Consider the following 115343-nt stretch of genomic DNA (forward strand, 5'->3'; position numbering starts at 1 on the left):
AACCCAAACGAGAAACTTAAAACTTTTACTTTCAGTTTTTTGGCGACTATAAAATGACCGAGCTCGTGAATTATAATTACAAAACCAAACATTACCGTAACAGCAACTATTCCTAAAATTATCATATTATCTCCTTTGCTTCGCCCACCCGCCCTGAAGGACAGGTTATAAACCAGTAATTACGCAAATTATTTTTATTCAACATATTTTCTTGTTTCACAATCTACATTTAATATATCTTCCAATTTTGGATTTTTTATTACTTTGTGCCTGTTCATCGCTTTTTCAATCAATTTTGGTATCTGTAAAAATTTAATTCTATTTTCTAAAAATTTCTTAACAGCGATCTCATTTGCTGCATTTAAAACAACCGGCATACTGCCGGATATCTTTGCAGCAGAAATAGCTAATTCAAAACACGGAAAATTTTTAGAAACCATCTTAAAAAACTCAAGTTTTCCAACTTCAGTCAAATCCAGCTTTTTAACAGTTGAAACTTTTCTTTCAGGATAAGTAACTGCATATTGTATAGGTAACCGCATATCAGTTCTTCCCATCTGTGCTATTATTGATCCATCTATAAATTCAACCCCGCTATGAACTATTGACTGCGGATGTATTACTACATCTATTTTTTCGTATGGAATCCCGAAAAGATAATGCGCCTCTATTACCTCAAATCCTTTATTAATGAGTGTTGCAGAATCTACTGTAATTTTTCTACCCATTTTCCACGTAGGATGTCTCAAAACATCTTCAACATTAACTTTAGAAAGTTTTTTATGCGGATAATTTCTAAACGGTCCCCCGGACGCAGTCAAAATTATCTTTGATATTTCTTTTGGATTTTTACCGTCTATGCATTGAAAAATCGCCGAATGTTCACTATCAACCGGAATAATTCTGGCAGGATGTTTTTTTAGCAGACTAAATATTAAATCACCTGCTATAACAATTGCTTCTTTATTAGCAAGAGCGATTCTTTTTTTTAACTTAATAGCATTTATAAGCGGTATCAGCCCTGCTGCACCTACAACCGAAATTAAAACAATGTCAGCTTTTTCAATTAGCTGAATATTATTCAAACCATCACTACCGACTGCAACTACCTCCGGTTTAAATTTTTTGGATTGTTTTTTCAACAGTTCCAGGTTCTTGTTGGCAGAAAGCCCGACAACCTTATATTGTTTTAATCCGGAAATAACATTTAACGCCGCTGTGCCAATTGAACCCGTAGAGCCAAAAATAGAGATTTTAGTCATTAGAGAATAAAGAATTTTACATAATAGTAAAATATTGGAGAGGCAAAAATAAAACTGTCAAGCTTGTCAAGAACACCACCGTGGTCTTTAAGAAGTGTCGATGAATCTTTTACTCCTGCAGAACGTTTTAGTAATGACTCTGCTAAATCGCCGAACTGTGCAGAAATACTTGTTAGAACACCCAGGAAAAACACATCTGAAGGTTTCAGCATATTTAACCAAAATATTTTTGCTAAAAATACTACAAATATTGAACTTAGGACCGAAGCGATTGCACCTTCAACCGTTTTTTTAGGACTAATAGGTGTAAGAGCGTGTGAACCATATAACGACCCGTAAAAATAAGCAGCAGAATCGGCAACCCACACGGTTACAAGTAAAAGAACTGTATATTTAAAACCATCAGGTCTTAAATCACGTAAAAGCAGAAAATGACCCGGCAGCCATCCTGTGTAAATAATTCCTAAAAAAGTTACTGATAACGACGGGATCGCCGTGCGAATATCATATTTTAATATCTCATAAACAAATAAAAGTAAAATTGCAATTGTAAATATCAAGGAAGTTGTTTCATTTGAAACAAAGGAAGCTATTTTTGAGCCGTTAAAAAAAATAGAAACAATAAGTAAAACTATAAATAAATTCCCAAACACTTTTCTTGGCACAAAACCCATTTTTGAAACCAATACCCAAAACTCATATGCAGCTAAAAAACATACGCCGCAAATGAAAATAAGGAACGGAATATTTCCAAGATATACAGCAAGAACCACGACAGGAATCAAAATAATTGAAATAAATATTCTATTAAACATTTTTATACTCCGCCATACCGCCTATCACGTTTTTGATATTCAGAAATAGCATCCATTAAATCTTCTTTTTTAAAATCCGGCCATAAAACATCAGTGGTATAAAATTCAGAATACGCAGTTTGCCATAAAAGAAAATTCGAAATCCGGCTCTCCCCGGATGTCCTTATAAGCAAATCCGGATCCGGAAGTCCATTTGTATAAAGATATTTTTCGAATGTTTTCTCATCAACTTTTTCAGCACCGTCACGGATGATTTTATTGACAGCATTAACTATTTCCCGCCTGCCGCCGTAATTCAGAGCAATATTCAATATCATACCTGTACTTTCTGACGTGTAATTGACAGCTTTTTTTATATCGTTTCTAATATCCTGCGGTAATTCTGTCATATCACCCATAACAAGTAATTTAATATTGTTTTTTTTCAGTTCTTCAATCTTTTTCTGCAGAAACATCTTCAGCAAAGCAAAAAGTCCTTTTATTTCACTTGCAGGTCTCAGCCAATTCTCGGTGGAAAAAGCGTAAATAGACAGGACAGCAACCCCGAGATTACTTGCATCCTTAACTATTCTTTCAACAGTATTAACCCCCACCCTGTGCCCTTCAATACGCGGAAGTCCTTTTGCCTTCGCCCACCTGCCATTACCATCCATTATTATTGCTATATGCCCGGGGACCTTTTTCATTTTACTTTTCTAATATACAAGCTCAAACTTCCATTATTTCTTTTTCTTTGCGGACAAGAATTTCATCAATTATTTTAATATAGCTTTCTGTAAGTTTTTGCAGTTCATCCTGCAATTTAAATTTAATATCCTCAGTAATTTTTTTCTCTTCAAAAGATTTTTTAATAAGCTCAAGAGCGTCCCTTCTTTCGTTTCTCAATATTATTTTATGCTCTTCAGTATTTTTTTTCGCTGTTTTTATAATGTCTTTCCTGCGTTCTTCTGTCAACTGTGGAACCGGAAGCCGTATAACCTTACCGTCATTTTGCGGTGTTATTCCGATATCTGCTTTTAATATTGCTTTCTCCAACTCCGGCAACAACGACTTTTCCCATGGCGTAATAACGATAAGCCGCGGTTCAGGAATAGTTATGCCTGCAACCTGATTCACCGGTACATCCGTATCATAATATTTTACTTTAACAGTATCCAGGATTGCAGGTGTGGCACGGCCGGTTTTAAGAGATAAAAATTCAGATTTTAAATGTTCTGCCGTTTTTTTCATTTTTTCTTCTGCTTGTAATAAAATCTGGTTTGACATTTTTCCTCCAATTAGTTTTTGTTGAAAAAGGCACAAAAACTAAGATTTATTTAAAAATAAACTAACGAGCCAACTGACTCATTAGAAACCGCTTTGAGAATATTGCCTTTCTTATTAAAATTAAAGACAACAATTTTTATTTTATGCTGGCGGCACAACGAAAAAGCAGACATATCCATTACTTTTAAATTTTTTTCAATTACCTCATTAAACGAGATTTTTTTAAAAAGCTTTGCTTTTGGATTTTTCCTGGGGTCATCGTCATATACCCCGTCAACATTTGTCGCTTTAAATATTGCTTCTGCTTTTGATTCTATTGCAAAAATTACGCTGGCGGTATCAGTTGTAAAATGCGGGCGGCCGGTACCTCCTGCCATAATAACTATGTTTTTATTTTGCCATGCACTTTCTATCTTTTCCAAAGAGAATTGTTCAAGAAAATTACTTACATTAAAAGGAGAGAATACTTTCGCAGAAATACCGCTTATTTTGAAATGTTCACACAAAACCATACCATTTACTAAGGTAGCCGTCATCCCGATATAATCCGCTGCTGTTTTATCAATTTTTACACCGTCAACATTACCACGCCAGATATTTCCACCGCCAATAACAATCCCGATAGAAATACCTTTCTTATACACAGGAATTATCTCAGAAACTATTTTCTCAACCGAACCGGAATCAATACTTTTCCCGTCCTTACCAAGTGATTCACCAGAAAGCTTTAAAACAATTCTTTTATACATTATTTTCTGCAAACGAAACAAGAAATTTCATCCACTCTAATCGCAAGCAAGGTAAGTCCTGCATTTGCGACTTATTTTTTCCAGGAGCAAATGTTAGAGCGAGTTCCAACGAGCGTCTCGAAGAAATCTTACCCCACCCCAATCGCAAGCGAGGGAGAAATTTCTGAAGAGCCTAAATTTGCGACTTATTCGTTCCAGGAGCAAATGCCAGAGCGAGTTCCAACGAGCGTCTCGAAGAAATTTGCTCCCGAGCGCTATTCTTCGCCAACCTTAAATCTTGCAAATCTTTTAATTGAAATATTTTCACCTAATTTTGCAATAGTTTCGGTTATAACTTCTTTTACTTTCTTTTTTCCGGAAGTGTCCCTGATATACGGCTGTTCCAAAAGACACGCCTTCTCATAAAATTTATCTAAACGCCCTGTAATTATTTTATCTATAATCTTTTCCGGCTTACCCTCTTTCAACGCCTGAACCTTTAGTATCTCTTTCTCTTTTTCCAATTCCTCTTTACAAACATCTTCTTTACATACACATGAAGGAGACGCTGCTGCAACCTGCATCGCAAGTTCTCTGCCTAAATTTAGAAAATCTTCGGTTTTTGCGACAAAATCTGTTTCACAATCCAGCTCAACAAGTACTCCCAATTTACTCCCGCTGTGAATATAAGAAAAAATTAAACCTTCTTTTGTTGTCCTGACTGATTTTTTTAACGCTGTGGCTATACCTTTTTCTCTTAATTTTATTATTGCTTTCTCTTCGTCACCATTTGCTTCGATTAACGCCTGTTTGCAATCCATTATTCCACAACCTGTCTTTTCACGTAGACGGGCTACCATCTCGCCTGTTATTTTCCCATTTACTGCAGATTTTATTTCACTCATTTCCCTGTTACCTCCGGATTTGCCTGTTCTTCAATTTTTGTTTCTTCTTTTGCTGTATTCTTATCATCGCCTGTTAAAGCCACTTCTTCATCAGATGAAAACTTTTCTTCAGGAGAAACACCTTGACCGCTTTCATTCTTTATAGCCGATTTTCCTTCCAACACCGCATCGGCAATTATGCTTACAAGTAACGTTATAGATTTTATTGCATCATCATTACCCGGAATACAATAATCCACAGAATCAGGATCGCTATTGGTGTCGCATATAGCAACTATCGGTATTTTTAAGCGGTGAGCTTCATCAACCACTGTCTTTTCTGTGACAGGATCAACAACAAAAATAACTCCCGGAAGAGTTTGCATGTTCCTTATTCCGGAAAGCGTCACATCTAATTTTTTCATTTCTTTTGTTAGTACAGATATTTCTTTTTTAGGAAGTTTTTCTAAAATACCGTCTGTCTTCATTCTTTCCAGTTCATTATACCGCGCCACATTCTTCCTTATTGTTTCAAAATTTGTGAGAATACCCCCAAGCCACCTGTAGACCACATAATGTGCCCCACATCTAATTGCCTCATTTTTAACAATTTCCTGAGATTGGTGCTTTGTTCCCACAAAAAGAACCGGGACATTGGTTGCTGAAATGTCTCTTATAAATTTACATGCTTTCTTTAATTCCTTAACTGTCTTCGCAAGATCTATAATGTGGACCTTGTTCCTGTGCCCAAAAATAAACTTTGACATTTTTGGGTTCCATTGACTTTTCTGATGTCCGAAATGAACACCAGCTTCAAGTAAACCCTTCATTGATACATTACTCATTTTCTACCTCCATATAAGCGACTAAATCTAAGATTTAATCTATTTCCTTAGTATCTTATTCTATTTTAGGATATTTTAAGGTATTTTTTAATTATCTCAAAAAAATCTGAAAAAATCAAGTAAAATCTAAAAAATAAACGTTTAAAAAAACCTTTCCTCCCAACTAATGACAATATTTTAACAGTAAGGTTTTCAGGAACAACTGCTTTCCCTACAACACCTGCTGCAAGCCGTACGGTAATTATCAAGTCGTCTTTTACTTTCTTTATCTCCTGAATTTTAGAAGGAATCATAATAGGCCGGTATGCATTCCTGCCGCCTAAGAGCCCGCTTAAATATTGCGCTATATCCCTCTTATCGTTTATAATGACAAAAATTTCATCTCCGGATAAAAGTGCTCCTGCTTTAATAGAAGGGACTGCATTCGGAATAGTCTCTACATCAATAGAGAGCGGGTCGGTAAAGTTAAAATTATATTCGTTAAACTCAAATTCTATTTGCTGAGGAGGGTTTCTATCAGATATCTTCTTGAACTGTGAAAGATTTAATTCTTCAAGTGAAATTTCAAAATTAACTGCAGCTGTTCTTAAAGGTTCTCTTAAAATGTCTTCCAAAATATCAGCAACTTCCATGATATTTTTTTCTTTTACGGCAGAAAAAAAACTTTTATTATATTCATCCAGAATTTCGCTGACAACTTTTGATTCAATACTAAGCGTCATGTCAGGGATACTACCGGACACTAACCTTGCTGTATAAAGTTTCTTTTCATATTCATACCAATTTTGAAGCAAATCCGTCTCATACACTTTCGGGTTGTATGTTACCAGCGCTTTTGTTCTCAAATGGTTGTTATGGTTAATATCAACTATAATTGTAAGCATTCCATACAGATGATTTCCAAAAGTATAGAATTTGCCTTTTATAACAATAATATCTCTTAATAAATCAAAAATTTTCGATATCGATTTTGATATATCGTAATTGCATGATTCAAGAGCAACTATTGCCTGCCCTTCATCACAACCAGTTTCTTCCATTACCAACCGGATACTATCTCTCATAACTAATTATTTAAAAATTATTCTTATGCTCTCGGGTGAACCTTATCGTAAATTTTTTTCATCCTTGTTGTTGTTATATGCGTATAAATTTGTGTTGTTGAAAGATTTTTATGCCCGAGCATTTCCTGAACACTTCTTATGTCACAACCGGCATCAAGAAGATGTGTTGCAAAAGTGTGTCTTAAGGAATGCGGCGTGATTTTTTTTACTATTCCGGTTTTTTGCAGATATTTATGAAGTGTTTTTTGTACCCATCTTGCAGACAATCTCTGAAAACGATAATCAACGAAAAGTGCCTGTGATGAATCTTTTCGCATTTTAATATACTTTCTCATAATATCAAGAGCAGTATCCCCTATAGGAACAAGCCGCTGTTTTGAACCTTTACCCATTACTTTTATCATACCTGAAAAAAAATCAACATCACTTTTATCCATTCCCACAAGTTCGGAAACACGTATACCGGAAGAATAAAGTAATTCAAAAATTGCCTTATCCCTCAGTCCTAAAATGACAGTTGTATCCGGAGCTGATAACAAAATATTTGTTTCTTCTATTGTCAGAAAATTGGGAAGATTGATTTCTTTTTTTGGGGTAAGGATTAACTCCATTGGCGATCTTTTCAACATTTTACATCTTACAAGAAACTTAAAAAAACCCCTTAGTGCTGCGATTTTTCTTATTATAGTAGTTTTCTTTTGTGAAAACTTAAGCAGATTGGCAAGATAATCTCTTAAAATAACTTTATCAACATCAGTTATATCTAATTTCCTGTTGTTTATAAATTTTAAAAATTGATTTAAATCTCTGCTATAAGCAAGTTTTGTATTTTCAGAAATGTTTTTTTGAATAAGCAGAAATTGCAGAAAATTTTTTATATTTTCATTTTTCTCTTCTATCTGTTTTATTTTCATTTTTGTTACCACTAGGTTTCACTTGGCGGGCTTTGTTTTTCCTGGTCGATACTTTTAGTATTCCTGCACTTAGGATAACCACTGCACGCTAAAAACGTTCCCCTGCGACCCGACCTTATAACCATAGGCTCACCGCATTTTTCACATACTTTGTCCGTTTTTTCCGGAGTAATCTTTTTGCCTTCCTTATCAAGAGACATGGTGTTCCTGCATTTAGGAAAGTTAGAACATGCCATAAATTGACCGAATTTGCCGTCACGAATCACCATTTCCGAACCGCATTTAGCACATTTCTCATCAGTTTTAATTACTTGTTTGACATTTTCCATGTTTAATTTTGCATTATCAAGTGTTTTAGAAAACGGGATATAGAAATCCGACAACATCTTTTTCCATTCAACTTTTCCTTCTGCAATATTATCAAGTTTTTCTTCCATTTCAGCGGTAAAATTTAAATCTAAAATATCCGGAAAATATTTTTTTAAAATATCTATTACAGTAAATCCCACTTTCTGAGGAATAATCCTCATTTTCTCAATAATTATATAACCTCTGAACCGCAAAGTCGAAACTGTAGGAGCATATGTAGAAGGACGGCCTATCCCGCGTTCTTCAAGTATTTTTATAAGTGAAGCTTCGGTATATCTTGGGGGTGGCTCTGAAGAATGTTGTTTTGGAATAAGATTTTCGAGTTCCAACTTTTCCCCTTCTGTTAAATCGGGAAGCATTGTGTTCTTTGACTCTTCAGGATATGCTTTTAAATAACCGTCAAACTTAATTGAAGAACCTGTTGCATGAAAAATATATTCACCTGCTTTAATATCAACCACGACTGAATTTACGACAGCAGATACCATCTGGCTGGCGATAAATCTTAGCCAGATGAGTTCGTAGAGTTTCTGCTCGTCCTTTTCGAGATTCAATGTTTGCGGAGTTTTTGAAACATTAGTCGGCCTGATTGCTTCGTGCGCTTCCTGGGCTGACTTGCTTTTTGTTTTGTAAATCTTGGTTTTTTCCGGTAAATATTTTTTACCATAATTAGTAAGAATAAAACCTGCTGCCTGTTTTTGGGCAATTTTTGATACATCAAGAGAATCGGTTCTCATGTAAGTAATCAGTCCGTTTTCATATAATTTTTGAGCAATGGACATTGTTCTCGATGAACTAAACCCGAGTTTATTTATTGAATCCCGCTGAAGTGTAGACGTCATGAATGGCGGGAGCGGATTTTTAAAATGTTCGGTTTTATCAACCGAAGAGACAATAAATTCACTATTATTCAAATCACTAATAATTTTGCCCGCATCTTCTTCAGTGTTTATAGATGTTATTTTTACGCTGTATTTTTCCGCGAATAACGCATGGTTAATGGTAGAGTAATATTTTTTTTTATCTTTTTCAATCAAATCCGCGGCAAAACTCTGCTGATTTTTTTTCAACTGTGCAGATATCGTCCAATATTGCTGTGATTTAAAATCTTTAATTTCATTTTCTCTTTCAATTAACAACCGTAGGGCAACTGACTGAACTCGTCCTGCCGAAAGCCCTTTTCTTACATTTTTTCCCAAAAGCGGACTTATCTGATAACCAACCAGGCGGTCTAAAATTCTTCTTGATTGCTGGGCATTAACTAGATTTGTATCTATAGGACGGGGATTTTTAACTGCTTCTTCGATAGCTGCTTGCGTTATTTCATGGAAAACAATCCGTTTTACTTTTTTAATATTAAGTTTTGCCGCTTCAACTATATGCCACCCGATCGCTTCACCTTCCCGGTCATAGTCAGTTGCTATATAAACTTCTGGTGCTGATTTTGTAGCTGCAATTATTTCTTTTAAAACCTTCTCTTTGCCGGCAAGAATCTTATATGTCGGCTGGAAATCCTTCTTTACATTAACACCAAGATGCCGCCGTGGTAAATCAAGAATATGCCCCATAGATGCAATAATTTTGAATTTCCCTTTCAAGAAATTCGTCATTATCTTTGCTTTGGTCGGTGACTCAACAACTACAAGTGGACTTTTCATATTATTAGTTTATTCGCTCCATTCACCCACAATGAAAGGTGTGTAAATTCTTTTTTTCGCTCCGCCCTAATTATCATATTTCTTCCTTATGTACATTTTTCCGGGTAACTCAGAAATAAATCCGCCTATAATAAGCTCTAAAAGAACCGAAGAAAGTTTTTCAAACGGTATTTTTGTATTCTCGGCTATTAAATCGATATAAACCGGTTCAAAACTTATCGATTCAAAAACCAACTTAGCATCTTCACTTAAATTTTTATTTTGCTTTACCAACTTTAAATTTTTATTAGTCCTTTCAACAAAATTTTTCAAGATGTTGATTTCGCTTATAATATCATCAATCGTTTCAACAAGTTTCGCCCCTTGTTTTATCAGTTGATGGGTACCTTTTGAATATTTCGAAAAAATACTCCCGGGTACAGCAAAAACCTCCCTACCTTGTTCAATAGCATATTTTGCTGTTATTAAAGCACCGCTTTTTTCATCCGCTTCAACAACTATAACACCTAAAGAAAGACCGCTTATTAAACGGTTTCTACGGGGAAAATTTTGCCTGTCAGGTTTAGTATGCATACTAAATTCAGAAATCACAGCACCATTTTCAGCAATACGGTCTTCAAGTTTTCTATTTTCCGGCGGATAACAATTCGATAAACCATTCCCCAAAACAGCGATTGTTCTTCCTTTTTCTTCAACTGCTATCGTATGTGCTACAGTATCAATTCCCCTTGCCAGACCGCTTATCACTGTAATTCCTGCATTAACAAGTTCCCGCGCAAGATATTCACAAACAGACTTCCCGTAAGTTGTAATTTTTCTGGTTCCCACAACAGCAACTGAAACGACATCGCATTCCTTTACTTGACCTTTAACATAAAGAACAGGAGGATAATCGTAAATCGTCTTTAATACCTGCGGATACTCATCCATACCTGATGTAATAATATTTACATTATTAAAGGCCGCTTCTTCAATTTCTTTCCGAACATCTATTTTTTTTCGCTCAGCAACAATTACATTTGCAGTTTTTTCATTAATATCTTCAACCTGCAATAAATCACTTACAGACGACAATAGAACCTTTTCGATATTACCAAAGTAATCTAAAAGTTTCTTAAATTTAACAGGACCAATAACTGAAATTTGATTCAATATAAGCCAAGATTCTAACTCGGTAGGCATAGCAGGTCATTATATAACAAATGGAAAAAAAGTCAAGTTTCTCTATTCAAACAATTATTTTTATTAATAATTTTAATCTTTATAAAGGCCGGCGGGCACCCATAAATCTACTCTTGAAGTACATTTCATTAAGAGAACTAATAGTAACCTTTTGTGCACCGTAAGAGGCATGTATAAACTCATCATTACCAATATATAGTCCGACATGACTGATTCTTGACCCGTATGTATTCTTTTTAAAAAACACAAGATCTCCCGGCATCAACTCATCTAACTTTATTTTTTTACCGATTTTGAATTGTAAACGGGAAGTTCTTGGTAAAATAGTACCTAATGATTCATAAATCGTCTGTACAAAATAGGAACAGTCAATACCTTTTTCGGGATCCATACCGCCATATTTATATCTAACACCCAAAAAATCAAACGCAAAGTTAACTAATTCAGCAACTACTTCTTCTGAAATATCCACATCTTCTTCAGCAAGAACGGTTTTATTTTCATTAAACTCATCTACTAAGTTTGCAGATATATTCTCTTCTGAAAGCAACTTTGAAACGGCAAATTCTGCTTTTTCTTTTTCCTTATATGGACCGACTATTACTTTGTAATTATTATTGAAATTAAGCGTTGCGCTGTAGTTATGACTTGCAAGATAAACCAATAAATTCTTTGCAGACTCCTTATCTCTAAAAACCCCCGCTTGAATATAATATTCAGAGTAAAGAAAATTAAAAAATAAGAAGTAAGAAATAATAAACAAGAAAGTCTTTTTCATAATTGAATTTAATAATTTAACAGCATTTCATATTTTGTCTTTACTCTATATATATCAGGATAGTCCGGATATTCCTCCAATATCTTTTTGTACATATCTCTTGCCTGTCCAAATCTTTTAGTATCTTCGTAAATTATACCTATTAAATATAACGAGTCAACTTTATATTTAGATTTAGGATATTTTTCCACCAAATGGTTAAAACAAAATTCTGCTTTTTCATATTTAGATGCCGTTTGGTAAATATTCCCTAAATAAAACTGAGCCGTAGGCGCCCAATTTTCACCGGAGTTATCATCAATAAATTTTTGTAATTTTCCGGTTTTAACAAAATCGGTCGCCCAGTAAATAATTCCTATAACTATAAGAACAAAAAGTACGAACTTTCTCATTCTTTACAATTCCAAACTAATTTATTTACTTCTATTTTTTAACTGCCTCATCTTCTCATTCTACATAATTTTAGACAGTGTTATAATTATAAAGTATTTTTAGTGTTTTGTCAATAGTTTTTTAATTGTGGTAAAGAAAAAATGATATTATTGAGATGCCAGTTAGAAGTAGATATTCTTAATCATTTGAACTTATAGTTAATGGAAAATATGTGAGTGTCGCTAAGCGGATCAAACGGCAGATATGCATAATCAACTGTTATTAAATCAAAAACTATTCCAATCCCAAGCGTAATCCTTGAAGATGTCTCAAAAGACGAATCAAACTTATAACCACCCCTTAAATTTAGGATATCATAAATTAGTATTTCAGTACCGATATCAGCATAGGGTTTAGAGTCCCTCATTAATACAAAATCTGATGACATTAACAGGATTTTGCCGAGCGGGCGGTATGAAATCCCGGCAACGAATTTAGTAGGAAGGTTCTCTTTGACATCAATATATTTATGCCTTTTTAATTCTATATTCTGAATATTTAATCCGGCAGTAAATATTTTGTATGAATTTATTTTCTTTTCATATATAGTACCTATATCAATTGCCAGAGCAACAGATTTTTTATCATCAATTTTGCTTTCAATATACTTAGAACTTAACCCAAATGAAATGTTTTTATTTAACAAATATGAAATACCTATAACTGAAGATAAATCATGAGAACTGAACTCCTCTATTTGTGAAGTTTGAGTTTCCATTCCTTTAATCCCGCTTATGCCAAGATATTCGATACCAAATCCAAGTGAAAATCTGTTTCTTAACGGCATAATACAAGACACATTCTCAAATTTCATATCTTCAAGCCACTCGCTATGCGATAATGATACTTTCGTTTCATTCGTAAATCCCAAACCTGCAATATTATAAAAAACTGCTGTTGAATCATCCGATACCGATGTAAAAGCTCCTGCCATTGCCGATGCTCTCGCTCCTTTTGGTATCAGAAGAAATTCTGAGGAAGTTTTACCTGCAGCAGAAAGACCGCTATCCACAAGCAAGAAGCAAGAAGCAAGAAGCAAGATAGTTAATAACCTGTTGATATATAAACATCCCGGTATATGATAATTTATATTTTTCATCTTATTACCGCCAATTTGCCTTTTGTTTTGCCTCTGCCGTTTTTATCTTCAATATAATAGATATAAACACCCGAAGCAACGGATGGACACCAATTGTAAGTTCCGTCTGTTACTGCTTCAAATTCTTCGGCAAGACGCCCGGCAACAGTATAGATTCTAATATTTACATTTTCCGTAAGCCCATCAAATGTAACATGTGTGTGCCCCCTAGACGGTCTATACGGATTAGGATAAACAACAACGCTGTTTAAATTTAATTTTGTAACTTTTGCAAAAACACCAAATTTCGTAAAGTGGTTCACTTTTGCCGAAATAGTCTTGGATAATTTTGATGATAGTAAAACTTTTTTATTATTTTTATTATCTGAATTATTCGGGTTGTTTGTTCCGCCGTTTTTTGAATTATCCCTGCCGTCACCTTGCCCCGGATTAGTCCCGTCGCCAAGACCTGAACGGTTATCTACATTTTTCCATTCTTTCGCTTTTTCATCCAAATAACAAATAGTAAGATCTTCTGTTTTTACATCTGTTCCGTCAACAACACCATTATTGTCATCATCGGGAAACGGTAATGAGATTGTTATTTCTTCATCAAACTGCGATTGCCCATCCGTAAAACTAAATTCCCTGAAAACACCAACCGGTTCTATTGAACTATTCACTGCGGGAACCGGAACTTCAGTGGTTGCTAATTCCTTTATTTCCAATATACTTCCGTCTTCAACTACCCCTACCGGAACAATTGCACTGGTGCCATCAGCTATAATTACTTCTGTCTCAGCAGGTTCAGCGGTCGTAACAGACGTAACAGGCTCAGTAGGAACAACAGGAGTAACAGGTTCAGTAGGTGTAGTGATTTTTTCTTGTTTTATATGCTGATCATTTGGATTTACCGATGGATTTCCGTCTTCTGAAATATCCCAATTGGAATCATCCACGTAAACAGTAATTTCAACCGGATTTTCTTCCGGCAAATTTAAAAGGTCATATGCAATTGTACGAAGCCTGTATTCACCATTTTTTAATCCGGAAAGATTCCAATATACGGCAAAAGGCGGCTTTTTATCAATCATGTCTATTTTTGTCCATTCCTCACCGCTATCTTTATACTGGAATAAAACGCCTGTTGTATTAGCTGTGGCGTCAGCAATAACAGTAACCGCATTACCTTTTAAACGCTTACCATCTTTCGGTATTCTTATGCTTGCACTTGCTTCACTTTTTTTATTGATATTTACAGTGACATAATTTATATTTTGTTCTTCAGTACCTTCAATATCAACTACCCTTACTGCAAACTTATAAAGTCCTTCATCCAGCGATTGCGAAATCCATGATGATGCATCCGGCTCTGTTAGTTCTGCAACAGGGTTAGAATAATCAATAGTTCCATGTCCCTTATCCCAGTAAATATGATATTTTGCATAATACGACTTCTCGTAGTAACCCTCATTTTTATAGTAAATATTGTACAGATCCGTCATAGATGCTAATGAGGGTTCCCATTCTATTTTCGCTTTGCATTCTACCGTGGGATATCCTTTTAGATTTCTCACCTCTTCAGGATAAATATTAATTACTGAAAAAATTGCATATGTTCCTGTCCTGTCAACGAAAGTACTGCAATAATTTTGTGATATATTTGTAACTGTTTCAAAACCTCCAATCCATTTATGTTCAACTTCGTCATATCTCAGTATAACAAGTGTCGTCTCTTTTATACTTGTACCGTCAAGATAACCATCGTTGTCTAAATCTGCATATTGTATCACAATAGGAAGTTTTTGTGATATTATTGTATCACTGATTGTTTTAGTTACTCCACTACTTATAGGCTCCTCTGAAATAATTGTTCTTGGTTCAGAAACGCATATCATATTTGCCGGTTTTTCCAAAAGAATTTTTCCTGTTGTTGCAGCATCGGGTTGTGAAATAGAAATGTCTAAATTTGAAACCGCAATTTCTGGCGGTATTTTTAATATGGTTAAATATCTTTTTAAATGACTTATTTTTTCTTCTTCAAATAGTGCAGATTCCTCTTCTCCAGACAATAAAGGTCCTGATGTTTTTATCAGAATCCGTGAAGCAGGAATATCTTTAATGTTAACATCGCTGTTTTCAATTTCACTTGTAATCGGAACAATTGCAAATTTATATTCACCTACCGAATTGAGTTCCGGAGTCGTAATATTTTTATTTTCAGAATCAATAATACCGATCGGAGACGAATAGTCGATTGCGCCAGTTCCCCTATCGTAGTAAACTCTGTAAAATACTTTATCTAAACCGGCAAAATTAGTAATACCTATTAAATAATTATTGTTCTGTACTGCATTTACAGAAATATTGTCTAATTCAGGTAATGGAATTTCCTTTATTGATATTGTCTTAATGTCTGTTGTAGTTCTATTGCCGGATGAATCAATTGCTTCTACGTAATACGTTAAAGAAGATGAATTGTTATATTCTGCGGGAATAACTCCTGACCACAAATCACCGTTAATATTTATCATCTGCCAGGAATTTATGCCACTATGAAGAACAACAGAAGAAATTTTAGAATTATCATTAATATCAGCAACAACAGGTATGGAAAAGTATCTAAACTGACCATCCGCAACGGGTTGAAGTATTATAGAAGGGGCAATTATATCCGAGACAACATTAAAAGCATATTTTGATACTAAATTAAGTTTCTCTACCTGAGCTGTTATAACATAATGCCCTATGGAAAATGTTTTATTAATTTTTTCCGTGTAAGTTGTTTTACCCGGCTTTAAAGTACGCGGTGTTTCTGATAAAATAAATGTTTTATCGTCAGAATAACGATATAGATTGTCAATTGTAAAATCAAATATTTTTGTTGAAGGGAAATCTAAAACTTGGGTTGAAGCTGAAGTGTTTTCAAGTACAATTTCAACATCTACCGGCTCGCCATATAGATATGTTGTTTTTAATGTTTTGGCTGAAAATTCAATTGCTGAAATAACAGAAAATGTTATGCCGGAACCTACTTCGCCTTCAATACCTGCAAAATCAACTGCCTGAGAAACTACATTATAGAAATGAGCCACTTTCCATATAGAAACCAGCATAGAAAATGAATTTGCATCTTCGGTTCTAACCCAAATCTCGCTGGTATTCCAACCTTGTCCATCCCAGTATGTATTATCTGTTATATCTTTAAGGCAAACTCTTGTAAAAGCAACACCGGACGCAGAATCGTTTGACTGACCATAAATCTTTGGTATATCTGAATAAACTTGTTTGTTTCCCGGAAATGAAATACCTGAATATGGCGGGCGCAAATCTATTATATAGGTTATACCATTATCGGGTGTTTCAATATTGCCCGAATTATCAGTTGCACGTGATTTTATATTATAGGTGAGGTTTTCTGAAAAGTAGGTTGAAAATTTATATGTCCATGAAGATGTTCCCTGACATACAAGCCAGATAGGATTTTCCCCGACCCAGCATTTTCCATCCCAGTATGTTTTTGAATCGACCTGCTCAATTGCAATTTCCACTTTTTTTGTATCATAAGAGGCTGTCCCGTTTATCGGTATGTATTGGATACTATAGGCAGATTTATAAGGACTAAGAATTGTAGAAACAGCATAAATTTTTTGCGTACTAAATCCAAAAATTAAAAAACACAGGAAAACAAATTTTAAGAATGTTTCTTTATATTCTTCCGGATCCAGGTCACTTTCACTTTTTATATTTATTAAACGTAAAAACCAATCTAAAACCGACACTCTATTGCCATTAAGTTTTATAGCAATAGGATATTGGTTCAAACCGGTCTTTGCCTGTTTATTATAGTTCGGTAGTTCAGCCATCTTGATTCAGTCCCTTTTATAAGGACCGCCTCTTAGATTCTGTAACTTTGCGCCCCCCCAGGAGAAACCGTTCTTATGTTCTAATGTTCTCACGTTCTCATGCTCTTTAGATTCTTAAGCACTCAAGAACTTACGAACATTAGAACTATCTCTGAGAGTTTGCCTTTTTCGACTTAACAGTCAATAAATAAAAAACCGAATTACCTTATAATTGTCACATGCAAATGCAAAATTTGCAAATAAAATATGACAATTAGCTCGGCAACTCGGCAGACCTTAAAAATCTGGATTTGACTGTTTAATTACAGTTAAACACGATAAAACGGCAGCCAGACAAACCTTAAAGGTTCCGTAGCTTTGCGCCTGCCGATTGTAACACCGGCATTTGCCTTTTTCGTTACTTCCTTCACCATAATTATAAAGTATTTTTAGGCATTTGTCAAGTACTTTTTTGACGTTATCGTCGGTATTTTGGACTAATAATTCAGCTGATAATTTACACATTTTTATCTTAAAAGGGTCATTACAAAAGCGGAAACAACGGGAATAAGTAAATTGTCTTTGACTGGCAGGATTTCAATAATTGTCGCGGCAACTGAACCTAATATTATTTGCAAAAAAGTTATTTGACTAAAATATTTAAATAAAAATCCGGTAACCAGGCAGGCTAATAAATTAGCAGCTGATCCTTCCCAACTTTTCTTCCTGCAAATCTTATGACGGCCGCATCTTTCACCTACCAGGGCAGCAAAACCGTCGCCAAAAGTAAGAAAAAAAATGGCGAGGAGTGCATATTTCTTTTCAAAAAAATATATTGTAAAAAAAATACCGGAAAGCGAATAAACAAGGGTAGATGTGTTATTTATCTCTTCTGCTCTACAAATATCTCCAAACATTTCTAGATATTTTTGGTTAAGTTTTTCATTTTTTTGCCGCATTAACTCAAAAATTACTACAAGTATTATTAAAATACCCAGAATTATAAGCACTTTATATCTTGAAAATAAAAAAATATAAAAAATCGGTACCAACAATATACACCAATGCGATAATTTTCTTTTAAATTCGGGACTCATAATAAAACCAATCAATTTCCTAATATTATCTTATAATCTTCTCTGTGTATTTGCGAATTTCCCTCAACATTCATTTTTCTGCCTATTTTATCCTCAATCTTTTTTACATACTCTTCATCGAATATTTCTGCAATATCCGGATGTACTATAAGGCGAACTGGCTGTTCTCCGCCGCGAGTAACAAGTTTTATTATTTCCTTTTTTATCTTTATAGCCATTGTTTCTCTTGACAAAACCTTACCGCTGCCCTCACAATAAGGGCAAGTCTCAGATAAAAAATTAACAATACTTTCCATTTTTCTCTGCCTTGTCATTTCAATAAGCCCTAATTTTGTAACAGGTAAAACTTCCGTTTTTGCCTTGTCTTTTTTCACAAGTTCGGTTAAAAGTCTGAATACTTTTTTCCTGTCACTTGAATGTTTCATATCAATTAAATCAAGAACAATTATCCCGCCAATATTTCTTAAACGCAATTGGGCGGCAATCTCATAAATGGCCTCAATATTTGTCTTTAAAACTATCTCATGTATAGAACCTGCTTTGGTAAACTTACCGCTATTAACATCAATGGCGCACAATGTTTCAGCTTCCTGTATTATTATATACCCGCCGGACGGAAGCTTAATTTTTTGTTTCTGAATATTTTTAATCTGCTGTTCAACATTATTCATATCAAAAATCGGTGTCTTACCTTTATATAAGTGAATTTTATCCTTAAATCTTGGAGATACCATCTCGACAAAATTAAGAGTATCTTCATATTCATCCTTCGAGTCAATGAAAAATGCGCTAACTTCATCATTAAGATAATCTCTCACTGTTTTGAAAACTAATCCTAAATCTCTATGTAAAAGCGAAATACCGGGTGCTGATTCATATTTCCTGTTAATTGTTTCCCACAATCTTACCAGGTATTTTATCTCGCGCTTAAAAACATCTTTTTCTTTGCCCACGCCTTCGCTTCTTACGATTAAACCGCCGGTCGCCGGTTTTATTTCTTCTATTATTGACTTGAGACGGAACCTTTCTTTATCATCACTAATGTTTTTTGAGATACCCACATTGAAAGAACTGGGCATATAGACCAGATAATGACCGGGAAGAGAAATCTGCTGGGTTAGTTTACAACCTTTAGTACCAAGCGCGCCTTTAGTAACCTGAACGAGTATATTTTTTACTTTTGGCAGTTCTGATTTACTAATCGTCAATTCTGAAAATGGAAGATATCCATTTTTTGAAACACCTATATTAACAAAAGATGCCTGGATGCCGTCAAGCACCGATACAACTTTACTCCTGTAAATATTGCCAACAAGATTTTCCTCACCTAATCGCTCAATAAACAAATCTGTAAGATGTCCATCCTCTACTATTGCAACTCTTATTTCATCTTCGGTACAATTTGCCAAAATTTCTTTCATTATATTACCTCACTGAGATTGTTAAAAAAAAACAACAATCTCTGATTACACCGATTAAAACCCAACGGCAGTATCTGTGTAATCAAAACCGTTGAGTATTTTCTCAACGGTCTATTTACTGTTTTATCAGTCTTCCATCTTCTGTTTCATAAAAAAGCTCGTCTCTGTTTATAATCAAAGCTGACCTTTCACTATCATTTAAATTAAATATCTTTTGAATAATCATATCCGGTTTAACAGTCTTCCTTGGTCCAAACCTGACCAACATTTCTATTTTACCGTCAATATTTTTTATATCAATTACAAGCGGTCTGACATCAATTTCTCTTTTATTTTTATCTGTCAGCCGTTCTACTAAAAGTTCCTTCAACTCAAAAAAATCTTTTATTCTTACCGGTATCATATTTTCAGATGTAGTTAACCATTTAACAGAATATTTAGCTACATTCATTGATAACTCCATAGACTTTGCTGCAACGGGAACAGACGTAACAGCTAAAATTCCAAGAGAAGAAGGCATGCTCAATAAAAGAGATTTCTTGACTTCTTCAGGAATTACCCTGCTAACCATCTCCATATCAAAAATTTCACATGTAGAAGTGTAACCGACAGAAAGCGGGGGACCGAATGCAATTTTTAACTGCGGGCTAAATCCCTCAGAAAAACAAACGGGCAAATTTGCCCGTCTAACACCCTGTCTTATTGCAGACACAACTTCAAGATGAGAAAGGAATCTTAATGGGTCCTGTTTAGCATATTTAACTCTTATTTTAATTATTGTTTTCAAACAGTCCTTGCCCTGCTGACAATATTTGACTTAAGATATTCAAAATTAAGCGGTTTTAATATACAGTCAACTGCCCCTTCCCTGAAAGCAGCTATAACTTTTTCAGCATCTTTGAACGCAGTTATCATCATAACCGGCAGTTCGCTGTCAACTTTATGTATTTTCTTCAGCAATTCAATTCCATCTATATCAGGTAAATTAACATCCAAAAGAACAAGTGAAAATGTTTCCTTAAGGATTGTGCTAATTACTGTCCCGCCTTTTTCATGCAAAGAAACAGTATAACCCTCAGTTTCCAGGAAAACTTTTAACAGTTCTCTTACTTCCGGATCATCATCAACAACAAGAATCTTCACTTATCCCTCCCTTTGTCATGAATTATATATTAAAAAAATTATTTTGTTATAGGTTTGGCTTCCGTTGCTATGGCAAGCCGTTTTACGCCTATTGTCTTAGCCATATCTAAAATTTCAACAACATTTCCATGATATGCCATTGTATCTGCTTTCATTATGACAAGAAGATTTGGATCATTAAGCAATCTGTTTTTAAGTGCATTCTCAAGATTATTTTTACTCACTTCAATGTCGTTAAGATAAATCTTATCATCTTTTGTAAGTACTATTGTAAGCCCCGCACTAGAAACATCTTGTATAGTTTGTGTTTTAGGAAGCTTAACAGAAATCCCTGCCTGCATTATTAAAGGTGTAGTAACCATAAATATTATCAACAATACAAGCACTACATCAGTAAACGGTGTAATATTTATTTCCGACATTATCTTTTTTGAATTATTGCTTGACATTCCCATTTTATGCTCCTACGCCCCTACTATCCAACTATCCCACTATCGCACAATTCAAAGACTCTACGACCCTACGACTCTATGACGCTTTTACTTGTATATTATTGGGCTTAAAATTTCCAGCGCGTAATTTTCAATTTCAACCATAATATGATTTATGCTTTTTGAAAAATAATTATATAGTAAAACGGAAGGTATCGCAACCAAAAGCCCTGCCGCTGTTGCAACAAGCGCTTCGGCAATTCCTGCTGAAACAATTGACGGATTTCCAACACCATATTTACCTAAATCGTGAAATGCCCGCATAATTCCAATAACAGTTCCCAAAAGCCCTATAAAGGGCGTAATTGCACCTATTGTTCCGACAGCTGAAAGGTATTTTTCAAGAGATAATGTCTTTTGGGATATTTTTCTTAATACTGCTTCTTTAATAGCAATACCATTTTTATTTTTTAAACCTTCAATTAATACTTCACCCAACAACGTTTTATTTTTCTGGGAAATTTCCTTTGCTGTATTTATATCCCCGCTTTCAACTGCAGCTTTAATATTATCCATCTCTTTCTGAGATAATGATTTTATTCTGGAAATAGCTATAAATTTATCAATTACAATTGCAACAGAAACTATCGAGCACAAGATTAATACAACAATTGTATATCCACCCTTAGTTACAAGTTGAAAAAAATCCAATGATTCGAACATTACAACCTCCTGTTTTTTGTTTATTACAAAACAAAAATATTAATTCTGCACTTTTATTTTGCTGATATTTTCCATAAAAGTATGGTGTCGAAAATACTCCACGCAAGCGATAAGAAAAATATTACATCTAACAATATAAAAAAGTTTGTTGATAAAAAATCCCTGGCGTTGTCATATGAATCTTCTATTCTTGTAATTTTTATTTCAACCCACTTATATAGTTCATCTGTGTTAAATATTTTATTAATATTGGTATAAAGCGTCTTCAAGTGCCAGTCATTTTCGATTTCAGGAAAACTTGTGTGAATACTTGATACGATTTCAAGCTTATCCCTGTTAAAATCAAGGGAATCTTTGCTAAAATGGTTATATTGGGTGAATGTCTTTAATATTTTCCATCCGGATGGAATATCAGTAAGATGTTTTTGCGCCTCATCCAATTCTGTCTCTAAAATATAATCGTATGACTTCAAAACCCACCATTGCACTAAAACCAATTTTATTATATCTTTAATAGTATCGGACTCCTGTGATGATATAAATGCTCCGAATCTTTTAATTAATATTATTTCATCTTCATAATAACCATAATTTGCAAGCGGCTCCTGCCTTATTACAAATTCCGATAGTTTTTCATAATTGGTTTCCGAGGATACTATTCCATAAAGTGTCTTTAAGTTTTTTGTAATAAAAGAATCTGCTGACACAGAAAGCTTATCCATTGTAAAAATCGGAAATATTTCCACATCCTTAAATTTACTGTCATATTTATGTGTCGCAAATTGCTGCGCTTTCATTATAATATCATCTGCAATTTTCCTACAGTAGGTGGTAATATCAGTATCATTTATTTTTATTTGGGAAGATAAATTTGCTATTTGAGTACACGCCTGTATATTCTTATCAATTTTAAAAGATATAGCAATTAACCCGCAGCCAAACCTGTAAATACGGGATTCCACATCAATTTCTTCATAACGATCATCAAAAAAATTTAAAGAAGAGATTTTTTCAGAATGCAAAGTCTTATAGAAAGAATTCGTCCCTTCTTTCTTAAAATCCAAATCTAAACCCATATCAAACGGAAATAAAAGTGTACAAATCATAAAAAAATAGTTTTAGGGTTATAGGGTTGTAGAGTTATAGGGTTATAGGATTATAAGGTCTACGACTCTACAAACCCCACGAACTCTATAAACTCTACGAACTCTATAAACTTTTCTTTCTATATTAAATCTTCTGCGCCTACTGTTTTCTTTTTGCCTTCTGCTTTTACTTTTTCAAGCGATGCTTTTATGATGCCTTCTACCTTCGCTGACAATGCTTCAATGTAATCCTTGCCAGTTCTCAAGCCTGCTTCTTTACCCATCTTCTTTATCTTTGATACAACAACAAGAGTCTCAGCCATTTTTTTTCACCTCCTTTTTACTTATTCACGAATAACATATCACAAATTTTATCACAAATGTTCACGAATAAATTTCAATGCCGTTATTCGTATCAATTAGTGAATTTTTGCCATTCGTATTCTTTTATTCGTGATTCTTTAAAATTCTTTTTTTGAAAAAAGAATTGAACATAAAATTATACATACTGTTGAATAAACAACAGTATAAATAACAGGAACTACCAAATTCATACTGCCGACATCTATCCTGTCCCTAAAATTTAAATACTGGAAATTAGGAATAATGTAAAAGAAAAACTTTACTATTACTTTTATAAAAATATTGCTAATTTTAGAAGCTAAAAATTTAAGTTCCACACCAAAATGCCCCAGTATCCAGAAAAAAATGGTAAAAACTATTGATGCCACGGCAGAAGTAGAAAACAGTGAAAAGAAAAGCGCAACTGTAGAAATTAATATTATTTTCAATATTATTCCAACTATAGAAATAAAATAAACTTTATCAACTTCCCAGCCGATTGCAAGCAGGAATCCCAGATGCAACACAACCATAATACAAAGACCCACAATAACTGTTAAAATCATACCAAAATATCTGCCTAAAATATATTTGAAACGTTTTAACGGCCTGGACAATAAAAGGTAAATGGTTTTTGATTCAACTTCCTCAAGTATCAGTGATACAGCAACGAATATGGCAACCAGGAGTCCGAATATCTCAATAGCGCCAAGCCCTAAATCCAGAAGAAGCCTTACCTGCTCGTCACCGGCAAGCACTCCAAAAAGTATATTAGCACCAATAATAGCAAACGTAAATAACACTAAAACATAAAAAATCTTATGTCTTATGTTTTCTTTCACCGTATACCGGATAATAGGAATTATATCATTCATTGTAATTCTGCTTTGCTTACTTCTGAAATAAAAATGTCTTCTAAAGAACCCGGTTGTATTTCGTTCATTTTTACAACTCTTAAAAGTTTCCCCTTGTAAATAATGGCAACACGATTACATATTTTCTCAGCTTCTGAAATTATATGCGATGAAAAAAATACTGTTTTACCTTCACCTTTAAGTTTTAAAATAACATCACGCATATCTTTTAACCCGATCGGGTCAAGACCGGTAAACGGTTCGTCCAGTATAAGAAGCTCAGGTTTATGAAGCAAAGCTTGTGCAACGCCGACTCTCTGAAGCATTCCTTTTGAAAATTCACCAAGACGAACATCTCTTACTGTTTTAAGTTTAACAATATCAATAGTTTCATCAATACGATTATTTAAAACATTTCCCGGAATATGCGATATCGCTCCGTAAAGCCGTAAAATTTCCCTGGGAGTCAGGTATTTATAAAGATACGGGATTTCGGGAAGATAACCTATTTTTGATGAAGCTAATAGTGACGGGATTTTTTCGCCGAATATAAAACAATTGCCTTCTGTAGGAAAAAGAAGCCCCAGGAGAAGTTTTATCGTAGTTGTTTTACCGCTGCCATTGGGTCCCAAAAAACCAAAAATCTCTCCCTCTGCAATTTCAAGACTTAAATTATCAACTGCAAGAAATTTCTTAGCATTAATAAGCCGCTTTTTTTTGTAAATTTTAGTAAGATTTCTTATCTCTATTGCACTCATTTTCCTATTTCTTCTTTTATTGAATTCAAGGCAACCTTTACATCCATCTCACAACAATAACCAAGATGCCCTATTCTAAATATTTTTCCTTTAAGCTCTTCCTGCCCGCCTGCCAGAACAACACCATATTTTTCTTTGACTTTTTTTCTTAAATCATCAGCAGCAACACCTTCAGGAGGGAAAACAGATGTAACGGCACACGATGCAACGTCATCGGAAGCGAGTAATTTTAATCCCAATTTTTTCAAACCTTCACGTGCAAAATCCCGTAATTGCTTATGCCTCTCAAATACATTCTCAAGCCCCTCTTCTTCAATCATATTTAATGCTTCTTCTAGTCCGTAATAAAGTGATACAGGCGGAGTAAACGGGTTTTGTCCTTTATCCGCAAAATCTTTCATTGATTTAAAATCCCAGTAAAATTTCGGCATTTTTGCCTTTGAATAGTATTCCCACGCTTTCTTAGAAAACGAAACGAATGAAAGTCCGGGCGGTAACATAAATGCCTTTTGGGAAGCTGCTACAACAACGTCCAATCCCCACTCATCTGTCCTTAAATCTGCAGTAATAAGACCTGAGACGGCATCAACAATAACCAAGGCATCGTATTTTTTAATAACTTTAGCTAAAGCTTTTACATCGTTCAACACACCGGTAGATGTTTCGTTCTGCTGGAAAAATACTGCCTTATATTTTTTTGATTTCAACTTATTTTCAACGGTTTCAATATCAGCAGCTTTACCTCTTTCAAATTTTAACTCGTCGACATTAGCACGAAATGCTTTCAATATTTTAACAAACCGGGAACCGAACGCACCGATATTTAGAACAAGCACATCATCGCCTTCGGAAAGTATGTTAACAATCGCTGCTTCCATTCCGCCTGTTCCTGATGACGGAATTATAAGTAAATCGTTGTTTGTCTTAAAACATTTTTTTGCACCGGCAGTAACATTACCCAGAATTTTCACAAATTCGGAACCACGGTGATTTATCATCTCGCGAACCATTGCCCGTAAAATCCGTTCCGGCACCATTGTCGGTCCGGGAATCATCAGATATTGCTTCTTAAACATTTTACAAACCCCCTTTATTAACAAGAATCAAGACGCAAGATGCAAGAAGTAAGATTAGGTTGTCCGTTTTTCTAAATACTAATCTTAAATCTTCAATCTTGATTCTTAAATCTTAATTCTTCAATTTTACTTACTTCACCCCTAATGTCTTTTCAATAACTTCTTCTACTTCTTTAACAGGAACAAATTTAATTTTCCCCTGAACTTCTTTTGGTATTTCTTCCATGTCCTTCATGTTTTCATAAGGGAATATCACAGTTTTTATCCCGTTTCTATATGCTGCCAGAACTTTTTCTTTAAAACCACCTATAGACAAAACCCTGCCGCGTAATGTTACTTCGCCGGTCATTGCTATATCTTTTTTAACCGGTTTATTTGTCAATGCAGAAAGCAAAGCGGTTACCATGGTTATTCCTGCAGAAGGACCGTCTTTTGGAATAGCCCCTTCAGGAACGTGTATATGAATCTCCTTATCTTTGAAAAAATCTTCTTTCAAATGAAACTTTTTTGCATTTGACCTTATGTATGAAAGTGCTGCCTGTGCCGATTCCTTCATCACGTCGCCAAGCTTTCCGGTCAGGGTAAGTGAACCTTTACCCTTCATTATAGAAACTTCAATTGATAACGTATCACCTCCGACCTCTGTCCAGGCAAGACCTGTTGCTACACCTACCTGATTTTCCGATTTTTCATCAGTGTGATATTTTGGTATACCAAGATACTTTTTCGCATTTTTTTCGGTAACTTCAACGGTTCCTTTTTTCTTTTCTGAAACAATTTCTTTAATAACTTTTCTTATTACATTGGCTATTTCCCGTTCAAGACTTCTAACCCCTGCTTCAAGCGTATATTCTTTTATAATAAAGTTTACCGCTCCATCAGTAATACTCAGCTGTTCCGGTGTAACACCATGTTCCTTAAACTGTTTCGGAATAAGAAATTTTCTTGCAATATGTACCTTCTCTTCTTTTGTATAACCGGAAAAATGCAGTATTTCCATCCTGTCGGCAAGCGCCGGCGGGATTGAATAAAGGGTGTTCGCAGTAGTTATAAACATTACATCAGACAGGTCAAAATCAACTTCCATATAATGATCTGAAAAAGTTGAGTTTTGCTCCGGGTCTAAAACCTCTAAAAGTGCAGAGGCGGGGTCACCGCGAAAATCCATACCCATTTTGTCAATTTCATCCATAAGAAAAACCGGATTTTTTGATTTTGCTTTTCTTAGCGACTGTAGAATTCTGCCAGGTAAAGCACCAATGTAGGTGCGGCGATGCCCTCTTATTTCAGCTTCATCCCGAACTCCACCCAAAGATATACGAACAAATTTTCTGCCAAGGGCACGGGCAATTGACTTACCAATACTTGTTTTCCCTGTTCCGGGCGGTCCGACAAAACACAATATCGGACCTTTTAATTTCTTTCTCATTTTAGAGACAGCAAGATACTCGACAATCCGCTCTTTTATTTTCTCAAGTCCGTAATGGTCTTCTTCTAAAATATCTTCAGCATGTTTTAAATTAAGATTGTCTTCTGTCTTTATTTCCCACGGCAAAGCAATTAACCAGTCAATATATGTTCTTATAACTGTTGCCTCAGGTGAAAAAGGCATCATCTTTTCCATGCGAGAAAGTTCTTTTAATGCAACAGTTTCAGCCTCTTTTGTCATTTTTGCTGTTTTTATTTTGCCACGAAGCTCATCTACTTCTTTAGCATTATCGTCTTTCTGTTTGAGTTCTTTCTGGATTGCTTTCATCTGCTCGGTAAGATAATATTCTTTTTGTGATTTTTCAATCTGGCCGCGTACTCTTGACTGAATTTTTTTCTCTATATTGAGAATCTCCAGCTCCCCGTTCAATATCTCAATAATCTTTTCTAACCGTTGCTCGGGATTTACTGTTTCAAGGATTATCTGTTTCTGTGCATTCTTTACAATAAGATGCGCCGCTATCATATCAGCAAGGCGACCGGGCTCTTCAATTGAATTCAAAACTGAAATTGTTTCATATGGCAAACGGGGATTTAAACCAATATATTGTTCGAAAAGATTTATTGTCTGCCTCATTAACGCCTCTACCTTTGGTGTTTTATCAATAACAACTTCAAGTTTTTCTATATCAACTTCAATATAACCTTTCTGGACAAGATTAAAATTACTGAACTTTGCCCTGACAAGACCTTCAACTAAAATTTTAGCGCTCCCATCCGGCATTTTCAGAAGCTGCAGAACCTCGGCAACAACACCAATCTCGTAAATTTCAGCAGATGTAGGGTCCTCGGTTTGTATCTTTTTCTGTGTTGCAAGAAAAATAATATGGTTACCTGCCATTGCTTCCTGAAGCGCTTTCTGCGATTTTTCCCTGCCTACTACCAAAGGCAGTACCATATACGGAAAAACCACCACATCTCTTACCGGTAAAAGCGGCAACGTTTTAGGAATTATACTGTTCTTGTTATCATGTACCATTTTTTCTCCTATTTGTTTTTTATTTTGTAACAGCAAAACATAAATCACAAGTTAAGCAAAGCTTTGCTTTGCAGCTACAAACCAATTGATATTGTAGCCGCAGAGCGTTAGCTCTGCTAAACATTGAAATTCCTATACATAGATTTAGCAGAGCTAACGCTCTGCAACTACAACTACTTTAGGATTGCACCATAGATTCCGATGCAATCCGGACAAAAACTATTTCCTCTCTACGATTACTTCATCTACAATACCGTAAATTTTCGCTTCATCAGCAGTCATAAAAAAATCACGGTCAGTATCTTTTTCTATTTTTTCAATCGGCTGGCCTGTATGTTTTGACAGCATATCGTTAAGCCGGCTTTTTACTCTTAAAATCTCTTTTGCCTGTATACCTATATCAGTTGCCTGCCCTTGAACACCGCCTAACGGCTGGTGAATCATTATCCTGGAATTAGGAAGCGCATATCTTTTCCCTTTTGCACCGGCAGTAAGAAGTATTGCTCCCATAGATGCCGCTTGTCCCATGCAGATTGTTTTAACTTTTGATTTTATAAACTGCATTGTATCATAAATTGCAAGACCTGCAGTAACCATACCGCCGGGTGTATTGATATAAAGCGAGATTTCCTTTTCGGTACTTTCCGATTCAAGAAAAAGAAGCTGGGCAATAATACTATTTGCAAAATCATCATCAAGAGGCGCCCCGATAAATATAATCCTGTCTTTCAAAAGCCGCGAATAAATATCATAAGCACGTTCGCCGCGAGGAGATTGCTCTACGACCATTGGTATAAGATTTGCTTTCATGCTTTGACCTCCTTAATCTTTGCGTTTTCCAGAAGAAAATCAAAGAGTTTCTTTTCCTTGATTTGAAGCGATAAATATTCACGATATTTCTGGTAATTTTCAGCTACTTTTTTATCCCCGCCTGATATTTCTTCAATCTTTTTATTTATCTCATCTTCATCCACGTTTATATTTTCATTTTTAATTATTTTTGATAATAAATACGAACTGTGGACTGTTTTTTCCGCGTCAGTTTTGTACTTGTCCCGCATCGCAGGAATAGATTTTTCAAATTCTTCCTGATTAAAACTATGATTACTAACAAGATATTGTTTTGTCCTGTCAATCATATTATTTAATTCATATTCAACCAGTGTTTCCGGAACCGGAAAATCATTTGACTTTAACAATGACTCTATAATCTGACTTTCCATATCCTGCCTGGTTTTTTCTTCTTCTGTTTTTATAATATCTTCCTTTATCTTTTCTTTCAGCTGGCTGACATTTTCATGTCCAAAATCCTTTGCAAATTCGTCATTTACTTCCGGTAAAACCTTCTTCTTTATTGATTTTATTTTAATATCTAATTTAGCGGGTTTATCGGAAATTTTTGTCTCTATTGTTTTAGTTTCACCGGATTTCATACCCACAAGACCTGTTGCAAAACCTTCCGGCAGTGATTTATGCGATAAATCTATTGTCTGATTTTCAATGGGCTTATCAATTTTCTTTCCGTCAATAATCCCGTCATAATCGGCAACAAGAAAATGATGAGGTTCAGCTGCAATATCACCGGCATCTATGAGGTTTGCCCGCCTGTCCTGGAGATTTTTTATTACTTCGTTCACTTCTTTTTCTGTAATTTTTTTTATCTTTTTCGTAATTTTTATTTTCTTGTAGTCTTTCGGTTCAAATTCCGGAACTTGCTCAACCTTTAACTTGAATGAAAACGGTTTACCTTCATTATAATCCTCAGGTTCAGCTTCCGGTGTCACTACCGGGTGAAGATCTTGCTCTTTGATAATTTTTTCTATCGCAGATGTCATAAGATTCTGAAGTGTTTTATTTAAAGCAGTTTTTGCAAATTCTCTTTTGACAAAATCCATAGGTGCATGCCCTTTCCTGAACCCGGATATAACAGCATTTTGCTGAATATCTGCAAAAACGACAGTCCTTTCTTTTTCTACTTCATCAGCTGGAATTTCAGCCTTAATTTCCACTTTGCAGCCCTTTTTCTCTAAAATATCAACTTTCATATTTTCCATTTTATTCCTTTTCTTGCTTTTCCTTAAAGCAGGATTGTTGCGGGAAGAGAGTTTCCCACCCGCGCTGTTTTTTTAACTTGGGCGGAGAGGGAGTTGAACCCACACCCTGAAAGGACACGGTCCTAAGCCGTGCGCGTCTGCCAGTTCCGCCATCCGCCCAAAAGCTTTTGTCTTGCCTGTGTTTGCAATTTCAATTCAACTTTTTGTATTAGAGCGTTTAATTTTCCTATAGATTCACTGATTTTTCTTTTTCTATATTGACTGATAATTTCTTTATAACATTTTCCGATGTTTTTTTGAAGCCCGGCACTAACTAACGGGACAGGCAATGACAAAATATCTGTTTTGTTTATACTGATAGTTCCAACACCGTGTTTCAAAAGCTGTATAGTTTCCCTGCCATATTTTGTTTTTAAATATAATACAAGATAATAGGGGTCAATCCCTTTTACTCTTAAAATGTGAAGATAATCAGAAGCTACCCCTTCATCATCTTTACTGTCAATAATGGCAACCTTACCGGCACAACCAACTCCCACCCTCACGAATAAAATCTCGCCAATTTTTGTATGGGCACCAAGAAAATCCATTTTACTTTCCGCTGTAATATATCTTTTATCTTTCCTGTAATCTATGCCGACATCCGTAATATTCGTAGCGTGAAGAAACTTTAATCCTTTATCAGAAAACTCTCTTTCCTTACCATAAACAGTTTTTCCTGTTTTATAATAAACAACAAAATCTTTCAAAGGACGGAAAGGAATATTATTATGTTTTATCTCGCCAATACTACTTTTATTTAAAAATCTGTAATACTGATAATCCATCCGGTCCAGCAAATCTTTTCTCGATATTTTTATTGTATTGTCAATTATTCCTGTTTTTCCAAATTCGCTTATTTCAGCACAATAGCCTGTATTTGTGCAGGATCCTTTTTGTAAAATTAAAACGCTTGTTTTGGCAGAAGTCCCTTCAAAAACATTTCTTGGCAAACTGATTATATTTTTAACGGTTGTTTCTCTTAAAATATATTCTCGTATGTACCGGTCTTTAGGATTTGAAAGAATCCCTTCCGGCAACACTATAACAATATAACCGCCTTTTTTAGCAAGTTGAATGAATTTCTCAAGAAAAAGGACTTCTATTGCCTGACTTTTTCTTAGATTCCCCTTATTCTTCGCCAATTCGTAATCAGTTAATATCTCTTTTGACTCAACACGCTGAAACCAACTGCTAAACGGGGGATTTCCCACAACAAGGTCAAAACCATTATCTAAAATTCCATCGCCGATTTCAGGAATTTTTTCCCATGTTTTTGTTTTTAAACTGTCCCCTGTTTTAAGAAAAGAGTTTTCCAGTCCTGTATTTTTTAAATTCGTGATTATTTCCGTATCAATATCAATCCCGAATAATTTAGCAATATTCCACTTTTCCGATGCAATTCTGAGAAAAACACCATTACCGACAGACGGGTCAACTACATTTTTAATATCTTTCACAGGAACAAGCGACAACGCCTTCTCTACCACAAATTCCGGTGTAAAATACTGATTATGAACCTTCCTGTGTTTATGCCTTATAACCGGCAATTCATTAAACGGGAAAAATGGAGTTTTACAACTTATATTCTTAAAAAAATTCCCGCTTATAATCGCATTTCTCATTTTTAATAAAACACTCAAAACAACGTCGTTGCGTCTTTGGGTCTTTAAGTCTATGACCCTACGACTCAATGACTATATTTCGCAAGCGAGGGAGAAATTTCTGAAGAGCCTAAATTTGCGACTTATTCTTTCCAGGAGCAAATGATAGAGCGAGTTCTAACGAGCGTCTCGAAGAAATTTACTCCCGAGCGACTTTGGGCTGTATAGGAATCGAACCTATAACCTATTGATTAAGAGTCAATTGCTCTACCAATTGAGCTAACAGCCCAGAAAAATCAATTAAGTGAAGATTTTATCAATTTATTTTCAATTTGTCAACCTTTTTAAGGCTGTTTTATTGATATATTTTACATCAGTAAATTGATTTAAACAGATTTAAAATTCAATATTCGGTCTAAATAGAATCTGGAAATTATTAGATTTGTCAGTTCTCTGTAGCGGACCCGTATATTTATCTTCCCCTTCCCAAACTAAACCTGCGCTTAAATTAAGCATTATTTTTGGGGTTTTTAAAGGGATTTTCTTTCCAACTATAAAAAAATGCCTGATTATTTTGCTATTTTCAGTGTCAACATCAAAGGTATATTCAAAATTACTATTATGAAATATTGAAGGTTTAACAGCATTATAATCAGTTCTATCTCTACGTAGTGAAAAATATATAACATCTTTAATATACTCGTTATCATGAAATTTTGCCCCGATTCTAAAACTCCAGCTCATTTTAGTATTATGTGTAGTTCTGTCACCTTTTATCTTTATTTCACTTTCTACCCAGTTATCAATTATAAGTTCGTTATCTTTAATATGATAATTACCTCCGCTGACTAACAAACCCATATAACCTTTACCACTCATATCTTTGCTTTCTTTAGGTTTAAAACTTATAACATTACCTAAAAATACTGACATGGCATACGGTTCTTCAAAACCTGCACAAACACTCTTAACGATGTTAATATTTTCCGTGATATCCATATTCCGGTAAAATTGCCGCAAATTCTTTTTTGTGAATACTCCCATCCAGGGTAACGGATATGTACTCAACTCAAATACCAAGTACCTCGGTACCGGAGAAGCTACCAGCCTCTTATATATATTAATTTCACTTTCGTCATCAAAATACGGTACCGGTGTTTTTGTCAGCGGTAAATAATAGTCCAGTGACGAGTAATACATATCAGCTTCTAATTCTATTTCCTGATTGTTTATTTGTTTCTGGTAAATAGATTTAGAATGAATAGCGGTAATATCCAGTAATAGAAAAACTATTAAACAAACTGTAATTTTTTTCAGTAATTTCATTTTCAATATGTTTCATTATACTATTTTCTGTATTGCTTAGTCAATCGAAACTTATAAACTTCACGAATGAAGGATTGACATCGGCTAATTTGTTTTGTATACTAACGGTACATGAAAAAACTATTTTTGCAGTTTTTTTTACTGGCTAACAATATTTTAATTAAAAATGTTGTTTCTGTTTTCGACTTTTTTTCAGACAATATCACCCTTTTTATTTTTTCTATAAAATCACTCTTTAGCAAAAATAAAAAAGGCAAAATCCTAATATCTAACTTAACAAAATCTCAAATTTATTTTACAGGTGTCCAGTCTTTTTTGTTGGTCAGTTTAGTTGCCCTTATGCTTGGCGGTGTAACAATTGTTCAAAGTGTGACCCAGCTGTCAAAAATTAATGCCGAACAATTCATAGGTAAAATTCTTGTTCTGGTAATTGTTAGGGAATTAGGTCCCGTATTTACCGCACTTATTGTAATCGGCCGTTCAGCCAGTGCAATAGCTACTGAAATCGGAAATATGTCAATCTCAAAAGAAATTGAAGCAATGGAATCTATGGGAGTTGACCCGCTAAGATACATTATGATTCCAAGACTGTTAGGCATGGTTATTTCATTAATACTTTTAACAGTTTATTTTAACATGGTTGGTATATTTGGAGGTCTTTTAGTAGCGAAAATCACATTGTCCACTTCGCTCAACATTTTGTTTAACAATATCATAAGCACAATTACATATACCGATATGCTTGTTTCTTTTTTGAAAAGTCTGGGTTTTGGAATAATTATAGCAACTATCTCTGTCTATCAGGGATTTAAAGTAAAAATTTCGCTGACAGAGGTCCCGCAAGCTGCCACAAAAGCAGTTGTAAACTCGTTGTTGGGTTCGTTTATTTTCAACAGCATATTAACAGTTTTGTTCTACATATAAATTTTAGTTGTTACAAGTGAAGCAAAGCTTCGCTTTGCAGCTACATAAACATGTAGTGGCAGAGCTTGCTCTGCCTGCATCTTTCAAATTCCTATACAATAAATTACAAATGGAAATTAAAATAAACAATATTCACTATAACGTTCATGGAAGTGGAAAACAGATATTAAACGGAATTGATATTTCTGTTTCCGAAAATAATATTTTAACAATAGTCGGACCAAGCGGCTCCGGTAAATCCACTTTTCTTAAAGTGGCAGCAGGACTGATTGAACCTACATCCGGAGAAGTTATTATAGAGAATATAAATTTTACAAAAGACAGCAGAAAACAAATTTATGAAATTAGAGAAAAAATGGGTTTTTCGTTTCAAGATGCAGCATTAATAAATAATTTAAATGTTTATGACAATATCGCCCTTCCTTTGAAATACCATACAAACTTGAATGAAAAAGAAATATTTACTAAAATATATTCATGGCTGGAAAGAATGGAGTTGTCTAAAAATATTTATGATTTACCCGCCGAACTGAATATCAGCCAAAAAAAAGTTGTCGGACTTATAAGAACCATTATAAATTCGCCAAGATACATTTTTCTTGATGAACCGACAAATAATATGGATTATCACTATGCAGATTTAGTACGAAAAGTTATAAAAGAACTCAAGAACGAGAATACAGCTATTATGATGACAACAAACCATATAAAATGGGCATCTGAGATTTGCAATAATATTGCAGTGCTTATTGAAGGTAAATTGGAAATGTGCGGAAAATACGAAGATATATGTTCTACGGAAAATAAAAAAGTGAAAGAAGTTATGCGTCGTATCGGAGGTCATAATGCTAATTAAGACAAAAAGAATAGAAAGGATTGTGTATATATTTGTAATCTTAGGTTTAATCTCTATTTTATCTTTGTTAGTTCTTGTCGGTCGCGGGAAAAGATTATTCAGCAGCAAAAACTATTACTATTCCAGGTTCAACTCGGGAGAAGGATTAAATAAAGGTATGCCGGTTAATATAAACGGGATACAAATAGGAACTTTAGAAAGTATAAAATTAGACGGCAACAATAACATTGCATTAAAGTTATCTATTTATGAAGAACATATTCATAGAATCAGAAAAGGTTCCGTATTACGGTTAATATCGCCATTATTAGGTTCAAAAACACTGGATATAATTCCGGGAGATATATATTCTGCTGAAATAAAAAATAACGACTATATACCGTCTTTTGATTCTGAAGATGGCAAGAAGATATTATTGGCAAGAAAAAGTGACGTACAATTATCAACAGCAGAAAATATACTTGCCAATGTTTCCAGCCTGGTCCAACGTTTAAACGAACCAAACGGACCATTATTCGCAAATTTGGAAAATTTTAAAATAATAAGCCAAAACATAGGTAAACTAAGTGAGAAATTTGCAAATAATCAGGAAAGGATTGACAGCATATTTAAACATGTTGAAGACACCACAGTAAATCTTAACACTATTTCAAGGTCTATAATGAAATCACAATTTTTTAAAGAAAAAGAAACAAAACCGGGAAAACAATCTATAGATTTAAATGAATCTTACAGTCCTTATAAAAACAAATGAAAAAAATAACATTATTACTAATCTTACTTTCTTTAATCTATCTATCCGGTTGTGTTCCAAAAATAGAAATTAATAATTCTACTAAAAACCAGGAAGCCAGCGGTCTGATTGAATCAGGTAAGAATTACTATTCCCAGGGAGATTTTCCTAAAGCACTTCAATCATTTCAAAGAGCACTGGAAATAAACCAAACGCTTGATAACCAGCCTGACGCTGCTGTCGCTCATAATAATATCGGAACAACATTTCTCGCTCTGGAAAATACAAACGAAGCAGAAAAACATTTTCTACAGGCGTTAGAAATAAACCGCAAACTTAATTTAAAAGAAGAAATCGTCACTAACCTTAATAATCTTGGCCGTCTTTACAGTGTAAAAAAAGATTACACCAAAGCAAAAGAAACATTTGAAGAATCTCTCAAATTAAGCAAAGAATTAAAGGATTTAATAAGTATTGCAATCACCAATAATAATCTCGGTATGTGTGAAATGAATGCCGGTAATTTTGAAAAAGCAAAAGAATATTTTGAAAAGGCAGCGAAAACAAATAAAGATAAAAACAATAAAACAGGGCTTGCTATAAATATGTTAAATTTGGGGAACCTTCTCTTAGAACAGGATAAATATGAGGATTCACTGACCTTTTTTAACGAGGCGTTGAAAATACACAAACAAATCGAAGACCCGTATTATATAGCGGCTGATTTAAGCAGCATCGGGCTTACTATGGAAAAACTTAAACGATATGCAGAAGCACTGGAATTTTTACAAAGAGCATATGAAATAAATCAAAAACTCGCAGATAAAGAGCGTATGAAAAAAGACCTTTCGGATATAATACGAGTTGCTAAAATACTAAATAAAAAAGAACTTATTGAAAGTTCCCAGGAAGATTTAAAATCCCTACCGTAACATTATTTTTTTATTAAATCCGTGTATTTCTTGTTGATTGATTCAAAACTGTACTTGGATACCAAGAATATCTGATTTGTATCTTTTAAAGACAGGTAAACCTTTGATTCCTTGTCTTCTTTCCCTAACAAAATCTCTTTTTCTATGCCATCTTTAAATTTTATTTTCAGCCTGAGAACCGGACTATTTAATCCTGTGGTCTTTATCCCTAATTCCGAATTATCATCATAAAAATCTTCGGCGCTCAAATTATTTAATTGATTTAGAAAATCTATATACTTTTGAGCATCAATATCATATTTCTTTGCAGATGTTCTAAGTATTAACTGCCCGGAACTTTTTGTAATTTCAAATCCATCTTTTTTATTTAAAACAACTGAATCCACATCTTCATTTTTAAACTTCAGGATTACCCTGTCCATCCACAGTTTTAAATCTTTTTCTAAAATATTCTTCTCAAGACCCGAAGAAATAAAAACTTCTTTTTTATCTGCAAATTTTATAAATGTCGATTGGTAATTTCCTGCCATTTTACCGAATATAACATTAACAGAATTCCCGCCATCCATATTATTTACCTTAACTTCCGTCCCTTTTTCGGGACTCACTTCATAATCGGAATATTTATCCTTATTTTCTGTAATTACTTCACCCACTTCAATATCTTTTAACTTATTCAGCAGCTCGTTGACAGAATTATCGTCTGCTTTATAATTTACGGGTTTTTCTATCTTCCAGATATTGTCTTTTTTTACTATTTTTAAATCCAATTTCCAGTTTTTCAATTCTATGCTTGCAACCTTTTCAATATTAAGTTTTGAAAACGGAATTTTTACCGGGGTCCTGTCCCTCATTTTTCTGAAAAAGACCGCAACCAAAATAAGAATTACAAAAATAATAAATAATTTAATTAAATTTCTCATTATAGTTAGTGACTAACCGCGAAAGTCTTTATTGTTCCCCTCATCTTTCATCTTCTTCTTTATGGGAAAAGAAAGAAGCGGGACCATTACTTTAACTTCTTATCGGGTGAGCAAGCTCACCCCTACGCGTTCATCTTCTCCCCTATGGGGAGAAGAAAGAGTTGAGGGGTTCTACTTAGTTTTTTAACTCCAAAATCTCTTTGCTTCTATTCTCGATTAATATCTTTCTGGTTTTCCACCTGAATAAACCATAGAAAATAACGAGTATCGGAAGTAAAAGCAAATTAGAATATTTAAAAATCAATCTTACGGCATCAGAAACCTTGTTTAATGGTCTGTAAATAAATCCTTTAGAACGTATACTTAAAAGGTCATAATCTTCTGCTAGCCAATCCAAAATATTCATAAAATAAGTAACACAGGTAGGGTCAGATAAAAACTCTTTTCTTACGATTGAGGATGTGCCTGATAACATAATTCTGTTATATTTTACTTCTGAAATATCTCCTGAATTCGGTTGAATTTCAACTTTTGTTTTACTATCTTTAGCTTTTTCTCTTTTTGGAGGCGTCCTCCCTTTATATAAACTGTCAAATGAACCTTCCAATATTCCACCCAAAACAAAAGGACCCATTTGATTATTTTTAGATGGCATGTATTTTTGCATCGGATTTGCCATATAAACATTTGCCATTATCCAGGATTCTCTTGAAGAATACATAAGCGGAATAAACTTCCTGTTTTGTTGTGTTAAAGTAGAAATATTTGTTTCAAATGAAGATACAAAAGGCAGCGACAATTTTTCAAAGTTTTTAACAATTAGATTTTCAGTATTAAATTTTGTAGCAACCGGTATGAAAGGATATTCCACGTAATTATTAATAACAAAATATCCCTGCTTCTGCTGGATTCCGATTCTTTGGCATTGTAAATCCAGGACCAGTCCCGGATTAACGGAAACCCCGTAATAATTCAACATATCTTTTAAACCATTGTCAGTTTGCCTGACATAGAAATTATCAAACGCAACATCATATTCATTAAGTAAAATTCCCACCGGTTTGCCGGCCATTACAAACTGGTCAATTAAATAAACTTCATAATCAGTCAGTTTAGTTTTAGGACCGACAATCAACAAACAATCTATATCCGCAGGTATATCTTCCTTTGTTGTATCTACCATTTTAGAGTTGAATTTTTCACCGAAATATCCTGAAAATTCCGGTATTTCCAGCGGGTTGGTTTCATTATGACCGGTTAAAAAACCTATGGTTTTCTTTGTAGGATTCATTAACTTCTTTATTTTACTTGAAATCTCATATTCCAAACCATCAGTATCCTTTATAACCGGGATAGTTTCAGTTTTATCATTATACATAATGGAAACACCCATGTAACCTTCTTTCAGTTCCATTTTGTCTTTCTCAACCGAAGTAAATCTCATGGGCATAATGCCTGCAAGCTGCGCTTCTCTCTGCAGTTTTTCATTACCTGTGGGGTCTATAAAGGAAAGTTTAATTTTTGATTTCGAATATGCCTGGTACTCCTCCAAAAAGTCCCTTAGATAACGACCGTTAGCACCATAAGGATTCGGCAGATTTTTTGTAAAATAAACCCTGAATATAATGTTATCTTCTAACCGTGACAGGATTTTTTTGGTCGCAGGAGAAACAGAATACATTTTCTGGGGTGAAAAATCCAACTTCAAAAAAAGCATTGAAGAGATAAAATTAAGCACCGCAAGTATGCCTAAAAAAATCAAAATATACGTAATGGAATATATTTTTTTGTTCATTTTCTAATATTTATCATTCTTAATGTCAGGAGATAGAAAAAAGCTGAAACAGAAAAATAATATATTATATCCCTTGAATCTATAAGCCCTTTTGTAATATTGTTAAAATGACTGTCAATCCCGATATATTCAAAAACAGAGGTTAACGCTGAGTTGGGCAGTATATTTACAGTTTTTCCTGCCATAAAAAAGAAGAAACAAATAATAAAACTTACCAAAAAAGCAACAATCTGATTTTTGGTTATCGAGGAAGCGAAAATACCTATTGAACTATAAAACATTGCAATAAACAATAAACCCAGATAAGAACCGAAAATTGTTCCTACATGAGGCTTTGAAATAAAAAACAGTGTAATAGGATAAAAAAGCGTGAGCAGTATTGAAATAGATATAATCCCGAAACCAGCAAGATATTTACCCAGAATAATTTCATAATCTGCTATAGGCATTGTGGATAATATTTCTATGGTGCCGGATTTATATTCCTCCGAGAAAAGACGCATGGTAATGGCAGGAACAAAAAATATAAAAATCAAAGGTAAGATATCAAGATAACCTTCAAGCGTGGCAAAGTTAATAAGAAAAATAGAAGATGAAAAAAACCATCCTGAAACTGCAAGAAAAGATACAATAACAATATATGCAACAGGGGAATCAAAAAAAGCATTTATCTCCCTTTTAAAAATCACTAAAATATTATTAAAATTAATTTTTCTTAACTCGTTAACCATTTTAATTTTTATCAACACGAGGTTGATTAGACCCGTCTTGAGTAAGCATTCTGAAAACATCTTCTAATGAAAGTATTGTCCTTGTTTGTTCCAGTATTACAAGTCTCCTTTCAACCGCTCTATTAAAAACTTTTTCCCTTAAATCATCGCCTTGTTTTGATACTATTTCTATTTCAGTCAGCATATCAGTCATGTTCTTAATATTTAGCTCAACAACACCCGGTAAATCGGAAAATATACCGGAAACATTTTCTATCTTTCCTTTAAATTGAACCACCAGTTCCTCGTTGCCTGCAACAAATTTGTCTATTTCGGTTGTTTTACCATCGGCTGCAATTTTTCCTTTATTTATAATTATAACCCTGTCGCAAGTAGCCTGAACTTCGGATAAAACATGCGTGGATAAAATTACTGTTTTTTCCTTTCCAAGCCGCCTGATAAGGTCTCTTATTTCTATTATCTGGTTGGGGTCAAGACCTGAAGTAGGTTCATCCATAATCAATATATCCGGATTATGAATCATTGCCTGGGCTATCCCGACCCTTTGCTTGTATCCTTTGGATAAATCAGAAATATTCTTTTTTAAAACATCTTTGACACCGCAGATCTGAACAACTTCACTAAGTCTTTTTTTAATGTTATTTTTTTCTATACCGCGCAGTTGTGCAATAAATGTAAGGTAATCAAGGACATTCATTTCATAGTAGAGAGGGTTTGATTCTGGAAGGTAACCAATTCTTTTTTTTATTTCTATCGGATTTTTTTCTAAGGTGTAATCAAAAATGTTCACTTGCCCGGAAGTGGGAGTCAAGTAACCGGTAAGTATTCGTAATGTTGTAGTTTTACCGGCACCATTAGGACCGAGGAAACCGACAACTTCACCCCGCGAAATACTAAAACTAATACCTGAAAGCGCCTGTTCAGTCCCGTAATATTTTACCAAATCTTTAACTTCAATCATAATCAACAAGTTTGGCACACCAAGGGTCTACGGCAACTACAAAACTATAATTAAATTGTAGTTTCACGCCCTCGGCGTGATAACATTGAAATTTCAATAAATTAAGTAATTAAGATTTTTAATTTTAGATGCAAAAACTAAAAAAAAGATTCACAAAAAATATTATTTTTTATTTTTTTATTATTTTCAGAAAGGTATTTACTACTTCCGGGTCAAATTGTGTTCCGCTGTTTTTTTCTAATTCTTCTATCGCTTTTTGTTTTGTTAATGCTTTCCGGTATGGCCTGTCACTAAGCATTGCATCATATGTATCTGCAACTGCCAGTATCCTTGCCCCTAAAGGTATTTCTTTTTCTTTTTTTCCTAAAGGATACCCGCCGCCGCCGTATTTTTCATGATGTTGTTCAATTATATTAATTACATTACTTAGAAATTTTAACGGTTTCAATATTTCCGTACTTTTTGACGGATGTTTTTTGATTTCTTCCCAATCTTTAGATGTTAATTTTTCTGTTTTTCTGAGAATTTCATCCGGGATAGATATCTTACCTAAATCATGAAGCTGTGCTGCACGGTCTATTTCTTCTATTTCAATTTGATTAAGCCCCATTGCTTTAGCAATAATTACCGCGTTCTTAGCGACATCATCGCAATGGCTAAAGGTATAACTATCTTTAGCATAAATCGCAGTTGCTAATGCCCGGACAGTTTCCATATACATGGTCTGAATTTCTTTTGTCTTATCATCAACCTTAGTCTCTAAATTTTTATTCATTTCCGATAAGTCATCTGAAAGCGATTTTATACGAAGCATTGCTTTTATACGGGCTGATATTTCTATAATTTCAAACGGCTTGACGATAAACTCGTCGGCTCCTGCACCCAACCCTTTTACCAATCCTTTAGTATTCCTATCTGCTGTCATCATAATTATCGGTAAAAACCTGATATTGTTTTTTTCTTTTAATATTTTACACATTTCATACCCGTTCATTTTAGGCATTATAATATCAACTATTATTAAATCAGGGTTAGATTCCTTTGTCAGTTCTATAGCCCGCTCTCCATTTTTAGCAGTAAGAACCTCGTAGTTTTCTATTTCCAAACCTTCTTTTAAATATACGAGCACACTTTCTTCATCATCTACAACAAGAATTTTATGTTTTTTATCTACCATATTTTTACCTCATTTTTTACCGTGGAACATTGATTATACCCCGAATCAAGTCAGAATAGTTTTTATCAAAAACAATAAAAACTATTTTACATATATTTAGTAAAATTTCAAGTAAAAAATATTTTTGAGTTTAAAATTGGTGAATGGTAAATTATCTAGCGGGGAATATAAGGACTTGGCGGAACTTTTGCTCTTATTTTCTTTACATCAAAAATTATAACATTATCATCTTTTTTGTAAACACCGTCTTCATTAAAAGGAATACCGTTGGCAAACTCATTCTGCAAATCGTTATTTTTTGCCAATAGCTTCCCTTTTGATATTGCTTTCTCAAAATCCTCTCCAAACATATTGGTTTCAAGCAGATTATATATATCTTTGCCATCGCCTGAAACTCTCCAACCGACTGTTGCATGGCTGTCTTTAATCAATATTACTAATATCGGTTCTACCTCTATTCCTTCAAGCAAACTTGCAAACAATACGGCTAACTCTATACAATTACCTTTATTCTTTAATGTATCACCCGGCAATTTTATCCTCTGTGTATTTTTGTACGCTATGGGATTGTTTACATAAGTCAACTTGTAGTCATCTTTAAGCGTATCATACATAAGTTTTATTTGAGATAAATAATCCTTATCTTTTTCTTCTATTGAACGGTAATCCTTGTTTATTCTTGTGAATATATTCGGCGGCTGAAACCCTACTATCTTTACCGGCGGATTCATTGTTGCACCTTTCTCACTTGCTTTAGAAATTACTTCATTTAGACTACGGTCGTTGAATGTTACCCATGATGCTAAAGTATTCATCATATCATATGTTTTACTATTTGCATCTACTACTTGCGGTGTAAACTGGTCAAAGGGCAGTAGTATTACCGGGAACTTTTCTTTCCGGGACGCCTGTATATTTCCTTCACTTGTCAACTGGCTTATTTCTACACTTATTATGCTTGGTGTTGGCATCACTGTTACTGTTTGAATATCTTCCTGCGTAAGTGTCGGAATTATTTTGGTTTCACGTGTAGCTCCACCTGCGATATCAATCTCCATTTCTTCCTTTTCTTTCTTTATGCCTATATTGTAGACTATTTTGAATTTCTTATTGTCTTCTGATGTATTTTTCATCTTTATATTTATTACAGGTATATTCCTTTCTGTAATCACATTGTATATTGCAGCGGGTATTTCTTTCATTGTATCTATCTTTGCATCAAAATTCTTTTCTTTTGTTTTTTTACTATCAAATCTGTAAGTCAGCTCAAGCCTGTGTGTAGTACCTATGTCACCATACGGAACAAATGCATAATCTATTTCTATCTTCTTTTTTAAATTTATACCTGTCCCGGCACTCAGTTTACTTAATTTACCGGTTTCAGCACTGGTGTTATATCCTATTCTTATCGGTATTAAGTCTTTTAATATATATTCAGCACCTACTCCAAATGAAAAACTGTTTTCAAACAAATAATCGCATTCTAATGCTGTTGTAAGATTATTTAGTATCTTATAATCAAACCCCGCTTTGACAGATGCAGGTAGTGACGCACCGGCTATCTTGTTACCAAGGTTTTGGACCACGAATCCCGCTCTTAGCTTATCCACTATTATTTGATATTGACTGCCTATATCAAATGCAACGCCTGAATCTTTTTCCGTATCTATTTTTTCGTTTATCAGTTTTATTCCTACACCAGCATATAATCTATTGTTTATTTTTCTACCCATACCAAGCATTATTGCGGTCTGTAATATGTTGTAATCTCCTGCTACATCCACAAAATCGCCACCGCTATCTTCTGTTGTCTTATCTATTCCATTAGTATATAACCCTAAGCCACCTATACTTAATACTCCTATATTTCGTAACGGTATACTATAAGCCAAATAATCATAATTTATGTTTTGAAAATATAACATATGCATTAAGTTTACTTGCGAATTAGTTATACTCGCTAACCCTGACTGGTTCCAGTATAAGCTGTTACCGTCATCTGTTAATGATACATATGCATTCCCTAACGCTGATGCTCTTGCACCGGGCTGAATTTCAAGAAACTGGGCAGCAGTGGACCCCGCTCCTTCTGCATGAAGGCAGTAAGAAAGTGAAAATATTAGAATCAAGTTTAATATTTTTTTAGACATAATCATTTAAACCCTATAACCCTATAACCCTAAGACTCTACGACCATATCTGCGGCTATCCGCATTACTCTTATCTGCGGTAATCTGCGTTCCCTATTTTATCACACCTATTCTCCCCGTTTTCTTGTCACCGTTTTCACCTTCTATTATATATATGTATAGTCCCGTCTCTACTTCATCGTTTTCTTCGTTCTTGCCATTCCATTCTGCTTTGCCGCTGGTTCCATCGTTGTTGGATGTGCCTGTATCTAATGTCCTAACTAATCTACCTGATACGTTATATATCTTTATTTTGGGATTCTTTGGCAAGTTAGTAAATTTCAATGTGTTCCTTACTGATTTTGAAAAGTTAACAGGATTAGGATATACTTTCAAATTATCTAGGTTGACTGATATTGCCTTGCCTATTGTATATATTGAAAAATGTTGGACTTGTGCTTCAACTACTTTATTTGCTTTATCCACTTTGTTTTGCCCGTCAGTAACTACTTTCCATTCTTCTTTATTCTCATCTAACCTTACTATCTTTAGGTCATCTACGGATATATCGGTACCATCTGCTATATTATCGTTATTATCGTCTTTATATGGTATTTTAATATTAACAAGCTCATCAAAATTATCTGTATAACAATCACCATCATCTTTATATGCTGCAAACTCACGCACTGCATTTGATATTACCTTGCCTGTAACTTTATCTGTCGCATTATGTATTTTATTTTTATGGATTATCGTTAAATCTGTTAATGTATTTATACATATAAAAATATTATTAACTATTGCATTAGGCGGAATTGTCGCTGTTGTGTTAGGGTCTTCACTGGCTACTATTGTGCCTCCTACAGTTGAATATATCAGTACTCCTACGTTTACATTTGCATCTGCAGTTAAATTGTTTACTGTAGCTCGTATTGTGTTTACTTCCGGCTTAATGGCAGTATCTCGTTTAAATGTTACCTTTGCCTGACCATTAGTATCAGTTAGAACTGAAGATGCACTTATACTTCCACTACCTTTGACTACGCTAAAACCTACATACACATTATTAAGCGCATTACCGTAAACATCAATTAATGTTGCAGTTATTTCTGAACTCTGTCCGGTTATAATTGTACCAGGGTTAGCAGATATACTCAGTTTTGAAGTATTATCTGCAAAACCTATTACAGTTATACTTGAAGATTTACCTGTAATACTGTTTATATCCGTTACTCTTATTTTAATGTTTTCCGCTTTAGTATATGTCTGGTTAGATATTGTTACCGTTCCGTTGACCAGATTGGCAATGCTTACCCCTAATATGCCGCCTCCTGCACGAGTTTCGTTGCTTGTTAATACCGTCTGAATATTTACAGTACCGGAATAACTTGTTATTGTATCATTACTGGAACTTTTTGCTGCTATTGTTATTGAAAAATCATTGCCTGCGGGGACACTTGTTGGAGCTGTTACTTCAAAATGATTATATGTTATAGCTTTAATAAAACAACTTGTTGTATTTGACATTAATGACGGGTTACCGGATGTGTCTGCTGATTCTATTGCAAAGTAATATGTTGCTCCCTCTGATAGGTTGCCTAATGTTTTACTTTCAATTGTCCCATAAGCGGATGGTATCCATGTTTGTGTATATGTTGTTGCATTATTAAAATCTGCTTGACTGGATATTGGTGTAATAGCGTACTTTAATATGTATGATGCTACTCCTACTTCGTCGCTTGGGGCACTCCATGTTATTTCTGCTGTCCCTAATGTTGAACCTGTAGCAGCAGTTAAGTTTGTTATCTGGGTAGGTGGAGTAATATCAACTATATCAGGAGCATCTATTGAAGTTGTTGGAGTTCCCGTTGCAGAAGAATTCCATACATCATATGCAGAAAAATAATATGTGTAATCTGTTCCAAGTGCCAAAGTCATTGAAGAAGAGTATATCTTACCATCAGTATATGTCGTATCTGCAGTGTCAACTGCTGTCATCGTAAATGGACTGCCGGTTATATTTGTCCCGCTCTTTTTAATATATAACTTCGGATAACCACTTGCTGGTGCATCATTGTCCTCATGTATATATTTCACCCGGTAAATATACGTATTTGTTGATGCACCAATTTCAGGGTCAAGCCCATCTGTGATATAATTTATATCTTCTGTCCAAGAAAGTGTTGGACCTTTTTTAGCTATTGCATCAGGGGCATCTATAGGGGTTACCGGGGTTCCGATTGCAGAAGAATTCCACACATCGTACGTCTCAAAATAATAGGTATACTCGGACCCGGCAGAAAGTCCAGTTTTTGAATATGTATAAATTGCCCCTGTATTGTAATTTCCTGAAACATAAGTCATTGTAAACGGACTGCCGCTGATTTCCACCCCGCCATTTTTTATATGAACTCTGGGAGAAGTAGTTGATGGTGCATCGTTATCAGCATCTGAATACATTACTCTATATACAAATTGAGATGTCGTTGAACCAGCTAATGGATAAACCCCTGACGCAGTATAATTCGGTTCATTTGTCCATGTTAAAACAGGTGCATGATTATTAGGCTCAGGCCACACACAATTTACTACCACACCATTTGAAGGAATTGCATTTGACATAACAGACAGTAGCCAAAAACCGCTGGCTAAATTGTTTGGTGTCTTGAAAGACATTTCGGTGTCCGCATTCTGCCACTGGATAGAGGTCATCGGATAGACAGAAGTTGTAACATCTATAAGCCAGCCTCCTTCTGATATACTGCCATTACTACCAGTATTCATCTTTTGCAGATAGACCCTTGGATAGTTTGTCGGTGAGTTTATAGAGGCATAATTACCACCCGAACCCTCAGAATAGCCCCTAAACCTTTGTCCTGTGAGTGTGAAAACTGTGTCTTTTGATACATTGACAGGAAAATTTCCCGAACCGTTAACTGTTGCTATTGACGGCTGCATAGTTGATGCAGCTACTGAATAGTCGTATTCTGTGTATCTTACTAATTCCGCTGTAGAAAGGGTTTCTGAAATACCCCACCCACCTATAATAAGGACTTTGCCATTGGGTAATAATGTCGCTGTATGGTAACACCTTGAGCTTAACATAGAGTTGGTAGTGGAAAATATGCCTGCTGATGGATCATATAACTCTGCTGTGGAGAGGGCAGGTGCTGAATCATTATACCCACCTGTTATAAGAACTTTGCTATTGGGTAACAATGTCGCCATATGTGCAAACCTTGAAGTTGTCATAGAGCCAGTAGTAGAAAATGTACCTACTGATGGGTCATATAACTCTGCTGTGGAAAGTAATCCTGATGAAGGAGTAGAAGAAGTCCCACCTGTAATAAGAACTTTACCATTGGGTAACAATGTTGCTGTGGCGAATTCTCTTACGATTGTCATAGAACCGGTTGTCGAAAATGTACCTGCTGACGGATCATATAACTCTGCTGTGGAAAGTAATCCTGAAGCTGTACCATTAGAAGTCCCACCTGTTATAAGGACTTTGCCGTTAGGTAATAATGTCACTGTATGCCACTGCCTTGCAGTTGACATAGAGCTAGTAGCAGAAAATGTTCCCTCTCCAGCAGGATCATATATTTCCGCTGTGGAGAGAACTACTGAAGCAACATTCCCACCTATTATAAGGACTTTGCCATTAGGTAATAATGTCGCTGTATGACTATATCTTTTAGTTGTCATAGAGCCAGTAGTAGAAAATGTGCCTGATGACGGGTCATATAATTCTGCTGTGGAGAGATATCCTGAAATATTATTCCAACCACCTGTTATAAGAACTTTGCCATTGGGTAACAATGTCGCCGTAGGTAACTCTCTTTTAGATGACATGGAACCGGTAGTTGAAAATGTTCCCGCCCCAGCGGGATCATATAACTCCGCTGTGGAAATACCACCACCCCATCCACCAGTTGTAAGAACTTTGCCGTTAGGTAACAATGTTGCCGTATGCAGTTGCCTTGCAGTTGACATAGAGCCGGTTGCAGAAAATGCACCTGCTGACGGGTCATATAATTCTGCTGTGGAGAGAAATTCTGAAATATTATTCCAACCACCTGTTATAAAGACTTTCCCATTGGGTAACAATGTCACTGTAAAAGATCTTCTTCCTGTTAACATAGAGCCGGTAGTGGAAAATGTACCTGTTGACGGGTCATATAACTCCGCTGTGGAGAGTAATCCTGAATCTGTAGCATTAGAATTACCACCTGTTATAAGAACTTTGCCACTGGGTAACAATGTCGCACTATGAACATATCTTGTTGTTGACATAGAACCGGTTGTCGAAAATGTTCCTGCTGATGGGTCATATAATTCAGCTGTGGAAAAGTATGTTGTACCGTACCCACCTGCTATAAGGACTTTGCCATTGGGCAACAACGTCGCCGTATGACCTTGTTTTGCAGTTGACATAGAACCGGTTGTAGAAAATGTCCCTGCTGATGGGTCATATAATTCAGCTGTTGATAGGTATGCTGAAACAGAATACCCGCCTGCTATAAGGACTTTAGCGTTAGGTAATAATGTTGCTGTGTGGTATGTTCTTGTAGTTGACATAGAACCAGTTGTGGAAAATGTGCCTGTTGCCGGATCATATAATTCTGCTGTGGAAAGAGCTATTACATCACTCCCACCTGTTATAAGAACTTTACCATTGGGCAATAATGTCGCGGTATGATATAGTCTTGCAGTTGACATAGAGCCGGTTGTGGAAAATGTACCTGCTGACGGGTCATATAACTCCGCTGTGGATAGGCTGATAGATGAACCATTATTCACACCTTCATACCCCCCTGTAATAAGAACTTTGCCATTGGGTAACAATGTCGCTGTGTGAAATCCCCTTCTAGTCGTCATAGAGCCAGTTGTGGAAAATGTGCCTGATGATGGATCATATAATTCTGCTGTAGAGAGAAGTGTTGGACCAATATTATACCCGCCTGTTATAAGGACTTTGCCATTAGGCAATAATGTCGCTGCGTGCTGACCTCTTACAGTTGACATAGAGTTAGTTGTTCTCCATGTCGGGTCTATAAGTACCGGATATTTTAAATTCTCATTATTAAATGAAAGTTTTACAAAATGCCTATCATTTTGCTGTAGTTGCAGAGCTTGCTCTGCTTGTTTTGTAGTCAAAGCAAGCTTTGACACTACATTGTCATTGCAGACTTCCCACTTGCCTTCAACTTTTTTACCTGTAGCATCAAAGATAACAGGTTTTGATAGTGTTAGTCCGGAAACATTTATTTCTCCTGATTCATTTATGGAAACATTTTTTGCATTATATTCATATTCAAATTCCAATGGTGCGGTTTTATCTCTTAGTAAAATCATTTCCTGGCACTGGTTATTTTCGAAAACATACAGAATATCAGTTGATTGATAGGCATTTTTGTAGACAAGAACGCCTGACTCAGTTTCAGCTTTACTATCTCCACTAATATGTTTTACAGAAATTTCTTCTCTATTATATTTAACAGTGTAGCCATCTTTTATGTTTTCTGAAAAAATGAATTGTGGATTAGCAGAGCTTTGCCCTGCGGCTACATTACCTACTTCCCGCTTCTTCATCGCCTCCAATGCTTGGACTTCGGCTGGCTTTAGTGAGTCCTTTGATTGCGATGAACCGAGATAAGCCTTCTTTATCTTAATGCCGTCTTTTGTTTTTTCAAATTCAACTCCGACAGAATTTATTATTGAGTCCTGCACTACAGAGTCGTGGAATTTCTCCTGGACAAATCTTGTGACTTGGTTGTTGTTTTTATTTGTAGTCGCAACCCCTTGGGTTGCTTCTTTTCTATCAGCACGCCAAGGGTCTACGACGACTACGTTATTCGATTCTGCTTTCTTTTTTGCTTCAACAAACAAAAATAGATTGCGTTTTGTTTTTTCCATTTGGGGATTTTCAGTAAGTATCTCTTTACATAAATTTATCGCTTTATCTAAATCTCCATAATATGCATACGCAGTTGCAAGATTTGTTTTTGCTTCTAATTTAGCAGAGCTTCGCTCTGCGGCTACACTTACCGCTTTTTCAAGTGTCTTTACTGCTTCTTCGTAATTGCCTTTATTAAAATATGCAAGACCTAAATTATTAAGTCCATCAAAGAAATCTACACGTTTTTGAACCGTCTGACGATATTTTGAGATTGTCTCATCAATATTACCTGTTTTTGCTGCAATTCTGCCAAGGTCGTTTGTCGCTTCATCATATTGCGGGTCTATTTTAAGACATAATTCAAACTCTTTTGACGCTTCTTCAAACATACCCTTTGATGCATATGCACGCCCCATTCCATAATGAAGCGTCTCTGACTGAGGGCAGGTCTTTAAGTTAGCAGTTACAAATGACCAGTGGTCGTGCCAGTCACTGGTACGATTGATGGAAATGTATGCATAAAGCGAAAATAAAATTAATATAGGTAACACAAGAATCGCACTTTTGACATGTCGAACACAAGCAGACCAAGGGTCTGCAACTACATTAGCAAGTCCGCAACCTAATATTAGGCCAAAACCTGCTACGGCTAAATACAAAAATCGTTCGTTGATGATTGTTCTTATCGGGATTATGTTGGAGACAGGAGCTAACGACAGGAAAAATAAAAATATTCCAAAACTAAGTATCGGTTGGGTCTTTTTTAACCGCCAAGCTAAATATATTATACCACATAATACAAAACCACAAATCAGAACTTCAATGTCAGCTGCATATTTTACAGAAAACAGATATTCGGCACTTAATGGATACGGGGCAAACATTAACTTAATATAATATGCAAAACCTTTAACCATCGTAAGCATTTGTGGGATAAATCCGCCCGCCCAGTAGGTTGTCTGTGCTGTCTGCCCGATTACTGTTGAACGAATCAGGACAAAGAAGAATAGTATGGCAAAATATGGGAAAGAACGATAAAAGGCACTAAAGAGTTTTTGTTTGTTCAATATATATTCATATGCAAGAATTACCAATGGTAATGAGATTGCCATCTCTTTGGAAAGCAGCGACAATATAAAACAGGAAGTGGGAAGTAGGAAGCCCTCCACTAAATCTTTGGCGGGCAAGTAGGAAGTTGAAAATTGTTTATTATTTGTGTTTTGCGTATGTTCCGCGTGTTTTATATAGAAAATCAAACTTAGCAAATAGAAAAACAAAAACAGTATGTTTGAACGCTGGCTGACCCAGGCTACTGTTTCTGCCTGGACAGGATGGATTAGAAAAACTATTGCTGTAATAAATGCAGGGAGTTCTTTTCTAGTTATTAAAAATATTAGCCAGAATAGCAGAAGTCCATTGATTAAGTGAATTATTAGATTTGCCAGGTGAAATGACTTCGGATTAAGTCCGGAAAGCTTATAGTTTAATGCATAACTGAATGTTGTTAGCGGTCGCCAGATGTCGCGGTTCATTTGCGGGTTATTGGAAGATGTTCCCGGTGAGAAAAACTTTGCAACCGGAGTTAATGTACGGATATTCTCGTTTAATACGATAAATGTGTCATCATCATAAAGAAACTGGTTATTAGCGACATTCTTCCAAACTAAAAATCCACTAATAATCAATAATATACTAAAAAATATGTTTTTTTTCATATTCACTTTTCCCTATATCTATATTATTATATATAACGGACTTTTTACTTTATGTCAATGGCTTTTTGAAACTTTTTTACCTTCCGAAATATATCCCCCATTTAGTTAGACGAACAACTTTCAAAAACTCTGCATTGAAAATTATTTTTTTTCATATTATTAATCCTTACTGATTACTACAATATGGTACGGTTGAGTAAGTTGCTGGGTGACGGTGGTGTTTGGTGATGGGACTGTTTCTACTGTTTCTATGTAGATATTGCTGTCTGTTTCTTCTATTTCTGATATTTGTATTCCGTAACCGCCGGTTTTTTGCTCGCCCATAAAAACTGCTATAACAATTTCTTTGTTGAAATCTATTTCGGGAATAGAACCTGTTTTGCCTGTGTGTGTTTCCCACAGGGCCTGCCATTCTTTCTGTGTTTTTATAACTAAGGATTTTTTTGTCTTTATACCGCTGTTTGTATCCTGCCATTGTTTAAGGATTCTTTTTGTTTTATATTTTGGTCCCGCACCCCTGAGTATAACCTGACTGTCTTTCCCAACATCAGCTTTGGCGAATTCTATTGTTCTTATTATTTCTTTTCGTTGTCCCTTAATGGTGGTTTTTTTGTTGATTTCTTTTATTTTAGATGCTACTTTGATTTGTGGTTGTGGACTACTTGCTTTTTCTACATTGGTCACGGTTGGCGCATTAGCAACTAACACTGTTTTATCTTTTTTGAATGTAAAACATACTATACCAACCAACAATATAATCACGGTCGCTGAAATTGGTATGAATATATTATGTTTTATTCCAAGAAATGGATGTTTATTTGATTCGAGTACGGTTTGAGCAGCGTCAAGTTTAAGTCCGAATTTCTGGTAATAATCTGCAGGAAGTTCTTTTTCGTTTACTGTTTTAAGTAAATTGATGGTAGTTTTAAATTCTTCTAAAAACTGTGAGCAATCTTTACAATGCTGGATATGGACATGGACTTCTTCTTTTAGTTTGGGGTCTAGTTTATCTTCCAGATAAAGTGATAATAAATCCTGTATTTTTTCGCAATTCATAATTTTACCTCTGGCATGAAAATATGTAATGTGCGATGTGTGAAGTGTAATGAATAACTAAAAACACATTATATTTTTTCATATCTATTAATCTATTTTTTAACATTAACTGACTTTGGGCGGGCAAGCCCGCCCCTACGCGTAAGTAACAAACATTTTGTACATCAACTCATAGCACCGCAAGGCGGTGCGACTACAAATATGGCTTAATCCATTCATAGAGAGGGGATGTTTATTGTTTTGGCTCTATGTATGGTTTGAGATGTTTGTTCATCTCTTTTATTCCTCTTGTTAATCTGGCGCTTATTGTGCCTATGGGACAATTGCATATTTTCGCAATTTCTTCCAGCGATTTGCCCTCAATATACTTAAGGACAATTGCGATTTTTTGGTCCGGAGTTAAAACATCCAGTGATTTTTTTATAATTTTTTCTAATTCTTTGTTTTCCATATTTTGCTCGGCAATTAAACCGGAATCTGCAAACTCTCTTTGGAATTCCCCGCCATCTAATTTTATTGTTTCATCAATAGAAGTAAAATTAAGTACCTTTCGCTTCCTTGAAATATCAATCCATAAATTAACTGCAATCTGATGTAACCATGTTGAAAAACTTGATTTCTGTTGAAAATCCTTTATTGACTGCAGTGCTTTAAGAAGTACATTCTGCGAAAGGTCTTCCGCATCCGTAGTGTTCCCGGAAAGCCGGTAACACAGGTTGTATACTTCTTTGGCGTATTTTCTAACTAATATATCAAAAGATTCTTTGTTGCCTTGTTTAGCAGAAAGAATTATTTTGTCTTCACTGTAATCCATTCCCTACTCCATTAGACGAACAACTATTAAAAACTCTGCATGGAAAAATAATATTATGGCTTGCCAAGGGCGAACAACTACAACAACGTTATAGTGATTCTATTTATCTTGCCAAGAACAAGATACTACATAACTTCAAATAAACTTCAATATCTCATTGAAGCGTTCAAATACTTTATTTAATTCAAAATTTGTGTTGACTCTGACCACGGGGAGTAAATCTGTTTCTACCTGATTGTGAAGCATTTTTACTTCTTCTTCGTTTAAACCAAAATCTATTTTATAATCCCTTTTATATTTTTCATGCTCTAACTTTTTCCTAAATAAACCGATAAAATGCTTATCAGAAAAATTAAAATCAGATTGTGAAATTTGCCATAAATCATAGTAATCTCGTATTGCAACTTTTTCCCGTGTTATTGCGGCTCTTAATTTTTCCGCTACTGTTTCTTTTAAAGATAATGACATTATTCTATTTCTTGGCATTATATCTTTCCCGGTAAATGGATCCTGAAAGAAATGTTTAATTTCATTGTGAACCGGTTTATCAATCGGCAATTGTCTTAATGATATTTCTATTTTTATTCTTTCTTCTTTTCCGGTAATTATTGAATCATACAAAATAACGAATAAATACTGGGTTGAATTATTAAATCCTTTTCCCCTCGGATTCTCACTTCGTAATTTTATATCAGCTACGAATGTTGCCATTTTTTCTCTGATTGGGGCAATGGCTTTGGATCTTTGAGAACGAGTAGTCAGAAGACTATCAGAATAATAGCAAAAATCGAGATCTTCACTTAAACGATTATAATTAAGATATATCTTGTTAAGTAGTGTTCCGCCTTTAAATACCAGATTCTTAGTTAAACGTGATTCTATAGAATTTAAGATAACTGTAAGATAATAATCTTTTTCTATAATAGCTGTACGAAAATTATATTTCTTTGCAATTACAGGAATTAAATTTTGCAATGTTAGTTTATCCATTTATTATAATTCGCCAATTTTTATCTATTTTTCCCCGGCGATTAGAGTTGTCAGGATTTAGTTTAACAAAAGTCATATCGTTATCTATAGACCTTTTTAATTTTTGCAATAACTCTTTATTAAAATTTATTTTTTCTAAAAGGTAACCCGCTCTTTTTTTTACTGACGCAACAGGAAACGCAATTAAATATTTAATAAATTTCTGCCGGTCTATTTTACTGATATTGGATTCTAATACTTCTTTAATGCTGCCGAATGAAGATATAGGATAATATAAAAAATCAACCAGTGTTCTTTCCCTATCACTAACACTAACATATTCATTATCTATTTTTATTTTTTTAATACCGTAATATTTTTTATTCTCTATTTTTACCGCTTTATACCTAATACTTCCTATCGTCTTTAAAAAAGATCTTTTTGTATTCAAAACAAATATTGTATTAGGCACCTGTTCGGTAAAACCCCAATAATTATACATTGTAAAATAGCCGATATAATAAGGTATATCACCCATCCACAACTTTGCTGTTATAAACTCATTTGGCGACCATAACTGATTAGGTGCATCAAGAGGAACAATAATATACTTTCCCCTTTCAATCTGTAGAAGCCGCCCTTTTTTAGTGAGTCTATATAAAACATTCACCGCTTTTCTCTTATCGCCAAATAAAGCTCGCACATATTCTTTAGTAATAAGTTTTTGCTTCTCGTAACCGGCACGAGAAATCAGATATACTTCATCTTTAGATAATCCCCTGTAATTATTGTTTTTTTTATTCATTGTATTGCGTTTTACCAATTCTCATATTATGAGAATACCACTAACTGAATATATTATATAAAATAAAGGTATTTTGTCAAGGGGGTTTTGCTAAAATAATTTTTTATTTTTTGGGATAGGCGAAGATGTCCTGTGAAAGAGTAAAAAAATTAACACTAATAGGGTTTTTTATAGGTATGGCACGCCCCACCACTTAAGCTTTGGCGGGCGAGCAAGAACATGCGACTACAATTATGACACCAAAAGATTATGGTTTACTTTTTTTCTATGATTGGTAGGCTGGCGGCTACTACTGCTTGGCCTAGACGTTTGCTTTTTTCGTCTGGAGTACGCAACTTGATTGAAGATGCTAAATCAGGAAATTCTTCTTTTAAAATATCCTCTGCTATTGATATTACTAAATCACCACCGGTTCCGGTCATAACACGTCCTAAAACTAACAAGTTTTTCATGTCATAAAAATCTGCGTAATGGGCTATGGTATAACCCAGGTAAGTACCGATAGTTTCATATATTTTTTTAGCTTTCTGGTCACCTGCAGCCATTAGTTTTTGGACTCCAACAAGCTTTTCAGGTAAAGGCATTCCTTTCGGGAAATCAATTCCGGCAACCGGTGCCAATCTACCTACTGCCTGCTGGGAGAAATACTGTGAACCGCAGCCTATATCACCGGACCACTCGTCAATAGGCGCGTTATCACGGTAATCAACAGGGACAAACGCCAATTCGTTCAGCCAGTTTGTGATAGTGCCTTTAGATGTGACATAACCTGCCGCCTGACTGGTGCCCATTGCTATCCCTAAAAGGGTGTTTGTATTCATTGATATCGCACCGGCAAGGGCTGTAACTTCACCGTCATTTACAACAACAAAGGGAACATTGTTCCACTCTTTTTTCATGTCAAGAAACATGTTAACTATATGTTTTTTAAAATCCGCTTCCGGAACTGCGCGAAAAAGAGATGCGACCCGAACCTGGTTATTTACATATGCACCAGCAGCGCTGCCGCCTATCGCATCAACACGCGGCATTTTTGCAGCTGCACGCTTTAAAGAATCGGCTACACCCGATATATGATATTGCGGGTCTTTCTGGACATAAGGGTCCCACACAACTTCATCCGTAAAGACAACTTTACCATCAATAACAGCCGCACATTTCCGGTCAGAACCACCGAGGTCAAAACCAATCCTGCATCCGTCAAAATGACCGCCAAGAGGAATGTCTATTTCACGGGAAGAAGGAGCTTTTTCAAACGGACAATTTATTACTTCAATCGGTTTGCCATAATTTTTTACGCCTATAATGTCATCGTCAAATTTTCGTTCGCCTTTCGGAGAATAGGTTTTTCTGATAAAATCCGCAATCTCTTTATTCCCTGCTATTGTTATTTTATACCCGCCTTTCATCCACAATAAAAACTTTACGATACGCTCAACATATTTTATATTTAGGTCAACCCATTCTTTCTTGTGAGGAAAGATTTCAGTCGTATAGATGGATACTGTACCATCGCTTCTTTCCAGTGCAATAGTCATCTTTTCGCCCGAACCGGAACTTTTAACAGCTTCCCTATAAGCCCTGTTCCAAAAAATTGCAGGGACAAAATTGGGATCCAAGACGGGTTTCCTTTTGTTACTCACCTTAATTTTCAAAGCCATGATTGGCCTCCTATATGTAAAACATAAAGTTATAGAGTTATTGGGTTTTAGGGTTATAGGGTTTTAACTCTATGAACTCTATAACTCCATAAACCCTATAACTCTGCCTTCTAATATTCATGCAATTCGCCGTTTACGAAGACTGCTTTCGGGCAGAATTTATCATCTAAAATCGCTATGTCTGCAAAATATCCTTGTTTAATTTCACCGACTTTTTCGATTCCTAAACTTTTTGCCTGGTTATAGCTGGTGGTTTTAATCAGTTGACTTAACGGCAAACCGGTTATTTCATAAACATTTTTCAGGGTGTCATAATATTTTATAGTGCTTCCGGCTAATGCGCCGTTAGATACCAGGCGAGCTTCACCGTTTTCAACTTTAACATCCAGTCCGCCTATTTGAAAATTGCCGTCTTTAAGCCAGGCAGCTGCCGAAGCGTCTGTGATAAGAACTATTTTTTCAACGTTCCTGACTTTAAATATAAGTTGTATCATTTCAACGCATAAATGAACTTTGTCGCAAATAACTTCTGTAAGAATATCGTTATCTAAAAGTCCTGCCCCAACAAGTCCTATTTCTCTGTGATGCAGTTTTGTCATCTGGTTACAGAAATGGGTCAAATGCTTAAGTCCCGCTTTTTTTGCCTCATAAAATTCTTCATATGTCGCAGCACTGTGCCCGCAAGATGAAGCAATACCCATGGCACTTAAATCTTTTATAAATTTTAGCCCGCCTTCTACTTCGGTTGCAAATGTTACTTTCAAAACTTTTACTATTTTATTAAGTCTTTTAACTTCTTCAATATCGGGTTTCCGTACAAATTTGGGGTTCATTGCACCCAAACAAGTAGGATTTATGTACGGTCCTTCAAGATGCATACCTGCAACTTTAGAATATGTTGTTTTCTTCTGATAATCTGCAATAGCTTGTAAGCATTTTGTAATACCTTCTTCCGGGGCGGTTAATGTCGCGGGCACCATTGTTGTCACACCTTCGTTTAATTTCCATTTGGCTATTGTTTCAGCAGCTTCTAATGTACCATCTATAAAATCAAAACCGCTATTACCATGAAAATGTATATCTATAAAACCAGGAACAGCCATTTTCCCGTTTGCATCATAAACTTTATCTGATTTGGGTAGTTGTTCTCCGGCAGAATAAATTTTCTCTATATATTTCCCTTTTATGGCTATGGATGCTTTGGATATTTCCAAATCCGGCGAAATTAACCTGCAATTAGTAATTAGCTTGTCCATTGTTTTTTCTCCTTTTTAAAAAAATGTGTTATGTGTTAAGTGTAATGTGTGATGTATGATGGTTTTTTAACTATCTTCTTATTGTCCCCCCTCATCTTTCATCTTCTCCCCTATGGGAAGAAGAAAGAGACAATTTTTTACTGCGGATTGCCAAGGGCAATCCACTACATAAACTACTTTTTGGGTGAGCAGGCTCACCCCTACGCGGTCATTTTCTCACCACAGAAGAGAATATAATAAATTTTATTATTTTTTTTCTAAAAATCAAGTCAATTGTATTCCTTTTTATTTTTTGAAAATAGTACAATTTCTTTCTGGGCTCCTTTTTTGTTTGTATCTTTTTCTACGAAAACAGGCTCGTTGGTAAAAGGGTCTTGTTCGGTGTAATACATCAGTGTTGAATAGGTTGAAGGTGTAGGGGTAAATATCTGCATTTGTTCCGGGATTAGCTTTAACTCTCTTGATGCGAATTCTTTTAATTTTTTCATTTCCTCAATACCGCATCCCGGGTGAGCTGCAATAAAATAATATGTTAAAAATTGTTTTTTCCCACATTCTTTATTAAGACTATCAAACAACTTCTTAAAATCACTTAAATAGTGCTTGCCGGGTTTGCCCATCTTTTTTAATACAACATCTTCGGTATGCTCGGGCGCTATTTTTAACTGTCCTGAAACATGATTTAAAACCAGTTCTTTTAAATACGCAGTACCATATTGTTTATCTTCTAATATAAGGTCATACCTGATACCTGATGCTACAAAAACTTTTTTTATACCGGGGATTGTCCTTAATTTTGCCAAAAGGTCTATTTGTTTTTTATGGCTTAATCCCAGATTTTTACATATTCTAGGATAAACACATCTTTTATTTGAACAATGTCCCTGTGTAAATTTTTTACTGCACTCTATCCCATACATATTGGCAGTCTGTCCGCCTACATCCAGAACATATCCTTTGAAACCCGTCAATTTAGTAATCTTTTTCGCTTCATCTAAAATAGATTTTTCGGTCCTTGATATAACAGTGGTTCCCTGGTGAACAGCAAGCGAACAGAAATTACATTCTCCGTAGCAACCCCTGTGGGTAGTAATTGAGAATCTTATAGTTTCTAATGCCCGGACCTCCCCGCTCTTCTTATAGTACGGGTGGATATCCCGCTCATAATCCAAATCATATATTCCGGATAATTCCTGCTCTGTTAAATTATACTGAGGCGGGTTATGAATAAGATATCTTGTGTCCTGTTTCTGGCATAAGCCTTTCGCTGTTAAAGAATCAATATTAGCATAGAAAGTATTGAACATTTCAGTAAATTTTTGCATACCATCCGGCGAACTCACTTTAACTTCTTCGTATGAAGGAAGCAAATGATACCCGTCTTTTTGAGTCTTGGAAATATAACAAATTCCCAGGACATCCTCCGATGATTCATTATTTTTCAGTTTTTTTGCAAGTTCTAAAACAGATTTTTCGCCCATTCCGTAAACCAAAAAATCTGCTTTAGCGTCAAATAAAATAGACCTTCGAACTTGATTGTCCCAGTAATCGTAATGCGGTATTCTTCTTAAACTAGCTTCTATACCGCCAAGTACAATAGGTTTTGTGTTTTTGAAATGTCTCCTAATTAAATTTGAATAAGCTATAACCGCCCTGTCAGGTCTTTTGTTGTTTTCACCGCCGGGTGTAAAATCATCCTGTTTTCTTCTCTTTTTGGTTGCTGTATAATTTGCAACCATAGAATCAACACAACCTGAAGTAATACCCCAGAAAAGTGACGGCTCACCTAATCTTTTAATATCGGAATCAGTGCTAATGTCCGGCTGAGCGATAATACCGACTTTATAACCGGCGTTGAGAAAGACTTTACCTATAACTGCGGAACCGGTATGAGGACTATCAATATAGGTATCGCCTGTAATAAGAATCACATCCAGATTTTCCCATCCGAGTTTGGTAACTTCTTCTTTGGTTGTAGGTATAAACATAAATTTGATAATAGTCCGCCACTAAATCTTTGGTGGATTAAAGACTTATGGTCTCCCATACTCCCTGCTTGCCGGTAGGCAGGGTTCATCTTCTAACCTGTGGGGATTTTACTGCGGATTGCCAAGGGCAATCCACTACATTAATTTCTTTTTGGGTGAGCAAGCTCACCCCTACGCGATCATCCTCTATCCGTTGGAGAGAAGAAAAAATTTAAGGGTATGCGGATAACTGTGATTTGCTATTAAGGAATGATTATTACTTTCATGGATTCTTTGGCTTCGGCGACTGTTTTAAAACCAAGACCGGTTTCATCTAAGCTGAATCTATGGGTAATCATATCTTTCACTTTGATTTTACCTGATTTCATTAGATCAAGTGAGGCGGAGAGGTCATCCGGTGCTGCTCCGTATGAAGTCAATGTCGTCATTTCATTCCGCCAAAAATCGTTTATCGGTATCGGCAAATCAATCCCGGGTTCTGGAACTGCAAAAAACAATATTTTTCCACCACGGTCGGCTAATTTTAATGCTTGTTTTGATGCAGAAAGTGCACCTGTGCAAACTATGACTGCATCTGCTAAACGGTTATCGTTTAATTTAAGAATTTCTTCGGAAATATTTTTTGAAGCGTTTATAGCATAATCTGCGCCGAACTTTTTCGCCATGCTGATACGGTATTCATTTAAATCGGCTGCAATTACTTTCCCTGCACCGTAGATTTTAGAAAGCTGGATATGGAGTATACCCGACATCCCGCAACCGAGAACCAGCACGCAGTTACCCGGTTTAATACCAAGCAGTCTTTGTCCCCGTACAGCACAGCCTATCGGTTCGATAAAAGTTCCTTCCTCAAAACTCATACTATCGGGAAGGATATAAGTACCTTTATCTATATTTATCTTCGGAATTCGTATATACTCGGCGAAACCGCCCGGGTAAAAATTTGTCTTGTGCAGTGTTTCACAAGCTGTATGATGACCATTCAAACAATAGTGGCATTCATTACAGGGAACGTGATGGGACACAAAAATTCTGTCACCAACTTTATATTTTTTTACTTTTTTCCCTACAGAGGACACAACACCTGCTGCTTCATGGCCTAACACAATAGGCGCTTTTTTAATCCTGTACCATTCCATGACATCGCTGCCGCAAATACCGCTTGCCATTACCTTTAAAAGCAATTCGTCATCACCTATTGCAGGTACAGGTACTTCCTGTATTCTGATATCTTTATTATTATAATAAACCGCTACTTTCATAAGTTGATGCCGACCAAGATCGGCAACTACATCAATATTGTAGTGGCAGAGCTTGCTCTGCCTTCATCCTCCCAATTTCCATACAATAAATTATTTACTTCTTTTTTTAGATAAACTTTCGTATAAATCCAACGCTTCTTTAACTGACGCTTTTTTGTGAACAATTGAACGGACTGCCTGGATCATAGCTATAGGATTTTCCGATTGGAATATGTTTCTACCCATATCAACCCCTACGGCTCCTTTATCTATAGCGTTATAAGCAAGTTGTAACGCTTCTTTTTCGGGTAGTTTTTTCCCGCCGGCAATAACTACCGGGACAGGACATGTTTTAATCACTGTTTCAAAATCGTCACAATAATATGTCTTTACTATATTTGCACCGAGTTCCGCTGCTATACGGCAGCATAAACTGAGATATCTCGCATCCCTGACCATATCTTTACCGACAGCAGTAACCGCAAGGACCGGTATCCCGTATTCCTGCGCTTCGTTTATTAAATCTGTCAACCCCAATAATGTCTGTCTTTCATTAGGTGAACCTACAAAAATAGAAATCGCTACTCCGGAAACGTTCAAGCGTATTGCGTCTTTCATAGAAACCGTTGTCCCTTCATTTGACAGCTCACTTAATATACTTGTCCCGCCGGAAACCCTTAAAACAATCGGGACATCAGATTTCGGGTCAACTGCCGCCCTCAACATCCCTCTTGTGAGCATCAGAGTATCCGCATATGGAATAAGCGGCTTGACGGTTTTAGTAAGATCTTCCAGCCCGGTTGTCGGTCCTAAAAAATACCCGTGGTCAACTGCCAGCATAACTGTTTTCCCCGTGCCCGGTTTAATAATCTTTGATAAACGATTTTCCATTCCCCAATCCATTTTCTTACCCTCCTTATATCTATTAAGCCACCTAACAAACGCTGTCTCTTATTACATGATTTATATACCGTCCCAGTTCAGATAAACTTCTATCCTTAAAAATTATCTTAAAATATGCAAGAATATGTTTTGGTTTCTTCAAGCTGAATTTTACAACATCAAAAATAAACCTATAATCCAGCACCAGCGATTTATATATAGCCGGAAAATATTTTGAATAAAGCCGTTTCTGCAAGGCGAGCAATTCATCCGCTGTGAAATTTATTACCATTACAGGCCTGCTTGCCAGTACCCCGGCATGCAGCCATGTTCCTTCCCTTAACCAACCATTTTTTTTTGCCATTTCATACAATTCTGTGCCGGGATACGGGGTAATCGTGAAAAATTCCGTGTAATCACTTTTGATTTCATCAGCAAGTTGTTCGCTCAAAATAACATCTTCCATCTTTTCTTCCGGATTCCCAATCATAAAACTGGAAGCAGTACGCATACCAACATCCCTGCATATTTTAAACGCCCGCCTGATAGCATCAATTTTTATATCTTTGTGAAGAGCGTCTAATACTTTTTGAGAACCCGATTCAACCCCGAACTCCAGTTGAACACATCCGGCATCTTTCATTGTCTTTACCAACTCAGTGTCTATGGTATTTACCCTGGACTGGCATGCCCAAAGTATGCGTCTTGTACTCTTTTCTTTTATTAGCTTACAAAGCTCCATCATCCAGGGCTTGGTCATAGCAAGCGTGTCATCACAGAAATAAATCCCTTCCAAGCTATCATATTTTTCCATCAATTGATTCATTTCTTTTAAAACATTTTCAGGACTTCTTCTATGTACTCTTCTCCCGTACAATTGATAGCTCTGGCAAAAAATACATCTTCCCGGACAACCTCTCCCTGCAATAATTGTCCCGCAACGCAGCCACTTGCCCCTGATGATGCTGTCTCTCTGCAAATACCACTTCATATCAAACAAATGCCAAGCCGGAAACGGTAATTTATCTAAATCCGAAACCGCCGGGCGGGGTTCAGTAAAAAACTGCTTACCATCTTTTTTATAGCCGATTCCTTTAATTGTGTCGATTGCATCGATTGCATCAATATTCCGGGATGGATTATAACTATTCACTATCTCGAGCATTGTCTCTTCACCTTCGCCAATTACTACTATATCAATATTTTTATCAGACAATACCTGTCTTGGAAGAGCACTGATATGCGGACCCCCGATGACTACTAAATAGTTTTTATCAGCTCCCTTTACAACTTCAGTAAAATGTAAAGCCAGTGTTTCCTGCGCTGTTGTACAGGTTATACCGACAATATCCGGCTTGAAATCCGTCAACAATTCCTTTATTTTTTCGTCCTGTTCAGGGACTATCGGGTCGTATACTTTAACCTGATGGTGATTTTGCTCGAGAACAGCAGCAATATACGCCAACCCTAAAGGGATTGAGGGACGGGATTCTACACGGGGATTCATTAAAAATACTTTAGCCATGTTTTTCGTTAACAGCCGCTGATTACACAGATTATCCCAAAACTTCAACATGTGTTTAATCAGAGATCATTGGGGAATCCAATAATCTCATTTTACAAATATTTAAAAATATTTCAATTAAAAAAACAGATATACTTATTATAAACACTTTGAGAAGTATGGATTTCTCCTTGACAAGACCAGGAAACTTATTTATAATTACGCTTAAAGTTTCTACATTGAAGGAGGAAATTATTTTATGTATCTTACTGGTTTCGCGGATGAAGCGGCAACTGATATTGACGGTCAAATTGAAGCGACAAAAGAACTCGGTTGGAAAAATATAGAATCACGGGTAATTGACGGAATTAACTTAACAGATATACCTGAAGATAAATTCAAAATTGTATGTGACAAACTTAGTAACGCAGGTGTTAAAGTTAACTGTTTTGGAAGTGCTATCGGTAACTGGGCAAAAAAACTTTCCGAATCCCCTCAGTCAAGTTATGATGAAATGAAACGCGCAGTACCGCGCATGCAGAAACTCGGCACAAAACTTATAAGGATAATGAGTTTTGCAATACCTGACCCTTTACCATTAACAAACAAAGAAGCGGAAAAAGAAGCAATAAAAAGAATAAAAGAAATTGTTAAAATTGCAGAAGACGGCGGCGTAATTTGTGTACACGAAAATTGTGCATGCTGGGGCGGACAGTCATATGAACATACTTTACGACTTTTAGATGCAATACCATCTAAAAGTTTAAAACTTGTGTTTGATACCGGTAACCCGGTTTTTGACCTAGATATCCGCGGTAATTCCCCGTATAAATACCAGAATTCTCTTGAGTTCTACAGAAAAGTAAAAAAGCATATTGTTTACATACATATTAAAGACGGTAAAATGATAGACGGCAAAATGCAGTATATGTTTGCCGGTGAAGGTGACGGTTCAGTAGTTGAAATACTAACAGATTTGATGAAAAACGGTTATGATGGCGGGATTTCCATAGAACCGCATCTTAAAGTAGTTGTGCATGACTCCTCGGTTAAATCGGATGCAAAAGCAATGTATGACAGCTATATAGAATATGGAAGAAGAACTGAAAAAATTCTTTCCGAAATCGGATGGAATATCCACCACTCCCGCCACTGAATCTTCAGCGGGCAAGGAACTGTTGGCGGATATCAGAGAGCTCAATAAGGAGAAATATCAATGAAAACTGTAAGAATCGGGGTTATTGGTGTTGGTGTGATGGGAAGCGCTCATGCTAAAAATATTAAAGGGCTTAAACGTATGGAACTCACAGCTGTATGTGATGCCGATAAGGAAATGGCAGATAAACTTTCAAAAGAACTTAACTGTAAGGTATATTATGATTCAAAAAAACTCATAAGGTCCGGTGATGTAGATGCTGTCATTATAGCGACCCCACACTACGACCATACTATAACCGGTATTGATGCTCTTGAACAAGGGCTACACGTCCTTGTAGAAAAACCGATTTCCTCTCACAAAGCCGACTGTGAAAGATTAATTGCCGCACACAAAAACAAAAAACAGATTTTCGCTGCGATGTTCCAGTTCAGGACTTTTCCCAGATTCAAAAAAATAAAATCAATTATAGAAAATGGCGAGCTCGGTGAAATTATCCGGACCAACTGGATAAAAACCAATTGGTTCAGGCCGGAAGCATATTACTCCAGCGGTTCGTGGCGTGCAACATGGAAAGGAGAAGGCGGCGGTATACTTTTAAACCAGTGCCCGCACAACCTTGATTTATTCCAATATATTTGCGGTATGCCTAAAAAAGTTGTAGGTTTCTGCGGGTTAGGAAAAAGACATAATATTGAAGTTGAAGACGAAGTTACTGCATATCTGGAATATCCTAACGGAGCTACCGGAGTATTTATAACCTCAACCGGCGAAGCACCTGGGACTGACCGGTTCGAAATATGCGGTGAAATGGGAAATCTTATCTGCGAAAATGACGAAATAATATTCTTGCGTAATGAAATGTCTTCTTCCAAATTCAACAAAACAACAAAATTCAAATTCCAAGGTCCTGATTTCTGGAACATAAAAATACCTGTTACCGGCACTGCCGGAATGCACGCGGAAATAATACAAAACTTTGTGAACGCAATACTTGACGGCACACCGCTTATAGCACCTGCCGAAGAAGGTATAAAATCAGTTGAACTTGCTAATTCAATTTTATATTCATCGATTACAGGTAAACCCGTGGAACTGCCTTTGAATAGCGCTGCTTATGAAAAGATGCTTAAGAAACTTATTGATTCTTCTAAATATGTAAAAGTAGTTAAAAAAAGTGAAGTTGAAGAAGATGTTTCAAAATCATTTCATAAATAGCTCAAAATAATTATTATCCGGTAATGAGCGATATAATCGGCGAGATTACTAGAATGATTGTCAGTATTAAGAGGATTACTGTGATTGACCAACCGACAATATTTTGAAATTTATTATTCACATAACTACCCATTATCTTCTTATCATTGACTATAATTATCATTGAAATCAATACCACCGGCAGAAGAATAGCGTTTATTACCTGGGACCAGATTGTTATCTTAATAAGCGGGGCGTTCGGTATCAATATAATAATGACCGCAGCTAATATGATAGAAGCAAATAAAGCATAAAAATAAGGTGCCTCTTTGACTTTCTTATTTATACCCGCCTCAAAACCAAAAGCCTCACAAACATAAAATGCAGTCGCCAGCGGCAGTATAGTTGCAGAAAAAATTGAAGCTACGAAAAGCCCGAAAGCAAACAACTGCGAAGCAAATACACCAGCAAACGGTTTAAGCGACATTGCTGCATCTTTAGCTTCATTTATTATAACACCATTTTTATTTAAAGTAGCCGCACAGGCAACAATAATGAAAAATGCTACAACTACGGTAGCGACACAACCGATAATAACATCCCATACGGCATATTTATATTCTTCTATTTTAATTCTTTTCTCTATTACAGCTGACTGCATGTAAAACTGCATCCACGGTGCAATAGTTGTTCCGACAATTCCCAAAACCATACTCAAATAGTCTTTATCAAACTGCATTGTCGGTGTTACAAAAGCTTTCCCAACCTGAACCCAATCCGGCTTAGAAAGAACTGCTGATACAACATAAGATAATAGGCAGAAACTGAAAAATAAAAATATTCTTTCCGATATTTTGTAATTCCCCTTGGTAACCAGCATCCAGACAAATACCGCAGACAACGGAACAGAAATATATTTAGATACTCCAAAAATATTCATACTACCAGCCACACCCGCGAATTCGGTAGCAGTATTGCCTATGTCTGCTATTATCAAACCTAAAAATATAAAAAAGGTAATTTTAACGCCAAAATTTTCCCTGATTAAATCTGCGAGTCCTTTGCCGGTAAAAATACCCATCCTTGCATTCATTTCCTGAACAACAACTAAAACAACAAAAGAAGGAATTAGCGTCCATAAAAGTTTATACCCGTATATCGCTCCTGCAACCGAATAAGTAGTAATACCACCGGCATCATTATCAACACTACCTGTAATAATACCGGGACCTAATATACTGAGAAATATCAATATATTTACTAACATCCTGTTTTCTCTGATTTTATCCAATAGCTTCATATATTTTATACTTCCTCTTTAATTTCACCGTATACCGCTTCAAAAGCATCTTTCAGGGTTATTATACCCATAATTTTATTTTGTTTATCTATAACAGGTATTTCGTAGAAGTTATATTTTGAAAACATCTGAGCTACTTTTTTTACATCTGTGTTAATTTTAACTTTTTTAATTCTCTTTCTCATAAAGTCGGAAACAAGTTTTGTCGGTTCCATAGACAGTAATTGCCTCAAAGTAACGATTCCTATCAACGAATCATTATCATCTAATACATAAACATAATAAAATGATTCCGTATTTTTTGCCTTGGCTTTTACATTATTTAAAACATCATTCGCAGTTACATTGATTTTTGTAACCATAAAATCTGTGTTCATTATACTTCCGGCAATATGTTCAGAATGTGATAATAAATCTTTTATCTGGCTTACTTTTTCTTTAGGTAATATGCTGTAAAAAGAACTTACCAATTTTTTTGGCAGATGTGCCAGAAGATCCACTACTTCATCCATCGGCATTTCTTTCAAAACAACAGATAAATGTTCCTGCGGAAGCGATTCAGCAACCTGAATACGGATTTTCAAAGGTAATTCATGTAAGGTTTTTGCAGCAGTAACTTTATCTAATGAAAGAAAAATCCTTTTTCTTTCATCAACTCCTAAATCCATCAATATATCAGACAAGTCAGCAGGATGCAATTCTGATAATTTAGGCTGTTGAATTTTTAAATGCAAAGATTCGCGTGAATTAGAATCCTTTATTGGCTGAACATATTTCCACGAAATCAGGTTATCTTTAATTTCGTATGAAAATAATAACTGAAAAATAGCATCGACTATATGATAGCAGCCTAATCTCAACAGCAACCCTCTAAAACCAACGTTCATGTGAACAACCCAGAAATTCAGCCCTTCTCTTAGCAAATGCAAATCATTAACACGAACTACTTTGGCGCCGGAAATATCAACTATCTGCTTATCCCAAAATGTCTCCTTGAGAAGCATTTCTTCTTCACTTTGATTTACACTATTTCCCGCATTTACTGCAGGATTTTCTACATAAATTGCTTTGTCCTCAATTACTTTCTTTACATATATCCATGATAAATAAAATTTTTTCTTTTTATTTTTAATTATTAAACCGCTTACCTTTGGATACATTTCCTTGAGCAAAACCGCAACATCATCTATTTTACCTATCTTTTCATTGCTGTTAATATTAACTACAGGTAATCCTATTATTTGCGATAAATATATAAAACTTTTCTCAAAACCGTTCATAAAAAAATGAAGCTCCTTGCGACAAGCTCAGGACATCAAATCGGAATAGTTCAGAACAACATCTTAAGTTTATTTTATTAAGCATATTCTACTAATCAGAAATAAAATGTCAATCATTATTTAACCTAATGATAAGTACCGGAGTTTGCAGTGAAGGAATGCCAAAATTAAATCAATAAATATTTTTTCTAAATAAAAATATTTATTGACATAAAAGAATTTATTTTATAAACTAATGCACAACAAAAATTTGCCGACACAATCAATAAAAACAAGTTAAGCAAAGTTTCGCTTTGCAGCTACAAACCAATTAATATTGTAGCCGCAGAGCGTTAGCTCTGCTAAACATTGAAATTCCTATATATAAATTTATAATTATGACTTTAACAACACCTTATTATTTAATTGATGAATCAAAATTATTAAAAAATTTAAAAATAATAAAACACGTCAGGGATGTGTCCGGCGCTAAGTCGGTACTGGCTTTGAAATGTTTTTCCACCTGGTCTGTTTTTGATATTATGAATAAATACATGGACGGAACAACCAGCAGTTCCCTGTATGAGGCACGTTTAGGTCATGAAAAATTTCAAAAAGAAGTCCATGCTTACAGCGTGGCTTTTTCAAAGGAAGATATTAAAAATATAAAACAATATGCAGACAAAATAATTTTTAATTCCATATCACAGTTAAAAATGTTTTACAGTGATGTCCGCACTCTAAAAGTAGGATTAAGAGTGAATCCGCAGATCAGTTATTCTCATTTTGATTTAGCAGACCCCGCACGAAAATATTCGAGACTTGGTGTAATTGACAAGAAATCTTTATTAAAAGTAGCTCATCTAATTAGCGGTTTAATGTTTCATTTTAATTGCGAAAATGCAGACTTTAATAATTTTTCTTCTACCCTGGATATCATCGGCAGTAAATACGGAGATTTGCTTAAAAAATTAGAGTGGATTAGTTTAGGCGGCGGACTTTATTTTACAAAAGATGGTTACCCGTTGGAAAAATTCTGCAATAAATTAAAAGAGTTCAGTGCCAAGTTCGGAGTTCAGGTATATTTAGAACCCGGAGAAACAGCTATTACACAATCAGCAGAGTTAGTAACAAAAGTTTTAGATATTGTTCATAATGAAATTGATATCGCAATAGTTGACGCTTCTACTGAAGCGCACATGCTGGACTTGCTAATTTATCGAATAGATGCTAAAATAGAAAATTCTAATCAAGGTAGATTCAAATATATGATTGCCGGGCGGTCGTGTCTGGCAGGAGATATATTCGGGACATATAATTTTAAATCCCGGTTGAAAATAGGTAGTATCGTTAGAATTACCGATGCTGCTGGATATACAATGGTGAAAAAAAACTGGTTCAATGGACTTCAAATGCCTTCTATCGTAGTGAAAAGACTAAACGGAACTATGGATATTGTTCGCAATTTTGATTATAAAGATTATATTAACAGTTTATCATAAGGAGGTTTATTAATTATGAAAAAAAATGTTCTGATTATTGGTGCCGGGGGTGTCGCTCATGTAGCGGCACATAAAGCTGCTCAAAACAACGATGTGTTGGGAGATATCTGCATAGCGTCACGGAAACAGGAAAAATGTGAAAAAATAATTGAAAGCGTTCTCAGGAAAAACAACCTTAAAGACAAGACAAAAAAAATATATGCCAAGCAGTTTAATGCGCTGGATGTCCAGTCAACCATAAAACTGATAAAAGAAACTAAATCTTCCATAGTTATTAATCTTGGTGCATCCTTCATTAACATGTCAGTTTTGGAAGCATGCATGGAAACCGGTGTAGTTTATCTGGATACTGCTATTCATGAGGAACCGAACAAGGTATGTGAGAATCCGCCATGGTATGCTAATTACGAGTGGAAACGAAAAGACCGTTGCAAACAAAAAGGTGTAACAGCTATACTTGGCGTTGGATTTGACCCAGGCGTTGTCAATGCTTATTGTGCCCTTGCAGTGAAACATCATTTTGATAAAATAGATACTATAGATATAATGGATGTCAATGCAGGCAGTCATGGAAAATATTTCGCCACTAACTTTGACCCTGAAATAAATTTCAGGGAATTCGTTAAGGTATGGACTTGGATTGACCGCAAATGGGTATGCAAACCAATCCATACGGAAAAACTGGTCTATGATTTTCCTGTTGTAGGTAAACAGACCGTGTACCTGAACGGCCATGATGAACTGCATTCTCTTTCAAAAAACATTGATGCAAACAGTATACGGTTCTGGATGGGGTTCAGCGACCATTACCTGAATTGCTTTAGCGTACTGAAAAACATCGGATTACTTTCAGAAAAACCTGTACGGACAGCTGAAGGGCTGGAAGTCATACCGTTAAAAGTTGTAAAAGCATGTTTACCTGACCCGATGTCACTGGCTCCAAACTATACAGGTAATACTTGTATCGGTAATTTAATAAAAGGTAAAAAAGACGGCAAGAAAAAAGAAATATTTATTTATAATGTCTGCGACCACAAGGAATGTTACAATGAAGTGGAGTCCCAGGCAATCAGTTATACTGCAGGAGTACCGCCGGTGGCAGCAGCCATGCTTGTGTCAGACGGCGTATGGGATGTTAAAACTATGGTAAATGTTGAAGAGCTGGACCCGGACCCGTTCATTGAACTATTAAACAAAACCGGACTGCCGACAGAAATCATAGAAACCAAGTGGCACAGGGTTTCAAAAACTGCTGAGCATAAATCTACATAGTTCCGGTTTTACCGTAACGTCAGGAATACTTTCTTACAATTAAAAAGCCCCCACATAATTAATTATGTGAGGGCTTTTTTTGAACTTTTGTGCATTTGGTACGGGTTTACTTCTTTACAGGTTCTTTTTGTTTTGGTGGAATATGCACAGTGATTGATTTAGCTACTTTTTTGTCCGCTGACATAAAATAAACAACGGAAACTTTATCACCGCTAACAATATCCGCAAGAGTGATTTTCTTGTCCGCTTTCATAACTGTCGTTTTGTCATCTGTTGTAACTGTTTCATCAACACTCTTTTTCTCTTTACCTAATGTAGAAATAACAATTGTATTATTTGCAGCATCAATTGATGCTACAGTCCCTTTCAATCTCATTGTCTTTACTTTTGCAACCGGAGCAGCTTTTTTAGCCGGCTCTGCTTTTGCGGGTGCCACTGCCGGTGTCGCTGGCGTTGCCGGTGTCGCTGGAGCTACTGATGTTGCCGGTGTCGCAGGTGTTGCCGGAACAACACTATCTGCTGCTTTCACAAAAACCAATGTTCCTACTAATAACATTACTACCAACAAAATAACTTTCTTCATTACTATACCTCCTTTTATCTTTACCCGTCCACACATAATGCGTAAAGGGAATTCGCCAACGTTTCAGTGGCGGATACTTCGGCGAGGTGTTCGCTGAAGTTGGAGCAGATGCCACTGACCTTAGTCAGTGAGGCTCCATGCTCATGCCGGTTATCCCGGCATCATTTAAATTTTTCATCACCTCCGTCTTTATTAATAATATTACTAAAAATCATCACAACAAATTTGTATATATCAAAAAAATATTATCTTTTTTTGATTCTGGTTATACTATACAACAAAAATAATTAAAATAACATTAAAGCAATATTAAAAATTTTTAATCTTTAAATTACTAAGCATATTCTGATGAAATCCGGATAACCTGCCTTTTTTGATTATAACAAGTGCAGATTAAAGGTCAAACCTCAATTTACTTTATGTGATTTTTTTATATAGGAGGCTGAGGACAAACAATAGGACATTTACCATTACAACTGTTGCTCCTGCGGGCAGATTCAGGAAAAAGGAAAAGATAATCCCGATAAGTACAGAGAAAAGCGCAACAATACTTCCTATTAGCATAGCTGATTTAAAACCTTTGGCGACCTGCAAAGCAGTAACGGACGGTAAAATAAGAAGCGCGGAGACAAGCATTATTCCAACCATTTTTACTGATAAAACAACTGTTATCGCTGTAAGGAGGGTGAGAAGCGTATTGATAAAATTTGTTTTTATTCCGGTTGTTTTGGCGTATTCTTCATCAAATGTTACAGAAAAAAGATCGTAATAGAAAATATAAATAACCGATAAAACTATAAGAGATAAAACTATTGACAATACTACTTCAGTAGTACTGATTGATAAAATATTACCGAACAGGTAACTGAACAAATCAACATTAAAACCTTTGGAAATACTGGCTAAAATAACACCGCCGGCAATTCCGACCGCAGATACAATACCTATAGCAGCATCACCGTATACCTTCGCTTTTTCCGTAATTTTTAAAACCACAATTGAACTAATCATAACCAAAGGTACTGCCACATAAAAAGGATATACGCCGAAAAAAAGTCCCAAAGCAATGGCGCCGAAACTGACATGAGAAAGACCGTCACCAATCAAAGACATTTTTCGCAAGACCAGAAATAAGCCGAGCGAAGAGCAAAGCACAGCAACAAACGAGCCGGCTAAAAATGCTTTTTGAATGAAAGAGTATTGCAAAATATTTATTATATCCATATTAGTTAGGCTTGAAGGGTCTGGCGACAACTAAAAAACTATAATTAAATTGTAGTTTCACGCCCTCGGCGTGATAATATTGAAATTCCTATACATCAAGTCAAGCCGACTCCGCCACAAAACGTTGGCGGACAAGCAAGGTCGGCAACTACAGAAAGATTGTAGCGGCAGAGCTTGCTCTGCATTACTGAACAATAAATCAGTCGTGCTGGTGGCAGATTAGATGTTTTTGGGCATCTCCAAAATACAAACTCATTTCGGATGAATTACAAAATTCATTGAATTTTCCGAAATAAACCACCTTTTTATCTATGTACAACAACTTACCGGCATATTGCCCGATATAGCTGGTAGCATGTGTAATTAAAATGACTGTGACGCCGGTTTCATGGTTTAATCGCTTTACTATTTCGAAAAAAGATTCTCTGGATTGCGGGTCTAACGCCGTGCTCGGCTCGTCGAAAATCAAAAGTTCCGGACGCGACACCAGGGCGCGGGCTAACAAAACCTTTTGCTGCTGGCCTCCTGAAAGTTCGCTAAGAATTTTTCTTTTAAGGTTGGTAATTCCTGATATTTCTAATATTTCATCAACTCTATTCCTATCGTCATTCGTTATTCTTCTCGGCAGTTTCTTTTGAGATAAAAGTCCGAGTATAACCACTTCCTCCACAGTTGCAGGGAAAAGCACATTTATTGCAGAGGATTTTTGCGGCAAATATCCTATTTTCCCCCAGTTGCTAAATTTAGACTGCGGCATACCGAATAGCTTTATCTCCCCGGCAGTTGACGGTAAAAGACCTAATATTGTTTTTATAAGAGTGGTTTTTCCTGCACCATTAGGACCGGCTAACCCGATATAATCACCTGCCTCAACTGTAAAAGAAACATCTTTAATAACTTCAGTCTGACCGTAGTTTATGGATAATTGTTTAATTTCAATAATTGCAGACATATTTTTAGTCTTGATATTTAAGACCGGTTTTTAAATTCTTTAAATTATTTTCCATTATGGAAACAAACGATATATTATTATTGAATTGCTCTTTAGAAATATTATGTGCCGCATTTAAAAAAAGCATTTTCGCTTTAGTTTCATTTGTAATGGTTTCAGCTATCTTCGGGCTGGTCAATTCCTCGTAAAAAACATATTCAATTTTGTCTTTCCTAATCTGATTAATTAATTTTATAAGGTCTTGAACAGTCGGCTCAGCGTCCGGAGAAACTCCCTGTGCGGACAAATACTTTAAACCATAACGGTTGGCTAAATATCCGAAAGCATAATGCCCGCAATAGATGATTTCTTTGTTTTTACAACTAGCCAGAGACTTTTTATATTCGTTATCTAACTTTGAAAGAGTATCTTTATATTTCCTGGATTGTTGTTTGTAAAATTCTTTATTGCCCGGATCCTTTTCACATAAAGCTTGTGTGATATTGTCAACCATAATTTTAGCGTCATCAAAATCAAGCCAGATATGCGGGTCAAGCGAACCTTTCTTTTTGTCTTTATCCCGGGAAACTGCCTGGATCATTCTCGTCCCTTTACTGGAATCTACAACCTTGACATTTTTATCTATGGAACCTTTTATTACGTCTTCTGCCCACGGTTCCATAAATTTACCTGTATATATAAAAACACCGGATTTGCTTATTCTTATAATGTCGCTGGGCTTAGGCTCAAACGAATGAGCTTCAACACCCGGAGGTAAAAGCAAGGAAATATCCAATTTATCCTGCCCGATATTTCTGGCAAAATCATACAGCGGGAAAAGCGTGGTTACGACTTTGATTTTTTTAGTTTCAATATCAGGTTTGCGTGAAAGATTTGATATTATTAATAAGCTCAAAATAACTACTACGAGAAATATTGTAATAAACGCTATCTTTTTATTCATATTTTTCAAACATTATATTTAGGATATAAACAATATACGAATTTTTAATCGGCTATAATTATACTTTTTTCTCTTTATTTTTCAATCAATAAAAACAAGTTAGGCACGCCAAGGGTCTACGACAACTACAAACTATAATTAAATTGTAGTTTCACGCCCTCGGCGTGATAACATTGAAATTCATAGACATCAAGTTAGGTTCCCGCTTTCGAGATTGTGTCATAACCCACGATTTGTCATTTCGAGAGCCAATTTATTGGCTCGTGGCAATCCCTTCTTCGACGAGCTACATTTTATGAGATTGCCCCATGAATGGGATCTTCGACTTCGCTAACACTCGCAATGACATTGCGACACAGCCTCTTCACGGGAATGACAGGCTTCTTAATTCCCCTATGCGGGATGACACAGCCTCTTCGCGGGAATGGCACACATGAAGAAATTGTCATTCCGAGTTTCTTAATCGGGAATCTATAATATTGAAATCTCTATACATCATATTAAAAACATTTCTTATTTTATTAATAATTCAATTTTCACAAAATTAGTTTTCGGCACACCACATAAGGGACAAATCCAATCATCGGGAATATCCTCAAATTTAGTTCCCGGGGTAACTCCATTTTCCGGGTCCCCTACTGCAGGGTCGTAAATATAAGGACAAGATAAACATTGCCATTTTTCCATGTTATCCTCCTCGCACTAATCAGCGTATTTTTTTAATAATGCTGCTTGTATTTGAAATCCTGCTCCGAAAGCGAGTAATATAACAATGCCGTTTTCTTTAATAGTGTTGTTCTGAATTATGTTGTCCAGAACGAAAATAACTGTCGGGGAAGACATGTTGCCGTAATTTTTTAATATTTCCCGCGTGTACTGTAATTTTTTTTTATCTATTGCAATGCTGTCTTCTATTGATAACAAAATATTTTCACCGCCCGGATGCACTGCCCAGTAATCAATATCTTTAATTTTCAGGGAGTGCTTCGCAAAGAAACCTTCCAAAAATTCCGCAATGCTTTTTCCGACTATTTCAGGAAGACGCAGAGAAAGCTTATTATACAGACTGCCTTCCTTATATATAAACCGTATATCTTCACGAAATTTCGGTAAACAAGCCGATTCAAAATCCAATATTTCAAAACCTGACGGTTTGTTACGGACAATATAAGATGCTGCACCATCTGCAAAAATTGCATTTGATACTATAATGCCAATATTGTCATCCATCCTGAAATCGCAGCTCGAAATCTCCACAGAAACACCTAATACCGGTGAATCCCCGTTTGATTTTGCAATATCCCTGCACAACCTTATATTAGGTATAGCTCCGGCACAACCTGCACCTACAAGGTCATAAAACATAATATCTTTTCTTAAACCCATACGTTCTATGAGGTAACTTGAAATCCCGGGACAGATGTAACCGGTACATGTATTCACTACTACGGCGGCTAAGTCCTTTTTATTAACTTTCGCTCTTTTCAAAGCCTCTTCCGCAGCATGAGCGGCTAATTCAACGGATTGTGCAGTAAAACGGTCAATTCTTGTGTCCTGATTTTCAGATAAAAATTGGTTTGCATCGGAAAAAGCAAAATGCCTTTTTGCCACGCTTGGATGGGAAAATATTTTTTTGGTTAACTTTAAAGTCGAGGGTTTGATTGTTTCACTATAATTATCTTCAATAATTTTAAATGCCTTATCCTGTTCCAAGCAAAATTCAGGCACAGCCGTTCCGATCCCGGCAAGAAACATATTATCATCACTTTTCACATCTCTCATGAATGCACTCCTATTGTTTTTAAAGTACGCCTCAATAATCCGGTCTTTTTCCAAAGAGGCGGTCTGCCGCCTAAACTATAATATATACTTGACAACTCTGAAAGAAAAGGGAAAGAAAAAGAATTTGAATCAATAAAATTCATATTGGAATTAATTTCATTTTTAATTTTTGCATTAATCCAATTTCTGTCTAAAAGCGGGGAAAGGTAAAAGAACGGCTCTAACATTTCTGACTTATGCAGGTTCAACACACCTTCTTCACGTGCGACTTTTTCCAGTTTTGTCCCGGGATAAACCCTTATACCCACATTGAAAAAAGCTACATCATTTTTACGTATACAGTTCTTTGCAAAATTGAATGTTTCTCTGACTGTTTCCTTTGTTTCACCGGGTCCCCCGATGAGAAAAATCCAAAAACACGGTATTTTACTTTTTGCTACAATATCTGCCAACTTCAGCAAATCATTTTTTGTATAATTCTTGCCAAGGTTTTTTAAGATAATATCTGAGGCGCTTTCAGCAGTAATTCCTATACCCTTAAAATTAGCCGCTTCCATTGCAAGCATAAGCTCACTATTCACAAAACCGGGATTCACATCAACAGCACAGAACCTGGCTTTTATTTTTGCTCGGGTAATTTCATCAAGAACTGCCATAGTATGCTCATATGGTGAGTTAAAAACATTATCTACGAATTCAAAATCTTTGTATCCTTTTTTTACCATTTGTAAAATATTCTTTACAACATCTTTTGGATCTGAAAGAACATAGTTATCTCCTTCAATAATCGGATACGTACAGTAAACACATTCATACGGGCAACCCACCTTTGTCCTAATCGGGAACGGGACCAATTTGCGAACGTAACGGTCCGTATCAACCCAATTATAAAAATCTTTATCGGAAAAAATACTTAATTTACTAAGTGATTCCATCGGATTATATCTGAAGCTGTAACCGGTAATTGAAGCAAGCCCGGGTATACCAGTATAATCTTTTCCTGATTTTAAAGCGTCAAGATATTCATTAAAAACTATTTCGCCCATTCCCACACAAGCAACATCTGTGTCTGTTTCACGCATAATCTCTTCCGGCATTATCTTAACTGCTGAACCGCCAAGTATAATTTTTGCTTTAGTTTTTGTTTTTATGAGTTGGCAAACAGGTTTTACTTCACTGCCAAGCATTTTCGTATTTTCCATATCATTATTATCTATGTTCCTTACAGAGATTCCAACGATATCAGGATTGAACTTTTCTAATTCGCGAGCAATATCTTCATAAGGATTTCTGGAAAACATCATATCTAAAAATTTTACGTTATGCCCTTTTGAATGGACTGACTGGGCGACTATGGCAGCTCCATAAGGCATTACAACCACAGGATTATGATTTCTATTTGAACTTATTATTAGAACTTTCATAGTATATTAACAAAGTTTTAGCAGAGCTAACGCTTTCGCCTCAGGCGAACCTACTCGGCTGCGGCTACAATTTCAGGGTTACAACTCAACCTATTCAGTCGGTGTGACTTGACTGTTTTGACAGGGCTTTCATAACATGTATTAATAAATCATTAATGTCTATGGGTTTTGTAAGGTAATAATCAACTTCACTGCCTAATAATCCTTCCATTTTATCTAAAGGCTGATTTTTGGCGGTAAGCATAATTATCGGTATATCCGAAATTTGTTTTTTGCTCTTAATTTGTTTAGCTACCTCATACCCGTTAAGCTTGGGCAGCATCAAATCAAGAATTATCAAATCCGGTCGCTGACTACCTTTGTTCCATACTTTTTCCAACGCCTGCTCACCGTCATAGGCAATATCAATTTCATAACCGGCACCCTCAAGATTAACACGGATAAGTTCAACTATTTTCTTATCATCGTCAACTACTAAAATAATAGATTTTTCTTTTTCCATATAACTCCTGTCCTGCCAAAAAATATAGTTCAGTTGCCTTTTACAACAATATCATGGGAATTTTCCCACAGACCGTGTACATTGCAATAAGATAAAGCATAAATCGTTCCGGATTTATCTGTTTTAAAACTCGCCTTGACTTGCGGAAGTGTATATATTGCGCTGACATTAAGTCCCCGGGTAGATTCGCCGTGTGCACTAAATTTATATTTTCCTATCTGAAACGGAAACTTTCCTCCTTTTGGAAGAAAATATAATTGAAGCCACCTGATATGATGACCCGTCGTATTGGGATGAGATATCTCCTTACCTATAGTAACGATAACTTCACATGCCTCGCCTTTTTTTACTTTACCGGACACCTCAATCACGGGAACATGCTTTTCTTTTTTCCAATCCCCACTATGAAATAAATCTTTCATACTTTTCATAAATATACCTTAATATAACACTGTTCTATATCATTTTATAAGTGGGAGTTTCACGAAAAAATGATTCAAGAAGAATCCGTGAAACTCCCTTATGACTATATTTATTGCTATTTCATATCACCCATTTTCATATTATCTTTTTTCATCTCACTTTTTTTCATATCATTCTTCATCGTAGTTTCATTTTTAATTGAAACCAGATGCAGCATATCGCCGTCTTTCTTTGCTTTTAAAACCACTTGCAGTTTGCTGTTTTTATTCTTCAAAAATTTGACAATTTTCGGATTGCTTTCTTTATCAAAACCGATGAGCTGTCCATCCGCTGTGTATAATGAATATCCGCTTGCCTGGCAGTTAGCCATTAAAGCACATTCTTTTGTATGTGTCTTTACAAAATCTCCCAACTTATCTTTGTTTGAGGTAGCACACATATTATCAATAACAATCCCTTTGAACTCCATCACATTTTTATCTGCCTGTTTTGCCGTTTTCGGCATATTTTCCGCAGAAACTAATGTAAATCCCAACAACAACAAACTTAAAACAAACATTTTCTTCATAAGACCTCCTTAAAATTTTCGTTTATGCTGCTTACTCCAACACCATTTAATTTTTACACCACCTCCCTTCTTACAACAACTCAGATTCCCGTTTTTGTTGGAGAGCTTGTCATTCCCTATTATTTTACTTCAATTGGAAAATCTATCCTAAAATTGTCACCTGACTTTAACTGGATTGAATAAACAACAACCCACTTCCCGGCATTATCAAAAGACAACGGTAAAAGAGTACACACACCGGGACTTACAACGGGATACTGTTTATACAAAGCAAGCACACGTATATAACCCGGAGTATCGGGCATAAGCGATGTACATTCAATACTCGCATCATCTAATGGTACTTTATTATTACTTAACTTATCAAATATTTCCAAATTAAATTCAACTTTTTGATTCACTGTTATTTGTGAAGGAGTACTTTTAAATGTTATTCTATACCTGTCATCTTGTGCAATCCAGCCATTTTCCGTTTTGTCATATTTTAAATCTTTTAAGCTGTTTTTATACTCAACCAGATTACTAATTTGCAAATGAGAGCAAGACGAAATACTAAAAAGTGAAATTATTAGAAATAAAGGTAATAATTTATCATTCATTATTTTTTTGTAACATTTATTATTTTTCATACCTGTATATAAAATATTTCTCCTCTATTTCATTAATCCAAGCAATTTATGTTTAGCCATAGTTTTCACTATGACTTCTATGTACGATAAAATAAATTTCTTATCGGAACCTAAAATTTCTGTTTTAGATGAAGTTGACCAAATAAGATTGCTTTTGCCGGCATCATACATGTTGGTTTCTATTATTGCATAATCGGTCTCTGACATATAACCCGGAGAATACATATCCTGGCAACCGTATAAATAATAGTCGCGCCATGTACTGTAGTAAACTGGCGGATAATATTCACAATTCGGAGCATATGTGTATACTGCCTTTTTGTTAACTAACCTGGTAATAATTACCGCATCGGCGCCAAGCTCAGTCATCTTAGATTCAATTAGCTTGTCATCCCCTTGTTTATCATCGGGAATAACAGAATAACTCGCAATGGCTGCTGTCCCATGAACATTTAACTGTTTGACAAACTCATCTTCTAATATTCTTCTATCTGCCGAACTCTTGAGTATACCTATTATCATAATCTTGTGTGCCTGTAACTGATATGACTTATTTTTCCAAACCGAAGTAATACTTGTCGTGGCACATGCCGTAATGAGCATTGCAACAACAGCACAAAAGCCAAGCGAAACCCGCACATTTAATTTCATTGTTAGTTACCTCCTAAACAAAACACTTAATTTCCATCAACCGACAACAAGCTTTTTTAACAAACCTATACTTTCTGTTTGTCACCTCCTTACTTCATTGAAAATCTTTACAATTAGAATCTTAATACACCCAATGCCAATTAATATATTTATTGAATTTTCAAAAACATCTTTTTAGCTTAATTCCGTTGGTTAGAATATACAATAAAAAGAATTAAAACAACGTTAAAATATTATTAAAATTTTTTAATCTTTTATGAGGTTCGCTGCGAATTGAATGAGAACAAATAAACAAACAAAAATACCACCGATTTATTATCGGTGGTATTGTTAAAAAATATCAATTCTTTTAAAGAAGTATAGAATCCCCAACCGGGACAGTTTACTTTTTTTCTATCTTTTCTGTTACTATATAAATATCGCGATTATTGCTAACGGCAAAATAATGGAACATTGTAGTACTGTCCCACACTATCCCGACCTTGTTGACAAACATGTTATAATCGCTGCCTTTTTGTTCATCCAGTACTATAAAATACTGGTTATACAATCCGGCAATATACGCCACGTGAATACTGTCCGAACTGAACGATATTGCATCTTCCTTTATAAATGTATATGTCTTGCCGGGAGTTCCGTCCACTACAACACACAAACCATTAAACCCCTTTGCAACATAAGCAAGGCGTTTGCTGTCCGGACTGAATGTCAATGAATTACTCTTAATATCATCATACTGTCCCTGCGGGGCACCATCAAGTACTACCATCCATTTGCCATACTGGCTCGCGATATAAGCAAAATGATTGCCGTTCGGACTGAAAACAAGCGAGTCCGTCTTAATATCATCATAGGAAGTATCGTTTTTATTGTCCCGGTAAATATGCGGTCTTCCCTGAGAACGAACAATATATGCAATATGCATGTTGTCTGTACTGACAACAATGCCTTGCATTGCCAAACTAATGACAATCGATTGGTCAAGTGAACCGATTACTTTATCATTATCCCGTACTATGCGAATTTCTGCTGTTTCTGCGTACATTGACATTGCTACAAACAACATAAGTAAAAGTATTTTTTTCATTTGAGATAACCTCACATTTTATTATTATTTCTTGCTATTTTGTTTCATTTGTTTTATTATTTCCTGGGTCAGTTTAGAAGAAGCATCTTGCGCTGCCAAAGTAAGATTGGCACCGGAACCTGACGCCGATGCACTCCAAAGCAACTCGCCTGTTTCCACAGACACAAGCCGTACTGACATCCCTATACTTGCAGGTAAAGTTTCAACTTTGGGAACCAAATAATCAATACCGGTATAGCTGTAACCGGTAACATAATTCTGCGTGGTTGCGGTTGTAGTGTTCCCGTCATGTGCTACTGTCGTTGTTTGTCCGAATATGGGTTCAGTCTGCTGTTGAGGCATATTAACCATGACCGTCTGTTCACGAATATTCGAAAAATTGGTGAGACTTCCGAATGCCAACGCGTCAACCCCCAAAAGTTTGCCTATTTTACTTATAGTAGCCTGGTCAAACCTTGAAGGATCCAAATCCTGCTCTTTGAGGATTTCATTTATCTGGCGGCGCTCAATTAGATTATAGCCTGCTCCTAAAAGATAACTTTCAAAAGTACTTGCTATAACTTCACCTGAACCGGGATATGACGGATAATCAGTAAAATCAATTAACGCTATGCGATTTATAGGATGAAGATAGTAGCTTTTATTGAAAAAAACTACAGCACGGGGTGCACACGCAGAAAACCCTAACATTAATAGAATAATGAAATAATTATAGCGTATTTTTGAATTAATAAATTTATTCATGATATTGTTTAACCGTAGGAACAAATGATTCCGCACGATGTTTAGCTTCATCAATTTGCGGTTCAGACATAACAGCTTTTAATCTTTTTAAACTTTCTTCAGCCGGCTTATCGTCATGTGCCGAAGCCAAAATATACCACTTGTATGCTTCAACCAAGTCCTTATTAATACCTAAACCCCGTTCGTAAAGACGCCCGAGTTTATATTGTGCAAATGAGCTACCTTGAAATGCAGATTTACTATACCACTGAAACGCTTCGTCGTATTTTAGCATGGTGCCGCGACCTGTTTCACACATTACTGCCAGATTCTGTTCTGCAAATGCGTTTCCTTTTTCAGCAGCTTTACGATATAACATAACAGCTTGATTATAATCACTCTTTACACCCAGCCCGTGTTCATAAAGAAAACCAAGATTATTTTGAGCAAAAGAATTATTCTTATCAGATGCTTTTTGATAATATTCCTTAGCCTTGCGGTAATTCCTGGCAACACCCTGGCCATTAAAATACATATTACCCAAGTTGCACAACACCATTGATTTAACCCGATTGTGAGCATTCGCATTTTCTGCTGCAGTATTGTACCATTCAAATGCCTGATTATAGCTCTGATTAACTCCATAACCGACATAATAAAGATAGCCCAAATTGTTTTCTGCTGTTGCATTTCCCTGCGCTGCTGCTTTTCGATACCATTCTATAGCTTTATTATAATCTTGTGAAACACCACGGCCATGTTCATACATAATAGCAAGTCCGCACTGGGCTTCAGCATTTCCCTGTTCTGCTGCAACAGTAAGAAGCTTTACGGCTTCATCGTAATGTCCTGAGTCATATGCCATCTCGGCGTCAGAAACAGAATCCGAAAGAACTTGCAGATGAACACATAATAATAACAGCGTAACATAAACAATAAACAGATATAATCGCTTTATCATAATTTTAATTCTTAATACTCGTGTTTATTATGGCGTTTTCAGATTAAACTTACTGCAATTTGCTTTTGTTTTTGTTCAATTTTAACTTTTCCTTCTTTCGCCAACCAGCCTAACGCCATATAAAGATTCTTATCATCTAAACTAGTTCCATTTTTTAATTCATCCAGATTAGATTGACCTTTTGTATGGAGAACTTGCCAAACCTTTCCTGCATTTTCACCAACAACCGGAATCCACATTTTGTAATACCTCCTGCGTAAAACTGTCTGCTTCTTTATCGTATCCAATTACACAATATCATAGTGTTGAACACGTCATTTAATTATCGCTATCTATTAGACCTCTAAAGTAACAAAAATGTTACACTTTTTAACTTGTTAATTCCCTGCGGCTTGCCGCAGAGATATTTAATAATAAGTTAGGCAAAGTTTTGCTTTGCAGCTACAAACCAATTGATATTGTAGCCGCAGAGCGTTAGCTCTGCTAAACATTGAAATTCCTGTACATTAAATTTACATGAACTGAACTTTTCATATTAATTATGGTGTTTTTCAAATCGGGACAAAACGATATAGACACAAGGAACCACATATAACGTCAGTAAAGTTGAAACAAACACACCACCGATAATTGCGATAGCCATGGGAATCCGGCTCTCTGCCCCGGGACCAATTGCCATTGCCGCCGGAATTGCACCGGCAATGGTAGCCACCGAAGTCATCACTATGGGACGGAAACGGATTGGACATGCTTTCAAGAGTGCTTCACGAACAGACATTGTCCCCTGTGCCAGCGACTGTTTTGTAAAATCAACCAGCAATATGGAATTTTTCTTTACTATACCCATAAGGAGTATCAGCCCGATGATACTGTAAATGTTAATCGAACGGTGAAAAATAAATAAGGCGATAAGCGCACCGGAGACACTAAAGGGCAACGCTACCAATACGGAAAACGGATCTATAAAGCTATTAAACTGAGAAGCAAGTACCATATAAGCTACAAAAATACCGAGCACGAGTACCCAAAAGAGACTCTTCAGGGATTCGGTAAATGTTTGCGAGCTTCCGCTTAGGGTAATATGGTAATCCGGCGGCAGCACCCGCTTGGCGATATCATCTGCAGCTTGAAGCGCACTTTGTTGTGATTGTCCCGCCTTAACGTTAGCATAGACGGAAATAGAACGTTCCCGCTGGCTGCGCCAGATTGACACCATAGACGATTTTTCTTCCATAGTAACCATTTCCGACAGCGGAATTAGTTCACCATGGTTGTTGCGGACAAAAAGATTTTTAACTTTATTCAGCGGATCTTCTTTGCTCTCTTCCAGTTTCAAGCGGATATCATAACGGTGGCCTCCTTTCTCATATGTTCCGGCAACCACACCGCCTATCATTGCATTAACCGTTTCTACGATATTAGCTATACTTACCCCGCGATCAGCAGCTTTTTTGCGGTCAGGTAAAACGTGGAGTTCCGGCATACCGATGGCATAATTGGTGTCCAAGTCAGTGACCAAACCGGTCTTGTCCATCTCATCCATCATCAGTTTAGAATACTTTGCCAGCTGGTCCCAATCAGGACCTTGAATCATGAATTCAACAGGAAAGCCGCGTGAAGCCGAAAAGGTTCTTGAAGAAAGGTCCTGTATCACCGCCCGAACATCCGGTATTTTATTAAACTGTTTTCGGCAGAGTGCCATAAACTCCTGCTGGCTTAGTTCGTGTCCCGCTGCTGAATCCACCCCGCGATGTCCGCGTTCTTTCATTGTCACAAGTACGCTGCCGCTGTTAGAATCTCCGGGAGAACCTCCACCCACCTGCAAAACATATCGGTCGACCTCGGACCGGACTGAGAGAAACTTTTCTACTTCGCTGAATTTCATGTCGGAATAAGAGAGAGCGGAACCGACAGGAGTTTTGAGCCGTACATTAAAACGGCTCTGGTCCTCATTTGGAATAAATTCTTTATTAAGTATCCAGAAAGTTGAAAAACCAAGTCCAAAAACCACTAATGCACCGAACATCACTTTCCACCTGTTATTCAAAGCCGATTCAAGCGTTCGTGCATAAAATCGCGTGGTTTTCTGCATCAGCATTTCTATCATTTTACCAATCCGGGTTGTCCGTTCCCCTACATTCACGAACTGAGAGCATCTCATCGGTGTCAGAGTCAGAGCTTCCAACAACGAAAGCAGTACCGCCACCGTAATCGTCACACCAAACTGGAAGAAAAACTTTCCTATCACCCCGCTCATAAATGCCACAGGCAGGAAAATAGCCACTATGGAAATAGTGGCGGCAGTAGCGGCAAATGTAATTTCCTTTGACCCGTTGAGCGCAGCATTAAATTTATTTTCACCTTTTTCCTGGTGCCGGATGATATTTTCCAAAACCATTATGGCGTCATCAACAACTATCCCTATAGAAAGACTAAGAGCGAGTAAAGTAAAAGTATTTAAGGTAAAACCCGCAAAATAGAGAACAATAAAAGTGCCGATGACGGACGTCGGGATTGCCAATATAACATTCAAAGTAGAAGACCATGAGCCGAGAAACATCCAGCAAACCAGTGCCGTGAGAATAGCCGAGAGCAAGAGTGTAAAATTGAGTTCCCTGACGGCTTGCTCAATATAATGGGTGCCGTCAAAATTCACTCCCAACTTCATACCAACAGGAAGCCCCTTCTGTATCTGGGCAACTTTGACTCTTACGGCTTTGGCAATTTCGACTGCGTTGGACCCGCGCTGCTTGAGAATTCCAAGTCCGACACAGGGTGTTCCCATAGCGCGACTAATCCGTATTGTGTCTGCCAAACCTTCTTCTATCCTGGCTACCTGGTTAAGATGTGTTCTGACATAATTCGGCTGACCTCCGCGCTGATTGATAACGAGATTATTAAATTCTTCTATGCTGCCGGCTTCACCCAAAGTTCTGACATTCAACACCCGTTTGCCAATTTCGAGCTGCCCTGCCGGAGATTCCATGTGCTCATTCTGAATGGTATTAATAACGTCATTCACCGTTAATTCGTAGCGATTAAGCTGCTTCTCAGACACCCAAATACGCAGGTTTGGATTGGTGTAGCCATTCAGAGTAATATCTCCGACACCTGCAACTGATGAAAATTGGTCTTTTATACGGTCACTAACATAGGACATTAAATATCTGAGGGGATAGCGGTCGCTTTCCAGGGTCAGCAGCATAATAGGCTGGTCTTCTGGATTGGTTTTGCGGATAGTGGGCGAACTTATGTCTCTGGGAAGTCTCTGCAGGACCGAGTCTACTTTTGCCTGTACATCCTGGACGGCAAGATCTATATTACGGTTGAGCTCGAATTCAATAGTAACCGTTCCTTCGCTGTTTTCCGACTCTGATGTTACACTGCGCACACTCTGGATGCTCATAACCGCGTCTTCGATAATATCGACGACCGATGTTTCTATCACCTCAGGAGCCGCCCCTTCTAAACGAACATTGACGGATATCACCGGAAAATCCACGTCAGGAAGCTGACTTATCCCCATACGCATGAAGGAAATACCTCCGAATACGATAAGGGCTGCCATGAGCATCCATGCAAAAACAGGACGGCGTATAGACAAGTCAGATAAGGTCATAGTTTTAAACTCACTAAAATAATATCTTACTTTTTCTCGATTACAGTTAGCTATGTTTACCTTTTATCATATAACTTCAATTATACAATCTACATAATTATTTAATAAGTATATCTCAATGCTAACCCCAAATCACCACTATTATTAATAATAGGTGATAAATTTAACGCTTCCTGCCAATTATTTTTATCAGAATTTTTTGACTGACTATTCTTATTTACGATTGTCCTACCACCTGCCACTGCAATCTTTCCAAAATAATATCCTATTACTAAAGCCAGTGGATAATCACTCACCCAATGAACACCGTTGTTTAGCATTTGATAACCGAGTATTGTCATTAACGTATAACCCAACGGACGAATATACTTATGTTCGGCATAGTTATCAGCTATTACAGTAACAGTCATCATAGTTGTCGCTAAATGTCCGGAGGGAAATGCGTCGTAGTTAGGCACACATTTAAGATATTTCTTTTGATTAGGGAATAAATCCCATTTACCGCCATCTCTGGTAGCCTTACTAGGACTTTGTCTGCCAGTAATATGTTTTAGAAATTGAGTAACAAGTGTTGTTGTTATAAGACCTTCAGCCAGTTGACTGGATGTCTGTAATGCTCTGTAATCATTTTTTACAATTCCATAACCAAGAAATGAACCCGTAATTATAGTTTGTGGCCACCCATCGCCAATAAAATAAAACGCCGAACCGATATCTTTAGGTGATCTGAAAATCGGAATACCCCGTTCACTTAATAAAATTTTCCAATTATCGCTAGGCGGAATATTTAATTGTTTACCAATCTTTTTAGCTCCATCAACAACAGGCTGATCTACGGCTACTAATAATGCCGTTGCAGAAAAAACAACTCCCATTGTAAAAACATTTTTCTTCTGAAAAGCATTTTTACTACCAATAGATAAATCTTTAGGTGTGTTAGTAATAAAATCAAACAACTTTGGCTTATTATAAATAAAATCAGTATCTTTATTTATATGATAAACCATAGCCGGCTCAACATATTGAGAATCTTTTTCGTGTTTACCAATTATACTATTCGAATCTTGAGAATAAATATTATTAAAACTTAAAATAGAAACTAAGATTATGATGTTTATTATTAATTTCATTTAGTGTGCTGTCTCATAAGTCCCTTTACATTTGTCATTGCGAGTGAAACGAAGCAATCCCGGTTTCCGCCCGGGACATGCTTCATGAAACAATATAGTTTTCTGAACCAAAAAGTGAGATTGCTTCATCTCGGAGTTTATCCCGACTTTCGTCGGGACTCCTCGCAATGACAATCAAATGTCAAAAAGCGTTAGCGACACTACACTATATACTCTAAAAAAATATAATGCGTTAATGCTAAATGTAATGTAATATTGCCTCTTACTATAATCAAATTTTATCATTTTCTTTTAACTTTTCAAGATTAACACTGTTTGCTTAACTGAAATACTTTTTAAAAAGCAGTGCCTACCCGAATTCCGTTTCCCAACCAGTAGACATCTAATTTATGGTTTGAACTTTTTACTGAATTGTAGCAGCTTATAACAAGTTTTGCAGACAGTGTCCCGAGCAATGCTCCGCCAACCACATCGGAAAACCAACGCTGGTCTGTGTATATTCTTCCCAAGGCAGATTTATTTTTCCTTATCTTTCTTTATGATATTCCCTGATTCATCCATAATTATTTTTTTACTAATAAAAAAACAGCCCCTTAAACAAACTTTATAGTTCGTCGTATTATCCCGGGTGATTTTTTCAGCTCTTTTAATTTTATATTTTGAATAATTTTTTGCTAACACAGCTTTTACAGGTACCGGCAGACTATTTACATCTATACTTTCCATAATCTTAAAAACAGTGCCGTCGGAATTGTAAGTAACTTCTTTTTTCTGGGAACCTTCTTTACCTTCAATCTCGTAATAAGTAGTAGTACCTTTTGTCCGCATTTCCCCTTCTTTTATTACCGCATTCGGATATGCAGTTTCAAATGATTTTATTATAGAATCCGGGACATTTTTTACACAGCTTTTCTTTGGCTGCTTTCCGGTTTCCTCCGCATTCGCGGAAAAAACAAAAAGAACAATCCCAACAAAACATAAAAACAATACACCAAACTTTTTCATACTCATCTTACCTCCTTTACGACTTTATAACTCTATATGGATTATTTCGACTTAAAACCTATAAGCAAATCCTGCACCGGTTGGAGTAATAAATTTCCCATTTCCAATTTTTATAAAACCCCATTGACTGAGACTCCAATTAATTATTATGTCTGGAACTTTATAGTTGTAAATATACAACAAAGTCGATTAAAATAATGTTAAAACAAGATTAAAATATTCTAATTCTAATGTTTAGTAACACTAAATTTGTCATACCTAAAAAACAACCGGTTTATATTCTGCTTATCACTTGTCCTGTCTGTCTTTCTTGCATATCTCACTACAAACTTGTTTTCCATCCATTAATGCCGGAGGCAAACCACCTCCCGGATGAAGCCATTGCCCTGCCATCCAGAAATTTGAAAGTCCCGGTATCTTATACGGGATTTTCTTTCTTACCTGTTTGGCATTTGGCCAAAAACCTTCCCATCTGCCTTTCCAGACATTAGTATATCTCTCATAAGTTGCCGGGGTCGCCACATCAACCGCTTCTACTTTTTCTTTGATGCCGGGAAACCTGTTATTAATTGCTTCTATAGTTTCTTCTGCAATTCTTTTTTTCTGCTTATCATATTCTGCTTTATTTTCATTCCTTAAATTAGCCCAATAATCATAGTCAGCCGGGAGCATAACCGCAACGGGTGTCTTGCCTGCCGGTGCCAGTGAGCGGTCAAAATTAAGTATCCTTAAATGCAATTCTCCTGTGGATGATTTCGGGTCTGTTATTATTTTTTTCTTAAGAATAAAACTAATCATAGGGGGTTCGTTCTTAAACTCGTCCGCCACCCCGAGCGATACCTGACAGGTTGCAGGAAAAAGTTTCCATTTTGAATATGCTTCTTCTATGAGCGGTGTCTTATATTTCCCGCCGAGCATCCTGTAAATGGTGTCGTAACCGTCTGCGGCAGAAACGATATAATCTGCATTGCAAATTTTCCTGTTTTCAAGCCGAATCCCGGTAGCTTTGTTGTTTTCTACAATTATTTCTTTTACCCGGGAATCATAGAATATTTTTCCGCCAAGCGACAGATATTTTTTCTCAATTCTTTTTGCAAATTCGAGAGACCCGCCAATAACAAAACCATTAGCTTTTTTTGCCATATAACCCAGCATCATTACGAGCATAGACGCACCGATATCGCCGTCAATAATTCTAAGAATCGTTTCCCTGATATCCGGATTCCTGAATCTTTTAGCATAATCTTTTATATCCATACCAAAAAGTCTTATAAACATTAAAGCGGTTCCTGCATTGGAAATTAAAAAACCCGCCAACCTAACGATATACCCAACCATATTTACATTATCTGCAGGAAACTGCAGTCTTGAAAATAATTTTATAGCGCGGATAAATCTCTTTATTTCTTTTTCATCTTCGCCCGAAAGAGCAAGCATTTCCTTCTCAAGTTTTTCCGGATCGGTGTATATGGAAATTTTCCTGCCTGAAGAAAGTTCAACCACGGAATAAACATCGTACTCTACGACTTTGGTCGTATCATCAAGGGCACCCACTTCCCTCCAGAGGTCATGGAAATAACCGTCAGGTGACGAGCCCATAAGCCAATTTATGCAGCCGTCAAAAACATAACCGTTTCTCTTCCACGCAGTACACACACCTCCGGGTAGTGAGTGCATCTCATATATTTCCACCTCATATCCGGCTTTTTCGAGATTTATTCCCGAACACAGTCCTGTAACACCGGCACCAATCAAAATAACTTTTTTATTACTCATATATTTCTCCTCGCTTTAACTTCTACCATTTTGAATATTTTTCTTACCAAACCCTTACCTGTAAAATTTTTTATAGGGTGAAAGAGAATAAAAAAACCACCTGTTTGTCACCGGTAGCTCTATAATAAAAACAATCTCATTAGTTTTTAGATAATTCTTTTAATGCTTCGTGAATATCTTTCATGTGTTTGCGGCTTTCAAAGGTAGACAAGAGACTGTAAACACACGGTACAACAAACAATGTAAGAAGCGTGGATAGCAGCACACCTCCGATAACAACTACAGCCATCGGAACGCGGGTTTCTGCACCGGGACCGATTGCAAGTGCCGGAGGTATAGAAGCTGCTACTGTAGCAAACGATGTCATAATGATAGGTCTCAAACGCAACGGACAGGCATTCTTTAACGCTTCTGTTACACCCATACCGCTTTCCCGGCGCTGGTTAGTAAAATCCACAAGTAATATAGAATTTTTCTTTACAATACCCATTAGAAGAATCATTCCTATGGCACTGTAAATGTTTATAGACTGGCCTGAAATCAACAAAGCAATTACTGCTCCTGATATACTAAATGGTAAAGCGATAAGCACGGTAAATGGATGTATAAAACTGTTAAATTGTGTTCCAAGCACCATATATGCTACAAAAATACCAAGAATCATTGCCATGTACAGACTATTGAAAGAATCCTTAAATGTCTTGGCACTACCGGAAAAAACAATTTTATATCCGTCAGGAAGCAATTTTTTTCCTATAGACTCAATCACTTTCAATGCTTCGCCCTGCGACTTGCCAAGTGCAAGATTTGAATAAATACGTATAGCACGTTCGCGGTCTTTGCGTGTTATTGAAAGAAGCGTCGGTCTCTGGATTATGCTTACAACATCGGAAAGGCTTACAAGTTCCCCGCGATTATTACGAACCCATATTTTTCTTATGTCTTCGACATTTCTCCTGTCTTTTTCAACAAGTTGTATCCTAATATCGTAACGCCGCCCACCTTTGGAATATTTTCCCGAACGGACACCTCCGATAAGAGCATTTATTGTATTTCCTATAGCAGAAATACTTACAGCCCTGCTCGCAGCTTTCTGCCTGTCAGGGACAACATTAACCTCGGGCATTCCCAGCACATAATCTGAATCCACATCTACCATCACTCCGCTTTTTCCCATCTCTTCTTCTATTTTATTACTCAGCTCACCGAGTTTACTCCAGTCTGTTCCGCTTAGAGTAAACTCTATAGGGAAACCACGTCCTCCGCCGAGACTCATCAAAGAAGGATCCTGAATGACAACTTTTACAACTCCGGGTATTGTTTTGAGAGTTTTGCGTAATACAGGCATAAGTTCCTGCTGGGTGAGAGGTCGTCCCTTCTTTTTATCCACAGGTCGCTGTTTCGGAGGTCTGAGTGTAAGCATTATTTGTCCGGTATTGACTGTATCACCGCCGATATTGCTAAAATACGCTTCTACTTCGGGCTGCTTTGAAATTAATTTTTCTACTTCCTTAAACACATTGTCCGTATATCCTATTGAAGAACCTACATTAGTTTCTATCCTTACCATAAGACGGCTTATTTCCTGAGGAGGTGAGAATTCTGCTTTTACTAATTTAAATAAAAATAACGAACCGATAAAAAGGGTTGTTGATGCAATTATTACCTTCCACCTGTTTTCAAGACACCAGTCAAGCAGGTTTTTATATGTATTTTTCAGCCACTCCATAAATCTTTCCATAGCTTTGCCGATACCTGTGGTATGGCCGACTACGAGAAATTGTGAACAATACATCGGGGTAAGCGTTAATGCACCAAGCAGTGATATCATTACTGCTACAGAAATTGTTATACCGAACTGCATGAAGTATTTGCCTATAACATCTTTCATGAAAATAACCGGAACGAATATAGCAAGTATCGCTATTGTCGCTGCAATAGCTGCAAATGTTATTTCCCGGGCGCCCTTGATAGCAGACCTCACTCTTGTCTCGCCTTCTTCCCGGTGGCGTGTAATATTTTCAAGCATCATAATAGCATCATCTACCACAATCCCTATTACAAGCGAAAGTCCCAGCAAAGTGAACATATTCAGCGTAAAGCCGAGCACATACATGACAAACAACGTTCCGCATATGGACATCGGAATTGTAAGAAATACATTAAGTGCAGAACTGAGTGAACCAAGGAATAACCAGCATACAAAACCGGTAAGCAAAATAGACAATATCATTACAAAATACATATCATTTATTGAATCTCTTATAAAATCCGTCGTATCAAAACGCACGGCGAGGTCAAGCCCCTCCGGTAGATACTTCTGCATTTGTTTTATTTTTGCTTTTACATCATTAGCAACCTTAACGGAATTCACACCGCGCTGTTTCCTTATACCAAGCCCTACTGTGTTCTTTCCCATCGCCCGTGATAACCTGCGGACATTTTCAGTCCCTTCTTCAACATCAGCTACATTACCTATCGTAAACTTCTTCCAGAGTGGCGAACCTTTACGCGATGGTATGATAATGGACTCAAATTCCTTTACCGAAGCCGCCTCTCCAACCACGCGGATATTCATTTCATTTCTACCGGTATCAATATAACCGGCAGGGACTTCTGCATGTTCGGATTGTATCGCTGCGGTTATATCATCAACGGTAAGCTCGTCATCACGCATTTTTTCCGCATTAAGCCATACCCTCAAATTAGGGTCGGCAAATCCGCCAAGGAAAACTTCACCTACACCCGGAATAGTTGCAAACTGGTCTTTCAGGTGATCGCGGGTATATTCCATCATATAGTTTACTGGCTTATCTCCGGATAATGAAAGCCATAATATCGGCTGGTCTTCAGGATTACTTTTAGATATCGTAGGAGTGTCAATGTCGCGTGGAAGCGAGTGCTGTGCTCGAGCCAGACTACTCTGAACCTCCTGCAACGCAACATTTATATCTTTACTTAAATTAAAACTGACAGTTACTCTTGTGCTGCCTCTGCGGGAAGAAGATGTAACTTCCTGAACACCTTCTATACCCATAATAGCATCTTCAATAGCATTTGTAACTTCTGCTTCCATAACTTCCGGCGCTGCTCCCTCCCATCCGCAGGAAATTGAAAGAACGGGATAATCAACATCCGGAAGCTGACTTATACCGAGACGGAAAAAAGCGACCATCCCGAACACAATGATACCTATAACTACCATCCATGCAAAAACCGGATTTTTAATTGAATTATCAGATAAAGACATAATTTTTTACCTTCCTATTTCATAACTGCTATATCGAGCATTGCTTTGTCAATTTTAACCTGTATAAGTGTCTTGTCCATGTTACGTTTAATATCCGACATTGTTAACAACGCCTGGATGACATCAAGATTGTTTACAAGTCCTAATTTGTAATCCCCTAATTGTAACTGGTAACTTTTTTCAGCTTTATCATATGCTTCTTTATAAGCTATCGCCTGGTTGAGTGATGAAACAAGTGACTTATGCAGATTAAGCACTTCTGCTGTTGCATCTCTTAAAAGAAGCGACAAATTGTTTTCTAATTCCCGCTGACGTGCAACTTCTTCATTTATTTTACCGCGCAAAATACCGCCTTGAAACAACGGCATATCTAATGTTAAAAGTGCATCCCATTTGCCGTCATCAGACATACTTCCGGTACGGGATGTATAATATGAACCGTCAAGATTAACGGTAGGCAATAATGCTCCTTTGACAATTTTAACTTCTTCAGATTGAATTATTACATCTTGACGGACAGATTCTATATCCGGTCTGGATTTTACTGCTTCAATATAATTTTCAACTAAACCCGCTTTCTCCACCGAGGGTGTATCGTCAATAAGATTAATATCTGCTGAAGCTATCCCAAGCAGACGTGAAAGAGTCTCATTTGCTTCTGACTGGTCGCCCTTGATTTTTTCATATTGTGCATTAAGATTTGCTATTTGAGATTCCATCGCTAAAATTTCACTTTCTCTTGATTTACCAAGACGCGCTCTCTCGTTTAATTCTGATAATCTGTCTTGCATAAACTTCAAAGTATTTTGAATGTTGGTTATATCTGTTTCTATTTGAATTATAGAATAAAAAGATTGAGTCACATCTAACCTAAGTATCCGGCTGACGTTTTGATATAAAAATTCTTCTTTGCGAATATCAGCTTTTGAAAGTGTAACTGTATTCGCTTTTCTGAACCCGTAAAATAATGGCTGATTTAATGTAAAACGTGAATTTGCACCTTCACCGTCATACTCTCCATTAACAGTATCCCTGTAGAATTTTGAATATTTAAACCTTATATCAGGTAAAATATCTCCCGTAGATTGCTTTAATCTTTGTTCCGCCTGAAAACGACGTTCTGACTGAACTTTAAGTTCGTAACTTTGTTTCTGTGCTATATCGAGACATTGCTGAAGAGTCAAAGCTGGAATCTTGTTTTCTTCACCAACGATACACGAAGCAGTTAAAATAAAACAAAAAAATAAAAAATAATGTTTTTTCATAATTGAATTAGTTAATGCCGACCAAGGTCGGCAACTACATAAACTTTGTAGTGGCAGAGCTTGCTCTGCCTACATATGCCATACCCCTTTATAAAATTTTATTCGTAACGCAGGGCTTCTATCGGGTTTAGCTGGGACGCCTTTTTGGCGGGCCAAGTTCCGAAAATCAGTCCGATTACAACTGAGAAGGTAAATGAAACAACAATAGATGATAGAGAAACTATAGTCTTCCAATGCGCAAAAACTGCTAGCGACACCGAAATTGCAGAACCTAACATTATTCCTATTACTCCTCCCATAACACAAATAAAAATTGATTCTATTACAAATTGAAAAAGTATGTCACTATTATTAGCACCCACAGCTTTACGCAGCCCGATTTCTCTTGTTCTTTCTGTTACAGAAACAAGCATAATGTTCATAATACCTATACCGCCAACCAGCAAACTTATGAAAGCGACCGAACCTAATAATGTAGAAAATATTTTCATCGTAGCGTTAACGGTTGCCTGAATATCAGCTAAATTTCTTATGTTTATGGAATCAGCCCTATCTTTCGGAAGACGATGAAGAAATAGAATTCTATCTGTAATTTTTTTACTTACATCATCCATAATTGTTTCATCTGCAACCTGAACATCCATAGAATCTATGAAAGCCTTCCCGAACAACCTATGCATCGCAGTATTTACCGGTACTTCAACCTTATCGTCTTCATCACGCCAACCGCTTGCTCCTTTTACCGGTAAAATGCCTATAACCTGAAAATCCACCCTGTTTATTTTTATAAATTCACCCAGCGGATTTTGATTGCCGAAAAGCTGTGTTACAATTGTCTGACCTATAACAGCTACTTTTGCCCTGCTTGTGTTTTCTTCTTCAGTAAAAAATCTACCTATAGTAGGTTTGGCATTTTTCATAAACTGGTAATCCGGAGATGTACTTTCAATGCGGGTGTTCCAATTTTTACCGTTATAAATAATTTGTCCGCGACCATTTGCATATGCAGCGACTCCCGTCACACCATCAACATCTTTTCTGATAGATTGCGCATCTTCCAGAGTAAATCTTGTAACTGCACCTGCTCCAAGCGATACTCCCTGCCTGTGTGATGACCCGGGAGATACCATTAAAATATTTGAACCTAAGGACGCCATCTGCTGTTTTGTAGCTTCCCGTGCACCCTTACCAAGTGCGAGCATAGCGATTAAACCGGTTACGCCAATAAGAACACCTAATATTGATAAGAAAGAACGTGTTTTGTTTGACATAAGCGCTCTCATCGCCTGAGAAAAATAATCACCAACTCTTGATATTTTAAATACATTATGATGAATTTTCGGTATTTCCATTTCTTCATCGGGTTGTTGAACAGAAGCTTTACTTTTATGGTTTATTTCATCGGCAATTATTTTTCCGTCCTGCAATTTTATTATTCTTTTAGCCGCTTGTGCCAAATCCGGTTCATGGGTTACCATAATAATGGTAATCCCCGAATCATTGAGTTCCTTAAGTATGTCTATAATTTCTGCAGCAGATTTACTGTCAAGATTTCCTGTGGGTTCATCGGCAAATATTATAAGAGGATTGTTTATTAAAGCACGGGCTATTGCCACCCTTTGCTGTTGTCCGCCGGATAATTCATTTGATTTATGCTGTGTTCTGTCACCTAATCCGACTCTTTGGAGAAGCTTTATGGCATTTTGGCGACTGTTCTCCATATTCTTTTTCTTATTATCAGAATACACTAAAGGCATTAAAACATTTTCAGTCGCCGACATACGCGGTAAAAGATTAAAACTTTGAAAAATAAAACCGATAAACTTATTTCTTACAGTTGCTAACTGGGAATCTGTTAGCTGGGATATTTCGTGTGTTAAAAGATTATATGAACCGCCTGACGGTTTATCTAGCAGACCAAGTATATGAAGAAGCGTTGATTTCCCGCTACCGGACGGACCCATAATGGAAATAAATTCACCTTCTTTTACAGTCAATGAAACACCGTGAAGAACCGGGACATCTATACTTCCCAAATAGTATGTTTTCGAAATATTATTAAGTTCTATTAATTTCATCTTCCCCTTCCCTGAACACCAAAAATACCTCCGATTCCGCCTCCCCCTCGCGCATTTGTTGTCGTTCCCCTTTGAAGAGGTCTCCCGGAAATTACAACATTATCGTCTTCTGATATGCCTGATATAATTTCAATATTTTTACCGTTGGAAATCCCGGTAATTACCTTCCTTTTTTCAGTCTTTTTAGATTTCCCACTTATTATTGAAACAAATTTTTCAGTTCCAGTATCCGTAACGGCATCTGACGGTAACAACAGGGCATTATCTTTTCCATTCGCTGAAAGTTCAATAGTGGATGTCATACCGGCACGAAAATCCGGCGGAACTCTCTCCGGACGTATTTTAACTTCATAGACTGTAACGTTATTCATCACTTGTGATTCATACGCTATATGCTCAACTACACCGGGATATACTTTATCCGGATAAGCATCAAGCAATATTTTAACCTTTTGGTTTAAGTCTATATATTGTAAATCCGTTTCATCTACATTTGCTTCAATAATTAGTGTGTCTGCCATAACTACAATTGCGTCACCGGTTGTTACAGATTGACCGGGTTCTTTGTCTCTTGCAATAATAAAACCGTCAAGCGGCGAAATTACCGGTGTAGGCTTATATGTATCTTCCCATCTTTTTAACTCATCTTCACCTTTAGAACGCGCAGCATCAAGGAGTGCTGCTCTATCCGTAGAACTCATCCATGCAATAATCTCACCTTTCTTAACTCTTTGACCTTCAACAACTAAAACATTTTCAATACGACCGGAAACTTGCGGCTTTATTTCAAGGCGGTTCCTCGGGCTCACTGAACCGTTAAGACGCAATTCAATAGCGATAGACCCCCTGAACGGTTTGATTTCATGTGACATAAAATCCGCTTTCTTGCTTTTTGTTAAAAATAAAATAGCAACACCAACCACGATGACAACACCTGCTATAATGATTATTTTTTTCACTTAAACCTCCAACAAGAATCATAGAGTTTTTAGAGTTTTAGAGTTTTAGAGTTTATAGCGTTAAAACCCTACAACCCTATAACCCTATAACCTTTTTTTACTCTGCTAAACCTAAAATATTTTTCCAGGACGCTTCTGAAAGAACTGCGTTTTTCCTTACACTTAATAATGACTTTTGTGCATTTATATAATCATTTTCAACAACATACCAATCCTGATACGAAACAAGCCCGTTGATATATTTTGTTGAAGCTATTTCTGACTGCTCTTGTGATGCTTCTAAATATTTCTCACTAACTTTCACATTTTCAAACGTATCAATGAAATCGTTCCAAACTGATTCTAATCTGGACATAATTTGCTGCCTTGTAAAACGCAACGTTTGTTCCACAACCATCACGTTGGTTTTTGCAATTTTTACATCATAAATATTTCTGCCGCCCGGGAAAAATGAATATGATAGCCCTAAACTTACCGATTCATTTCTATTTTCCGGCGCCCATTTATTACCTGATTGGGAAATGTTACCTGAAAGAGAAACATCGGGATAAAGTTCACTCATAGTTGATTTCAGGTCGTATCTGGATTTTTCTACATTATATTCTGCAATTAAATAATCCGGCGTTTCTATGAGCAATTCATTAGATGCCGGAACTTCTTTTGGAACAACCACAGTAAAAGTTCCGGTAACACTGATTACTTCAAATTCATCTCTTCCGATATCTCTAACCATTTGGGTTGATGCTGTCCCTAAAGCTCTCTTTGCACGGGCAAGCTCATATTCAGCCTGTAATTTATCTGCATCTACTCTTAGAAGAGAACCTTTATCTTCTATACCGGCATCATATTTAAATTTTACAAGTTCGTAATTTTCGCTTCTTCTTTTTAATATCGCTTCTGTCAGTACAACCGTTTCTTGAGCCAATAACAAATTTACAAAACTTTGCTTAAGACTAAAAACCATATCAGACAAAGCCCGTTTATATTCCAGCTCGGCAATTTTTAATCCAATATTACTTGATTGGGACTGACTAATATCACTGAAACCTGAAAAAAGTGAAAGCCTGCCTGAAAGCCCGTATGAATAGTTCTTTGACTCTGAATTATCCGAACTTTTTGATTGACCTGCTCCTGCACTGGCTGATAATTGAGGCAGAAAATTCGTAAATGAGCTATAATAGCTTAGCCTGGCTTTTTTAATGCCTTTTTCAGCTTTTATCAAGTCCGGATTTTTTGTTTTTGCTTCAGCTAAAACATCCTGCCAGGTAAGCTGCTGGGAGTGACTGAAATTAGAACTAAGAATTAATATTTGAAAACTGAAAGCAAGAATGATAAATAGTTTCTTCATGTATTTTGTTCCCTCACATTTTATTGGTATAGTTAATTTCCCTTTTCCATTTTTTCGTCATGCTTCTTTTCACGTTTCTCAAATTTTTCTATCATTTTGTCGTATTCAACCTTTTGTTTATCATCCAATATATTCCTGATTTTTCCCCTGATGGCATCCATCTGCGCTTCAATTTTCGGATGTACATCCTTCAGGACTTTGTCCATTTCCTTCTTTTGTTCTTCTAAAATAACTTTAATTTTTTCTTTTTGTTCAGCTGTCAAATTAAGATGTTTGCAGAATTTTTGCAACATGCCATCAACATTACCTCTTTCCGGCATATAACCAAACGGGCGATGCCCTTCCCTTCTAAAAAACTGAGCTCTACTGAGTATAATACCGCATGCTATACCTATCACAAGTATTACAACCGCAAGAATAACATTAACTATTTTGGATTTACCCATATTCCTATACCTCCCCTGAAAACGCCAACGAGATAATTTCATCTTCTGAAATTTCAGAATTCATAATTGCCGTACCTTTAATATCTCCGGCATTAGAATTATCCTGCAACAAATATCCTTCTAATTCTTTGCTAAAATTTTTATCTATCGGCGATACCAACATGTTTACTCCGATAGCTATCATCAAAATTCCTATTCCTACATATATTACTTTTCTTGCAACAGCGATAAAACCATCTATTATTCCCGGAGCTGATTCAATTTCACGAATTCGTGCCATTAACCTCGTTTCAAAGAAAGGTACCGGTTCTTTCTTTTCCACACAGGAAAGCACTTTTTTAATTTTTTTTAATTGTTCCAGTTCTTTTTGGCATAAATTGCATTTTTTCAAATGTTCGTTAACTTTATTTATCTCTTCGTTATCCAGCTCGTTGTCTATATATCCGGACAGCAATGACATATATTTTTTACAGTCCATTTAAATTCGCCTCCCCACAAGACTCTAATTTCTGTTTCAAACTTTGTCTTGCACGAAAAAGATAAACCTTAACTTTGTCCATCGAAATATTCATTGCCTGCGATATTTCCTTATATGACAGGTTTTCTATATCTTTAAGTATGACAATTAAGCTATACTTCTCCGGTAACGAAAAAATCAGATTAGTTATAATTTTTTGGGTTTCCTTACTTATCATTTGCTTTTCTATGCTATCTTCATTTCCTTGCAGGATATCTTTTATTGCGCCTTTGTCATCTTTTGAGAAACTGCTTTCTATTGAAACAGTTTTATTTTTCCTTTTTTTTAGCGCATCTATGCATTCATTAACCGTAATCCTATATAACCAAGTTGCAAACGAAGATTTACCTTTAAAAGAATTTATTGAAAAATAAACCTTTACAAACACTTCCTGGGCAATATCATCTGCCTCTTGACTGTCTCCCATTACAGAATATATAGTATTGAACACTCTGTTTTTGTACTTACCCACCATCTGTTCAAAAGCAGAATGATCACCTTTTTTTATTAAATCTACCCACTCATTCTCAGAACCCATTGATTGATTTACCGCTTTCTTAACTATTAGACCTTTAAACTACCTAAAATGTTACACTTTGAAAATATAATTATTACCAACAAGTCAGGCTTGCCAAGGGTCTGTCGACAACTACAAAACTATAATTAAATTGTAGTTTCACGCCCTCGGCGTGATAACATTGAAATTCTTATACATCAAGTTATCATTAATAAACTTTTTCCCTATTTCTCCCCTGTTTTTTTTCTAATTTTTTAATTTTGTGCCAGTTGGTTATTATTTCTTTTACTGATTTCACTTTTTTATCTGAAAAGATATGAGGATGCCGTCTTTTCAGTTTCTTAACCAAAGTGTCAATTACATCTTCTATTGTAAATTGCTTTTGTTTTTTCGCAAGCTGGGAATGAAACATAACTTGTAGTAATATATCACCGAGCTCCTCTTCCATATTGCTAATATCCCCTGCTTTTACGGCGTCAATAAATTCGTTAGTTTCTTCTTTAAGGTATTTGAGTAAGCTCTTATGGGTTTGCTTCAAATCCCATTTGCACCCTTCCGGTGAAAGCAGTTTATCAAAAACCTTAACAAGTTCATCAAATTTCTTAGACATAGATTATTTTATATATTATTTATAATTCCAATTTTCTTTTGTCTCGCTTAAGGGAATTACAGTAACTTTTGTATTTAACTTATAAGATTGTTTTCCAGGATATATAATCCAGAGATGAGAAAGATTTAAATCATTGATTGCTAAATGAATTGAACGAGTTATTTTCGGAGCATCTGAATACTTAAATTCTATTCCCCAATTCTTACCTTTATTTTGCCAGAATAAATCTAATTCTGCACCATTATGCGTATTCCAAAAAAACAACTCTTCATTTTTCTTTTGAAGTGATTTTGATATACATTCAAGTGCAAATCCCTCCCATGATGTTCCGATTTTATTATGAACAGACAGTTGATTAAAATTCTCTATCGACAACAAAGAGTGAAGAATACCAGAATCGCGAATGTATATTTTTGGACTTTTTACTAACCGCTTTCCTATGTTTGCATACCAAGGTTGTAAAATCCTCACCATAAATGTCTGTTCCATAATATCTATATATTTTCTTACAGTCATATCTGAAATACCAAAAGACCTGGCAAGTTCGGAATAATTCAATACGACACCATGATAATGACTCATCATAAGCCAAAATTTTCTCAGTGTATGCGATGGTATTGTTATCCCGAGTTGCGGTATGTCTCTTTCTAGAAATGTACTGATATAATTCGAAAGCCATATAGAACTTTCTTTATCATTGCGTGATAAGAATGAACGGGGCAATCCACCTCTAAGCCATAGCTTTTTGATACTATCTGCTCCGATATCAGAAATAGAAAAACCTCCAAGGTGATAATACCCTATCCGTCCTGCAAGAGATTCTGAACTCTGTTTCATTAAATTGCCAGATGCACTTCCCAAAACAAGATATTTCTGTTTCGGATTTTTATCTACAAGATATCGCATTGTTTTGAATAAATCTTTATGATGCTGTATTTCATCAATAACTATTAAGCCGGACAAATCTTCCAGTGTAATTTGTGGATTTTCAAGACGGCTAATATCCTGTGGATTTTCTAAATCGAAATAATGATTATATTTCATTAGTCTTGCAAGAAATGTCTTTCCTGATTGCCTTGGTCCAAGAATAGCTGTTACAGGAAACAATTTCAACAAATTATTAATTTCTTTTATATCATGTTTTCTCTGTATTATGGTTTTCATAATTTAGTATTATAGATTGTTATTCAAGAAATGTCAAGTGTTTCATATGATATTTCTTGGATAAATCCAAACCCTTTCTGACAACAACACGGCAATTAAATTACTTTCAATAATTGTTAAAACAAAAGAACTGAATGGTTTGAAAATGCAAGAATCACAGAGTCTGACTCCGGAATTTTAGAACCACTCAGTTCTCTGCGGAAAACAACACTGAAAACGATTTTTGTCTTATCGCACTCTATAGTTAAATAAATCAAATAACAAATAGATTAGGATATTATGAATTTTGCAGTAATTTGCGCATATTAACAAAATTTTTATACGGTTGCTTCACTACAAAAGCGTTGGCAAGCCACTTTGGAATTTTACCACCCGGCTCATTATGCATCTGATATATCATCGTAACTGTTCCGGTATCCTGATGGGGAGTTAATGTCCAACTTGCTTCAACCGTTTTAACCCGCACAACTCCCTTACGCACGGGTATATATTCAGGAAATGCTGTTACCGTCAGTGTGACACACTTAGTTTTCTTGTCTTCTGTTCTGATTACTTTATAAACACAATCCCTGTCAGCTACAAGAAAAGAAACATGTTGATATTCGTACATTATGCTTTCATTAGAATTAATCTTCTTTAGAACACGTATCTCCTTTATGTTTGGCGACCATTTAGCATAGGATTTAACATCCGTGATGAGTTTTAAAGCACTTTCTAAACTTGCCTTAATTTCAGCGGTAGCTTTAAACTCTTTAAAACCTGAACCTTTAACATTCCTGGTGTAGACGGTAATTCCATCTTTTTTCATTTTAAGTTGCCAGTCATCTGCCAAGAGATGACCCGAGAAAAGACATGCGATAACAAGCAATGCCATTAAAAAAATAAACGTTTTGCCACTACGAGAAACCATACTACAAGTAGTACGACAGAATAATCTTACTGCGGAATTTGCCATAATTATTCCTCCTTTTTTAACATTCTTTAAAAACAGCAGTGTATTTATTAAATTTTCTTTTCCAAAAGTATTAAATCTGGAACCATAAACAATTATTTCGCCGCCGGATAGAAATCTTAACGGGAATGCTGCGCGGATATGCCCCAATCCCATAAGTACAGCAATTAAATATGTTGACTTTTTGCTGTCAGCTTTTCTGATTTCTATATTTTATGACTCTTCGTAAAAGATGTTACGATTTTCCGGTTTCCTCACTTCGCACCGGCTGTGGACACCCTCTGCAGCTTCAAGACCAGGGATAAAACAGCCTGTCCTATTATAAGGACGACGATGCCGTATACCCACCAGGGGATGTTCCGGCCGAAGAAAAGCACATAAAGAAAAGGCGCCACGGTCGCACATAGAAATATTGTGCTCCAGAACATGACTTCTTTCATAAGCCTTTTGGCAAATGACCGGAATATGCGAAATAATGAATAGTAGAAAAATGGCACACAAACCAGGTAGATGACCAGGAAGATGACCGGATTGACACCATAGTTATCACGAGCCGCCTGCATGAATTCCTTGGTCTTTGAAATTGCATACTCTATCATTTCCTGTAATCTCCGTTAATTCGATCAGCCCCGGTTGCCAAATACATAAATCCTGCGGCTTATCGCAATGGACTTCATTGTACCGTCTTTAATCACTTATGATACCGTATGAACCATTTGCGTAAATGTAATATAATCGTATTTTTACCTATGCTTATTTTTTTATTGGACCATATTATTGTGTGGCTGAAAAACGGAATAAAATACACTACAAACGAAATAATATCTTTTATAACGACACTTACAAGAAACAACAAATTTAAAATCGGATATTTCCGATCTTCGTCGTTTAAACAAACAAAAACTATATACTCCAAAAAAACCTTTGTTATAACAGTTATAATAAGTATATCAACCCACACGCCGCCATAAATCAATGCTCCGACAGAAGAAATAATTATCGGATTGAGGAATATTTCAAGAAAATATATGTACCTCTTTAGATGAAATCTTAATTTCGCCCACCTTGCCAGTCTATTGAAAATCTTTTTTATCGTTGAGCGTTCACTAATGCCGTCCACCCAGGCATAGTTTGTGGATATTTTAAAATGACTGTTATCAAAAGTTTCCCCCATAATGAAATCTTCTGCGACATACTCCTTGAAATATGAAAATCCCCCAAAACTTTCCAGGCTTTCTTTTTCTATAAGGACCGATTTACCGGTTATCACCTGTCTCCTGAATAGGCTCCATGCCATAATCATTACACCGGAAATAAAAATATTTGTATTGGAATTCTCTATCATACTTCCTATCGTTCTTCCCCCTATTCCGCGTATCGGCGAGAAAATCATCTTTGAACCATTTACCAGATATTCATTAACCATAGACTCTAAGACATTGTTTTTCACCCTGATGTTTGCATCTACAATCCAGTATAAACTTCCTGTACAGTATTTTTCGAGCTTAGACAGTGAAGATATCTTCGGGTTCTGGGTCGATATGGAACCTGTCTCAATTATCTCTGTTCTAATATTTGGATATTTTTTCTTAAGATTGTTCAAAATTTTCACATACTCACTGTTTATATTTTCAACACCAAAAAGTATTTCATAGTTTGAATATTTAAGGTTAAAAAAAGATTCCATATTTTTTTCCAGGTCATCTACAACAGTAGAAATCGGCTTCAGAATGCTGACTCTTGGATTACCCGAAAGAGTAACGATTCTTTTTTTCCCGAAAACATAATGAAGAACGGTTAATAGCGTAATACCGGAAAGCACAAATAAAGAAAAACAAAGAATTATTAAAATTATCGTTTCCATAATATTATTTTATCGCCGAACAATTGTCCGTCCACTTTTTTATAAAAAATAATTTTTCCTGAACATTTTTTGCCAAAAGCATATAGGCATTTACTTTCCATTTATGTTTAAATTATATACCTAATCAAAAAAGATTCAATTATACTCGGGTATAATGTCACGATATCTACTTGCTTTCCCTTTATTTGTTTTATATAGTAGAAGTAATGACCTTACTGAAATATTTCATTTTTATACTTTTTACGACTTTTCTCTTGCTAAATAACACCATTCTCAATTCTAAATCGGTTTATCAAAAACAGATAAACAATCGTGAAATTGAAATCGAACTTGACCCGTATTCCTCATGTATTGATTATTATCTTCCACTTATGGGTACTCCGATACAATATTTTGATGACGAGAACGAAATCAGTGTCTATAAAAAGCTGGTACCTTCACCACTTCCCCGGTTTCTGATGTTTGAATTAAGTATTTATCCTGTGCCTTCTTTAGGTACATTAGTAAAAAAACAATTTCCTCAATTTTATGATTCACTGGATGTAGCAGATAGTTTTAATATTATAAAAAGTGTTTCTGCGGGTTTTGAAGAACCTTATGCTGTATCTATATTCCTGGGTAATGTAGTAAGTTTCAGATTTGAAGGAAAAAAAGATGTTGAGGGCAAGGGTTATAGCGGGTTATTTGTAAGCGGCGGTAATTATTATATTAAAGATAATGAACTCATTGAAGATAACTGGATAGCAAGTGAAATAAAAGTAAAAGGATATAAAATAAAACCTGAAGGTGATATGGATTGGAGTTTTAGAATTGGTTCTAAATTTAACGATAACCAATACATTAAAGATGTTTTCTACTTCTCGCTACAACGCGACAGGACAGATTATATCAGCAATTCATCATTATTTAAAAACAGCATTTTTGAATATACATTATATTTTGATACAAAAAGCAGTAATTTGATCAGTCAACTTTTTGTGGTCGGTAAGAAATTTCCTTTGAAAAACCGTAAGATGGTATTCAGCATAAGCACAGGTTTTTTTTGGGAAAAATCAGATAAGTATACCGGTCCGCTTAAAAGAACCGACATATCAGATAATCTTCAGATACTTTTCCGTCCTAACATAGAATTCTAACCGAATTATTGACCGAAACAGGCACTAAGAAGTAATCCCCTTTATCCAAGCGTTGATGTCTTTCAGTTATTTGTTGCAGCACTATAAAAAATAAATCAGAAAAATGACCTGATATCCAATTATCAAAAGTTATTAGCATTTTATGTTACAAACATTTTCACTTTAGCCTTCATCGAGAAAAAGTTTAACAGAACCTGACAAAATACCAGCAATTATGGGACCAAAAAAAAGACCATAAAATCCGATTACAGAAACTGCTCCAATCACGAAAATTAACGTTAAAAACGGATGAAGATCCATTCTTGTTTTTAAAAGGAAAGGACGCACAATATTATCTACCAGACCGATTAAAACCGCAGAAACCGCAAAAACCACACTTTCCCAAATTTGCCCGACAACAAAAAAATATACAATAATAGGAATTGTAATCGGAGCTGTTCCAATTACCGGAACAAATGATGCTATTAATGTAAGAAGACAAATAAACAAAATTGCTTTTACCCCGGTTATTGCACAAGCCAATGCCATAACTAACGCTTGAATTATTCCTAACACGATTGATGCAAAAACGACAGAATAGCATGAATTATATATGATTTGAAATAATGCTTCGCGCTTGTTATCGGGTAGCGGAGTAATCTTTCGAATAAATTCTATAGCTTTTCCGCCGCCAATAAAACCAAAAAAAATGGTAAGAAGAACAATTAGCCCGGAAAGTACGACTTGCGGTATTTGTTTGACAAGTGTTTCAAAAATCCGCTCTAAAATCACTTCAATCGAAGTAAGACTGCTTCTAATAGCTGATTTTAATTTTTTATCACTTATCTGCAGAATATCTTGAACTTTATCATTAAGAGCTGTTTTTGAGATTCTAATTTGCAATTTTTCAACTATTGAGGCGGTACCTACGCTGTTATTTTGCTGGTATTTGGAAATCTGTCTTAATGCAGATCTTGTTCCGGTTATGATAGAAAATGTTATAGGAATAAGAATAAACATTGCAAAAGCTGATGTGACCAGAAATGATGCTAATACGCGTGAAATCCGGAAAGAACAGACCTTTTTATAAACAGGAAATAGCACAAGCGTAAACATACATCCAAGAAGTATAGGTGCAATCAAACTGCGAAGAAAATATATAGAAATTAGAACTAATCCAAACATCAATAAAAATGGTGCGAATTTTTGGACTTGCTCTCTTTTAAAATAAGATATCTTTTCTTTGCTTTGATTATTTTGTTCTTGCATGGTTTTAAAAACCTTAAGTTAGGTACGCGAAGGGTCTACGACAACTACAAACATTGAAATTTCTATATACATATATGAGGAATGTAGACGAATATCCCCTTTTTCCAAAATTCTTTTTTTTCTGACCCGAAGATTAATCTTTTCTAAATACTAATTCGTTCTGTTATTGGAAGATTTTTTTTAATGTCCCAACCGAAGAGATCAATATAGAGGACTTTGGGCATCCCGATTGAACGTTCTTCGGAATTTATATAGACTTTTTTGAGAATACTATATTTGCCTCCAATAGAGAGTACGGCTTTATAAGAGCCTTTTATCTTTTTGACGATGATCTTCCGGTCTTTTAGAGCAACTAACAGAATTCCAAATTGGTTCTTACCAAGTTTTTTCTGCGAATCAATTCCGTACGCGTATTTCTTTTCTATCATACTTAGTTCTTCTTGTTTACCATTTTCCAAAATCCAATATACTATCACGGGACTTAGTTCTCTAATGTCATTATTTTCAATCAGTTGGACATCATACTGAACAATGTTTTTGTTTTTATTTCGCTCTATAAAAAAAAGAGGCTTAGTGTTGCTATGTAAGTTAGCTGCAACAGTCCAGACAGGAACTAACACGATTAATACTAATGCGGCAATAACAATTTTCATATATTTTCTCCTAATTTTCACCACACAACAGTTTAGCCATTCTAAAACGGCCCGCAATGACAACTTCAGACTGATTTAACTATTGCTTCACCACAATCATAAATATTTAACCCTTTAGTAATTGGTAATTTTAATAAAAAAAAAACACCTACTCAGGTAATTATATGCGCAATTATAAACATCGCTACTAGAATAATTAATGAAATAATAAGCGGTTTCTTCAATCAGTTCCTCCTTGTTCTATTTACCGGTCTCAAAAATAATATGGACTTTTTCAATTATCTTATTTACTATCTTATCAGTATTATCAATTTTATTGGATTTCCAATATTCATTGCCGACTGCATTTAAGAGAACTATTTTCTTCTGTTGTTGCTCATCTAAAAATATTTTAACCTGATTATCTTTTTGATTTGTTTTTGTTTTATTGATTATAACAATCGCATCATATTTTTTTGCTATCGAATTGTTAAGTTCTTTTATATCGTTCAATAAAACATAACACCCTTCTTTTTGAAGTATATTTACAACCTGAGAAATTACCGGATCTGTAAAACCACTTTTATTAGATATGATAATCACCTTTCCTGAAGAATTATCATCTCCAATACTGCTTTCTAATGTTGATAAACCCGCATAATTCATAAAAACAAAAATTAAAACAATCATCATGAAATAACTATTTAACACCTTTTTCATTTCAGCTCCCATAATAGTTCTTTACATTTGTCATTGCGAACAAAGTGAAGCAATCTTGCTTTCCTCTATTAATTCTCCGGTTTTTTCACCTATGTCACCAAAAAATGTTTTTACTTTTTTTCTTGTTATTTTTCGTGTCTTCGGTGCAAATAGTAGACTCAGACAATTGCCTATCGCTACGCCTAAAAAGTAACTGCAATAATTTTACCATTATTTTTTTCATATATTTTATTCTTCATCCTATTTCTTTTTATTAAAAAGATTTTTTATTATGTTTGTGATTGATGGAAATAAACTGCCACCCAACAGCACAAGATTTAATAGCGGAGATGCCGTGTTAATATTTTTTGCGAGAGTTTCAGTTTCTCTTGCAGTTTGTCTTACCTGAATCATCGTTAGTACAAAATGCACGGTTCCAAAAAGAATTGCAGTTGTTATAAGAATGACACATACTAATAAAACAGTTTGCATTTTTCCTCCCTTATTTAATCAAAAAACAAGGTTTCTATGGCAGGTGACAGATGCTATAATATTTTTTGCCCGCGAATGATTCTTATCAATACCACAATAACTGCGATTACAAGCAAAACATGAATGAACCCGTGAATCGTGTAACCTGTGACAAAACCTAACAACCAAAGTACAATAAGTACTACAGCAATCGTATTTAACATTTATTCCTCCTATTTCACTATAATTTCAAAAAGAACCCTTCTGTTGGCTGCTGCTTCTGTTGAGTCGATGTTCTTAGGTACCGGTTCATACATTGCCGGTCTCGCCTCACCATATCCAATCGCTTTTAGCCTTTCCGGCGCAATATTTCCGGCTATAAGTATTTCCCTTACAGTATTCGCCCTTCTTTCACTTAACTTTTGGTTTTCCTCTTCAGTGCCTGAGGAAGCGGTATATCCCGCAATGCGGATTTTAATACCAGGGTTATCATTCAGAACTTTGAGATTCCGTAATATCGCCTTCTTTCCCGCTTTCGTAAGGATATCCGTATTATATTGAAAATGCATATCCTCAAGAATGATTAGCTTCTCGAGAATGACGACCTTCGGTTCTTTCGTTGTGGCACAACCCGAAAACAAGGCTAATCCAAAAACAACTAACACTGGCAACAAAATATTTTTTTTCATTTCTCCTCCACTTTCTTAAAATGTATAATCATTGATTGCAACGTCTATACATTTAACCTATACATCCGTGTTATGTTCCGGATAACTATTTTAAATAACAAATGCCTTTATCAAATTAAAACATCTTTTCAGACCTTGTTCTCGTACTTCTTATTTCACTATTATTTCAAAAAGAACTCTCATGTTGGCATGCGCTTCTTTTGAGTTAATGTTACCGGGTATAGGTTCATACTCTGCCGGTCTTGTTTTGCCATATCCGATTGTTGTCAGCCTTTCCGGTGCAATACCTCCGTCTTTAATGAGTATTTCCTCTACTGCCTTTGCTCTTCTTTCGCTCAATTTTTGGTTGTACTCTTCAGTGCCTGATGCTGAGGCATACCCGGCAATGCGGATTTTAGCTTCAGGGTTATCTTGCAGGACTTTGGTATTCTCTATCACTACCTTCGTCCCTTCTTCTGTAAGGGTTGCCGTATCAAATTTGAAATGCGTATCATCAAGAACAATTAGCTTCTCAAGGATGATGACGTTAGGTTCAACGACAGGCACAGGTTTAGGTTCAGGTTTTATTTCCGCCTTTGGCGTTGGCTGAACCACCGGCTGAACATGAGCGGATTTTTCCGGAAACGAGAATAGAAAATTGAGCGCTATTGTAACCATGGAACCGTTGTCATCATAGGTTTTATTCAGCGCATTTATATCTTTAGACTCCACGCTTTCCAACAAAACGTAACGATAACTTCCATCCAGGGATAGATTATCAGTCAACATGGTCTCAAGACCGGCACCGACATGCAAACCAAACCTGTTTGTGGTATTGCTAAAATTGTTCGGACCTTCTGTCCTGGTATAATACCAACCTACACCTCCGAGCAAGAACGGACTCCAAACAGCACCGGGCATAAGATATTCCAACAAGCTCACCTGAACAGGATAAGTTTTAATACTTGTAAGACTGTTAAAACTATTACGGCGAAAATCAATAGATCCTTCCAATCCCAAACTGGGCGACAAATGCAACCGGGCCTGAGCACCACCATACCATTGCCCCTCTTCTGCATCTTTTGGATTGTAATAAGTTGCCCTGGGACCAATTGAAAACGGCTTGGTTCCTATACCAGAATCCTTTCCAAATACCGGCATAGACAAAGTTAAAAATAACGATGCCGATACAACACACTTCTTAATTTTTAGACTGTTCTTCTTCATTACAATTCCTCCTATGTATATTTTTCAATTAATTCTCAGCAGGAGCTGGTTAAATATTTCTTTTTTATTTCCATCCTTTATCAATGGGTCCAGCTTTCTTTTCCATCATATCGCCTTTAGGCATTTTTCCCATGCTGCCTTTTTCTCCTTCCATTCTATCCATCATTTTGTTATGCATACCACCGCCCATTTGTATACAGGAGTCATTACGCATCATAAATCTGTGCATCCTTGGTCCATAAACCATACCACTCACAAGACATACCCCGGCAACAATAAACAATATTATTGCCATAACTTTACCAAAACCGGATACACCTTTCGGGATGTTTGGCTGAACCGCTGTCCACATAACAAAATAACCAATTGTTACAAGCAATACCATTACTACTACAGGAAACATAATGTACATATTTCATTACCTCCTTTTCTAAACATTTTCCGAACTCCTATTCAGAGGATATTCACTTATTTATATATTTATCGTTCTTACTTCAGCAGTTTTTGCTCAACCATATTTTTCACCATGAAATTTACATATGATTTAATAAATTGCTGATCAGTACCGGAAATCTCGGTTGCTGATGATGCTGACCAAACCAGTTTGTCTTTGCCGGCATCATATATGTTAGTTTCCATAAGTGCATATTTGGTCTCTTCAACATAACCGGGAGAATACAAGCTCCTACTTCCATATTCATAATAGGCACTCCACGAACTATAATATGTTGGCGGATTATATCCACTGCCTGCAAGCTTGGTGTATACTGTCTCTCTGCTTGCTATCCTGGTAATTAGTACTGCATCAGCACCCAGTTCCTTCATCTTCGATGCTATAACCTCTTTATTGCTATCTTTGTCTTCGGGAAGAATAGTATAACTTACAACGGCTTCTGCACCCTGTAAATTAATTTGCTTGACGAACTCATCTTCCAAAGTTCTTTTATTTGCCGGTTTTTTGGCTATCCCTATTATCATGATTTTATGAGGCATAACCAGATATGTCTCGTCTTTCCAAACCGAGCTAATCTTTGTCGTAGCACAACCCGTTATGAGAATTGTAGCAAGTACCCCAAAACCAAGCGAACTTAGCACAATTTGTTTCACTGTCTGTTCACCTTTTCCATACAACAAACTTATTTCCCTGAACATTTGAACCTCCTATTAAAATATAACAACATTTTTTGAAATTATGCATACCTCTATCATTTATGATCTGCAGTCTTTTGAATACTTTTCCCCACACTCTCCACATCCTTTCCTGCGCCTTTCATCATATTACAACCCAGGACTGAGATTGTTAAAAACAAGGCTACAAGAATCAAAAAATAGTTCCTTTTCATGTCGTTCCCCCTTTACAAATACACCTTATTGATTAAATCGACCAACTCCTGGCCGTTAACCGGTTTTTGAAAAAACCCTGCTGCCCCGGTTTTTAAAGCCTGCTCCTTTAGACCGCCATTTTTATCTGCTGAAATAATAACAACCGGACGTTTGGACCCGGATTTAATAATCCGCTTTAAAGTTTCCCATCCATCCAATCCCGGCATATGTATGTCCAGAAGCAAACAGCCATTAACACTGTCCGGCACATCGCTTAAAAATTTCTCTGCGGAAAGGAAAGTGCTCACTTCAAACCCAAAAGTCATTAACAAATATTTAAGTGCGCGGCACACTGATTCATCATCATCCACAATAAAAATTTGTTTCTTGATTGATGGCATTTCACCATGCTCCTTGTTGAAATACAATTCTTCCAACTTTATGTTTGCATTATATGGTATATTCAGAAAACGGTCAATTGAACTTGGGTATAACAGATATTTATCGACGCCGGTTTGCAAAAAACCGGGACATCCTGCCTGCCCTGCAGCAAGTCGGGCTCGGACTGGTAAATTACATACCCACATTTATGACCCGTACCGGATTATTAATCATTTATTAAAAATCATACTGTATTGTCGGTGGATAAGTTGAAGAAAGGTGAATCTTTGATTCTTTCTTTTCATGAAGATCTACTACCCAAGTTCCGACATAATAACCGATTGCAGCTCCAAAAAGGCAATCAGACGCCCAATGATAGTCACGATAAACCCTGGAAACTGCCGTGAGTCCGGCAGGAACGTAAAC

The 115343-nt window shown here is 36.0% G+C and carries 104 protein-coding genes, 2 tRNA genes, 1 pseudogene and 1 riboswitch (2 of these 108 only partly in view); of the genes and pseudogenes, 9 read left to right on the plus strand and 98 right to left on the minus strand.

Going from position 1 to position 115343, the window contains the following annotated elements:
• The 34 genes from rseP to PHE88_03320 all read right to left on the minus strand — a co-directional run.
• Window positions 1-125: the beginning of an RIP metalloprotease RseP gene (gene rseP, locus PHE88_03155; protein MDD5686816.1), read on the minus strand. Its footprint begins 949 nt before the window's first position; the window shows 125 of its 1074 coding nt (coding positions 1-125); the start codon lies at window positions 123-125; its stop codon lies beyond the left edge, outside the window.
• A gap of 69 nt (window positions 126-194) precedes the next feature.
• Window positions 195-1262 (minus strand): 1-deoxy-D-xylulose-5-phosphate reductoisomerase, encoded by a 1068-nt coding sequence (gene dxr, locus PHE88_03160; GenBank protein MDD5686817.1) that lies wholly within the window; start codon window positions 1260-1262, stop codon window positions 195-197.
• Window positions 1262-2077, minus strand: a complete 816-nt coding sequence (locus tag PHE88_03165) for a phosphatidate cytidylyltransferase (GenBank protein ID MDD5686818.1) — start codon at window positions 2075-2077, stop codon at window positions 1262-1264. The genes dxr and PHE88_03165 overlap by 1 nt, the downstream gene beginning before the upstream one ends.
• Before the next feature lie 2 nt (window positions 2078-2079).
• Window positions 2080-2763, minus strand: a complete 684-nt coding sequence (locus tag PHE88_03170) for an isoprenyl transferase (GenBank protein MDD5686819.1) — start codon at window positions 2761-2763, stop codon at window positions 2080-2082.
• Window positions 2764-2785: 22 nt separating this feature from the next.
• Window positions 2786-3343: a ribosome recycling factor gene (frr, locus tag PHE88_03175; GenBank protein MDD5686820.1), complete on the minus strand. Its 558-nt coding sequence runs from the start codon at window positions 3341-3343 to the stop codon at window positions 2786-2788.
• Between the two features lie 50 nt (window positions 3344-3393).
• The gene (gene pyrH, locus PHE88_03180) at window positions 3394-4092 is read right to left on the minus strand and encodes a UMP kinase (GenBank protein ID MDD5686821.1); all 699 of its coding nucleotides are present in this window, start codon (window positions 4090-4092) and stop codon (window positions 3394-3396) included.
• A 254-nt stretch (window positions 4093-4346) separates the two neighbouring features.
• Window positions 4347-4976 carry a translation elongation factor Ts gene (locus PHE88_03185; GenBank protein MDD5686822.1) on the minus strand — a complete coding sequence of 210 codons (630 nt, stop codon included), beginning with the start codon at window positions 4974-4976 and terminating at the stop codon, window positions 4347-4349.
• Window positions 4973-5800, minus strand: coding sequence for a 30S ribosomal protein S2 (rpsB, locus tag PHE88_03190; GenBank protein ID MDD5686823.1), 828 nt, complete (start codon window positions 5798-5800; stop codon window positions 4973-4975). Before rpsB ends, PHE88_03185 begins: the two co-directional genes overlap by 4 nt.
• A gap of 65 nt (window positions 5801-5865) precedes the next feature.
• A complete protein-coding gene (locus tag PHE88_03195; GenBank protein MDD5686824.1) occupies window positions 5866-6864 on the minus strand; it encodes a hypothetical protein in 999 nt (332 codons plus the stop codon).
• Between the two features lie 23 nt (window positions 6865-6887).
• The gene (locus PHE88_03200) at window positions 6888-7778 is read right to left on the minus strand and encodes a tyrosine recombinase XerC (protein MDD5686825.1); all 891 of its coding nucleotides are present in this window, start codon (window positions 7776-7778) and stop codon (window positions 6888-6890) included.
• Window positions 7779-7789: 11 nt separating this feature from the next.
• The gene (gene topA / locus PHE88_03205) at window positions 7790-9805 is read right to left on the minus strand and encodes a type I DNA topoisomerase (protein ID MDD5686826.1); all 2016 of its coding nucleotides are present in this window, start codon (window positions 9803-9805) and stop codon (window positions 7790-7792) included.
• Between the two features lie 66 nt (window positions 9806-9871).
• The gene (gene dprA / locus PHE88_03210) at window positions 9872-10987 is read right to left on the minus strand and encodes a DNA-processing protein DprA (GenBank protein ID MDD5686827.1); all 1116 of its coding nucleotides are present in this window, start codon (window positions 10985-10987) and stop codon (window positions 9872-9874) included.
• 79 nt (window positions 10988-11066) lie between these two features.
• Window positions 11067-11765 carry an NlpC/P60 family protein gene (locus PHE88_03215; protein ID MDD5686828.1) on the minus strand — a complete coding sequence of 233 codons (699 nt, stop codon included), beginning with the start codon at window positions 11763-11765 and terminating at the stop codon, window positions 11067-11069.
• 8 nt (window positions 11766-11773) lie between these two features.
• Window positions 11774-12157: a tetratricopeptide repeat protein gene (locus PHE88_03220; GenBank protein ID MDD5686829.1), complete on the minus strand. Its 384-nt coding sequence runs from the start codon at window positions 12155-12157 to the stop codon at window positions 11774-11776.
• Window positions 12158-12339: 182 nt separating this feature from the next.
• Window positions 12340-13296 carry a PorV/PorQ family protein gene (locus PHE88_03225; GenBank protein MDD5686830.1) on the minus strand — a complete coding sequence of 319 codons (957 nt, stop codon included), beginning with the start codon at window positions 13294-13296 and terminating at the stop codon, window positions 12340-12342.
• Window positions 13293-17141 carry a BsuPI-related putative proteinase inhibitor gene (locus PHE88_03230; GenBank protein MDD5686831.1) on the minus strand — a complete coding sequence of 1283 codons (3849 nt, stop codon included), beginning with the start codon at window positions 17139-17141 and terminating at the stop codon, window positions 13293-13295. Before PHE88_03230 ends, PHE88_03225 begins: the two co-directional genes overlap by 4 nt.
• Before the next feature lie 257 nt (window positions 17142-17398).
• A riboswitch (cyclic di-GMP riboswitch) is annotated at window positions 17399-17541 on the minus strand.
• Between the two features lie 106 nt (window positions 17542-17647).
• Window positions 17648-18217 (minus strand): SEC59/DGK1/VTE5 family protein, encoded by a 570-nt coding sequence (locus tag PHE88_03235; GenBank protein MDD5686832.1) that lies wholly within the window; start codon window positions 18215-18217, stop codon window positions 17648-17650.
• Between the two features lie 11 nt (window positions 18218-18228).
• The gene (locus tag PHE88_03240) at window positions 18229-19638 is read right to left on the minus strand and encodes an Rne/Rng family ribonuclease (GenBank protein MDD5686833.1); all 1410 of its coding nucleotides are present in this window, start codon (window positions 19636-19638) and stop codon (window positions 18229-18231) included.
• A gap of 115 nt (window positions 19639-19753) precedes the next feature.
• Window positions 19754-20425 carry a TIGR03936 family radical SAM-associated protein gene (locus PHE88_03245; protein MDD5686834.1) on the minus strand — a complete coding sequence of 224 codons (672 nt, stop codon included), beginning with the start codon at window positions 20423-20425 and terminating at the stop codon, window positions 19754-19756.
• A complete protein-coding gene (locus PHE88_03250; protein ID MDD5686835.1) occupies window positions 20422-20781 on the minus strand; it encodes a response regulator in 360 nt (119 codons plus the stop codon). Before PHE88_03250 ends, PHE88_03245 begins: the two co-directional genes overlap by 4 nt.
• Before the next feature lie 38 nt (window positions 20782-20819).
• Window positions 20820-21236, minus strand: coding sequence for a biopolymer transporter ExbD (locus tag PHE88_03255; protein ID MDD5686836.1), 417 nt, complete (start codon window positions 21234-21236; stop codon window positions 20820-20822).
• Window positions 21237-21320: 84 nt separating this feature from the next.
• Complete coding sequence (locus PHE88_03260; GenBank protein MDD5686837.1) at window positions 21321-21935, minus strand: MotA/TolQ/ExbB proton channel family protein; 615 nt, start codon at window positions 21933-21935, stop codon at window positions 21321-21323.
• 53 nt (window positions 21936-21988) lie between these two features.
• On the minus strand, window positions 21989-23041 hold the full coding sequence (locus PHE88_03265; protein ID MDD5686838.1) for a hypothetical protein: 1053 nt from the start codon (window positions 23039-23041) through the stop codon (window positions 21989-21991).
• A 119-nt stretch (window positions 23042-23160) separates the two neighbouring features.
• Window positions 23161-23343 (minus strand): hypothetical protein, encoded by a 183-nt coding sequence (locus PHE88_03270; protein MDD5686839.1) that lies wholly within the window; start codon window positions 23341-23343, stop codon window positions 23161-23163.
• A 138-nt stretch (window positions 23344-23481) separates the two neighbouring features.
• A complete protein-coding gene (locus tag PHE88_03275; protein ID MDD5686840.1) occupies window positions 23482-24237 on the minus strand; it encodes an ABC transporter permease subunit in 756 nt (251 codons plus the stop codon).
• Window positions 24234-24974, minus strand: a complete 741-nt coding sequence (locus PHE88_03280; protein MDD5686841.1) for an ABC transporter ATP-binding protein — start codon at window positions 24972-24974, stop codon at window positions 24234-24236. Before PHE88_03280 ends, PHE88_03275 begins: the two co-directional genes overlap by 4 nt.
• Window positions 24971-26050 carry an alanine--glyoxylate aminotransferase family protein gene (locus tag PHE88_03285; protein ID MDD5686842.1) on the minus strand — a complete coding sequence of 360 codons (1080 nt, stop codon included), beginning with the start codon at window positions 26048-26050 and terminating at the stop codon, window positions 24971-24973. Before PHE88_03285 ends, PHE88_03280 begins: the two co-directional genes overlap by 4 nt.
• 130 nt (window positions 26051-26180) lie before the next feature.
• Window positions 26181-28517 (minus strand): endopeptidase La, encoded by a 2337-nt coding sequence (lon, locus tag PHE88_03290; GenBank protein ID MDD5686843.1) that lies wholly within the window; start codon window positions 28515-28517, stop codon window positions 26181-26183.
• A gap of 219 nt (window positions 28518-28736) precedes the next feature.
• Complete coding sequence (clpP, locus tag PHE88_03295) at window positions 28737-29327, minus strand: ATP-dependent Clp endopeptidase proteolytic subunit ClpP (GenBank protein MDD5686844.1); 591 nt, start codon at window positions 29325-29327, stop codon at window positions 28737-28739.
• Window positions 29324-30571 carry a trigger factor gene (tig, locus tag PHE88_03300; protein ID MDD5686845.1) on the minus strand — a complete coding sequence of 416 codons (1248 nt, stop codon included), beginning with the start codon at window positions 30569-30571 and terminating at the stop codon, window positions 29324-29326. The genes clpP and tig overlap by 4 nt, the downstream gene beginning before the upstream one ends.
• 78 nt (window positions 30572-30649) lie before the next feature.
• Window positions 30650-30730: transfer RNA gene (locus tag PHE88_03305), tRNA-Leu, on the minus strand.
• Window positions 30694-32235, minus strand: coding sequence for an N-6 DNA methylase (locus tag PHE88_03310; GenBank protein ID MDD5686846.1), 1542 nt, complete (start codon window positions 32233-32235; stop codon window positions 30694-30696). Before PHE88_03310 ends, PHE88_03305 begins: the two co-directional genes overlap by 37 nt.
• Window positions 32236-32430: 195 nt before the next feature.
• Window positions 32431-32503 (minus strand) — tRNA-Lys (locus PHE88_03315).
• 107 nt (window positions 32504-32610) lie between these two features.
• Window positions 32611-33540, minus strand: coding sequence for a hypothetical protein (locus tag PHE88_03320; GenBank protein MDD5686847.1), 930 nt, complete (start codon window positions 33538-33540; stop codon window positions 32611-32613).
• 111 nt (window positions 33541-33651) lie between these two features.
• Here PHE88_03320 and PHE88_03325 point away from each other — a divergent pair, with 111 nt between their 5' ends.
• The 4 genes from PHE88_03325 to PHE88_03340 all read left to right on the plus strand — a co-directional run bounded on the left by PHE88_03325 (window position 33652) and on the right by PHE88_03340 (window position 36985).
• Window positions 33652-34464 (plus strand): ABC transporter permease, encoded by an 813-nt coding sequence (locus PHE88_03325; GenBank protein ID MDD5686848.1) that lies wholly within the window; start codon window positions 33652-33654, stop codon window positions 34462-34464.
• A 109-nt stretch (window positions 34465-34573) separates the two neighbouring features.
• Window positions 34574-35320: an ATP-binding cassette domain-containing protein gene (locus PHE88_03330; protein ID MDD5686849.1), complete on the plus strand. Its 747-nt coding sequence runs from the start codon at window positions 34574-34576 to the stop codon at window positions 35318-35320.
• The gene (locus PHE88_03335) at window positions 35310-36074 is read left to right on the plus strand and encodes an MlaD family protein (protein MDD5686850.1); all 765 of its coding nucleotides are present in this window, start codon (window positions 35310-35312) and stop codon (window positions 36072-36074) included. The genes PHE88_03330 and PHE88_03335 overlap by 11 nt, the downstream gene beginning before the upstream one ends.
• The gene (locus PHE88_03340) at window positions 36071-36985 is read left to right on the plus strand and encodes a tetratricopeptide repeat protein (protein ID MDD5686851.1); all 915 of its coding nucleotides are present in this window, start codon (window positions 36071-36073) and stop codon (window positions 36983-36985) included. Before PHE88_03335 ends, PHE88_03340 begins: the two co-directional genes overlap by 4 nt.
• A 2-nt stretch (window positions 36986-36987) precedes the next feature.
• On the opposite strand, the gene PHE88_03345 is transcribed toward PHE88_03340, so the two are convergent.
• The 17 genes and pseudogenes from PHE88_03345 to PHE88_03425 form a co-directional block, all read right to left on the minus strand.
• The gene (locus PHE88_03345) at window positions 36988-37908 is read right to left on the minus strand and encodes a DUF4340 domain-containing protein (GenBank protein ID MDD5686852.1); all 921 of its coding nucleotides are present in this window, start codon (window positions 37906-37908) and stop codon (window positions 36988-36990) included.
• Window positions 37909-38083: 175 nt separating this feature from the next.
• On the minus strand, window positions 38084-39703 hold the full coding sequence (locus tag PHE88_03350; GenBank protein MDD5686853.1) for a Gldg family protein: 1620 nt from the start codon (window positions 39701-39703) through the stop codon (window positions 38084-38086).
• Window positions 39700-40434, minus strand: a complete 735-nt coding sequence (locus tag PHE88_03355; GenBank protein ID MDD5686854.1) for an ABC transporter permease subunit — start codon at window positions 40432-40434, stop codon at window positions 39700-39702. Before PHE88_03355 ends, PHE88_03350 begins: the two co-directional genes overlap by 4 nt.
• A gap of 1 nt (window position 40435) precedes the next feature.
• The gene (locus PHE88_03360; protein ID MDD5686855.1) at window positions 40436-41395 is read right to left on the minus strand and encodes an ATP-binding cassette domain-containing protein; all 960 of its coding nucleotides are present in this window, start codon (window positions 41393-41395) and stop codon (window positions 40436-40438) included.
• Window positions 41396-41564: 169 nt separating this feature from the next.
• A complete protein-coding gene (locus PHE88_03365) occupies window positions 41565-42572 on the minus strand; it encodes a response regulator (GenBank protein MDD5686856.1) in 1008 nt (335 codons plus the stop codon).
• Window positions 42573-42727: 155 nt separating this feature from the next.
• Window positions 42728-44722, minus strand: a complete 1995-nt coding sequence (locus PHE88_03370; GenBank protein MDD5686857.1) for a PorV/PorQ family protein — start codon at window positions 44720-44722, stop codon at window positions 42728-42730.
• A 93-nt stretch (window positions 44723-44815) separates the two neighbouring features.
• Entirely contained in the window at window positions 44816-52318 is a 7503-nt protein-coding gene (locus tag PHE88_03375) for a kelch repeat-containing protein (protein MDD5686858.1), read from the minus strand.
• A 159-nt stretch (window positions 52319-52477) separates the two neighbouring features.
• The gene (locus tag PHE88_03380; GenBank protein MDD5686859.1) at window positions 52478-53374 is read right to left on the minus strand and encodes a protease complex subunit PrcB family protein; all 897 of its coding nucleotides are present in this window, start codon (window positions 53372-53374) and stop codon (window positions 52478-52480) included.
• 232 nt (window positions 53375-53606) lie between these two features.
• Complete coding sequence (locus PHE88_03385) at window positions 53607-54188, minus strand: sigma-70 family RNA polymerase sigma factor (protein MDD5686860.1); 582 nt, start codon at window positions 54186-54188, stop codon at window positions 53607-53609.
• 135 nt (window positions 54189-54323) lie between these two features.
• Window positions 54324-55178, minus strand: a complete 855-nt coding sequence (locus tag PHE88_03390) for a nucleotidyl transferase AbiEii/AbiGii toxin family protein (GenBank protein MDD5686861.1) — start codon at window positions 55176-55178, stop codon at window positions 54324-54326.
• Entirely contained in the window at window positions 55171-55962 is a 792-nt protein-coding gene (locus tag PHE88_03395; GenBank protein ID MDD5686862.1) for a type IV toxin-antitoxin system AbiEi family antitoxin, read from the minus strand. Before PHE88_03395 ends, PHE88_03390 begins: the two co-directional genes overlap by 8 nt.
• A 254-nt stretch (window positions 55963-56216) precedes the next feature.
• The gene (locus PHE88_03400; GenBank protein ID MDD5686863.1) at window positions 56217-57623 is read right to left on the minus strand and encodes an ROK family protein; all 1407 of its coding nucleotides are present in this window, start codon (window positions 57621-57623) and stop codon (window positions 56217-56219) included.
• Window positions 57624-57733: 110 nt separating this feature from the next.
• Window positions 57734-58879, minus strand: coding sequence for an N-acetylglucosamine-6-phosphate deacetylase (nagA, locus tag PHE88_03405; GenBank protein ID MDD5686864.1), 1146 nt, complete (start codon window positions 58877-58879; stop codon window positions 57734-57736).
• Between the two features lie 269 nt (window positions 58880-59148).
• Window positions 59149-60867, minus strand: a complete 1719-nt coding sequence (locus tag PHE88_03410; GenBank protein MDD5686865.1) for a YgiQ family radical SAM protein — start codon at window positions 60865-60867, stop codon at window positions 59149-59151.
• Between the two features lie 242 nt (window positions 60868-61109).
• Window positions 61110-62129, minus strand: coding sequence for a zinc-dependent dehydrogenase (locus tag PHE88_03415; protein MDD5686866.1), 1020 nt, complete (start codon window positions 62127-62129; stop codon window positions 61110-61112).
• Window positions 62130-62219: 90 nt separating this feature from the next.
• Window positions 62220-63014 (minus strand): annotated as a pseudogene (lsrF, locus tag PHE88_03420) (3-hydroxy-5-phosphonooxypentane-2,4-dione thiolase).
• 28 nt (window positions 63015-63042) lie between these two features.
• The gene (locus tag PHE88_03425) at window positions 63043-64515 is read right to left on the minus strand and encodes a radical SAM protein (protein ID MDD5686867.1); all 1473 of its coding nucleotides are present in this window, start codon (window positions 64513-64515) and stop codon (window positions 63043-63045) included.
• Window positions 64516-64753: 238 nt separating this feature from the next.
• Between PHE88_03425 and PHE88_03430 the strand changes: the two genes are divergently transcribed.
• Window positions 64754-65650, plus strand: a complete 897-nt coding sequence (locus PHE88_03430; GenBank protein ID MDD5686868.1) for a sugar phosphate isomerase/epimerase — start codon at window positions 64754-64756, stop codon at window positions 65648-65650.
• Window positions 65651-65710: 60 nt separating this feature from the next.
• The gene (locus tag PHE88_03435; protein ID MDD5686869.1) at window positions 65711-66868 is read left to right on the plus strand and encodes a Gfo/Idh/MocA family oxidoreductase; all 1158 of its coding nucleotides are present in this window, start codon (window positions 65711-65713) and stop codon (window positions 66866-66868) included.
• A gap of 13 nt (window positions 66869-66881) precedes the next feature.
• Here PHE88_03435 and PHE88_03440 read toward each other — a convergent pair whose 3' ends face one another.
• Both PHE88_03440 and PHE88_03445 read right to left on the minus strand, forming a co-directional pair.
• Complete coding sequence (locus PHE88_03440; GenBank protein MDD5686870.1) at window positions 66882-68147, minus strand: Nramp family divalent metal transporter; 1266 nt, start codon at window positions 68145-68147, stop codon at window positions 66882-66884.
• Window positions 68148-68152: 5 nt separating this feature from the next.
• On the minus strand, window positions 68153-69427 hold the full coding sequence (locus PHE88_03445) for a CBS domain-containing protein (protein MDD5686871.1): 1275 nt from the start codon (window positions 69425-69427) through the stop codon (window positions 68153-68155).
• A 377-nt stretch (window positions 69428-69804) separates the two neighbouring features.
• Here PHE88_03445 and nspC point away from each other — a divergent pair, with 377 nt between their 5' ends.
• Together nspC and PHE88_03455 are read left to right on the plus strand one after the other, a co-directional pair.
• Window positions 69805-70908 (plus strand): carboxynorspermidine decarboxylase, encoded by a 1104-nt coding sequence (gene nspC / locus PHE88_03450; GenBank protein MDD5686872.1) that lies wholly within the window; start codon window positions 69805-69807, stop codon window positions 70906-70908.
• 15 nt (window positions 70909-70923) lie between these two features.
• Complete coding sequence (locus PHE88_03455) at window positions 70924-72180, plus strand: saccharopine dehydrogenase family protein (GenBank protein ID MDD5686873.1); 1257 nt, start codon at window positions 70924-70926, stop codon at window positions 72178-72180.
• A gap of 106 nt (window positions 72181-72286) precedes the next feature.
• On the opposite strand, the gene PHE88_03460 is transcribed toward PHE88_03455, so the two are convergent.
• The 34 genes from PHE88_03460 to PHE88_03625 form a co-directional block, all read right to left on the minus strand.
• Complete coding sequence (locus PHE88_03460) at window positions 72287-72763, minus strand: hypothetical protein (GenBank protein MDD5686874.1); 477 nt, start codon at window positions 72761-72763, stop codon at window positions 72287-72289.
• A gap of 417 nt (window positions 72764-73180) precedes the next feature.
• Window positions 73181-73987: a metal ABC transporter permease gene (locus tag PHE88_03465; GenBank protein MDD5686875.1), complete on the minus strand. Its 807-nt coding sequence runs from the start codon at window positions 73985-73987 to the stop codon at window positions 73181-73183.
• 199 nt (window positions 73988-74186) lie between these two features.
• On the minus strand, window positions 74187-74939 hold the full coding sequence (locus PHE88_03470; GenBank protein ID MDD5686876.1) for a metal ABC transporter ATP-binding protein: 753 nt from the start codon (window positions 74937-74939) through the stop codon (window positions 74187-74189).
• Between the two features lie 4 nt (window positions 74940-74943).
• Complete coding sequence (locus PHE88_03475; protein ID MDD5686877.1) at window positions 74944-75882, minus strand: zinc ABC transporter substrate-binding protein; 939 nt, start codon at window positions 75880-75882, stop codon at window positions 74944-74946.
• A 513-nt stretch (window positions 75883-76395) separates the two neighbouring features.
• Entirely contained in the window at window positions 76396-76569 is a 174-nt protein-coding gene (locus PHE88_03480; GenBank protein ID MDD5686878.1) for a rubredoxin, read from the minus strand.
• Between the two features lie 15 nt (window positions 76570-76584).
• The gene (locus tag PHE88_03485) at window positions 76585-77664 is read right to left on the minus strand and encodes a 3-oxoacyl-[acyl-carrier-protein] synthase III C-terminal domain-containing protein (protein MDD5686879.1); all 1080 of its coding nucleotides are present in this window, start codon (window positions 77662-77664) and stop codon (window positions 76585-76587) included.
• Window positions 77661-79088 carry a radical SAM protein gene (locus tag PHE88_03490; GenBank protein MDD5686880.1) on the minus strand — a complete coding sequence of 476 codons (1428 nt, stop codon included), beginning with the start codon at window positions 79086-79088 and terminating at the stop codon, window positions 77661-77663. The genes PHE88_03485 and PHE88_03490 overlap by 4 nt, the downstream gene beginning before the upstream one ends.
• 94 nt (window positions 79089-79182) lie before the next feature.
• Complete coding sequence (locus PHE88_03495) at window positions 79183-79590, minus strand: response regulator (protein ID MDD5686881.1); 408 nt, start codon at window positions 79588-79590, stop codon at window positions 79183-79185.
• Window positions 79591-79619: 29 nt separating this feature from the next.
• Window positions 79620-80021, minus strand: coding sequence for a class II SORL domain-containing protein (locus PHE88_03500; protein ID MDD5686882.1), 402 nt, complete (start codon window positions 80019-80021; stop codon window positions 79620-79622).
• Between the two features lie 107 nt (window positions 80022-80128).
• Window positions 80129-80581, minus strand: a complete 453-nt coding sequence (locus tag PHE88_03505; protein ID MDD5686883.1) for a hypothetical protein — start codon at window positions 80579-80581, stop codon at window positions 80129-80131.
• Window positions 80582-80700: 119 nt separating this feature from the next.
• Window positions 80701-81210, minus strand: coding sequence for a hypothetical protein (locus PHE88_03510; protein ID MDD5686884.1), 510 nt, complete (start codon window positions 81208-81210; stop codon window positions 80701-80703).
• A gap of 24 nt (window positions 81211-81234) precedes the next feature.
• Entirely contained in the window at window positions 81235-81861 is a 627-nt protein-coding gene (locus PHE88_03515) for a hypothetical protein (GenBank protein MDD5686885.1), read from the minus strand.
• A 382-nt stretch (window positions 81862-82243) separates the two neighbouring features.
• The gene (locus PHE88_03520; protein ID MDD5686886.1) at window positions 82244-82948 is read right to left on the minus strand and encodes a hypothetical protein; all 705 of its coding nucleotides are present in this window, start codon (window positions 82946-82948) and stop codon (window positions 82244-82246) included.
• A 24-nt stretch (window positions 82949-82972) separates the two neighbouring features.
• Entirely contained in the window at window positions 82973-83692 is a 720-nt protein-coding gene (locus PHE88_03525) for a CsgG/HfaB family protein (GenBank protein ID MDD5686887.1), read from the minus strand.
• Window positions 83685-84632, minus strand: coding sequence for a tetratricopeptide repeat protein (locus PHE88_03530; protein MDD5686888.1), 948 nt, complete (start codon window positions 84630-84632; stop codon window positions 83685-83687). Before PHE88_03530 ends, PHE88_03525 begins: the two co-directional genes overlap by 8 nt.
• A gap of 38 nt (window positions 84633-84670) precedes the next feature.
• Complete coding sequence (locus PHE88_03535; GenBank protein ID MDD5686889.1) at window positions 84671-84871, minus strand: winged helix-turn-helix domain-containing protein; 201 nt, start codon at window positions 84869-84871, stop codon at window positions 84671-84673.
• A 296-nt stretch (window positions 84872-85167) separates the two neighbouring features.
• Window positions 85168-88251 (minus strand): efflux RND transporter permease subunit, encoded by a 3084-nt coding sequence (locus PHE88_03540; GenBank protein MDD5686890.1) that lies wholly within the window; start codon window positions 88249-88251, stop codon window positions 85168-85170.
• Between the two features lie 101 nt (window positions 88252-88352).
• Window positions 88353-89381 carry a phosphatase PAP2 family protein gene (locus tag PHE88_03545; protein MDD5686891.1) on the minus strand — a complete coding sequence of 343 codons (1029 nt, stop codon included), beginning with the start codon at window positions 89379-89381 and terminating at the stop codon, window positions 88353-88355.
• Window positions 89382-89716: 335 nt separating this feature from the next.
• Complete coding sequence (locus PHE88_03550; GenBank protein ID MDD5686892.1) at window positions 89717-89890, minus strand: hypothetical protein; 174 nt, start codon at window positions 89888-89890, stop codon at window positions 89717-89719.
• A gap of 7 nt (window positions 89891-89897) precedes the next feature.
• Window positions 89898-90386 (minus strand): hypothetical protein, encoded by a 489-nt coding sequence (locus tag PHE88_03555; GenBank protein ID MDD5686893.1) that lies wholly within the window; start codon window positions 90384-90386, stop codon window positions 89898-89900.
• Between the two features lie 288 nt (window positions 90387-90674).
• Complete coding sequence (locus PHE88_03560) at window positions 90675-92162, minus strand: NAD(P)/FAD-dependent oxidoreductase (protein MDD5686894.1); 1488 nt, start codon at window positions 92160-92162, stop codon at window positions 90675-90677.
• A gap of 139 nt (window positions 92163-92301) precedes the next feature.
• A complete protein-coding gene (locus PHE88_03565) occupies window positions 92302-95412 on the minus strand; it encodes an efflux RND transporter permease subunit (protein MDD5686895.1) in 3111 nt (1036 codons plus the stop codon).
• A gap of 14 nt (window positions 95413-95426) precedes the next feature.
• Window positions 95427-96677, minus strand: a complete 1251-nt coding sequence (locus PHE88_03570; protein MDD5686896.1) for a TolC family protein — start codon at window positions 96675-96677, stop codon at window positions 95427-95429.
• Between the two features lie 98 nt (window positions 96678-96775).
• The gene (locus PHE88_03575; protein ID MDD5686897.1) at window positions 96776-98755 is read right to left on the minus strand and encodes an ABC transporter permease; all 1980 of its coding nucleotides are present in this window, start codon (window positions 98753-98755) and stop codon (window positions 96776-96778) included.
• Window positions 98752-99714, minus strand: coding sequence for an efflux RND transporter periplasmic adaptor subunit (locus PHE88_03580; GenBank protein MDD5686898.1), 963 nt, complete (start codon window positions 99712-99714; stop codon window positions 98752-98754). Before PHE88_03580 ends, PHE88_03575 begins: the two co-directional genes overlap by 4 nt.
• A 97-nt stretch (window positions 99715-99811) precedes the next feature.
• A complete protein-coding gene (locus tag PHE88_03585) occupies window positions 99812-101062 on the minus strand; it encodes a TolC family protein (GenBank protein MDD5686899.1) in 1251 nt (416 codons plus the stop codon).
• 32 nt (window positions 101063-101094) lie between these two features.
• Window positions 101095-101508 (minus strand): hypothetical protein, encoded by a 414-nt coding sequence (locus PHE88_03590; protein MDD5686900.1) that lies wholly within the window; start codon window positions 101506-101508, stop codon window positions 101095-101097.
• A 4-nt stretch (window positions 101509-101512) separates the two neighbouring features.
• Window positions 101513-101986: a zf-HC2 domain-containing protein gene (locus PHE88_03595; GenBank protein ID MDD5686901.1), complete on the minus strand. Its 474-nt coding sequence runs from the start codon at window positions 101984-101986 to the stop codon at window positions 101513-101515.
• A complete protein-coding gene (locus PHE88_03600) occupies window positions 101976-102563 on the minus strand; it encodes a sigma-70 family RNA polymerase sigma factor (protein MDD5686902.1) in 588 nt (195 codons plus the stop codon). The genes PHE88_03595 and PHE88_03600 overlap by 11 nt, the downstream gene beginning before the upstream one ends.
• A 187-nt stretch (window positions 102564-102750) precedes the next feature.
• Window positions 102751-103152 (minus strand): MazG nucleotide pyrophosphohydrolase domain-containing protein, encoded by a 402-nt coding sequence (locus PHE88_03605; GenBank protein MDD5686903.1) that lies wholly within the window; start codon window positions 103150-103152, stop codon window positions 102751-102753.
• 15 nt (window positions 103153-103167) lie between these two features.
• Entirely contained in the window at window positions 103168-104316 is a 1149-nt protein-coding gene (locus PHE88_03610) for an ATP-binding protein (protein ID MDD5686904.1), read from the minus strand.
• A 277-nt stretch (window positions 104317-104593) separates the two neighbouring features.
• The gene (locus tag PHE88_03615; GenBank protein MDD5686905.1) at window positions 104594-105424 is read right to left on the minus strand and encodes an START domain-containing protein; all 831 of its coding nucleotides are present in this window, start codon (window positions 105422-105424) and stop codon (window positions 104594-104596) included.
• A 98-nt stretch (window positions 105425-105522) separates the two neighbouring features.
• On the minus strand, window positions 105523-105867 hold the full coding sequence (locus PHE88_03620; protein ID MDD5686906.1) for a hypothetical protein: 345 nt from the start codon (window positions 105865-105867) through the stop codon (window positions 105523-105525).
• A gap of 92 nt (window positions 105868-105959) precedes the next feature.
• Window positions 105960-107132, minus strand: coding sequence for a glycosyltransferase (locus PHE88_03625; GenBank protein ID MDD5686907.1), 1173 nt, complete (start codon window positions 107130-107132; stop codon window positions 105960-105962).
• 206 nt (window positions 107133-107338) lie between these two features.
• Here PHE88_03625 and PHE88_03630 point away from each other — a divergent pair, with 206 nt between their 5' ends.
• Window positions 107339-108268: a hypothetical protein gene (locus tag PHE88_03630; protein MDD5686908.1), complete on the plus strand. Its 930-nt coding sequence runs from the start codon at window positions 107339-107341 to the stop codon at window positions 108266-108268.
• A gap of 162 nt (window positions 108269-108430) precedes the next feature.
• Here the strand turns inward: PHE88_03630 and PHE88_03635 are convergent, their stop codons facing one another.
• From PHE88_03635 to PHE88_03685, 11 genes are all read right to left on the minus strand, one after another.
• Window positions 108431-109516: an AI-2E family transporter gene (locus tag PHE88_03635; GenBank protein ID MDD5686909.1), complete on the minus strand. Its 1086-nt coding sequence runs from the start codon at window positions 109514-109516 to the stop codon at window positions 108431-108433.
• A gap of 143 nt (window positions 109517-109659) precedes the next feature.
• Complete coding sequence (locus PHE88_03640; protein ID MDD5686910.1) at window positions 109660-110169, minus strand: DUF4833 domain-containing protein; 510 nt, start codon at window positions 110167-110169, stop codon at window positions 109660-109662.
• Window positions 110170-110409: 240 nt separating this feature from the next.
• A complete protein-coding gene (locus tag PHE88_03645) occupies window positions 110410-110868 on the minus strand; it encodes a hypothetical protein (protein MDD5686911.1) in 459 nt (152 codons plus the stop codon).
• Window positions 110869-111108: 240 nt separating this feature from the next.
• Window positions 111109-111339 (minus strand): hypothetical protein, encoded by a 231-nt coding sequence (locus tag PHE88_03650; GenBank protein MDD5686912.1) that lies wholly within the window; start codon window positions 111337-111339, stop codon window positions 111109-111111.
• 53 nt (window positions 111340-111392) lie between these two features.
• Window positions 111393-111542: a lmo0937 family membrane protein gene (locus PHE88_03655; GenBank protein ID MDD5686913.1), complete on the minus strand. Its 150-nt coding sequence runs from the start codon at window positions 111540-111542 to the stop codon at window positions 111393-111395.
• Between the two features lie 9 nt (window positions 111543-111551).
• Window positions 111552-112007: an OmpA family protein gene (locus tag PHE88_03660; protein ID MDD5686914.1), complete on the minus strand. Its 456-nt coding sequence runs from the start codon at window positions 112005-112007 to the stop codon at window positions 111552-111554.
• 150 nt (window positions 112008-112157) lie between these two features.
• Window positions 112158-113213, minus strand: a complete 1056-nt coding sequence (locus PHE88_03665) for an OmpA family protein (GenBank protein ID MDD5686915.1) — start codon at window positions 113211-113213, stop codon at window positions 112158-112160.
• 64 nt (window positions 113214-113277) lie between these two features.
• Complete coding sequence (locus PHE88_03670; protein MDD5686916.1) at window positions 113278-113625, minus strand: hypothetical protein; 348 nt, start codon at window positions 113623-113625, stop codon at window positions 113278-113280.
• 77 nt (window positions 113626-113702) lie between these two features.
• Window positions 113703-114365: a hypothetical protein gene (locus tag PHE88_03675; GenBank protein ID MDD5686917.1), complete on the minus strand. Its 663-nt coding sequence runs from the start codon at window positions 114363-114365 to the stop codon at window positions 113703-113705.
• Window positions 114366-114568: 203 nt separating this feature from the next.
• Window positions 114569-115123 (minus strand): response regulator, encoded by a 555-nt coding sequence (locus PHE88_03680; protein MDD5686918.1) that lies wholly within the window; start codon window positions 115121-115123, stop codon window positions 114569-114571.
• Window positions 115124-115154: 31 nt separating this feature from the next.
• Window positions 115155-115343: the 3' portion of a phosphatase PAP2 family protein gene (locus PHE88_03685; protein ID MDD5686919.1), read on the minus strand. Its footprint extends 591 nt past the window's final position; 189 of the gene's 780 nt are visible here — the last part of the coding sequence; its start codon lies off the right edge, out of view; the stop codon is at window positions 115155-115157.

Source organism: Elusimicrobiota bacterium (assembly GCA_028718185.1).
GTDB lineage: Bacteria > Elusimicrobiota > UBA8919 > UBA8919 > UBA8919 > JAQUMH01.

What these genes read in the sequence shown, in the direction of transcription:
- PHE88_03660 (MDD5686914.1), bottom strand. Translation starts at nt 112,007, where the DNA reads ATGAAAAAAAATATTTTGTTGCCAGTGTTAGTTGTTTTTGGATTAGCC.
- PHE88_03395 (MDD5686862.1), bottom strand. Translation starts at nt 55,962, where the DNA reads ATGAATAAAAAAAACAATAATTACAGGGGATTATCTAAAGATGAAGTA.
- PHE88_03220 (MDD5686829.1), bottom strand. Translation starts at nt 12,157, where the DNA reads ATGAGAAAGTTCGTACTTTTTGTTCTTATAGTTATAGGAATTATTTAC.
- PHE88_03440 (MDD5686870.1), bottom strand. Translation starts at nt 68,147, where the DNA reads ATGAAGCTATTGGATAAAATCAGAGAAAACAGGATGTTAGTAAATATA.
- pyrH (MDD5686821.1), bottom strand. Translation starts at nt 4,092, where the DNA reads ATGTATAAAAGAATTGTTTTAAAGCTTTCTGGTGAATCACTTGGTAAG.
- PHE88_03470 (MDD5686876.1), bottom strand. Translation starts at nt 74,939, where the DNA reads ATGTCTGCAATTATTGAAATTAAACAATTATCCATAAACTACGGTCAG.
- PHE88_03575 (MDD5686897.1), bottom strand. Translation starts at nt 98,755, where the DNA reads ATGAAATTAATAGAACTTAATAATATTTCGAAAACATACTATTTGGGA.
- nspC (MDD5686872.1), top strand. Translation starts at nt 69,805, where the DNA reads ATGACTTTAACAACACCTTATTATTTAATTGATGAATCAAAATTATTA.
- PHE88_03520 (MDD5686886.1), bottom strand. Translation starts at nt 82,948, where the DNA reads ATGAAAAAAATACTTTTACTTATGTTGTTTGTAGCAATGTCAATGTAC.
- PHE88_03495 (MDD5686881.1), bottom strand. Translation starts at nt 79,590, where the DNA reads ATGGAAAAAGAAAAATCTATTATTTTAGTAGTTGACGATGATAAGAAA.
- PHE88_03240 (MDD5686833.1), bottom strand. Translation starts at nt 19,638, where the DNA reads ATGAAAGAAATTTTGGCAAATTGTACCGAAGATGAAATAAGAGTTGCA.
- PHE88_03435 (MDD5686869.1), top strand. Translation starts at nt 65,711, where the DNA reads ATGAAAACTGTAAGAATCGGGGTTATTGGTGTTGGTGTGATGGGAAGC.
- frr (MDD5686820.1), bottom strand. Translation starts at nt 3,343, where the DNA reads ATGTCAAACCAGATTTTATTACAAGCAGAAGAAAAAATGAAAAAAACG.
- PHE88_03480 (MDD5686878.1), bottom strand. Translation starts at nt 76,569, where the DNA reads ATGGAAAAATGGCAATGTTTATCTTGTCCTTATATTTACGACCCTGCA.
- PHE88_03595 (MDD5686901.1), bottom strand. Translation starts at nt 101,986, where the DNA reads ATGGACTGTAAAAAATATATGTCATTGCTGTCCGGATATATAGACAAC.
- PHE88_03585 (MDD5686899.1), bottom strand. Translation starts at nt 101,062, where the DNA reads ATGAAGAAACTATTTATCATTCTTGCTTTCAGTTTTCAAATATTAATT.
- PHE88_03665 (MDD5686915.1), bottom strand. Translation starts at nt 113,213, where the DNA reads ATGAAGAAGAACAGTCTAAAAATTAAGAAGTGTGTTGTATCGGCATCG.
- dprA (MDD5686827.1), bottom strand. Translation starts at nt 10,987, where the DNA reads ATGCCTACCGAGTTAGAATCTTGGCTTATATTGAATCAAATTTCAGTT.
- PHE88_03370 (MDD5686857.1), bottom strand. Translation starts at nt 44,722, where the DNA reads ATGTCTAAAAAAATATTAAACTTGATTCTAATATTTTCACTTTCTTAC.
- PHE88_03430 (MDD5686868.1), top strand. Translation starts at nt 64,754, where the DNA reads ATGTATCTTACTGGTTTCGCGGATGAAGCGGCAACTGATATTGACGGT.
- rpsB (MDD5686823.1), bottom strand. Translation starts at nt 5,800, where the DNA reads ATGAGTAATGTATCAATGAAGGGTTTACTTGAAGCTGGTGTTCATTTC.
- PHE88_03270 (MDD5686839.1), bottom strand. Translation starts at nt 23,343, where the DNA reads ATGGCTGAGACTCTTGTTGTTGTATCAAAGATAAAGAAGATGGGTAAA.
- PHE88_03630 (MDD5686908.1), top strand. Translation starts at nt 107,339, where the DNA reads ATGACCTTACTGAAATATTTCATTTTTATACTTTTTACGACTTTTCTC.
- tig (MDD5686845.1), bottom strand. Translation starts at nt 30,571, where the DNA reads ATGGAAAATATGAAAGTTGATATTTTAGAGAAAAAGGGCTGCAAAGTG.
- PHE88_03530 (MDD5686888.1), bottom strand. Translation starts at nt 84,632, where the DNA reads ATGATAAAGCGATTATATCTGTTTATTGTTTATGTTACGCTGTTATTA.
- PHE88_03235 (MDD5686832.1), bottom strand. Translation starts at nt 18,217, where the DNA reads ATGAGTCCCGAATTTAAAAGAAAATTATCGCATTGGTGTATATTGTTG.
- clpP (MDD5686844.1), bottom strand. Translation starts at nt 29,327, where the DNA reads ATGAAAGCAAATCTTATACCAATGGTCGTAGAGCAATCTCCTCGCGGC.
- PHE88_03535 (MDD5686889.1), bottom strand. Translation starts at nt 84,871, where the DNA reads ATGTGGATTCCGGTTGTTGGTGAAAATGCAGGAAAGGTTTGGCAAGTT.
- PHE88_03350 (MDD5686853.1), bottom strand. Translation starts at nt 39,703, where the DNA reads ATGAACAAAAAAATATATTCCATTACGTATATTTTGATTTTTTTAGGC.
- PHE88_03455 (MDD5686873.1), top strand. Translation starts at nt 70,924, where the DNA reads ATGAAAAAAAATGTTCTGATTATTGGTGCCGGGGGTGTCGCTCATGTA.
- PHE88_03400 (MDD5686863.1), bottom strand. Translation starts at nt 57,623, where the DNA reads ATGGCTTTGAAAATTAAGGTGAGTAACAAAAGGAAACCCGTCTTGGAT.
- PHE88_03410 (MDD5686865.1), bottom strand. Translation starts at nt 60,867, where the DNA reads ATGTTTATACCTACAACCAAAGAAGAAGTTACCAAACTCGGATGGGAA.
- PHE88_03505 (MDD5686883.1), bottom strand. Translation starts at nt 80,581, where the DNA reads ATGAAGAAAATGTTTGTTTTAAGTTTGTTGTTGTTGGGATTTACATTA.
- PHE88_03490 (MDD5686880.1), bottom strand. Translation starts at nt 79,088, where the DNA reads ATGAAAGTTCTAATAATAAGTTCAAATAGAAATCATAATCCTGTGGTT.
- nagA (MDD5686864.1), bottom strand. Translation starts at nt 58,879, where the DNA reads ATGGACAAGCTAATTACTAATTGCAGGTTAATTTCGCCGGATTTGGAA.
- PHE88_03620 (MDD5686906.1), bottom strand. Translation starts at nt 105,867, where the DNA reads ATGATAGAGTATGCAATTTCAAAGACCAAGGAATTCATGCAGGCGGCT.
- PHE88_03165 (MDD5686818.1), bottom strand. Translation starts at nt 2,077, where the DNA reads ATGTTTAATAGAATATTTATTTCAATTATTTTGATTCCTGTCGTGGTT.
- PHE88_03310 (MDD5686846.1), bottom strand. Translation starts at nt 32,235, where the DNA reads ATGAGAAATGCGATTATAAGCGGGAATTTTTTTAAGAATATAAGTTGT.
- PHE88_03545 (MDD5686891.1), bottom strand. Translation starts at nt 89,381, where the DNA reads ATGAAATTAATAATAAACATCATAATCTTAGTTTCTATTTTAAGTTTT.
- PHE88_03610 (MDD5686904.1), bottom strand. Translation starts at nt 104,316, where the DNA reads ATGAAAACCATAATACAGAGAAAACATGATATAAAAGAAATTAATAAT.
- PHE88_03325 (MDD5686848.1), top strand. Translation starts at nt 33,652, where the DNA reads ATGAAAAAACTATTTTTGCAGTTTTTTTTACTGGCTAACAATATTTTA.
- lon (MDD5686843.1), bottom strand. Translation starts at nt 28,517, where the DNA reads ATGGTACATGATAACAAGAACAGTATAATTCCTAAAACGTTGCCGCTT.
- PHE88_03230 (MDD5686831.1), bottom strand. Translation starts at nt 17,141, where the DNA reads ATGGCTGAACTACCGAACTATAATAAACAGGCAAAGACCGGTTTGAAC.
- PHE88_03225 (MDD5686830.1), bottom strand. Translation starts at nt 13,296, where the DNA reads ATGAAAAATATAAATTATCATATACCGGGATGTTTATATATCAACAGG.
- dxr (MDD5686817.1), bottom strand. Translation starts at nt 1,262, where the DNA reads ATGACTAAAATCTCTATTTTTGGCTCTACGGGTTCAATTGGCACAGCG.
- PHE88_03320 (MDD5686847.1), bottom strand. Translation starts at nt 33,540, where the DNA reads ATGAAATTACTGAAAAAAATTACAGTTTGTTTAATAGTTTTTCTATTA.
- PHE88_03475 (MDD5686877.1), bottom strand. Translation starts at nt 75,882, where the DNA reads ATGAATAAAAAGATAGCGTTTATTACAATATTTCTCGTAGTAGTTATT.
- PHE88_03260 (MDD5686837.1), bottom strand. Translation starts at nt 21,935, where the DNA reads ATGTTCGAATCATTGGATTTTTTTCAACTTGTAACTAAGGGTGGATAT.
- PHE88_03275 (MDD5686840.1), bottom strand. Translation starts at nt 24,237, where the DNA reads ATGAATGATATAATTCCTATTATCCGGTATACGGTGAAAGAAAACATA.
- PHE88_03560 (MDD5686894.1), bottom strand. Translation starts at nt 92,162, where the DNA reads ATGAGTAATAAAAAAGTTATTTTGATTGGTGCCGGTGTTACAGGACTG.
- PHE88_03355 (MDD5686854.1), bottom strand. Translation starts at nt 40,434, where the DNA reads ATGGTTAACGAGTTAAGAAAAATTAATTTTAATAATATTTTAGTGATT.
- PHE88_03625 (MDD5686907.1), bottom strand. Translation starts at nt 107,132, where the DNA reads ATGGAAACGATAATTTTAATAATTCTTTGTTTTTCTTTATTTGTGCTT.
- PHE88_03360 (MDD5686855.1), bottom strand. Translation starts at nt 41,395, where the DNA reads ATGATTGAAGTTAAAGATTTGGTAAAATATTACGGGACTGAACAGGCG.
- PHE88_03200 (MDD5686825.1), bottom strand. Translation starts at nt 7,778, where the DNA reads ATGAAAATAAAACAGATAGAAGAGAAAAATGAAAATATAAAAAATTTT.
- PHE88_03570 (MDD5686896.1), bottom strand. Translation starts at nt 96,677, where the DNA reads ATGAAAAAACATTATTTTTTATTTTTTTGTTTTATTTTAACTGCTTCG.
- PHE88_03555 (MDD5686893.1), bottom strand. Translation starts at nt 90,386, where the DNA reads ATGAAAAAGTTTGGTGTATTGTTTTTATGTTTTGTTGGGATTGTTCTT.
- PHE88_03425 (MDD5686867.1), bottom strand. Translation starts at nt 64,515, where the DNA reads ATGGCTAAAGTATTTTTAATGAATCCCCGTGTAGAATCCCGTCCCTCA.
- PHE88_03600 (MDD5686902.1), bottom strand. Translation starts at nt 102,563, where the DNA reads ATGGGTTCTGAGAATGAGTGGGTAGATTTAATAAAAAAAGGTGATCAT.
- PHE88_03640 (MDD5686910.1), bottom strand. Translation starts at nt 110,169, where the DNA reads ATGAAAATTGTTATTGCCGCATTAGTATTAATCGTGTTAGTTCCTGTC.
- PHE88_03670 (MDD5686916.1), bottom strand. Translation starts at nt 113,625, where the DNA reads ATGTACATTATGTTTCCTGTAGTAGTAATGGTATTGCTTGTAACAATT.
- PHE88_03415 (MDD5686866.1), bottom strand. Translation starts at nt 62,129, where the DNA reads ATGAAAGTAGCGGTTTATTATAATAATAAAGATATCAGAATACAGGAA.
- PHE88_03340 (MDD5686851.1), top strand. Translation starts at nt 36,071, where the DNA reads ATGAAAAAAATAACATTATTACTAATCTTACTTTCTTTAATCTATCTA.
- PHE88_03655 (MDD5686913.1), bottom strand. Translation starts at nt 111,542, where the DNA reads ATGTTAAATACGATTGCTGTAGTACTTATTGTACTTTGGTTGTTAGGT.
- PHE88_03390 (MDD5686861.1), bottom strand. Translation starts at nt 55,178, where the DNA reads ATGGATAAACTAACATTGCAAAATTTAATTCCTGTAATTGCAAAGAAA.
- PHE88_03565 (MDD5686895.1), bottom strand. Translation starts at nt 95,412, where the DNA reads ATGTCTTTATCTGATAATTCAATTAAAAATCCGGTTTTTGCATGGATG.
- PHE88_03265 (MDD5686838.1), bottom strand. Translation starts at nt 23,041, where the DNA reads ATGATTTGTACACTTTTATTTCCGTTTGATATGGGTTTAGATTTGGAT.
- PHE88_03365 (MDD5686856.1), bottom strand. Translation starts at nt 42,572, where the DNA reads ATGGTAGATAAAAAACATAAAATTCTTGTTGTAGATGATGAAGAAAGT.
- PHE88_03255 (MDD5686836.1), bottom strand. Translation starts at nt 21,236, where the DNA reads ATGGGAATGTCAAGCAATAATTCAAAAAAGATAATGTCGGAAATAAAT.
- PHE88_03680 (MDD5686918.1), bottom strand. Translation starts at nt 115,123, where the DNA reads ATGTGGGTATGTAATTTACCAGTCCGAGCCCGACTTGCTGCAGGGCAG.
- PHE88_03285 (MDD5686842.1), bottom strand. Translation starts at nt 26,050, where the DNA reads ATGTTTAAGAAGCAATATCTGATGATTCCCGGACCGACAATGGTGCCG.
- topA (MDD5686826.1), bottom strand. Translation starts at nt 9,805, where the DNA reads ATGAAAAGTCCACTTGTAGTTGTTGAGTCACCGACCAAAGCAAAGATA.
- PHE88_03635 (MDD5686909.1), bottom strand. Translation starts at nt 109,516, where the DNA reads ATGCAAGAACAAAATAATCAAAGCAAAGAAAAGATATCTTATTTTAAA.
- PHE88_03500 (MDD5686882.1), bottom strand. Translation starts at nt 80,021, where the DNA reads ATGAAAAGTATGAAAGATTTATTTCATAGTGGGGATTGGAAAAAAGAA.
- PHE88_03280 (MDD5686841.1), bottom strand. Translation starts at nt 24,974, where the DNA reads ATGAGTGCAATAGAGATAAGAAATCTTACTAAAATTTACAAAAAAAAG.
- PHE88_03485 (MDD5686879.1), bottom strand. Translation starts at nt 77,664, where the DNA reads ATGAGAGATGTGAAAAGTGATGATAATATGTTTCTTGCCGGGATCGGA.
- PHE88_03515 (MDD5686885.1), bottom strand. Translation starts at nt 81,861, where the DNA reads ATGAAATTAAATGTGCGGGTTTCGCTTGGCTTTTGTGCTGTTGTTGCA.
- PHE88_03335 (MDD5686850.1), top strand. Translation starts at nt 35,310, where the DNA reads ATGCTAATTAAGACAAAAAGAATAGAAAGGATTGTGTATATATTTGTA.
- PHE88_03615 (MDD5686905.1), bottom strand. Translation starts at nt 105,424, where the DNA reads ATGGGATTGGGGCATATCCGCGCAGCATTCCCGTTAAGATTTCTATCC.
- PHE88_03215 (MDD5686828.1), bottom strand. Translation starts at nt 11,765, where the DNA reads ATGAAAAAGACTTTCTTGTTTATTATTTCTTACTTCTTATTTTTTAAT.
- PHE88_03170 (MDD5686819.1), bottom strand. Translation starts at nt 2,763, where the DNA reads ATGAAAAAGGTCCCCGGGCATATAGCAATAATAATGGATGGTAATGGC.
- PHE88_03445 (MDD5686871.1), bottom strand. Translation starts at nt 69,427, where the DNA reads ATGAACGGTTTTGAGAAAAGTTTTATATATTTATCGCAAATAATAGGA.
- PHE88_03645 (MDD5686911.1), bottom strand. Translation starts at nt 110,868, where the DNA reads ATGAAAAAGGTGTTAAATAGTTATTTCATGATGATTGTTTTAATTTTT.
- PHE88_03375 (MDD5686858.1), bottom strand. Translation starts at nt 52,318, where the DNA reads ATGAAAAAAAACATATTTTTTAGTATATTATTGATTATTAGTGGATTT.
- PHE88_03525 (MDD5686887.1), bottom strand. Translation starts at nt 83,692, where the DNA reads ATGAATAAATTTATTAATTCAAAAATACGCTATAATTATTTCATTATT.
- PHE88_03675 (MDD5686917.1), bottom strand. Translation starts at nt 114,365, where the DNA reads ATGTTCAGGGAAATAAGTTTGTTGTATGGAAAAGGTGAACAGACAGTG.
- PHE88_03460 (MDD5686874.1), bottom strand. Translation starts at nt 72,763, where the DNA reads ATGAAGAAAGTTATTTTGTTGGTAGTAATGTTATTAGTAGGAACATTG.
- PHE88_03465 (MDD5686875.1), bottom strand. Translation starts at nt 73,987, where the DNA reads ATGGATATAATAAATATTTTGCAATACTCTTTCATTCAAAAAGCATTT.
- PHE88_03330 (MDD5686849.1), top strand. Translation starts at nt 34,574, where the DNA reads ATGGAAATTAAAATAAACAATATTCACTATAACGTTCATGGAAGTGGA.
- PHE88_03590 (MDD5686900.1), bottom strand. Translation starts at nt 101,508, where the DNA reads ATGGGTAAATCCAAAATAGTTAATGTTATTCTTGCGGTTGTAATACTT.
- PHE88_03385 (MDD5686860.1), bottom strand. Translation starts at nt 54,188, where the DNA reads ATGGATTACAGTGAAGACAAAATAATTCTTTCTGCTAAACAAGGCAAC.
- PHE88_03650 (MDD5686912.1), bottom strand. Translation starts at nt 111,339, where the DNA reads ATGCAAACTGTTTTATTAGTATGTGTCATTCTTATAACAACTGCAATT.
- PHE88_03540 (MDD5686890.1), bottom strand. Translation starts at nt 88,251, where the DNA reads ATGACCTTATCTGACTTGTCTATACGCCGTCCTGTTTTTGCATGGATG.
- PHE88_03185 (MDD5686822.1), bottom strand. Translation starts at nt 4,976, where the DNA reads ATGAGTGAAATAAAATCTGCAGTAAATGGGAAAATAACAGGCGAGATG.
- PHE88_03380 (MDD5686859.1), bottom strand. Translation starts at nt 53,374, where the DNA reads ATGAATTGCGAAAAAATACAGGATTTATTATCACTTTATCTGGAAGAT.
- PHE88_03605 (MDD5686903.1), bottom strand. Translation starts at nt 103,152, where the DNA reads ATGTCTAAGAAATTTGATGAACTTGTTAAGGTTTTTGATAAACTGCTT.
- PHE88_03345 (MDD5686852.1), bottom strand. Translation starts at nt 37,908, where the DNA reads ATGAGAAATTTAATTAAATTATTTATTATTTTTGTAATTCTTATTTTG.
- PHE88_03510 (MDD5686884.1), bottom strand. Translation starts at nt 81,210, where the DNA reads ATGAAAAATAATAAATGTTACAAAAAAATAATGAATGATAAATTATTA.
- PHE88_03195 (MDD5686824.1), bottom strand. Translation starts at nt 6,864, where the DNA reads ATGAGAGATAGTATCCGGTTGGTAATGGAAGAAACTGGTTGTGATGAA.